Source organism: Microcella humidisoli, from assembly GCF_024362325.1.
Lineage (GTDB): Bacteria > Actinomycetota > Actinomycetes > Actinomycetales > Microbacteriaceae > Microcella > Microcella humidisoli.
The window spans coordinates 1-115,343 of sequence record NZ_CP101497.1 but is presented as its reverse complement, the minus strand read 5'-3'; the positions used below and the strand labels follow the sequence as shown (position 1 = coordinate 115,343).

Here is a 115,343-nt window from a genome sequence, read left to right as displayed (position 1 = left end):
TGCTCGGCTCCGGGCTCGCCGGGCGCAATCCGCGCCCCGAGCCCGGCGAGTACGTCGACCACCTCGTCGTGATCGCCGATCCGGGGAGATCGGTCTCGAAGACGCACTTCGAGTTCGGGCAGGAAGCAGGGGTGTTCTGGGTCAGTGACCGTCACTCCGGCAACGGATCCGTCATCCGCGAGCCGGGCACAGACGCCCGGCCGTGCGAGCCGGGGCGCCGCTACCCGGTCGTGCGTGGCACGCGCATCGACATCGGCGAGCAGTTCGTCGTCGTGAGCTGAGCTCGGCGCCACCCTCCTCCCCACCTGTCCACGCGTTCGGGCAGCCCGCCCTCAGGGCAGTCGGCCGCGGCCGTGGTTGCGTGATGTGCTGTGCTCGGCCGATGCATCGACTTCCCCCGCTCCCGTCGCCGCCGCGCCCTCCCGTGCGCCCGCCGTTTCCCGTCATCGCCGTCGTGGCCCCGCTCGTGGGCGCGGTCGTCATCGGTCTCGTGACGGGCTCGCCTTTCGTGCTGCTGTTCGCCGTGCTGAGTCCGCTCATCGCGATCGCGACCGTGCTCGACGGTCGGCGTCAGGCGCGCCGAGCCGTGCGCGACGAATCGGCCCGTTTCGCGCGCGAGTGCCTCGAGTACGAGCAGGCCGTGCTCGTCGCCCATGCCGACGAACGAGCCGACCTCGATGCGCGCCATCCTCTCGGCCCGGCCGCCGATCCTGATGATCGGGGCGCCGTGCGTCTCGGCACGGCCCCCGCTCCGAGCGCCATGGCTCCGGATGCGCCGCCGTCGAGCGGCGACCCGGTGGTCGACGAGCGGCTGCGGGGCCTGCTCGATCGAGCCCACCGCCACCCCGCGCTCCCGGTGCTTCTTCCTCGAGGACCGCTCCTGCTGCAGGGTACGGGCGCAGTCGCCGAGTCGCTCGCGCGTCGCCTGCAGGCAGAGCCAGGGGTCGTGCTCGAGCGCGTCGCTCCCGCCGATGCGTGCCCCGCGACGGCCACGGTCCTGCGCGTGCACTCGGCGACGCGCGTCGTGCTGCACCGTCCGGGTGGTGAGCCCATCGTTGTGCGCCCCGAGCTCGTCAGCGTCCGTCAGCTCGATCAGCACACGGCGTCGCGATCGACGACGGCCGGTCCGCCGCCGCGCGTCGCGTGGAGCGAGCTCGCGCTCCGTGCCGCCGCAGAGCACGTCGAGGGCGTGCCGATCGGGCTCGACGGCTCCGGCGCGGTCGGCATCGACCTCGAACGCGTGGGGCCGCACGCGCTCGTCGGCGGCACGACCGGCAGCGGCAAGAGCGAGTTCCTCCGCGCCCTCGCGCTGAGCTGGGCGGCGCGCCTCCCGCCGAGCGCGGTGCACCTGCTCTTCGTCGACTTCAAGGGCGGTGCCACGTTCGCGGGCCTCACGCGGTTGCCGCATGTCATCGGGCTCGTCACTGATCTCGACCCGCTCGTCGCGCAACGCACCCTGCTGAGTCTGCGCGCCGAACTGCGGCGACGCGAGCGCGTGCTGGTCGACGCCGGGTTGCGCGACGTCGCGCAGCGCCCTGACGTGCTCGCGCGGCTCGTGGTGCTCGTCGACGAATTCGCCGCGCTCATCGACGCGTTCCCCGAGTTGCACGCTCCGTTCGCCGACCTGTCGGCGCGCGGACGCTCTCTCGGCGTGCACCTCGTGCTCGGCACCCAGCATCCCGCCGGTGCTGTGCGGGATGCGGTCGCGGCGAACTGCGCGCTGCGCATCGCGTTCCGGCTCTCGGCCTCGGCGGCCACCGGCTTCATCGGTCGCCACGCTGCGGAGGTCGCGAGCGCGCCGCCTGGTCGTGCGCTCGTGATCGATGCGGACGGAGCGCGAGCGGTGCAGGTGGCCGTCGTGGACGATGCCGACATCGTCGCGGTGCAGGAGCGCTGGGCCTCGCAGCCGCCAATCCAGTCGCCGTGGCTGCCCCCGTTGCCGGAGCGCATCGATCGTGCGGAGCTTGCGGCATTCCTGGCAGCGCCCCACCCAGACCCGCCGCGTCGAGGGGACGACCGGAATCCCATCACCCCGGCGCTCTCCGGGGCCCTGCCCGCGCTCGCGTTCGGCCTGCTCGACGAGCCGTCAGAGCTGCGCCAGCGTGCGGCTCTGCATGAGCCAGCGAGCGGCGGATCGCTCGCCGTCGCCGGGGCGCCCCGCAGCGGGCGCACAACAGCGCTGATCGCGCTCCGGGATGCGGCGCTCGAGGCCGCGTGCGGCGTCGTGGTGCTGCCGACGTCGGTCGCCGACGCGTGGTGCCTGCTCGAGCAGCTTGCAGAGCAGCCGCCCACCGCCGCACTGCTGCTCGCCGATGACCTCGACCTGCTGCTTGCCGACGCAGGCGAGCTCGCGGCCGAGCTGCTGCAGCGGTGGGACGCCGCCGTGCGCGCGATCCGGCGGGTCGGTGGGGGAGCGGTCGCCGCTGTCGGTGCCGCATCGTCTGCGCGGTCGATGCTCGGCACGCGCTTCGAGTCCCGGTTGCTGCTGCGGGCCGTCGATGCTGACGATCATCAGCTGTCCGGGGCCCCGCGGGGTCTCTTCGACCGCGCTGCGCCCCCCGGGCGCGGCTGGTGGCACGACGTTCACGTGCAGGTACTGGATGCGGGGGAGGGCGTGCTGCGTCCAGACCGCGTCGTCGTGCCGGAGTGGGTACCGACGGCGGCCGACGCGCTCGTCGTCTCGCGGCGGCCAGCGGCCGTCGCGGACGCGCTCCGAGCCGCGCACCCGGGGCACCGCATCGAGCGCGACGCCGCGGCCGCCCGTGAGGCCGAGGGAGGCGCCACGATCGAGCTCGCACCGCGACTGATCATCGCCGATCCCGATGCGTGGCATGCGGCGTGGGCGCCCTTCACCGCGGCACGGCGCACCACGACGGTCGTCCTCGCCCAGGCCGAGTCGGCCGATGCGCGAGCGCTGCTCGGCGTGCGCGCGACGCTACCGCCCCTCGATCCCGGCTGCGGTGACGTGTGGGTGCTCGAGCCGGGGGAGGGCGTCGTGCGCCGTCGGTGGCCAGGGCTCGCCGCGGGCTGACGGTCGAGGTGTCAGCCCGCGGACGAGGTCAGGCGAGCGCGCTGGCGAGCGGCACGGAGTCGAGCCCGTGTGCGGTCGCGACCGCCTCGTTGGTCACCGAACCCGCGTGGGTGTTGAGCCCGAGGGCGAGCGAGCCGTCGGCCTGCAGAGCGGTCTTCCAGCTGTGGTTCGCGATGGCCCGCACGTAGGGCATCGTGGCATTCGTGAGCGCGTAGGTCGACGTCGTGGGCACCGCGCCGGGCATGTTCGCCACGCAGTAGAAGATGCTGTCGTGCACGCGGAAGGTGGGGTCGGCGTGCGTCGTGGGCCGGGTGTCGGCGAAGCAGCCGCCCTGGTCGACCGCGATGTCGACGAGCACGCTGCCCGGCTTCATGCGCGAGACGAGGTCGTTGCTCACGAGCTTCGGAGCCTTGGCCCCGGGGATGAGCACCGAGCCGATGAGCATGTCGGCCTGCACGGCCGCTTTCTCGATCTCGTAGCCGTTCGACGCGATCGTGCGGATGCGCCCGCTGTAGAGGGCGTCGAGCTCGCGGAGTCGCTGGATGTTGGTGTCGAGCACGGTGACCTCCGCGCCGAGGCCCACGGCCATGGCGACAGCGTTGGTACCGGCCACGCCACCGCCGAGCACGACGATGTTCGCCGGGTCGGTGCCGGGCACCCCGGGCACGAGCAGTCCGGGGCCGCCGTTCGGGCGCATCATCGCGTTCGCGCCGACGATGGGGGCGAGTCGGCCCGCGACCTCGCTCATCGGTGCCAGCAGCGGCAGGGCGCGCGAAGGCAACTGCACGGTCTCGTAGGCGATCGCCGTGACGTGCTTGTCGAGCAGAGCGTGCGTGAGCTCTTTCTCGGCGGCGAGGTGCAGGTAGGTGAAGAGCAGCATTCCCGGGCGGAAGTGCTCGTACTCCGACTCGATCGGTTCCTTCACCTTCAGAAGGAGGTCGGCCTCGCCCCACGCGGTGGCCGCGTCGGCGACGATGCGGGCACCCTGAGCGGCGTATTCGTCATCGGTGATCGATGATCCGAGCCCGGCGCCCGCCTGCACGAGCACCTCGTGGCCGTTGGCCACCAGGTCGTGCACGCCTGCGGGCGTGATGGCGACGCGGTACTCGTTGTTCTTGACCTCGGCCGGAACGGCGATTCTCATCAGTTCTCCTCGCGATGGACGCGCGAGCGGGAATCGACACCGCCGCGCTGCGTTGCGGCACCAGCGTAGCGGCTTCAGGCAATGGATTCCGCACTCTTTTTTGCCTGGAAGTGCTGATTTCGTGACATTTGTGTTTCAGGATGGATGAATCGAGCGTTCGGGGGTGCGATGCGGCCATCGCGTGTGACAGTATCGACGCACCGTCCGCGCGCGGTTCGGACACTGACGTACCGGCAATCGACTGAGGAGCACGCCATGACCCGTCCCCTTCCCGAAGACCCGATGATCCGCAGCCTCATCGCGCAGGCGAAGCGGGCGCAGCTCACGCGCCGCACGATGCTCGCCGGCACGGGGGCCGGTGCCACGGCTCTCGCCCTTGCCGCCTGCACGACCGGTGGGTCGACCGAGCTCAACCCCGCCGAGGACCAGTCGGCCACCGACAAGACGCTCAACTGGGCGAACTGGCCCTTCTACATCGACGAGGACGACGAGGGCAACTACCCGACCCTGCTCGCCTTCCAGGACCAGTTGGGCATCGAGGTCAACTACCTCGTGACGGTCGACGACAACAACTCGTACTTCGCGACGGTGCGCGACCAGCTCGCCCTCGGCCAAGACATCGGCGCCGACACCGTGTGCCTCACCGACTGGATGGTGAACCGCTGGATCCAGCTCGGCTACACGCAGCCGCTGAACAAGGACAACATCCCCAACGCCGCGAACCTCGTCGAGAGCCTGCAGAACCCGCAGTTCGACCCGGGCCGCGTGCACTCTCTGCCGTGGCAGGGCGGCTTCGCCGGCGTGTGCTACAACACCGAGGAGACCGCCGAGGTGCGGTCGGTGAGCGACCTGTGGCGCCCCGACCTCGAGGGTCGCGTCGGTGTGCTCTCCGAGATGCGCGACACGATCGGTGTCATCATGCTCGAGAACGGCGTCGACATCTCGGGCGACTTCACGGCCGACGAATTCAATGCCGCGCTCGACATCTTCCGCGAGAAGGTGGAGTCGGGCCAGGTGCGCAACGTGCGCGGCAACGCCTACACCGAAGACCTCGTCAACGGCGACACGCTCGCGGCGATCTGCTGGTCCGGCGACATCACGGTGCTGAACGCCGAAGCGGGATACGAGAAGTGGAAGTTCCTGCTCCCTGAGGGCGGCGCGACGCTGTGGAACGACAACTTCCTCATCCCGATCGGCTCGCCGCGCAAGACCAACGCCGAGACGCTCATCAACTACTACTACGAGCCCGAGGTCGCCGCCGAGGTCGCGGCGTGGGTGAACTACATCACTCCCGTCGCCGGTGCCAAGGAGGCGGCTGTCGCGATCGACCCCGAGCTCGCCGAGAACCAGCTCATCTTCCCGTCCGACGAGACCCTCGCGCAGTCCAAGATCTTCCGCGGCCTCACGGCGCAGGAGGAGAACGAGTACCAGGCGGCCTTCCAGGCCATCCTGCTCGGCGCCTGATCACCCCCACGAGAAGGAGTACCACCGAGGTGACGAACACTGATGTTCCGCAGGGTGGATTCGCCGAGGCTGGTGCCGACCTCGAACTGGTCGGCATCACCAAGCGCTTCCCCGGCTTCACGGCGATCGAAGAGCTCGACCTGACCATTCCGGCAGGATCGTTCTTCGCGCTGCTGGGGCCCTCCGGGTGCGGCAAGACGACCACCCTGCGGCTCATCGCCGGTCTAGAGGAGCCCACCGCGGGCCGCATCCTCATCGGCGGCAAAGACGTCACCTCGACGAAGGCGTTCCAGCGCCCCGTCAACACGGTGTTCCAGAGCTATGCCCTGTTCCCGCACATGACGATCCTCGAGAACGTCTCGTTCGGGCTCAAGCGGCGCGGCATCAAGAACGCCCAGGCGCTCGCGCATGAGGCGCTGCAGCTCGTCGAGCTCGACCACGTCGCGGGCCGCAAGCCCACGCAGCTCTCGGGCGGCCAGCAGCAGCGCGTCGCGCTCGCGCGCGCTGTCGTCAACCGCCCGGCGCTCCTGCTGCTCGACGAGCCACTCGGCGCGCTCGACCTCAAGCTGCGGCGCCAGATGCAGGTCGAGCTCAAAGACATCCAGAGCGAGGTCGGGCTCACCTTCCTGCACGTGACCCACGACCAGGAGGAGGCCATGACCATGGCCGACACCGTCGCGGTCATGAACAAGGGCCGCATCGAGCAGATGGGTGCGCCGCAAGAGCTGTACGAGCTGCCCCACACGGCGTTCGTCGCCAAGTTCCTCGGCCAGTCGAACCTGTTCTCGGGCGACGTCGTCTCGAGCTCGAGCACCTCGATGGTGGTCGACGCCGCTGGCACGAAGATCGAGGTGCCGCTCGCGCGCGCGCAACGGCACAGCGGGCACGTCACGGTCGGAGTCCGCCCGGAGAAGGTGTCGCTGCACGACGCCGAGCCGACGGCCGCCTCGGGTCGCAACGTCATCGGCCCCGGCCGTATCACCGACGTCTCGTTCAGCGGCGTCAGCACGCAGTACGAGGTCACCGTGCCGCACCACGGCGCGATCACGGTGTTCGTGCAGAACACGTCGATCTCGTCCCTGCACCACGACGGCGACGCGGTCTGGCTGAGCTGGGCCGTCGATCACGCGTTCGGTCTCGCCGACGAGGCCGAGGGCGCGCCCGTCTCGCGGTTCCATGCCGACCTCGACACGTCGATGATCGCCGTGCAGTCGCGCAAGGACCTCGAAGCGGAACTCGAGGAGGCCTAGGCCATGGCCTTCACCGCCTTCTCGAGCTCTACGGCGGCGGTCGAGCCGGTCGCGCGGCGCAAGAGCCCCATCGCGCTCTTCCTGCTGCTGCCCGGCATCTTCTACCTCATCCTCTTCTTCGTCACGCCGCTGATCTCGCTCATCATCACGAGCCTGCAAGCGCCCGACCCGCTGCTCTTCGGGCAGTACGTCAACGCCTTCAACTGGCAGAACTATGTGACGGTCATCGAGACCTACGGCGAGCAGGCCGTGCGCTCGGCGGGCTATGCCGCGCTCGCGACCCTGTTCGCGCTGCTGATCGGCTTCCCGCTCGCGTACTTCATCGGCATCACGCTGCGGCCGTATCCGCTGCTGCAGTCGCTCGCGCTCGTACTCGTCATCGCGCCGTTCTTTATCTCGTTCCTGCTGCGCACGCTGGCCTGGAAGCAGATCTTCTCGACCGAGGGGCCCATCTCGGGCATCCTGTCGTCGATCGGCATCCTCGGCCCGGGTGAGGCGATCACCGGCACGGCCTTCTCGGTCATCTTCGGCCTGACGTACAACTTCATCCCGTTCATGACGCTGCCGATCTACGCGACCCTCGTGTCGCTCGACCTGCGGCTGCTCGAGGCGGGTAATGACTTGTACGGCAGCCCGGCGACGACGTTCCGCACCGTGACGCTCCCGCTCTCCGCGGCCGGCGTCATGTCGGGCACGCTGCTCACCTTCATCCCCGCTGCGGGCGACTACATCAACGCCTCGCGTGAGTTCCTCGGCTCTGCCGACACGACCATGATCGGCAACGTGATCGAGACCAACTTCCTCGTGCTGCAGAACTTCCCCGCGGCGGCCGCGCTCTCGCTGCTGCTCATGGCGTTCATCCTCGTGCTCGTCGCGCTCTACGTGAAGCGCAGCGGAACGGAGGAGCTGCTGTGAGGGGCTTCGGCAAGTACGCCATCTGGGTCTACTCGGCGATGGCGTTCATCTTCCTGCTCATCCCGATCGCGTACACGATCGCGTTCTCATTCAACGACTCGCGGCGCACCAACATCATCTGGTCGGGCTTCACCTTCGAGAACTGGTTCACGGTCTGCGAGGCGCAGACCGTCTGCCAGGCCTTCGGCAACAGTGTGCTGATCGGTGTCGTCGCGACGCTGCTCGCGACGACGCTTGGCACGATGATCGCGCTCGCGCTCGTGCGCTACCGGTTCCGGTTCCGCAACGCCACGACGCTGCTCATCTTCCTGCCGATGACGACTCCCGAGGTCGTGCTCGGCGCAGGCCTCGCCGCCCAGTTCCTGCAGGCGGGCGTTCCGAAGGGCATCGGCACGATCATCCTGGCCCACACGCTGTTCTGCCTGAGCTTCGTCGTCGTGACGGTGCGGGCGCGCGTCGCAAGCCTCGATCCCGCGCTCGAGGAGGCCGGTCGCGATCTCTACGGCAACCCGACCCAGGTGTTCTGGCGCATCACGTTCCCGATGCTGCTGCCGGGCATCGTCGCGGCCGCGCTGCTGTCGTTCGCGTTGAGCTTCGATGACTTCATCATCACGAACTTCAACCGCGGCGCCGACGTGACCTTCCCGAGCTACGTCTACACGGCGGCGGCGCGCGGAATCCCGGCAGAGGCGAACGTCATCGCCTCGGCGGTGTTCTTCCTCGCGATCGCCCTCGTGCTCATCGCCCAGCTCACGGCGGCCGCGCGCCGCCGCCAGCTCGCGAAGGCAGGCTGACCGACAGGGTGGGATGCGCGCTGCGCGTCAGTCGATGCTGACGAGCAGCGCGCCCACCTCGTCGTCGCCCGCGAGCACGCGCTCGCTCGTGAGTGCGATGAGCTCGTGCGCGAGTTCGGTGGGGATTCCGCCCGCGGCCGCGAGCAGTGCGAGCGCCACGGGGGTGGTCGCGCGCATCGAGCCGTCGAGCACCTTGACGGCCACGGCCATGCCGTCGGGCGTGCCGATGACGACGAGCCCTTCGGCGCCGAGCTTGGCAATGCCGCCCAGGCGCTCGATGACGACGGTGTTGGCCCGGCCCGGGCCGTCGATCGCCCACGGCTCGGCGCGCACGGCGGCCATGACGCGCCCGGCTTCGGCGCTCTGCCCGCTCGCGACGCGCGCGATCGCCAGGGCGAGCCCCGCGAGCGAGGTGGCGTGCAGCGGTGCCGCGCAGCCGTCGTGCCCGTCGTGGTGCACGGCTTCGCCTGTGAGCCGCTCGACGGCGGCCGTGATCTGCGACTGCACGGGGTGGTCGAGTTCGAGGTAGTGCGCGGGGTCGCCACCGACCGCATCACTTGCCCGCAGCATGCCCGCGTGCTTGCCCGAGCAGTTCATCGTGAGTCGGCTCGGCCCCAGGCCCTGCGCCTGTCGTGCGGCGCGCTCTGCACCGCCGAGCGGCCACTGGGCCGGGCACTGCAGGGCGCTCGAATCGCGCCCGTCGTCGCGCAGCATCCGCTCGACAACCGCGACGTGATCGGGGCTGCCGCAGTGGCTCGCAAGCGCGAGCACGAGCTCGTCGTCGGCGAATTCTGCGCCGAGCTCGAGCATCGCGATCGCCTGCACGGGCTTGAGCGTCGAGCGCGGGTAGATCGTCGCGCGCACGTCGCCGACCGCGCGCAGGACGCGACCCGAGGCGTCGACGACCGCGGCCGCGCCGAGGTGCCGCGACTCGATGAGCCCCGAGCGCTCGATGCGAGCCAATTCGACGACGCCGTCGACGTCGAGCGGTCGTGCCCGGCCGGCCACGCGGTGCGTCAGGCCGAGAGCGCCGCGTCGAGCACGCCGACCGCCTCGCGCAGCAGCTCGTCGCTGATGGTGAGGGCGGGCAGGAACCGGATGACGTTGCCGTAGGTGCCCGCGCTCAGCAGCAGCACGCCCTGCTGGGCGGCGGCGGCGACGGCGCGCGACACGATCGCGGCGTCGGGCTCGTGGGTCTCGGGGTCGACGAACTCGATCGCGAGCATGGCGCCCATGCCGCGCACGTCGCCGATGCTCGGGTGCTTCGCCTGCAGCTCGAGCAGCAGGGGCTTCAGCACCGATTCGATGCGCTTCGCCTGACCGAGCAGGTCGCGCTGCTCGATCTGCTCGAACACGGCGATCGCGGCCGCGCACGCCACGGGGTTGCCCCCGTAGGTGCCGCCGAGGCCGCCGGCGTGCGAGCTGTCCATGATCTCGGCGCGGCCGACGACGCCCGCGAGCACCATGCCGCCCGCGATGCCCTTCGCCGTCGTGATCATGTCGGGGACGAGGCCGAAGTGCTCGCTCGCGTAGTAGGCGCCCGTGCGGGCGACACCCGACTGCACCTCGTCGGCGATGAAGACGACGCCGTTGGCGGTGCACCACTCCTGCAGGGCGACGAGGTAGCCCTCGGCGGGCACGATGAAGCCGCCCTCGCCCTGCACGGGCTCGGCGACGAGGCACGCGAGGTCGGCGGCGCCGACGCGCTTCTCGAGGTACGAGATCGTGCGCTTCGCGGCCTCGGCGCCCGAGAGGCCGTCGTGGAAGGGGTACGAGCTGGGGGCGTGGTAGATGTTGCTCGCGAACGGCCCGAAGCCCAGGTTGTAGGGCATGGCCTTGAAGTTCATGGCCATCGTGAGGTTGGTGCGGCCGTGGTAGCCGTGGTCGAGCACCGCGACGCCGGCGCGGCCGGTGTGCTTGCGGGCGATCTTCACGGCGTTCTCGAGGGCCTCGGCGCCCGAGTTGACGAGCACGACCTTCTTCGCGTGATCGCCGGGCGTGTGCTGCACGAGCAGCTCGGCGACGCGCACGTAGGGCTCGTAGGGCGTCACGGTGAAGAGCGTGTGCGTCACCTTGGCGACCTGCTCCTGCACAGCGGCGACGACCGCGTCGTTGGTGTGGCCGACGCCCATGACGCCGATGCCGCCGCCGAGGTCGATGAAGTGGTTGCCGTCGACGTCGACGACGATCGCGTCATGCGCGCGGTCGATGTAGACCGGCAGCGCGGTGCCGACGCCCGCGCTCACCACGGCGAGCCGGCGCTCGTGCAGCGCCTGCGAGGCCGGGCCGGGGATCGCGGTGACGATGTGGCGCTCCTGCGCGATGGGCGCGGAGGCGGGGGCGGAGCCCTCGAATGACGGGGCTGCGGGCGCAGAAAGAGTGTCAGTCATGGTGGGATGAGTGTACTCCCGGCCCCTCGCAGGCGGCTGGGTGCGAGAGGAGTCCGCATGGTGCACGATCAGCACGGCTACGCCGTCGAGGTGCAGTGGACGGGCAACCGGGGCGAGGGCACGGCGACGTACCGCTCCTACGGTCGCGACCACCGCATCCGAGCCGACGGCAAGCAGCACGAGATCGCCGGATCGAGCGATCGGGTGTTCCGCGGCGATGCCGATCGCTGGAACCCCGAGGAGCTCGTGATCGCCGCGCTCGCGCAGTGCCACATGCTCAGCTATCTGCACGTCGCCGCGGTCAACGGCATCGTCGTCGTCGACTATCGCGATGCGGCGAGCGGCACGCTGCAACAGGAGGGCGACGGAGGCCGGCTCATCGAGGCGACGCTGCGGCCGGTCGTGACGCTCTCGGCCCATCACGACGACGAGGATGCGCGCCGGGCCGAGGCGCTGCACCATCGGGCGAGCGAGCTGTGCTTCATCGCGAACTCGGTGAGCTTCCCCGTGCGGCACGAACCGCGCACACTCCGAGCGGAGTCCTAGGGGAGGCGTGGGAGGATAGGGACTTCGTGCCCGTTCCACCGTGAGGATCCTCCCGTGCGCCGCAGCTCTTCGACCATCGCCCTCGGCCTCAGTGCCGGACTGCTCGTCTCGCTCGCCGCGTGCGCTCCCGCGAGCACGACGGCCGACGCCGACTGCCTCCCCTCCGGCGCGGCAGCGGACGCCGTGAGCGTCGACGGCGCCTTCGGCAGCGCGCCCGTCACCGAGTTCGAGGCCCCGCTGAGCGCCGAGTCGACCGAGCGTCGCGTGCTCGAGGCCGGCGAGGGCGATGCCGCCGCCAACGGCGACACCATCGTGTTCGAGTACACGCTCTACAACGGCGAGACGGGCGCCGAGATCGAGACCACGGGCTTCGGCGGCGCGACGCCGGCGACCTTCACGATCGACACCGAGAGCGAGCAGTTCGTCGGCATCTCGCAGGCGCTCGAGTGCTCGACGCCGGGCAGCCGCCTGGCGATCGTCGTGCCGCCTGCCGATGGATTCGGCGCCGAGGGTGTTCCCGCGCTCGAGCTCTCGGGCACCGAGTCGCTGCTCTTCGTCATCGACGTCATCGAGGTCGAGGCCCCGCCGGAGCCCGTCGTTCCCGGCGAGTGGACCTCGGGGGTGCCCGAGATCGATCTCGGAGCGACGCCGCCTGTCGTGACGCTGCCCGAGGGCGGCGCGCCCGACGAGCTGCTGCTCGCCGTGCTCGAACAGGGCGACGGCGACGTCGTGGCCGCCGACTCGACCGTGCTCGTCGACTACCAGGGCACGAGCTGGCAGACCGGCGAGGTCTTCGACCAGAGCTACGGCGCCTCGCCCGCCACCTTCCCGGTCACGGGCGTCATCCAGGGCTTCTCGGCTGCGCTCATCGGCCAGCAGGTCGGCACGACGCTCGTCGTGACGATCCCCGCCGAGTTCGCCTACGGTCCCGACCCCGAGGCGCACCCGCTCGGCGGGCAAGACCTGCTGTTCCTCGTCTCGATCATCGAGATCGTCGAATAGGTCGTCCGCGGCGCGGGATGCCCGCCCGCCGTCCGGCATGATGAGAACCATGCGCGACGTCATCGTTCTGGGTTCCACGGGCTCGATCGGCGTGCAGGCGCTCGAGGTCATCGCCGCCAACCCCGAGCGGTTCCGCGTCGTCGGGCTCGCAGCGGGCCGCAACCGCGAGCTCGTCGAGGCCCAGGCGCGCGCCCACTCCGTGGAGCACGTCGCCCTCGGCGCCGAGGCCGCGGCCCAGCTCGTGCGCGACGTGCACTGCGATGTGGTGCTCAACGGCATCACCGGGTCGGTCGGTCTCGCGCCGACCCTCGCGGCGCTGCAGGCGGGGCGCATCCTGGCGCTCGCGAACAAGGAGAGCCTGATCGTGGGCGGGTCGCTCGTCACGAGCCTCGCGGCGCCCGGGCAGATCGTGCCGGTCGACAGCGAGCACTCGGCGATCGCCCAGGCGCTGCTCGCGGGCGAGCGCCACGAGGTGCGCAGGCTCGTGCTGACGGCGAGCGGCGGGCCATTCCGCGGACGCTCGCGGGCATCGCTCGCCGGCGTGACGCCGGCCGAGGCGCTCGCGCACCCGACGTGGGACATGGGCACCGTCATCACGACCAACTCGTCGACGCTCGTGAACAAGGGACTCGAGGTCATCGAAGCCCACTTGCTGTTCGATGTGCCCTACGACCGCATCGAGGTCACCGTGCACCCGCAGTCGATCGTGCACTCCATGGTCGAGTTCGTCGATGGGTCGACGATCGCGCAGTGCTCGCCGCCCGACATGCGGCTGCCGATCTCGCTCGGGCTCGACTGGCCGCACCGCGTCGCGGGCGCGGGGGCCCCGCTCGACTGGAGCACCGCATCCACCTGGACCTTCGCCCCGCTCGATGACGAGGCGTTCCCGGCGGTCGCTCTCGCCAAGCACGTGGGGGAGGCGGGCGAGACCTTCCCCGCAGTGTTCAACGCCGCGAACGAGCAGGCCGTGCACGCCTTCCACGCCGGGTCGATCGGCTATCTCGACATCGTCGACACCGTGCGCGCCGTCGTCGACCGCCACGAGCCGCTCGCGATGACGCTCGAGGGCGTGCTCGAGGCCGAGGCGTGGGCGCGCCGGGAGGCCGACGCGCTCATCGCGGCGCAGTAGGCCCGACGCGCTCATCGCCGCCTCGTAGCCTCCGCCCAGCGCCCGCTGGGCGCCCGGCACTAGAGTGACCGCTCGTGGAGACCGTGCTGCTGTACATCGTCGGAATCCTCGTGGTGGTCGTCGGGCTCATCGTCTCGATCGCCCTGCACGAGCTCGGCCACTTCGTGCCCGCGAAGCTCTTCGGCGTTCGCGTCGGCCAGTTCATGATCGGGTTCGGGCGCACGATGGTCTCGTGGCGTCGGGGCGAAACCGAGTACGGGTTCAAGTGGATTCCGCTGGGCGGCTACATCTCGATGGCGGGCATGTACCCGCCCATGGCGGGCCGCGCCGCCCGCGCGGCGTCGACCGGGTTCTTCGAGACGCTCGTGCAGGACGCGCGCAGCGCCTCGGCCGACACGATTCCCGAGGGCGAAGAGCACCGCACCTTCTACCGACTCGCGGTGTGGAAGCGCGTCGTCATCATGCTCGGCGGTCCGTTCATGAACCTCCTCATCGCGATCGTGCTCTACGCCGTCGTGCTCATGGGCTTCGGGGTCGCACAGCCGTCGACGACCCTCGGCAGCGTCAACGAGTGCGTGCTGCCCGCGACGAGTGAGCGGCAGGAGTGCGCGCCCGGTGATCCGCTCGCCCCCGGCGCCGAGGCGGGCCTGCAGCCGGGCGATCGCATCGTCGCGATCGACGGTCAGCCGATCGAATCGTGGGATGCCGTGCTCGCGGTCGTGCGCGACGCGGCCGGCCGCTCGCTCGCCGTCGAGGTCGAGCGCGACGGCGCCGCGGTGCGCACGAGCGTCACGCCCCTCCTGACCGAGCGCTACGTCGTCGACGAGCGCGGACGCGTCGTCGAGGGTGCCGACGGCGAGGCCCGGACGCAGCAGGTCGGGTTCATCGGCATCGCGCCCGCCTACGAGACCGTGCAGCAGCCCGTCACGGCCGTGCTGCCCGCCGTCGGCGACAACGTCTCCGCCGTCGTCGGCATCATCCTCAATCTGCCGCAGCGCATGATCGACGTCGCGGCGGCGGCCTTCGGGTCCGAGGAGCGCGACCCGAACGGACCGATCAGCGTCGTGGGCGTCGGCCGGATCGCGGGCGAGATCGCGAGCATCGACACGATCCCGGTCGTCGAGCGCGTCTCGTTCCTCACCGGGCTCATCGCGTCGCTCAACGTGGCGCTCTTCGTGTTCAACCTCATCCCGCTGCTGCCGCTCGACGGTGGTCACGTCGCGGGGGCGCTGTGGGAAGGTCTGCGGCGCTGGTTCGCGAAGCTGCGGGGCAAGCCCGACCCGGGCCCGATCGACACGGCAAAGCTCGTGCCGGTGACCCTCGCGGTCGTGCTCGTACTCGGTGTGATGAGCGCGCTGCTCATCTACGCCGACATCGTCAAGCCCGTCACGCTGTTCTAGCGGGTAGCGCTCCTGACGAGACGAGTTCAGGCGCGGGTCGTACACTGGGCATCGTGCCCGCTGTGAATCTCGGAATGCCCAAGGTCCCTGAGACCCTCGCCCCTCGCCGCAAGACCCGCCAGATCAAGGTCGGCAAGGTCATGGTGGGCAGCGACCACCAGGTGAGCGTCCAGTCGATGACGACGACGCCCACGACCGACATCAACGCGACGCTGCAGCAGATCGCCGAGCTCACCGCGACGGGATGCGACATCGTGCGCGTCGCCGTGCCGAGCCAGGACGACGCGGATGTGCTTCACATCATCGCGAAGAAGAGCCAGATCCCGGTCATCGCCGACATCCACTTCCAGCCGAAGTACGTCTACCAGGCGATCGATGCCGGCTGCGCTGCGGTGCGCGTGAACCCGGGCAACATCCGCAAGTTCGACGACCAGGTCGCCGAGATCGCCAAGCGGGCGAAAGACGCCGGCGTGAGCATCCGCATCGGCGTCAACGCCGGCTCGCTCGACCCGCGCCTGCTGCAGAAGTACGGCAAGCCGACCGCCGAGGCCCTCGTCGAGAGCGCCGTCTGGGAGGCGAGCCTGTTCGAAGAGCACGACTTCCACGACTTCAAGATCTCGGTCAAGCACAACGACCCCATCGTGATGGTCAAGGCCTACCGCCAGCTCGCTGAGCGGGGCGACTGGCCCCTGCACCTCGGGGTCACCGAGGCCGGGCCTGCCTTCCAGGGCACGATCAAGAGTGCGACGGCGTTCGGCATCCTGCTGAGCGAGGGCATCGGCGACACTATCCGCGTCTCGCTGTCGGCCCCGCCGGCAGAAGAGGTGAAGGTGGGGCTCAAGATTCTCGAGAGCCTCAACCTGCGCGAGCGCAAGCTCGAGATCGTCTCGTGCCCCTCGTGCGGGCGCGCCCAGGTCGACGTCTACACCCTCGCGGAAGACGTCACGAAGGGCCTCGAGGGCATGACCGTGCCGCTGCGCGTGGCGGTCATGGGCTGCGTCGTCAACGGTCCCGGTGAGGCGCGCGAAGCCGACCTCGGGGTCGCCTCGGGCAACGGTAAGGGTCAGATCTTCGTGAAGGGCGAGGTCATCAAGACCGTGCCCGAGAACGAGATCGTCGCGACGCTCATCGAAGAAGCGAACCGCCTCGCGGCGTCGATGCCGGATGCTCCGGTCGGCGAGCCGCAGGTCGTCACGGCCTGACCCGCGGCGTTCGTGAGGGAGGGTGTCCCCCCATCGGGGGACTGACCCCCGCGACGGACCCGTCAGTACGCTGGCACCATCGGCCGGGGGAGCCGACTGACAGCACCGGGGGGCGGTGCACGATCCGCATCGGATCGCTCAGGGGGGCTCTTCCGTCGTGCGGGTTTCCCGTCGTGCGAGTCTTCGCGAGACGGGAAGGGCCTGCGAGCGATCCAAGCCCCCCTTGCCATCGCTCGCAGGCCTGTTTCCATTCTGGCCCCCAAACGGGGGGCATGGCGACCACCACGCGGAGGCCGTGTCGCGGCCAAGTAGTCTGGGCCGGTGACCACGCGCCTCTCCCAGCTCTTCGTCCGCACCCTCCGCGATGACCCGGCCGATGCCGAGGTCGCGAGCCACCGACTGCTCGTGCGGGCGGGCTACATCCGCCGTCAGGCCCCCGGCGTGTTCGCGTGGTTGCCGCTCGGCCTGAAGGTGCGCCGCCGCATCGAGACGGTCATCCGCGAGGAGATGGCGAACGCCGGGGCGCAGGAAGTGCACTTCCCGGCACTGCTGCCGCGCGAGCCCTACGAGGCCACGGGTCGGTGGGAGGAGTACGGCGACGGCATCTTCCGCTTGCAAGACCGCCGCGGCGCCGACTACCTGCTCGCCCCGACACACGAAGAGGTCTTCACGCTGCTCGTGAAAGACCTCTACAGCAGCTACAAAGACCTGCCGCTCGCGATCTACCAGATCCAGGACAAGTACCGCGACGAGGCTCGCCCCCGGGCGGGGCTGCTGCGTGGCCGCGAGTTCTCGATGAAGGACGCGTACTCGTTCGATATCGACGACGCGGGGCTGGATGCCGCGTACCAGGCGCAGCGCGACGCCTACGAGCGCATCTTCACGCGACTGGGGCTCGAGTACGTCATCGTTCAGGCCGATGCCGGCGCCATGGGCGGCTCGCGCAGCGAGGAGTTCCTGCACCCCATCCCGATCGGCGAAGACACCTTCGTGCGCTCGGCTGGCGGCTACGCCGCCAACGTCGAGGCCTACCGCGTGCCCGTGGCCGAGCCTGTCGACGCCTCGGGGGTGCCCGCGGCGGTCATCCACGATTCGCCGGAGACGCCCACGATCGCGACGCTCGTCGCGCTCTCGAACGAACGGTACCCGCGGGCCGAACGCCTCTGGGAGGCGGGCGACACGCTCAAGAATGTCGTGCTGCGCCTCACGCACCTCGACGGCGCGAAGGAACTCGTCGTCGTCGGCGTTCCCGGTGACCGCGAGGTCGATCTGAAACGCGCCGAGGTGGCTTTCGCTCCCGCGGCCGTCGAGGCGGCGACCGACGAGGACTTCGCCGCCGCGAAGGGCCTCGTGAAGGGCTATATCGGGCCCTGGGGCCCGAGCGGACCCGTGCTCGGTGAGAACTCGAGCACCGGCATCCGGTACCTGCTCGACCCCCGCGTCGGCGACGGCACGGCGTGGATCACGGGTGCCAACGAGCCCGAGAAGCACGTGTACCACCTCGTCGCCGGGCGCGACTTCGTCGGCGACGGCCGCGTCGACATCGCCGAGGTGCGGGCGGGCGACCCCGCCCCCGACGGCAGCGGCCCCGTCGAACTGGCCCGGGGCATGGAGATCGGGCACGTGTTCCAGCTCGGCCGCAAGTACGCCGAGGCGCTCGGCCTGCAGGTGCTCGACGAGAACGGCAAGCTCGTGACGGTCACGATGGGGTCATACGGCATCGGCGTCACGCGCATCCTCGCCGTGATCGCCGAGAACGCGCACGACGAGAAGGGGCTCGTCTGGCCCCGCGAGGTCGCGCCGTTCGACGTACACGTCGTCGCCGCGGGGCGCGACGAACTCGCCTACACGGTCGCCGAGACGCTCGTGAGCGAGCTCGACGGCGCCGGGTTCGACACGCTCTACGACGACCGCCCCAAGGTCTCGCCGGGCGTGAAGTTCGGCGATGCCGAGCTCATCGGCGTGCCGCTCGTCGTCGTGGTCGGCCGCGGGGCCGCCGATGGCATCGTCGAGTTCTGGAACCGGGCCTCGGGTGAGCGCAGCGAGATCGCGCTGAGCGAGGTCGTCGAGCGCCTCCGCGCCACCCGCTGAGCGGGGCGCGCGGCCCGCGGGGGTCCGGTATCGTGGGGGCTCGCACTGCGCGCGCCACGGTCGGTCGCGCGGTCTCAACCGAATAGCGGAGGTACCCCACGTGGACATCGACCTGAGCATCCTGAGGATGATGGAGCGCGAGCGGGAAATCCCGTTCGACGAGCTCGTGCAGATCATCGAGCAGGCCATCCTCACGGCCTACCTCAAGCACACCGACCACGACGAGCCGCGCGACGCCGAGCAGCCGCAGCCGCGCGTCGAGCTCGATCGCAAGACCGGTCACGTCACGGTCTACGTTCCCGAGTTCGACGACGAGGGCATGCTCATCGGCGAGGCCCCCGACAGCCCCGACGACTTCGGCCGCATCGCCGCGTTCGCGGCGAAGCAGGTCATCAACCAGCGCTTGCGCGACATCGGCGACGACCGCGTGCTCGGCGAGTTCAAGGGGCGCGAGGGCGACATCGTCGCGGGCGTCATCCAGCAGGGCCCGAACCCGCGCATGATCCACATCGACCTCGGCGCGGTCGAGGCGATCCTGCCGCCGGAGGAGCAGGTTCCGGGCGAGGAGTACACGCACGGCAGCCGCATCCGCGTCTACGTGACGAGCGTCTCGAAGGGCCTCAAGGGCCCGCAGATCACGGTCAGCCGCACCCACCCCTCGCTCGTGCGCAAGCTCTTCGCGCTCGAGGTTCCCGAGATCGCCAACGGCATCGTCGAGATCACGGCGCTCGCGCGCGAGGCCGGCCACCGCACGAAGATCGCCGTGCGCTCGCTCGAGCCCGGCGTCAACGCCAAGGGCGCGTGCATCGGCGAGCTCGGGCAGCGCGTGCGCGCCGTGACGGCCGAGCTCGGCGCCGAGAAGATCGACATCGTCGACCACAGCGACGACCTGGCGACGTTCGTGGCCAACGCGCTGTCTCCCGCGAAGGTGTCGAGCGCGTTCGTCATCGACCCGACGACGAAGGCCGTGCGCGCTCTCGTGCCCGACTACCAGCTCTCGCTCGCGATCGGCAAAGAGGGTCAGAACGCCCGTCTCGCGGCCAAACTCACTGGCGCAAAGATCGACATCCAGCCCGACTCCGTCATGGAGGAGTAGGGCAGGGGCTACAATGGAACCCGTCAGAACCTGCCTCGGCTGTCGACAGCGCGCACCTCGATCCTCCCTTGTGAGGGTGGTGGCGCGCGACGGAGCGGTCGTGGTGGATGCCCTGGCCCGGTTTCCGGGGCGGGGCGCGTGGGTGCACGGCACCCGCGACTGCGTCGAGACCGCCACCGTGCGGCGGGCCTGGGCCCGCGCGCTACGGGCGGCGGGGCCTCTCGACGCGGCATCCGTCCTGATGACCATTTCATCGTCCGAAGAAAAGGCTGATCGGCACATGGACAACTAATGAGCGGCTCGAAATGAGTTCCGTCCAGCACTAATGGTCTGCCCCTGTCCGGGTGCAGGCCCAGACAGGAGAATTGTGGCTGCGAAACCACGCGTGCACGAGATCGCGAGCGAGCTCGGCATCGAAAGCAAGGTCGCCCTCGAGAAGCTCAAAGAGCTCGGCGAATTCGTCAAGGGTCCGTCCTCGACGATCGAACCCCCCGTCGCGCGCAAGCTGCGCGCGGCTCTGGAGGCTGAAGGCATCACGGCGCCCAAGGCGGCCGCCCCGGCTCCCGCTGCGAAGGCTCCCGCGAAGCCGGCGCCCGCACCGGCCCCTGCTCCGGCCCCCGCCGCACCCGAGGCCGAGGCCCCCGCTCCCGCGGCGCAGCCCGAGGCTCCGGCGGCGCCCGCCGCGACCGACGCCGATGGTGACGGCGCCGCGCGCCCGGCCGCTGCTGCGGGTCAGCCGCGCCCCGGCAACAACCCCTTCGCCTCGCAGCAGGGCATGGCGCGACCGGGCACGCCGCGCCCCGGCAACAACCCCTTCTCGTCGACGCAGGGCATGCCCCGCCCCGGCGGCGGCGCGATCCCGCGCCCGAGCGCCCCGCGCCCCGGTGCGCCGCGCCCCGGCGCCCCGCGCCCCGACGGCGCTGGTCGCCCTGGCGGCCCGCGTGCTCCCTTCCAGCAGCGCACGGGCGGCCCCGGCCGTCCGGCCGGTGCCGGCGGCGGCTTCCGCCCCGGTGGCGCAGGTGGCCCCGGCGGTGCACCCGGCGGCGGCTTCAGCGGCCCGCGCCCGGGTGGCGGCGGCGGTCGTGGTCGCGGACCCGGTGGCGGCACGGCCGGTGCGTTCGGCCGCGGTGGCGGCAAGTCGAAGGCCCGCAAGTCGAAGCGGACGAAGCGGCAAGAGTTCGAAATGCGGGAGGCCCCGTCGGTCGGCGGCGTCAGTGTTCCCCGCGGCGACGGCAAGACGGTCATCCGTCTGCGCCAGGGCGCGTCGATCACCGACTTCGCCGACAAGCTCGAGAACGCCACGGGCATGAGCTGCCCTCCCGGCAACCTCGTGACGGTGCTCTTCCACCTCGGTGAGATGGCCACGGCGACCGAGTCGCTCGATGGCGCGACCTTCGAGGTGCTCGGCGCTGAGCTGGGCTGGCGCATCGAGATCGTCTCGCCCGAGGACGAGGACAAAGAGCTGCTCGAAGGCTTCGACATCGACCTCGACGAGGAGGACGACGAGGAAGACCTCGTCATCCGCCCGCCCGTGGTCACCGTCATGGGTCACGTCGACCACGGAAAGACCAAGCTGCTCGACGCCATCCGCGAGGCGAACGTCGTCGCGGGCGAGGCCGGCGGCATCACGCAGCACATCGGTGCGTACCAGGTCTGGACCGAGCACGAGGGCATCGAGCGCGCCATCACCTTCATCGACACCCCGGGTCACGAGGCGTTCACCGCCATGCGTGCGCGTGGTGCGCAGGTGACCGATGTCGCGATCCTCGTGGTGGCTGCCGACGACGGCATCATGCCGCAGACGGTCGAGGCGCTCAACCACGCCCAGGCTGCCGGTGTGCCGATCGTCGTCGCCGTCAACAAGATCGACAAGGACGGGGCCAACCCCGCCAAGGTGCGCCAGCAGCTCACCGAGTTCGGTCTCGTCGCCGAGGAGTACGGCGGAGACACCATGTTCATGGACGTCTCGGCCCTGCAGAAGATGGGTATCCGCGAACTGCTGGATGCTGTGCTCCTGACCGCGGACGCCGGCCTCGACCTGCGCGCGAACCCCGCTCGCGACGCCCGCGGTGTCGCGATCGAGGCGAAGCTCGACAAGGGACGCGGCTCGGTCGCGACCGTGCTGATCCAGGCGGGAACGCTGCGCGTCGGCGACCCGATCGTCGCGGGCACGGCCTACGGCCGCGTGCGCGCGATGACCGATGAGAACGGCGAGAAGGTCGAGGAGGCCTACCCCTCCCGCCCGGTGCAGGTGCAGGGTCTGTCGAGCGTTCCGCGCGCCGGCGACACCTTCATCGTCACCGACGACGACCGCACCGCCCGTCAGATCGCCGAGAAGCGCGAGGCCGCCGAGCGCAATGCCCTGCTGGCGAAGGCGCGCAAGCGCATCAGCCTCGAGGACTTCACGAAGGCCCTCGAAGACGGCAAGGTCGAGTCGCTCAACCTCATCATCAAGGGTGACGTCTCGGGTGCCGTCGAGGCGCTCGAAGAGGCCGTGCTCAAGATCGAGGTGGACGACAGCGTGCAGCTGCGCATCATCCACCGCGGTGTCGGTGCCGTCACCGAGAGCGACGTCAACCTCGCGACGATCGACAACGCGATCATCGTGGGCTTCAACGTGCGCCCCGACACGAAGGCGCGCGAGCGCGCCCAGCGCGAGGGCGTCGACATCCGCTTCTACTCGGTCATCTACTCCGCACTGGAGGAGATCGAGAACGCGCTCAAGGGCATGCTCAAGCCCGAGTTCGAAGAGGTGCAGTCGGGTGTCGCCGAGATCCGCGAGATCTTCCGCTCGTCGAAGTTCGGCAACATCGCCGGTGTCATCGTGCGCAGCGGCACGATCACGCGGAACGCCAAGGCGCGGGTCATCCGCGACGGCGTCGTGGTCGGCGACAACCTCGCGATCGAGTCGCTGCGTCGATTCAAGGATGACGTGACCGAGGTGCGCACCGACTTCGAGTGCGGTATCGGCCTCGGCAAGTTCAACGACATCCAGATCGGCGACGAGATCGAGACGATCGAGATGAAGGAGAAGGTGCGCGCCTAGCGCGTCCTGCGTCCGCGCCTCGCGCGCGACCATCGGCGGCCCGCCGTTCCCTCGGGAGCGGCGGGCCGCATCCACCCGCATCATCAGCACCAGTCAGGAGCAGCTCATGGCAGGCAACCCCCGCGCCCGCAAGGTCGCCGACCGCATCAAAGAGGTCATCGCGCAGCGGCTCGACAAGGGCCTGCGCGACCCGCGCCTGGGCTTCGTGACGATCACCGACGTGCAGGTGACGGGCGATCTGCAGCACGCCTCGATCTTCTACACCGTGCTCGGCACCGAGCAGGAGCGCGACGACAGCGCGGCGGCGCTGACGGCGGCGACCGGGATGCTCAGGACCGAGGTCGGTCGCAACCTCAACACGCGCCTCACCCCGACGATCGAGTTCATCCTCGACGGGATCCCCGAGAACGCGGCCTCCATCGAGGCCCTGCTGCGCGAGGCGCGCGAGCGCGATGCGGCCACCGAGTCGCTCGCCGCGACGGCGGAGTACGCCGGCGACCCCGACCCCTACGTCAAGGCGCGCGATGTCGACGCGGAGCTCGACGAGCTCGACGCCGACGACGACATCGACGACGATGAGGGTTCCGTCGAGGGTGACACCCGCGTCTGACGTTCGCGGGTGCGCGCCCGTTGCTGCGCGACGGTGGTTAGGGCTTCGGCCCGAGGTCGATCGACCCGGTCGAGAAGATCGAGATCGCCGAGAAGACGATGCCCGGCAGGATGATCAGCGCGGCGAAGATCGAGAACAGGCCGAGCGTGAACTTCTCGGTGCGCGTGAGGGTCTCACGGGGCGCGTCGTTCGTCGTCATCGGGTCCTCCTGCTCGGGGCGTGCGGTCGGTTCATGATACCGAGCCCGGCAGGGAGTACCCCGCCTCGGGCGATCCGTTCGCCAGCCCGTCGGCGAGCAGACCCGCGAGGGCGCGCTCGCGCTGCACGGAGTCGGGCCAGAGGCCCTCGATGACGTCGGCTGGCACCGGGGTGTCGCTCAGCCGCAGCTCGCGCATGATGAGCCCGCGCACCTGGCGATCGCTGCCCTCGAAGCGCGCCTGCCGCGGTGCCGAGGGGCCCTCGTACTCGGGATAGCCTGCCGCGCGCCACGCGCACAGTTCAGCGATCGGGCAGGCCTCGCACCGCGGGGTGCGGGCGACGCACACGGTCTGGCCCAGCTCCATGGCGCCGGCGTTGAACGCTCGCGCCTCGGCGGGGTCGCTCGGCAGCAGCTCCTGCATCGCGGTGAGGTCGACCCGCGTGCGGGCGGGGCCGGCCTCGCCCTGACCCGCGACCGCGCGGGCCAGCACCCGGCGCGTGTTGACGTCGACGACCGGCACGGGCTGGCCGTAGGCGAAGGCCGCGACGGCGCGGGCGGTGTAGTCGCCGATTCCGGGGAGGGCGAGCAGGGCATCCACGTCATCGGGCACGCGGCCCCCGTGCCGCTCGCTGATCGCGACGGCCGCGGCGTGCAGCGCGAGGGCGCGGCGGGGGTAGCCGAGGCGGTCCCAGGCGCGCACGGCCTCGGCGGGGGAGTCGGCGGCGAGCGCGTCGGAGCTCGGCCAGCGCGCGAGCCACTGCTCGAGCCGGGGGATCACGCGCGCGACGGGCGTCTGCTGCAGCATGATCTCGCTCACGAGGGTGCCCCACGCGCTGAACCCCGGCCGCCGCCAGGGCAGGTCGCGCGCGTTCTCGGCGAACCAGGCGATCACGCGGGGCGGGATGCCCGCCCGCCGTTTCTCCTCGCCCGCACCCCGCACGCCCCTCACTCTACGAGCCAACTCTTGCCAGATCTGGGCGAAAAGGGCGCTTGTCCGACTCGGGTCCGCGGGTTTGAAGCGAATCTGGGCCGCGACGCTTGTGCGGGGCAACTCTCAGCGCGCGCCCCTAGCGTGGCCGCATGAAGATGCTCGTCACGGGGGCCACCGGCTACATCGGCGGCAGGCTCGTGCCGCGCCTGCTCGAGGCGGGGCACGAGGTGCGCGTGTTCGTGCGCGATCCCGTCCGGCTGCGCGACGTGCCGTGGGCGGCGCAGGTGGAGGTGGCGACGGGCGACCTCGCGAACGCCGGCGACGTCGCGCGCGCGATGGTCGAGATCGACGTGCTCTACTACCTCGTGCACTCGATGAGCAGTGCGGGTGATTTCGAGCGCACCGAGCGGCACGTGGCATCCACCGTCGCCGCAGCGGCCGCGGCGGCCCAGGTCGGCCGCATCGTCTACCTCGGCGGACTGCACCCCGAGGGCAAGCTCTCGCCGCACCTGCGCAGTCGCAAGGAGGTCGGCGACATCCTCATGGCGAGCGGTGTGCCGACGGCCGCCCTGCAGGCCGGTGTCGTGATCGGCTCGGGGTCGGCGAGCTTCGAGATGATCCGGCATCTGACCGAGGTGCTGCCCTACATGCCGGCCCCGAAATGGGTGCGCAATTTCATCCAGCCGATCGCGGTTCGGGATGTTCTGCACTACCTCGTCGGAGCATCCACCCTGCCGGCCGAGGTGAATCGCACGTTCGATATCGGCGGCCCCGACGTGCTGCGCTACGGCCAGATGATGAACGGCTACGCGGTGGAGGCGGGCCTCAAGCAGCGCCCGATCGCGAGCCTGCCCGTGCTCACCCCCTACCTCGCGAGCCAGTGGGTCAACCTGGTCACGCCGATTCCGCGCGCGCTCGCCGTGCCGATCATCTCGAGCCTGCAGTACGACGCGGTGTGCAGCGAGCACGACATCGATCAGTTCATCGATCCGCCGGCCGCGGGGCTCACGGGGTACCGCCGTGCCGTGCGGTACGCACTCGCGAAGATGCGCGAGGGCGAGGTCGAGACGACGTGGCAGAACGCGACCGTGCGCGGCGCGCCGAGCGATCTGCTGCCGAGTGACCCCGACTGGAGCGGCCACACCGTCTACACCGACCGGCAGGAGGCCGATTCCTCCGCGCCGCCCGAGGCGCTGTGGCGCGTCGTCGAGGGCATCGGCGGCGACAACGGCTGGTACTCGCTGCCGGTGGCGTGGGCCGCGCGCGGGTGGCTCGACAAGCTCGTCGGCGGAGTCGGCCTGCGACGCGGCCGTCGCGATCCCGACCGGCTCGCGCCCGGCGAGGCGGTCGACTTCTGGCGCGTCGAGACGCTCGAGCGCGGACGCTTCCTGCGCCTGCGCGCCGAGATGAAGGTGCCGGGCCGGGCCTGGCTCGAGTTCACGGTCGAGCCACGGCCGGGTGGGGGCTCGCGCCTGATTCAGCGCGCGGTCTTCTTCCCCACGGGACTCGGGGGCCGGCTCTACTGGGCCGCGGTCTTCCCCTTCCACGGCATCATCTTCAGCGGCATGGCGACGACGATCGCCAAGACAGCAGCGACACGGATTCAGGTCACGAAACGGTAACGGCTGCGCTAGAGTTACGGCACCGCAACGACGCGGTACCCGTACCCGGAAGCGATGCCGATGCCGAGACTTCGTGCGACTGCTCGTCGAGGTGCCGAGCGCCCGTACTCCGCGCGCCGCACCGCAGCATCCTTCACCGCGAGCCTCGCTCTCGTCGCCGTGCTCGCGATCGACCACACCGCCGCGACCGTCTATGCCGCGCAACCGCTCGGCTCGCTCGGCCTCAACGACGGCGTACCGCTCACGATCGCCCACCGCGGCGACCCGGCCGCAGCCCCTGAGAACACCCTGCCCGCCTTCGAGGCGGCGCTGCGCAGCGGGGCCGAGGTGCTCGAGCTCGATCTGCGCATGACGGCCGACGAGCAGGTCGTCATCTTCCACGACGAGCTGCTCGACCGCACCACCAACGCCGTGGGCCCGCTCGCCGACCGCACGCTCGCCGAGCTGCGCACCCTCGACGCGGGCAGCTGGTACGGCAGTGCCTGGGCGGGCACGAGCATCCCGACCTTCGACGAGTTCCTGCCCCTGCTGCAGCGCTCGGAGGCCCGCGCGCTCATCGAGCTCAAGGGGCTGTGGACGGTGGATGCGCTGCGCCCGATCATCGCCGGCATCTACCGCTACGGGGTGCAAGACCGGGTGGTGCTCGCGAGCTTCGAGCTGCCGACCCTCATCGAGCTGTGGCGCGAGGCGCCCTCCCTGCATCGCGCCGTCATCGTGCGGCGCCTGCCCGACGACCCGGTCGACTTCGCGGCCTCGGTCGGCGCATCGACGGTCGTCACGAGCCTGCGCTCGTTCCGCGTCGACCCGGACGCCGCCCAGATGCTGCAGCGCTCGGGGCTGACCGTCATCGTCTACACCCTCAATCGCGGAGACCTGTGGCAGCAGGCCCTTGATCTCGGGGTCGACGGTGTGGTGACGGATGCTCCGCGCCGGCTCGCCACCGTGCACGCGGTGCACACCGCGCAACAGGGCTGAGTCGCTCTCAGTACTGGCATACTGGCGGGGACCCTCGTCTGTGTGATCCCAGGAGACCCGGTGAAGAATCCCGAAGCCCGAGACGCTTCGGCCGACCTGGTCGACCAGGGCGGCTGGTCCACGAGGCGCCGAGCGATCATCGCGGCCGCCCTCGTGTCAGGACTCGTCGCCACCTCCCTCGTCTGGGGAGGCGTGACCGCGATGCAGGCGGCCGCTGCGCACGAGCGACGCGAAGCGCACCGCATCGCGAGCCTCGGGTCGCTGCTCGATGATCGCTCGGCGAGCGCCGAGCTGCTCGCGTCGAGCTCGGCTGCGCTGACGGCGCTGCACCCGGAGGGCGCCACGGGCCTCGACGTCGCCGATCGTGTGCGCATCGAGCATGATCGACTCGCGCTCGAGCTCGCGCGCCCCCTCGACGAGCGGGCCGCGCTCACCGTGATCGTCGCCCAGGATCGACTGCTCGACGGAGCCCGCACCGACCTGATGGCAGTGCTCGACGACGCGACGCGCGCCGTCATCGCCGACGGCCGCGCAGCTCTCGAGCGTTCGGGGCTCGCCACCGATGCGCGACGGGATGCGGTGCGTGCGGCCATCGACGCCATGACGGCCCTGCGCCAGGGCCAGCCGTTCAGCTACTCGGGCAGAGCCGCGATGCTCGAGGCGACGATGACCGCGTCTCTGGCTGTTCGCGAGAGCCATGCGGCCGAGAAGGCCGAGCGTGAGCGCCGCGAGGCCGCTCGGCGTGCTGCCGAGGAGGCCCGGCAATCGTCAGAGTCGCGCCGGCCGCCGAAGAAGGCGTACGTGACGCTGCTCGAGTGGTGCGGCGTCGACGAGTTCGATCAGATCATCTGGTGCGAAAAACGGGTCGAAGTCATCAACTAGCGCTCAGCGTCGCCGCAGCAGCGCCTCGAAGGTCTGCACGCCCTCGAGGAAGGCGCGCACCCGGATGCGCTCGTTCTTCGCGTGCAGGCACGCACGCTCGTCGGCGCTGAGCCGGAACGGTGCGAAGCGGTAGACGTGGTCGCTGATGCCCGTGAAGAACCGCGAGTCGCTCGCCTGCATCATGACGTAGGGACTCACGAGCAGCCCGGGGTGCGTCTCGCGGATCGCCGCCACGAGGTCGTCCCACGCCTCGCCCTCGGCGGGCGAGACGGGGGAGGGCTCGCTCGGCTGCAGCACCTCCAGGTGCACGAGGTCGTCGTCGATCGCGCGGCGCACCTCGTCGACTGCTTCGGCCACACTCGACCACGGCGCGATGCGCACGTTGACGGTCGCCTCGGCGCTCTCGGGCAGGGCGTTCGCGGCGTGGCCCGCGCGCAGCTCGGTGACCGCGCGCGTCGTGCGCAGCAGCGCCGTGGTCTCGGCCCCGCGCCGCAGCAGCAGGCGCACGAGGAGGGGGGCGAACGCGTCGACGCGCGTGAAGACGAAGCGCAGCGGCTGCCGGGCGCGCGCCCCGAGCGTGCGGATCATGCGGCGGATCGTGGGGTCGAGCCGGGCGCGGGAGGGCGCGGCGTTCAGGCGCAGGATGGCGCGCGCGAGCCTCTCCGTGGCGGCGAAGGGCGGCGGGCTCGAGGCGTGGCCACCCTGCTGCTCGACGCGCAGGCGCAGGGTCGTGATGCCCTTCTCGGTGAGGCCGATGAGCGCGAAGGGCTCGGCGACGCCCGGAAACGCATCCCGCACGATCGCGCCGCCCTCGTCGACGACGAGCGCGGGTCGCACACCGCGCTCGGCCAGCAGCGCCGCCGCCGCGCGCGCGTCGTCGCCGGCGACCTCTTCGTCGCCGCCGAACGACAGCAGCACGTCGTGCTCGGGGGTGAACCCCGCGGCGAGCAGGCGGTCGACCGCCTCGAGCACGGCCACGAGGGCACCCTTGTCGTCGATCGTGCCGCGGCCCCAGACGGTCTCGTCGTCGCCCGATCCCGTGCGCTCGGCGGCGAAGGGCGGGTGCCGCCACCCCTCGTCGGTCGCGGGCACGACGTCGGCGTGCGCCATGAGCACCGTGGGGCGGGATGCCGCGCCCGAGCCGCGCCCCGCCCAGCGGTACAGCAGCCCGTGCGTGCCGACGTGCTCGCGCTCGAGCTGATCGTGCACGCGCGGGTAGAGGCGCTCGAGCTCGGCGGCGAAGCGTGCGAAGGGCTCGGGGTCGGTGCGCGGGCCCGGCCCGCTCGTCGGGCGCGACACCGTCGGGATGCGCACGAGTGCCCGCAGCCGCTCGATCGCGCGCTCGTCGGGGTTCTCGATGCTGGACTCGCCCGCCGACGCTGCGCTCACAGCTCCAGCCTACGGCGCGGGCCGATCGAGGCGGCGGGTCGCGCGGCCTCCGTGCGCGAGGTGCGCGGCGAGCTGCGCGATGTCGGCCGGACCGACGCGGCAGCATCCCCCGACGAGCGCAGCGCCCGCCTCGACCCACTGCTCGACGAGCGACCGGGGGAAGCCGGGCTCGCCCACCCACACGCGGTTCTTCGCGTCCCACTCCTCGCCGCTGTTGGGGTAGACGACGACGGGTTTCGCCGTCACGCGGCGGGCGGCTGCGATGGCGCCGAGCACTTCGCTCGGGTGCGAGCAGTTGATGCCCACGGCGACGATCTCGTCGACGGCATCGGCGTCGGCGAAGGCCTGCTCGAGCGGCTCGCCCGTGCGCAGCATGCCGAGGTGCACCGTGAACGACAGCCACGCGGGCACGCCCGTGCCGCGCACGAGGTCGATGAGCGCGCGCGACTCGGCCCGGCTCGGAATGGTCTCGAAGGCGAGCAGGTCGGCGCCCTCGTCGGCGAGCACGGCGAGGCGCGGAGCGTGCCACGCGCGCAGTTGCGCCTCGTCGAGGGCGTAGTCGCCGCGGTACTCCGAGCCGTCGGCGAGCGTCGCGCCGTAGGGGCCGACCGAAGCGGCGACCCAGCCGCTCGGGTCGACGCGGTCGCGCGAGGCGATCGCGAGCTGCACGCTCACCCGCATGAGGCGCTCGGCCTCGGCGCGGTCGAGGCCGAGGCGACCGAAGCCCTCGACCGAGGCCTGGTACGACGCGCTGATCGCCACCCGGGCGCCCGCGGCGAAGAAGTCGTCGTGCACCGCGGCGACCTCATCGGGATGCTCGAGCAGCAGCCGCGCACTCCACATGCTGCTCGACAGATCGTGCCCTCGGGCCTCGAGGTGCGTGCCGAGTCCGCCGTCGATCACGACCGGGCGGGGGGTGGATGCGAAGACCATGCCGTCCATGGTGCCGAGCCGCGCGGCCGCTCGCCAGCGGCCTCGTCATGCGCCGTCACAGCCGGTAGCCTTCGCATCATGCGCCGACTGCTGCTGCCCGTGCTCGGGGGCGCGGTCGTGCTCGCGCTCGTCATCGCCACCCTGGTGCTCGCGCTCGGCGGGCGCGCCGCCCCGCAGCCGCAGAGCGGCGCCGCGCCCGTGACGGCTGCGCCGCTCGACGCTGCCCCCGCCGCGGTGACGGGCGGTCCGCTGCGCACGGGCGTCGACGACTTCACGTTCGACTCCTTCGATGTCGAGTACCGGCTCGGCCGCGACGCCGAGGGCCACGCGACGCTCGTGACGACCGAGACGCTCGTCGCACGCTTTCCCGACTACGACCAGAACCGCGGCATCCGCCGATCGCTGCCGGCCACGTATCAGGGCCACACGACGCAACTGACGGTGCTGTCGGTGACCGATGGCGACGGGCAGCCGCGCCGCTTCGACGTGGAGTACGGATCGGGCATCGTCGACATCATCGCCGCGGTGCCCGAGGGGCAGTTCGTGCGCGGCGAGCAGACCTACGTCATCACCTACGCGCAGCGCGACGTCGTCGACTTCTTCGCGAGCTCGAACGCCGAGGAGTTCTACTGGAACCTCACCGGCACCGACTGGGCGCAGCCCTTCGCGCGCGTCTCGGGCACGGTCGTGCTCGATGACGGCCTGCGCTCGGCGCTGCTCGATCAGGACGCCTGCTACCGCGGCTACGCCGGCTCGACCGAGCGCTGCGCCATCACGCGCACGGGCCACACGTTCACGATCGACGAACTCGCGATCGGGCCGTACCAGACCGTCACGATCGCGATCGGCTTCGCGCCGGGCACCTTCACGCTCTTCGACACCTCGTACCTGGTGTCTCCGTGGGGCTGGCTGCAGCTGCTGGCGGTGCTCGGCGCGGTGGCGGCCGCGATCGCCGCGATCGTGCTGCGGGTGACGCGCTATCGCAACGCACCCGGGCGGCCCGTGATCGTCGCCGAGTACCTGCCGCCGCGCGGCATGAGCCTGCTCGAGGCCGCCGTGCTGACGCGGCATCGCCCGCGCGCGGTCGCGAGCCAACTGGTCGACTTCGCCGTGCGCGGCGTGCTGACCATCATCGAGACGCCCGCCACCTGGTTCCGCTGGCGCGATTCGTGGATGCTGCGCCTCGAGTCGACCGACGGCGTCGACGGTGAAGAGCGCAACCTGCTGCAGTACTTCTTCCCGGGGCTCATCGTCGGCACCGAGCATGCGCTGACCGCGCAGAACACGAGCCTGAGCCAGAGCATCCAGGCGCAGCTGACGCGGATGGCGTCGGGGGTCATCGCGCGCGGCTGGCGGTACCGCATCCCGGCCCGCCATTCGGTGCTGCTGCCCGGTCTCGCCACGGTCGCGGGCATCGGCGTCTTCACGGCGGGCATCGTGATGTCGGACGAGGGGCGCGGCGGCGACCTGCCGTGGATGCTCATGGCCGTGCCGATCGTCGCCGTCGTCGTGATCGGCGCGTGCCTGTGGCGCTCGCCGCTCACGCCCGAGGGCGCCGAGCTCGTCGACCACCTGAAGGGCCTCGAGGTGTACATCGAGCTCGCCGAGGCCGACCGCATGCGCGTGCTGCAGTCGCCCGAGGGGGCCGAGCGCGAGCCCGTCGACGCGACGAGCCGCGACGAGCGCCTGAAACTGGTCGAGCGGCTGCTGGCGTGGGCGGTGCTGACGAAGCATGAGCGGGAGTGGGCGAAAGAGTTGGGCGAGTTCTATGCGGAGGGTGAGGGGCCGCGCTGGTTCTCGAGTTCGCGCGCGTTCTCGGTGGCGGGGTTCACGGCGGGTGTCGGCTCGGTGAGCTCGACGCTGTCGTCGAGCTACTCGGGGTCGAGCTCGTCGGGGGGTTCCTCGGGCGGCGGTTCCTCGGGCGGCGGGGGCGGCGGCGGAGGCGGCGGGGGAGTGTAGACTTTCTATCAGCGCCTCCGCTCACCGGCCGTTCTCCGACCGGGTCTGGGCGACGCAGGCGTGGTACGTGGTTTCTCCGGCTCCGCGCTTCGCACGGCGGAACCGATGCGATCCGGTGAGTCCGATGCCGGGTGGCAATCCGTTCGGGGCATGCGTGCTCCGCACCTTCGAGGAGGGGCATGGCCCAGACCGGCCAGCGTCAGAGGAAGAACTCGTCGTCGCGTCAGTCGACGACGCGCCGCCGCCGTCCGCTCGACGAGCAGGGGATCATCCCGATCCTCGCGCGCGCCGTGCGCGAGGTCGAGAGCGCCGCCGAGCGCGGCGCCAAGGTGAGCCCCTCCAACCGCACGAAGTTCCAGGTGGCGGCGCTGCTCGTTCGCGAGGAGCGTGCGCGCGTCAAGGACGACCGCGAGGTTCCGGACAGCGAGCGTGCCGAGGTGCTCAAGCGGCTCGATGGGCTCGCCGGCATCATGGCGAAGACGGCCGCGCGCGACACGTCGCTCATTGCGCTCCTCGCCCCCGAGGCGAAGGTGAGCGACGCCGCGAAGGCGCTGCGCCGCGACATGCTGCTGGCGTCGGGCGCCGAGCTCGAGCCGGATGACCTGCTCATCGTGACCGAACCGGTCGCCGTGGCGCCCGAGGTGGCGAAGCAGGTCGTGCCGAAGTCGGTCAAGCAGGCCCAGCTCGCCAACCCCTTCCTCGCGCCCGATCTGTCGGCGCTCACGCCCGTTCCGCCGTCGACGTCGGGGCGTCTCGCCAACTGGGAGCTCATCGAGCCCCTGTTCCGCTCGTTCGAGTACGGCGCGGGCGGCCAGGCCGCGTCGATGTCGCTGCCCGAGACGGGCTCGCTCGTCACGCCGGGCGGCATGGAGCTCATGCGTCACCAGGCCCGCTTGATCGAGTCGGTGCGCCGCGGCCACCGCACGTTCCTGCTCGCCGACGAGCCGGGCCTCGGCAAGACGGCGCAGGCGCTCATGGCGGCGAATGTGGCGAACGCGTTCCCGCTGCTCGTGGTCGTGCCGAACGTCGTGAAGACGAACTGGGCGCGCGAGGTGCAGCGCTGGATCCCGCAGCGCTCGTCGACCGTGGTTCACGGCGACGGCGACGACCTCGATGCGTTCAGCGATGTGGTGATCGTCAACTACGAGATCCTCGACCGCCACGTGGGCTGGCTGGGCCGCTTCGGCTTCAAGGGAATGGTCGTCGACGAGGCGCACTTCATCAAGAACGCGACGTCCCAGCGCTCCCGCCACGTGCAGGCGCTCGCGCAGAACATCCGCGTGCTGCACCCGAAGGCGCTCATGATGGCGCTCACGGGCACGCCCCTCATCAACCAGATCGAGGACTTCCGCATGATCTGGAAGTTCCTCGGCTGGATCGACGACAAGAAGCCGCTCGGCCGCCTCATGGGGTCGCTCGAGGAGACGGGGCTCACGCCAGCGGATCCGGGCTTCTTCGCCGCGGCGCGCCAGTGCGTCATCGATATGGGCATCGTGCGCCGCAAGAAGGTGGATGTCGCGGCCGACATTCCGGCCCGCCGCATCGCGGACATCCCGGTCGAGCTCGACGACGATGTGGCGCGGTCGATCCGCGCCTCGGAGGAGGCGCTCATCGGGCGGCTCGTCGAGCGGTACCGCCGCGTCGTGGCCGCCCGCGAGGTCAAGCCGATCGGCATCGATCGCGACCTGGTGCGCCTCGTCGCGACCGCCGAGCTCGAGGAGTCGAAGCAGGCGACGGGCGGTGACAACGTCTTCACGATGGTGCGCAAGATCGGCACCGCGAAGGCCGTGCTCGCCGCCGACTACACGGCGCAGCTGGCCCGCAACGTCGGCAAGGTCGTGTTCTTCGCGAAGCACATCGATGTGATGGATGCCGCGGAGGCGCACTTCGCCTCGGCCGGCCTGCGGTCGGTCAGCATTCGTGGCGATCAGAGCCCGAAGGCGCGCCAGGAGGCGATCGATGGCTTCACGAACGACCCCGAGGTGAGTGTGATCGTCTGCTCCCTGTCGGCGGCGGGCGTGGGCATCAACCTGCAGGCGGCGTCGAACGTGGTGCTCGCCGAGCTGTCGTGGACATCGGCGGAGCAGACCCAGGCGATCGACCGCGTGCACCGCATCGGTCAGGAGCTGCCGGTGACGGCGTGGCGCATCCTCGCGGCCCAGACGATCGACGCGCGCATCGCTGACCTCATCGATTCGAAGGCGGGGCTCGCGGCGCGGGCGCTCGACGGCAGCGACGAGCAGGTTGTGGCGGAGGGCACGGTGCAGGTGCAGGCGCTCATCGCGATGCTCACCGACGCGCTCGAGCAGCGCGCGGCCGCCTAGTCCGAGGCGCTTCCCGGTGCCCCTCCGGCTCGTCGATCGCACTGATCGGCCTGCCGGAGGGCGACCGCGCGACTGACCGCGCGCCGGTCGCCGCTGCCGTACGCACGCGAGCTCCAGTGGATGATCGGTTCGAGTGGCAGCGCGATGCCCCATCGGAGCGCCAGCACGGTCGGGGTCGGGACGCGGGCGGCGTTGCTCGGCAGGCACACGTGCAGCGGCGTGCCGGGCAGGAGCTCGTCGATCGTGGTGCCGGATGAGCGTGCGTCGTGCACTGCCAGTGCGCTGATGCACGCGAGCGGACCACCGAAACGCCAGGCGAGACGGTGCACGGTGCCGACTTCGGGCAGGCAGTGCCATCCCTGTCGCACGGCCTGCAGGGCGGCGTAGTCGCGATACAGCTCGAGCGTGGTCTGGTCCACGCCAAGAGCCCGCAACTCCCGCGTCGACACGATGCCGCCCACACTCTCGGCATACCGTCGAACATGAGGCGGCAAGTGCCCGAGACGCAGCGGCTTCCCGGAGTAGTTGTTGGTTGTCCTGAGCATGCGCCGATCGTCATGGTCGGATGCGCCGCCGCTCGGTGCAGACCGGCCCGACGTGAAGACTCCCCAGACCTGACCGCCCGTGAGGGAGCGGTATCGCCTTCTCGCCCGCGCCCGCGCCCGCGCCCGCGCCCGCGGCCACGTCCTCCTGATCCGCGCCCCGGTGCGGGCGGCATGTACCCCTCCGCCAGACTCCCGAATTGAAGGAAATGTGCGAGCACAGTCGTTCCGACTTCCTTCAATTCGGGAACGTTTTGGGAGGGAGTCCCAGGGGTCGGCTGAGGGAGGCTGGCGATGCGGGTCGGGCGTGCTTCCGTCCGGCCGCGCAGCGGGCGGTGGGCGCGGGGCGTGCAGGTACGCGGCGGGCGGTGCGCGCGGGTCGGGCAGGCGCGCGGCGGACGGTGGGTATGCCGTGGGCGGCAGGCGCGCAGCGGGCTGGGCTCAGCGCTTGGCGGCGCGCTCGGGGGTCACGAGGTAGGCGACCGCGGCGAGCGGGATCGGCAACCAGCTGGGGCGGTTGCGCGCCTCGTACATCGCCTCGTAGACCGCCTTGTCGAGCTCGAAGGCGTCGAGCAGGGCGCGGTGCTGCCGCAGATCGGTCTCGCTCTCGGCGATGTAGCCGTCGAGGAAGGCCGCGCGCGCCTCGCGCGCCCACTCGGCGCGCGCCGCCTCGAGCGCAAGGGCGTCGAGGTCGAGCGACGCCGTGTCGATCGCGCCGGCCGCCGCGCGGCTCGCGCTGCGCAGCGAGCCGACCGCATAGTCGAACGAGCGCAGCATGCCCGCCACGTCGCGCAGCGGCGAGTCGACGCGCGTGCGCTCGGCGAGGGGCCGCAAGGGCTCGCCCTCGAAGTCGACGAGCAACCACTCACCGCTCGGCCGCCGCAGCACCTGCCCGAGGTGGTAGTCGCCGTGGATGCGCTGCAGCGCCGGCCACGGCGCCTCGCGTGCCGCGTCGTACACCGCCTCGATCGCGGGGCGCAGGGCGCGCAACTGCGGAACATCCGACATCGCGACCGCGAGACGCTGATGCCAGCCCGCCACGAACCCCACGATGTCGCCGAGCGTCGCCTCGCGCGACGGCATACACGTCGCCAGCGCCGCGTGCACTTCCGCCGTCACGCGGCCCAGTCGCTCGGCGTCCACGGCGAACGACTCACCCGCATCCGCCGCCTCGAGCGCGAGCGGCCAGCCGTCGCGCACGCCCGGAACGAACTCTTGGGCGAACGCCAAATGACCCGTCGACGGCTCATCGCTGTGCGCGTCCGAACCGTGCGGGTCGACCCAGGTGCCCGTCACCGAGCCGAGCATGCGCGGCACCGAGCGGTTGCCCGCGCTCGTCAGCGCCGACTGCAGCACGACATCGGGGTTCTCGCCCGCGTGCACGAGCCGGAAGATCTTCGCCACGACCGGAGCCTCTGACCCCGCGTCGAAGATGATCGACGTGTTCGACTGCTCGCCGCCGTGAACGCGCGCCTGCTGGTTGTCGCGATGCACGCCGAGACGCCGCAGCAGCGCGCGCGTATACGCGGCATCATGCGCGCCGTCGAACAAGTAGTCGTCGTGCTCGTCGCGCCCGATGAACGTGCGCCCCGCGCCGCGCGGAATCGTCGAGCGCATCACGATCGGCACGTGGTACAGCGAGGGCGGATTGTTCGCCGTGTCCCGCACCAGCAGCACCAGGATGCGGGCCTCAGGCTCGTCGCACACCCACTCGTCGCGGCCCACCTCGACGAGTTGCGGCAGCCGGCCCTTGCCGGCGTACCACCGCTGGCGGGTCATCCAGTCGGTGAGGCACTCCATCGTGCTGTGCATGCTTCGACCATACACAGCACGCCGACGGGCGGGTTCAGAAGCGCCGCGCGCGCAAGAAGCCGTTCATCGCCGCCGTGAGCTCACCATCGACCGCGCGCGCGACCCCGTCGACCGACCGCACCGGCGCCGCGTGCCGCACGCTCGACACCAGCCAGACCGCGTCGGCCGCGCGCAAGTCGTCGGGCGTGAGCGGAACCACCGCAGTCGTGAGCCCCCACTGGTCGGCCGCCGCGAACAGGTCGGCCTGCGTCGTGCCGGGCAGAATTCCGAGCGCATCGGGCGGCGTCGCGAGCTCGCCGCCGCGCCGCACCACGATCGTCGAGGTCGGCCCCTCCAGCAGCAGCCCATCCGTCGACACGAAGATGACGTCGTCGGCGCCGCGGCGCTGTGCTTCGCGCACGGCAGCGCGATTGACGGCGTACGACAGCGTCTTCGCGCCGGCGAGCAGCCACGGACTCGTCGCACTCACGTCGCTGCGCAGGCCGCGGTCGAGCATGACCACGTCGATGCCGTCTGAGCGCTCGCGCCGGAAGTCGGGCGAAACGGTGCCGTACGCCCAGCCGGTCGCAATCGGCTCGCCCCCGCCCGGCAGCTCGATGCCGCGCGAGAGAGCCGTCTTCACCCAGGCCTCGTCGTGGTCGGCGAGACGGTCGGCGATCGTGAGCACCGCATCCCGCCACAGGGCGAGATCGGGAGCGGGCAGGTCGAGCATGCGCGCCGACCGCGCGAAGCGCTGCAGGTGCGCGTCGAGCGCTTGCGGGTGGCCGCGCCCGATGCTGATGGTCTCGAAGATGCCGTCACCGCGCGTGGCGGCCACGTCGAGCACCGAGAGCTGCGGATGCTGCGCCTCAGCGTCGACGAGCCGCGACGGTTCGCCCGCCCGGCCCGCGACGACGAGCAGGAGGTGGTGCGGCACGGTCATGGTGTGAACGTATACCCGCACTCGCTGCTGCGGCACTCGAACGCGGGCGGGTCGGGGTGATGCACGACGCCGCCCAGCGCGATCTCGCCGCGCAGCGCCGCGCGGATGTGCTGCGGCTCGGGGTAGCCATAGTGGATAGGCAGGGGAGCAACGGTGCCGCATTGCGGGCACGTCGCCACTCCCGGCCCAGGGGCGGTGTCGTCCATGGCCTCAGTTGACCGGTGACCACTGACATTCGTCAAATCCGATGTCGTCACTCGACAAGACCGACCGGTCTGGTTCGGCGCTCAGCGCAGGTCGGCGCGCACGACGGGGATCGGGCCCGTGCTGCGGCGACCGTGCCCGACGCCGCGCACGCCCCGCGTGTGCACACGGTTGATGAGCACGGCGAGGGCCGCGAGCACGATGATGAACGCCGCGATCGCGACGACGTAGATGACGACCCCGGTCACGCCGTTCGGGCCGTCGGGCTCGAGGAACGGGTACGGGTACCAGCCGGTGATGCCGCCGCGCACCATCGTGACGCCGACCCAGATGAGCGGGTAGCTGACGGCGAGCCACAGCGTCGTCCACGCGATGCGCACGCGACCGGGGGTCAGCAGCCAGTCGAGGGCGATGTAGATCGGAATCCAGACGTGCAGCGACTCGTTCGGCCACACCGGCCCGACGTAGCCGTCGTCATTGGGAATGTCGCGCAGCAGCAGGTTGTAGACGACCGCCGTGACGAGCGCGTAGGAGAACACGCTCGCGCGAATCGCCGTATAGAGCCGGGTGTCGCGCTCGCTGCGCAGCGCCATGATGCCGCCCGCGATGAGCACGACGATGTTGATCATCGCCGTCTGGATCGTGAAGTACGCGAAGTACTGCGTCGGTTTGAAGCGCCCTACCGAAATCTGGTCGGTGATCTGCGTGATGAGTGCGGCCATCACGATGAGGCCCGCGATGATGCTGATGATTCCCGCGATGTGGCGGAGGGTTGAGAGACGGGCTGCGGCGGCTTTTTCGCCGAGGGGGGAGGGTGCAGTCACTCGCCTGACGTTAGCAAGAATCGTGCATGTTTACGCATGAATCTTGCAGAGCATCCCTCATCTGATCGGGGTTTTCGGCGGCCCCGCTGTCTAGGCTGGCGGGGTGCGGATGTTCGAGGTGAGCGTGGTCTATCTGACGCGCGAGGTCGCGACGGCCGAGGGTGCGCGCACCGAGGTGCTGCTGGGCCGCAAGCGCACGGGGTTGGGCACTGGGCGGTTCGTGGGCCCGGGCGGCAAGCTTGAGCCGGGGGAGACGGCCGTGGATGCGGCGGTGCGCGAGGTGCGCGAGGAGACGGGTCTCGAGGTGGCGGCTGGTGATCTCGTGCCGATCGCCGAGATCGCGTACCCGTTCGTCGACCGGCCGCAGTGGTCGCAGGTCTCGTGGGCGTTCACGGCGTCGCGCTTCTCGGGGGAGCTGCGGGAGAGCGACGAGCTCGAACCGCAGTGGTTCGCCCTCGACGCGCTGCCGCTGAGCCGCATGTGGGCAGACGCCGCCCGCTGGCTGCCGCGGGCGCTCGCCGGAGAGTACGTCGCCGCGACGCTCACGTTCGGAGCCGGCGACGCCGTCGTCGCCGAGCACTGGGGCGCGGCGCTCCGCAGCTAGTCAGTCGCTGGTCGAATCCCCGGCGAGCCCCAGCACGTCGAGCAGCCAGGCGAGCTCGATGGCGCGCTGCTTCCAGGCGCTGTACCGGCCGCTGACGCCGCCGTGCCCAGCCTCCATCTCGCACCGCAGCACAGCATCCGCCCCCGCGTCGCGCAGCCGCGCGACCCACTTGGCCGGCTCGACGTAGAGCACGCGCGTATCGTTGAGCGAGGTGACGGCGAGGATGCGCGGGTACGCCTGCTCGGTCACGTTCTCATACGGCGAATACGTCTTCATGTAGGCGTAGATCTCGGGGTCGTGCAGGGGGTCGCCCCACTCGTCCCATTCGATGACGGTGAGCGGCAGCTCGGGCATGAGAATGCTCGTGAGCGGGTCGACGAACGGCACGTCGGCGAGGATTCCGGCGAAGAGCTCGGGTGCGAGGTTGGCGACGGCCCCCATGAGCAGTCCGCCCGCGCTGCCGCCCTCGGCGACGAGCCGATCGGGCGCGGTCACTCCCGTGTCGACGAGGTGCTGGGCGACCGCGACGAAGTCGGTGAAAGTGTTCATCTTCTGCGTCGTCTTGCCGGTCTCGTACCACTGCCGGCCGAGCTCGCCACCCCCGCGCACGTGGGCGATCGCGAACACGACGCCGCGGTCGAGCATCGACAGGCGCGGGATGCTGAAGCCGGGGTCGATCGAGGACTCGTAGCTGCCGTAGCCGTAGAGGTGCAGTGCGCTCGGCTCGGCGCTCGCGTCACCGTCGAGCGACCCGACCAGCCCCTTCTTCCACACGAGCGACACCGGCACGCGCGTGCCGTCCGCTGCCACAGCCCAGTCACGGCGCTCGGCGTAGTCGGCGGGGTCGTAGCCGCCGAGCACGGGCTGCTGCTTGAGCACGGTCATGGCCGCGGCCCCCTCGCGCACGCGCGCGACGTCGAGGCTCGCGACGGTCGACGGCTCGGTGAAGCTCGTGTAGCCGAAGCGCAGCAGCGGCTGCGTCCACTCGGGGTTGCCGCGCGCGCCGATCGAGACGAGCTTGTCGCCCTCGAGCGGGGCGCGCAGCTCGACCCAGGCCTCGCCGCTCCAGGTGAGCGACGCGAGCTCGGTGTCGGGCTCGAGCGGCGCGATCGCCGTGCGGGGCAGCCCCTCGGCCCGGTAGTCGAGCACGAGGAAGCGCTCGAAGGCGTCGACGCCCTCGACCCGACGACCCGGCTCGTGCGGCACGAGGGTGACGGGCTCGGCGAGCGGAGCATCCACCGGCACCGCCACGATCTGGAAGTCGGGGGCCTCGTGATTGTGCGTGATGAGCCAGAGATCGCGCCCGCCGATGACGGCATGCTCGAGGTCGTACTCGACGGCCTCGCGGCGCGGCCAGACGACCTCGAACGCTCCCTCGGGCGTGCGCGCGTCGAGCACGCGGGTCTCGCTCGTGATGCTCGAGGCGGCCTCGATGACGAGGTAGCGGCCGCTGCGGGTGCGCCCGGCGCCGACCCAGTAGCTGTCGTCGGGCTCGTGGAAGACGGCGACGTCGGCGGCTCGGTCGGTGCCGACGCGGTGCCGCCAGACGGTGTCGGGCCGCCACGACTCGTCGACGGTCGAGTAGAAGACGAACTGCCCGCTGGGGTCGAAGAAGGCTCCCGCCGCGGTCTCGGTGATCTCGTCGGGCAGGGTCTCGCCCGTCGTGAGGTCGCGGATGCGCAGCGTGTAGCGCTCGTCGCCCTCGGTGTCGACGGCGAACAGCAGCCAGCGGCCGTCGTCGCTCACGTCGAGTGAGCCGAGCGAGAAGAAGTCGTTCCCCTCGGCCTCGACGTTGCCGTCGATGACGACCTGCTCGCCCTCGCGCGGCTGGCTCGGGTCGGGCAGCGGCGGCGGGGGAGTCCACGCGGCCGGATCGCGGGGGTTCGCGGGGTCGATCGGCATCGCCGGCACGCGGCACTGGATGCCGTACTGCAGCCCTTCGACCGAGCGCCCGTAGTACCACCAGTCGCCCTCGCGCACGGGAATGCTCATGTCGGTCTCGAGCGTGCGGCCCTTGATCTCGTCGACGATGCGGTCGCGCAGCCCGTCGAGGTGGGCCATGCGCGCCTCGGCGTAGGCGTTCTCGGCGGTGAGGTGCGCGATGACCTCGGGGTTCTCCTTCTCGCGCAGCCACTCGTAGGGGTCGATCACCACATCTCCGTGGTGCTCGCGGCGGCGGGGCTTCTGGGCGGCGCGGGGCGGGGTGAGGGTCACCGTGTCAGCGTAAGGGCGTCTGACCAGGGTCGATGTCGATCTCGCCCGTAGCGAAAAGCCGGGGCGTCTGTCACACTGACCCCGCCGTCCCCAGACCCCGGACGCTCTCGATTCGAGGCGAACCGGAGGACTGCCTGTGTTGTGCCATCTCTCTGCCGCGCGGTGTTCGTGAAACGTCGCATCTCGGGGCCCGCGGTGCTGGCAATGGTGACGACGATCGCCAGCGTGGTCGCCCAGCTCTCCATCGTGATCATGCTCGGCCTGATGGGCCCTGACGAACTCGCAGAACTCGCCCGCCTCGCCGAGTAGGGCGCTCGCTCATCCGGTCGTCGTAGGCTCAGAGGCACGATGTCTGAGTCCCCCCTGGCCGCGAACCCGTACGACGTGCTCGGTGTGAGCCCGACGGCGAGCGACGACGAGCTGCGCAAGGCCTACCGGCTGCGGCTGCGCCAGGCGCACCCCGACACGGGCGGCTCGGCGGCCGAGTTCGACGCCGTGCAGCGGGCCTGGCAGCGGGTGGGCAGCCCCGCGGCCCGGTACGCCTACGACTCGGGGGCGGAATCCAGTGCTGGCGCAGGCGGCGGGCGCGCGTGGGCGCAGCACGGCGGCGGGGCGACCGGCCCGGGGCGCTACGACTCGCGGCCGAGTGCGAAGGCCTACGGGCATCCGGGCGGGTGGTATCGCGAGCAGTATCTGGCGAACATCCGCGAGTGGGTGGGGCGCGGCGTCGAGCTTCCCGACCCCTTCGACGCGGCGCTCGTGCGCTCGGCGCCCCGGCAGATCAAGCACCTGCTCGCCGCGGCGATCGCCGAGGAGCGCTCAGCCACGGCCCTCGCGACCCTCGGCCTGGGCTTCACGGTCTGGCACGACGTCGTCGCCGGCCCGCGCGCAGAAGACAAGCTCGACCACGTCGTGCTCGGCCCGACCGGGCTCTGGGCGGTGCTGAGCGAAGACTGGGGCGCGCCCGTGCGGGTGAAGCGCGGCGAGCTCATCGGCGAGGGTCTGGAGCCGGGCGAGAAGCCGCTCGCGATGCTGGGCGGGCGGGCCCGCGTGCTCGCGCGTGCCGCGAAGGTGAAGTTCTCGGCGCTCGTCATCGTGGTCGAAGACGACCAGGCGGCCGAGTCGGCGGTCGAACTCGGCAGCGTGCGCGGCGCCCAAGGGATGCTCGTGCAGCGCTCGCGCCTCGTCAACCTCATCCGCACCGGGCTGCCGGGTGTCGGCGTCGGGGGCACTGACCTGTTCGAAGTGCGCACGCGCCTGCAGGCGGCCGTGCGGTTCGTGTGAGCGCTCGCGCCGAGAGTCGTGATTCGTGGCACTAGTCGCCGAACGTTTCACGACCTATGCCACGAACGGCGACTCTCGACGATCGGCCGGGGTCGGTGCCGGGGTGGGTGCTAACCTGGCTAGGTCATCACGCCAGGAAGGGGAGGCGCATGGAACCGGTCAACATTCTGGATGCCCGCAACAGCCTCTCGAAGCTCGTGGCCGCGGCCGAGAACGGCGATGACGTCGTGATCGCGAAGCGGGGCCGCCCGGTCGTACGCCTCGTGCCGGTCGAGCCGCCGCGCACCACGGCGGGAGCGCTCGCCGAGCGGCTGGTGCGGAATCCACCGCCCCACTCGCGCAGCGCGGCTGAGATCGACGCCGACATTCGTGACGCTCGCGAGAGCTGGGGTTCGTAGGGCGTGATCTACCTCGACTCGTGCATCCTCATCTACGCCGTCGAAGACGAGGGTGAGCGCGGCCGGCTGGCGCGCCAGGCGCTCGCCGATCACGCCGATGATGAGCTGGTGGTGTCACCGCTCGTGGTCATGGAGTGCCTGACCGGCCCGTTGAAGCGCGGCGACCTCGCCCTCGTCGACTACTACCGGGCGACGCTCGACGCCGTCGGGCGGACGCCGTTCGACGAGGCGGTGTTCGTGCGGGCCGCCGAGTTGCGCGCCCGGCACGCGATATCGACTCCGGATGCCCTGCACCTCGCCGCGGCGCAGAAGGCCGCGTGCACGGCGCTCTGGACGAACGACCGTCGCCTCGAGCGTGCCGCCCACGGTCTCGCGGTGGCCATCTTTGAGGCGTCGTGAGCGCGCGGGTCGCGGGGGTCGACCTCGCGGCGGAGGCGGCGGGCACCGCGGTCGCGGTGTTGCGGATCGACCGCGGAGCGCTCGACCCGGGCGCCGGGGGAGGGTCTGGAGGGGCGACCGTCGTGCTCGAGTCGCTGCGGCTCGGCGTCGACGACGCGGCGCTGCTCGCGGCGACCCGCGACGCGCGCCTGATCGGCATCGACTGCGCGCTCGGCTGGCCGGTCGACTTCGTCGACTTTGTCGGCCGGCAGGCCTCGGGGGAGCGACTGGCTGACTCCGACACCGGCGACCTCGCGTGGCGCCGCCGCCTCGCGTTCCGCGAGACCGACCGCGTCGTCACCGAGCGCACGGGCGCGCGGCCTCTCAGCGTGGCGACCGACCGGCTGGGCATGACGGCGCTGCGGTGCGCGGTGCTGCTCGACCGGCTGGCGGGCGACGGGCGCGTGGTCGATCGCTCGGGGGAGCATCCGAGTGTCGTCGTCGAGGTGTACCCCGCGATGGCGCTGCGCGTGTGGGGGCTCGCGGCGCGCGGCTATAAGGCGGCGGGCGGTGCGGCCGCGTCAGCGGCGATGGATGCGCGCACCGCGCTCATCGACGACGTGAGCCGCGCGGCTCCGTGGTTGCAGCTCGGCGAGCACCGCCGCACCCTCATGCGGGAGTCGGCCGATGCGCTCGACGCGGTGCTGGCCGCGCTGGTGGCGCTGGCGCACGGAGCCGGGGCGAGCATCCCGCCCGAGCCGCAGCAGCGGAAGCGCGCGCGGGTGGAGGGCTGGATCGCGATCCCGACGGTCGGGCTCGCCCAGTTGGGCGCGATACTCTAGAGGTTTGGGGCCGAGCCGCGTTCTGCGGTGCCCCTGTGAGGGAGTTGCGTGGTGGCTGGGTCGTCGACGGAAGAGTGCATCCACGGTTTCGAGCCGGGCATGTGCGCCAGTTGCTTCCCGCCGCCCCCGCCTGTGGCGCCGGCTCCCGTGCGTCGCGCCCCTCGGCAAGCCGCGCGCAGCCTGCGCAGCCCCGCCGCGGGTGCGACCGGCAAGGCCGCCGAGGTGCGCCCGCCGAACCTGCCGCAGCGCATCTTCCACGTGACCCACATCAGCAACCTGCCGTCGATTCTCGAGGCCGGGCAGCTGCTGCCGCCGTCGGAGGCCGCGCCCGAGCTGCGCCTCGCGAGCGAGCTCACCCTCGAGCTGCGCGCCTCGGCGCCGGTGCCGGGCGACGGTAGCTACGACGACGACGGCATCGAGCGCACGGCTGCCGACTGCGTGGCGTTCAGCTTGACGCCGCAGGCGACCTGGTGGCTCGAGGTGCAGGAGGGTGCCCCCGGGCCGACGTGGAGCGCCGCGGCGAAGGCCGCATCCACCGTCGACTTCGTCGTTCTGGGCGTCGACATCGCGGCCGTGTCGAACACGGTCGTCGTGACCGACGGCGACGCGGCGGCTCCGGCGACGACGCTCGGCATCGGAGTCGAGGGCCGGCAGCGGATGCTCGCGCGCGCCGCCGGCAGCCCCGAGGGTCTGCAGGCCGCCGAGGCGCTCGTGCCCGGCCCGGTGTCGCTCGCGACCGTGGCGCTCGTCGCCGTGGCGAACGACCGTCGCCGCGACGAGGTGCGCGACCTGCTGAAGGCGGCGGGCGTGACCGCGAAGGTCGCCGTGTACCCGCCGTGGTTCGTGCCGAAGGTCGACGACTAGGGGCTTCTCGCTACGAGGCCACTCTCGAAGTAGTCTCACGGTTATGGCCCGCATGATCCCGCCGACCATCGGCGATGACGCCCCTCCCGGCGAACATGCCGTCTTCGCGGTGCTGCGCGATGCGCCCGACGACTGGGTCGTCTTCCACTCTCTCGAGATCGCGCACCACGTCAGCCAAGTGCAGGGCGAAGCCGACTTCGTCGTCGTCGCGCCCGGGCACGGCGTGCTCGTCATCGAGGTGAAGTCGCACGAGAGCATCGAAGCCGACGGCGAGGGACGCTGGCGCTACGGCAAGCGCGACTGGGTAACCCGTAGCCCCTTCGAGCAGGCGTCGGGGGCGCAGCACTCGATCATCGAGTTTCTCGAGTCGCGCGGGGCCGGACCCGTGGGGTATCCGATCTTTCACGCGGCGTGGCTCACCCAGCTAAGCAAGAGCAAGTTCAGCGCCGGCATCGGCTGGCACGAGTGGCAGCTACTCGATGCCGCCGATCTTGCGGCCGACAAGGCGCCCGGTGCGATCATCCGCACCCTGAACAAGGCGAGCGCGCACCTGGCCGAGACGATCAGCGGCTACCGCCGCGTTGAGGGTCAACCCGACCAGGCGCACACCGAGCGCATCACCGAACTACTGACCCCGCGCTTCCAGCTTGAGCTCAGCGCGAAAGAGCTGGCCCGCCGCCGCGAGCACGAGCAGGCCACGTTCACCGCCGAGCAGGTGAAGATTCTGGACGTGGTCGGCAGCAACCCGCGGCTGCTGGTCGAGGGTCCGGCTGGGTCGGGCAAGACGTGGGTGGCCGCCGAGGCTGCCCGACGCGCGGCAGAGAGTGGCAAGCGCACGCTCGTCGTCGTGTTCAACCGGCTCATCGAGGCGCGGCTGGCCGAGCTGTGCGGTGAGGGCATCGAGGTGCGGCGCATCCACTCGCTGATGGCGCAGGTGGTCGACCGGCACGCGGGCAAGAACGAGGCAGTGCGCAAGCTCGCGAGCCGGCAGCGTCTGCTCACAGCCGGAATCCTCGGGGATCTCCAACGCCATTAGAGCTAGCGGCCGCGGGATCCCAAGGGCTCAAGCGTTGTCGCCGTGGCCTTCTTCCCACCCCACCGCGATTGCCCGATCCTGCCGCGAAGCGCCCGTCCGCTAGTGCGTCCGGGTCTGCACTCGAACAGGTCCGAGACACATCCAGTGACGCAATTCGTTGGCTACCACCTTCTAGCTTTGTGATTCTCTCTTCTCACGCCGTTGGCTCTCGATGACCTTTCCAAAGTTGACTGTTGTCTCATCATCATCGCGGCTGTGCTTCACGTAGCCGGTATTCGAGCTTGTCACGTCCTCGGCGTCGTCGTCCCCGCCAGCAACGCTGTCCTCAAAACCAGGGCGTGTCATCAGGTGCCTCCTAGAGTCTCAAATGAAAAGGTGATGCAAAGAGCGGTAGTCGACAGAATCAACAGGACGAAGCCGGTGGAAACCAATAGGGATCGATTCTTCAGGTCGCCCTCGCGCGCGACGAGAACGTGCGCCTTGTCAAGCACGAGCTGTCGTTCAACCGTCGCCGCAGTGAGCTGTGAGTCGACGTACTTGTCAGCTAGCCGTTGAGGCAATAGCTCAATGCGCTGGCCAGGGCGCAGAGCGAGAGCAGACCCAACGAGAGCGAGGCAAGCGAGCACCAAGGCCGCTAGCCCAACTATCGGTTGAACTTCCCAAAGGCGGCTGGAGGTCGCCGCGATGACCACACCGGCCGCCACTGCAAGAAAAGAACCCTTCGACATGATGCTCGAATGACGCGCCGAGGCATCTGCGCCAAGGCGGTCCAGTTCCTCATGAATCAAGCGAATACGCGAGAAGCTCCGGCGGGCGAGCTCCACTTCACGTTTCTTACTCATAGCAGGATTGTAGGGAGATCGAGCCAAACTCAGAAGCTACTGGGTTCTCTGAGAGCGAATCTTCCACCGTGCGCGTCACTTGATGCGGGTCAAGCGTCCGTGGTGACCGCAAGACTCATCTCGACCCACCCTCACGAATAGAGTGGGCTCACGAGCACCCCGGGGCTAAGGCGCCCCGTCCTGGCCGGAGGAAAAACGCACTAGTGATGAACTCGACTGCCCTGCAAGACGCGCCAGCGACTCCCGATACCCCCAACGTCGCCCCCGGTTCGGTCGTCGTCGTCCGCGACGCCGAATGGCTCGTGACCAGCACCGAGATGACCACCTCGGGCCTCCTCGTCCGCGTGCAGGGCCTGAGCGAACTCGTGCGCGACACCACCGCAACGTTCTACAGCGGAATCGACGAGATCGTCCCGCTCGACCCGGCGGCCGCAACCGTGGTGGCCGACGCATCGGGCAAGTACGCCACCGCGAAGCTTTGGCTAGAGGCGACGCTTCGCAAGGCGCCGGTTCCGATGAACGCCCCGAACCTCACGGCTTCGACCAGCATGCTTGTTGACCCGCTCGAATACCAGCGCGCCGCGGTGCGCAAGGCGCTCGACCCGGCGAATCTGCGGCCGCGCATCCTGCTCGCCGACGCGGTGGGCCTCGGCAAGACGGTCGAGATCGGCATGATCCTGGCCGAGCTGGTGCGCCGGGGGCGGGGCGAGAGCATCCTGATCGTGACGCCCAGGCACGTGCTCGAGCAGATGCAGCACGAGATGTGGTCGCGATTCGCGCTGCCGTTCGTGCGCCTCGACTCGGTGGGTATTCAGCGGGTGCGGCAGAAGCTGCCGGCCACCCGCAACCCGTTCAGCATGTACAAGCGCGCGATCATTTCGATCGACACCCTCAAGCAAGAGAAGTACCGCCGCTACCTGCAGAAGCATCGTTGGGATGCCGTCGTCATCGACGAGTCGCACAACATCACCGGCGCTACCCAGAACAACCGCCTCGCGCGCATGTTGGCCACCAACGCGGAAGCGCTCATCCTCGCCAGTGCGACCCCGCACAACGGCAAGAAAGAGTCGTTTGCCGAGCTCATTCGCCTGCTCGAGCCGACCGCGGTGGACCCTGCGGGCAACGTGCTCGAAGACGAGGCGAAGAACCTCATTATCCGCCGCCACCGGCACAGCGACGAGGTGGCTCGCGAGGTCGGCTCCGATTGGGCTGAGCGCAAGCCAGTGCAGCACAAGCTGCTGGCCGCGAGCCCGGCCGAAAACGCCGTCGCGACCGAAATCTCGCAGACCTGGCTGCACCCGACCGGCTCGTCACCGTATTCGGGCGGCAACTCTACACTCTTTCCGTGGACGCTCGCGAAGGGCTTCCTGTCATCAATTCCGGCCCTGATTGAGAGCGTGGATGCTCGCAGCCGGTCTCTCGACCGCTCCACCCCATCCCAAGCAAAAGAACTCGAAGCCCTCGCCACCCTTCGGTCGTTGGCCGCGACAGCCCTCGAGCAGAAGTCGGCCAAGTACGAGGGCCTGAAGGCGTACCTCGCGCAGATCGGTGTCTCGGCGAAGGACGACAATCGCGTCGTCATCTTCTCTGAGCGTGTGCCCACCCTGAAGTGGCTGCGCGAGAGCCTAAAGCGCGACCTGAAGCTGAAAGACGAGCAGATTGCGGTGCTGCACGGCGGCTTGACCGACGTCGAGCAGCAGGAGGTGGTGGAGAGCTTCAAGCAGGCAGCCTCGCCGATTCGAGTGCTCGTGACTGGAGACGTGGCCTCCGAGGGTGTCAACCTGCACTCGCAATGCCATGAGCTCGTGCACTACGACATTCCGTGGAGCCTGATCCGCATCGAGCAGCGCAACGGCCGCATCGACCGCTACGGTCAGCGCCACGCGCCGCAGATCACGACCCTGCTGCTTGAGCCCGATGACGCGAAGTTCTCGGGCGACGTTCGAGTGCTCACTCGTCTCATCGAGCGTGAGGATGAAGCGCACAAGGCGCTCGGCGACGTCGCCTCGCTCATGGACAAGTACAGCGCCGCCGACGAAGAAGAAGAGATCCGTAAGGTTCTCGCCGGAGAACGCGACTTCGACGACGTCGTGAAGACCGCCGACAAGGTGATGAGCGAGACCAACTCGGTCGCAGCCCTCCTCGCCCGCATCAGCCAGCAGGGCCAGAACTCCCTCGGCCCCGCGCCCGACACGGACGACGAGCCCGACACTCCCACGGGCACCGCAACCGACAGCGACTCGACCCGGCTCTTCTCCGACGACATCGCTTTCCTGCGGTCCGCCCTGCACCTCGCCTTCGAGACGCCCGCCGACTCACTCGAGCGCGGCGGCGTTGAGTGGCGCGAGTTTCCGAATGACGGAATCGTGCAACTCAGCCCGACTCGTGACCTCGTCCAGCGCCTTGAGGTGCTGCCTCAGACCTACCTGCGCGAGCGCGACGTGACGACGCTGTTCAAGCTCGCGACGACGAAGAAGCGCGCGAACGACCTGCTTGCCGATGCGCGCAACGACACGCGCAGCATCTCGTCGTGGCCCGAGGCGCACTTCGTGGGCCCGCTGCACCCGGTGCTCGACTGGGCGGCCGACCGCGCGCTCGGCGGCCTGGGCCGCAACGAGGTTCCCGCGATCCGTGGCGACGTCGATGCGCCCACGGTGCTGCTACTGGCGACGCTCAGCAACCGTCGCGGCCAGGTGGTGGCTCGCTCCTTCATCACGACCGTTCACCCCAACCCCGCTGCCCCCGAGCAGGCCTTTGCCACCGTGCACCCCTCTGCGGCCGAAGCCCTGCGCGACATGGGTCTCACCGACACGACGCCGAACCCTGGCCCGGTCGACGTGCGACCCTTGCGTGCCCTGATCCCTGCGGCGGTGAAGCGAGCGTTCGCGTCGGCCGAGCACCTCTCGGTCGTCTCGGGCGCCGACATCGAGAAGCGAATCGAACTGTGGGCCTCTCGCGTTGAGGACTGGCAGCACGGCGCCGACGCCCTCGACCAGATCGCTGGCCTGCGTGAACGTCGCGTCACCGTCGAGCAAGAGCGCGAGCTCGCCGAACAGATGCGCCCGCACCAGACCCTCGTGCGCCCGCTCGTCGTCGTCGTGCCCGCCGACACCCCGACCATGGAAGGAGCCTGACCATGGCCTCTGAAGCGTTCATCGTCGGCGAAGCCTGGCTCAGCGAGCACTACTTCACGACCGACGCTACGTCGCAGTCGTTCAAGTCCCGTGTGCTCGAGCGTCGCAAGAAGTTCGACGAGCAGCACGACGAAACGGGGGCTTCTGCGCTCAGCCGGTTCACGAGCATCCGGTCATCGATCGAGGCTTACCTCGCCTCCGTCGACACGAGCGAATCTGCCACAGTCGACCCTGCGAGCGTTCGCGCCGACTACGTCACCCCGCTGCTCACCGCCCTGGGCTTCATCGGTTCCGGTCTGGTGCACGAGCGCCGCGGCCCCGTCACGCGAGTGCATCGCCTCGGCATCACGGGGGATGCTCCGTTCGCGATCATCGAAGCCAAACCGGTCGACACTCACGAGCAGCTGCTGCAGAAGGACGCCAGCACCCTGCTCGAGAAGTACGCTCCCGAGGCTGACGAGAACCACCCGATCGACTCGGTGGCGCGAACCCTGTCGAGCCTCTTTGCCGACACCAACGGCCCCGCCTTCGCCCTCGTGCTCGCGGGTCAGTGGCTGCTCATCGCCGAGAACGAGCGTTGGCCCGAGGGGCGATACTTGGCCATCGACCTGCAACTGGTCTGCCAGCGCAACGAGACGAAGAAGGGCGGCGAGATCGACCGTCTGCTCGCCTGCGTCAGTGCCGACGCGCTCGCTCCCGATGAGGAGGGCGACATCTGGTGGTCGTCGGTGCTCGACGAGTCGGTCAAGCACACCGTCGGAGTCTCGCAAGATCTGCGCGAGGGCGTGCGGCATTCGATTGAGATCATCGCCAACGACGTGGTCGCTCGCCGCCGCCGCGCTGGCCTCGACCCGCTGCCCGGCGATCAGGCGCAGGTGCTCGCCAAGCAGGCCCTGCGGTTCCTCTACCGCATCCTCTTCCTCCTCTATGCCGAGGCCTCGCCCGAGCTCAAGGTTCTCCCCGCCGGAACCCCCGAATATGAGCAGGGCTACAGCCTCGACCGCCTGCGCGACCTGACCCTCGCATCGCTCTCAACCGAACGCGCCGAGCACGGCACGCACCTTTACGAGTCGCTCGCAGTGCTGTTCCGCCTGGTCGATCGCGGCCACGGCGTCGACCCTTCCCACCCCGGCGAGACCGACGACGAGGCGACGGATGCTCCCCGCGAGCTCGGCGAAGGCCTCGTCTTCCAGAGCCTGCGTGCCGACCTCTTCTTGCCCAAAGCAACGGCTCTTATCGACGAGGTCAAGCTCAGTGACCGTGAATTGCAGCGCGTGCTGCAGCACCTGCTGCTGAGCAAAGAGCAAAAGGGTCGCGACCGCGGCTTCATCAGCTACGCCGACCTCGGCATCAACCAGCTCGGAGCCGTCTACGAGGGACTCATGTCGTACACGGGCTTCTTCGCCGACGAGCAACTGCACGAGGTGGCGAAAGACGGCGACGCCTCGAAGGGCTCGTGGGTCGTGCCGGTCACCCGCTCGGGCCACCTCGACGAGAAAGACTTCGTCAAGCGCCCGCACCCGATCACCGGCGAGCCGCACCGTGTCGTGCACGAGCAGGGCAGCTTCGTCTTCCGCCTGGCCGGCCGCGAGCGCCAGCAGTCGGCCTCCTACTACACGCCCGAGGTACTCACCCGCTTCACCGTCGGTCAGGCGCTCGAAGAACTGCTCGATCAGAACGACGAGACCACCACAGCCGAGCAGATTCTCGAGCTGACGGTGTGCGAGCCGGCACTCGGTTCGGGAGCGTTCGCCATCGAGGCCGTGCGTCAACTCGCCGAGCAGTACCTCACGCGTCGACAGGCCGAGACGGGTGAGCGCATTGACCCCGACGCCTACCCGCGCGAGCTGCAGAAGGTCAAGGCCTACCTCGCCCTGCACAACGTCTACGGCGTCGACCTCAACGCCACAGCAGTCGAGCTGGCCGAGATCTCACTGTGGCTCGACACCATGGTCGAAGACCTGCAGGCACCGTGGTTCGGTCTGCACCTGCGACGCGGCAACTCGCTCATCGGGGCTCGCCGCGCCGTCTACACGGCCGCCCAGGTCGCCGACAAGGCGTGGCTCAATGCGGTGCCCCGTGACATTCCGCTCACCGAACTCGCCGACGACTTGCGCGAGGGCCGCCTCGGCTCTGGCCTCAACGGGGGAGTGCACCACTTCCTCCTGCCTGCTGCCGGTTGGGGCAGCGCGGTCGAGGCGAAAGAGGCGCGGGAGCTTGCCCCTGAGCGCACGAAAGAGCTCAAGGCCTGGCAGCGCGAGGTCACGCGCAAGCCCACCAAGAAACAGGTCGCTGCGCTGCAAGGCCTCGCCCTGCGCGTCGAGCGCCTCTGGCAGTTCGCGCTTCGCCGCTACGAGATCGCCGAGAGCCAGGTGCGCCGGCAGATTCCGCTTTGGGGTCGGGATGCTGAGCCCGCGCCGGCAGGCGATCGCGTAACCCGCGAGGAGATCGAGGCGACTTTTGCCGACCCCGATGGCGCCGTCCAGCGTCTTCGCCGCGTGATGGACGCGTGGAACGCGCTGTGGTTTTGGCCCTTGACCGACACGCTCACCCAAGGGGTCAAGCCGCCCACGCTCGATGAGTGGATCGCCGGGCTCGAAGCCCTGCTGGGGAAGCATGTGGAGACCTCGGCGAAGCTGTTGGCCCAAGGCCAAGCGATGCTCGACACCGGGTCATCGTGGGTTGCCCTCGGTGACGCCGAGCAGGCTGACCTGGGGTTCGCTGGTGCAGGAACGGTGGACGCGGTCTTGGCTCACCACCGATGGCTCGTGGTCGCTGAAGGCGTCGCTAGTCGGCAGGGTTTCTTCCACTGGCAAGTCGATTTCTGTGCGCCATTCTCACGCGGCGGTTTCCATCTTCAGGTGGGGAACCCGCCGTGGGTTCGTCCCCGGGTTGTTGCGGATGCGTTGCTCGCGGAGGGTGATCCTTGGTGGCAGCTCAAGGGCAAGGCATCCCAGGCCGACGAAGCACGGCGGCGCGTGGTGACACTCGCGCTGGAGGGGGTTGCCGACCTTGTTGTCGAGTCGACCGTCGACACGGTTGCGGGGGCAGCGTTTGTCGGCGCGGGTGTGAACTACCCGTACCTCGAAGGGTTACAGCCCGATCTCTACAGGTGCTTCATGCAGCAGACGTGGAGACACCAATCGGCGACAGGCGTCGTGTCGATGATTCACCCCGAGAGTCACTTCACTGACGAGAAGGCTGGTCCCCTTCGTGCGGCGACGTACCGTCGGTTGCGGCGGCACTGGCAGTTCGTGAATGAACTGGTCCTCTTCGAGATTGACCATCACGTGTCTTATGGAGTCCACGTCTATGCGGGTGAAGGTGACGTTCAATTCCTGATGGCGTCTTCGCTATATCACCCGTCAACTGTCGAGCGCTCGCTCGAGCACGATGGAACCGGCCCGGAACCTGGGATCAAGAACGATGAGGGCAATTGGGACGTGCGCCCCCATCGCCGTCGCATCATTCCCGTCGATAGAGAGACTCTGCAGGCGTGGGCAGAGTTGCTGGGCGGTGATGACGGTGCGCCGTGGGACCAGACTCGGACTTTGTACGCCGTGAACGCGAGCTCCGCCGAGGTTGTTCGGGGGCTTGTCGGAGCCCGTCGACTGTCGGATCTACGGCTTCAATTCAACGTCGGTTTGACGGAGACTCAGGCCCGAGAGTCAGGGCTGATTGAGTACGGATGGGGTGCGCCCGACTCTTGGGATCGCGTCGTGCTGCAGGGGCCGAACCTGCACCTGTCGAGCCCGTTCTACAAGGCGCCCAACCCGACGATGAAGAACAACCTTGACTGGAGTCTCGTTGATCTTGAAGACCTTTCGTCCGACGCGGTTCCGATCACGTCGTACAAGGTCGCAAGCGACATGCAGATTTATGACTCGGGGTATGCGCGACTTGGTGACACCTCCGGCTCGATTCGCGAGACTGTGCGTGTTGCGTGGCGGGCCATGGCAGCGAATACCGGGGAGCGCACTCTAATTCCAGCGTTGCTCCCTGCTGGGCCGGGACACATCAATGGCGTCTTCTCGGCCGCATCTCCCACCGGGGACGTTCGCGATGTTGTCCTTGCCGTGGGTGCGATGTCGAGCTTGCTGGCCGACTTCTTGGTTCGCGCCGCCCCTAAGAGCGGCATCTACATGAGTTCTGCGGAACGTACGCCCCTGCCGCCCCGAGGGTTTGTGCTTGAAGATCACCTGATTTTGCGCGTGCTTCGCCTCAACGCTTTGGTCGATCGCTTCGGGCAGATCTGGGCTGATACTGCGCCCGAGGAGGGAACCTCGCTTGGTTGGGCCGGTGGGTTGAGTTACCCAGGCCGTGTGGCTCTGGAGAAGTATCCGAAAGTCTGGGATGCGAGTGTTCCGCTTCGACGAGCGTCGGATCGTCGCCAAGCCGTTGTTGAGATTGACGCCCTGATGGCGCTCAGTCTCGGTTTGACTGCCGACGAACTGTGCACCGTGTATCGCACGCAGTTTGCCGTCTTATTTGGCTATGACCGTAAGTCGTCTTACTACGACGCCAACGGACGACTCGTTCCCAATGAGGTGCTCAGTAGCTGGCGCCAGATGGGTACCGCACTTTCGGGTGAAGACAGAACAGCGACGAACGCCTCAGGCATCACCTACACATACGAACTGCCGTTCGTGACGCTTGATCGCGAGGCTGACATGCGTCAGGCGTACGCCCACTTCGAGCGGTTGCTGCAGGAGCGATCGTGAGCGAACTGCTGCCGAGCATCCAGGCTGCCGATGTGCGTGCCGGGCTAGTCGATTATCTGACCACCACGTTTGCGCTGGCCGACGGTGAGACGCGCGATGCGCTCGACCGGTTCCTGAGTCATCCCGAGAATGGCGTATTCAAGGGGCCGTACGTGCGGTTGCGTCTGCCGTTCAAGCCTGCTGAACCGGGAGCCGAGAGCGTTCTCGAATGGTTCGACGGTCTTCCGCCTTACGGGCACCAGGCTGCCGCCTTCGCACGGCTGAGTAGCGCGAACCTCGGGCCCGATAAGCCGCGACCGCTGCCGACACTCGTCACGACGGGCACCGGCTCGGGCAAGACCGAGGCCTTCCTGTACCCGATTCTTGACCACGTTCTGCGCGCCAAGAAGCAGGGTGTGACGGGCATCAAGGCGCTGATCCTTTATCCGATGAACGCGCTCGCCAACGACCAGGCCCGCCGACTGACCGAACTGATCAGCACCAAGCCAGCGCTCGGCGGCATCCGTGCCGCGCTGTACACAGGGCAGAAGGGGCCTGAGCGGTCATCGGTGACCGCGGAAGGTCTCATCACCAAGCGCGAGGTAATCCGCGAAGACGCGCCCGACATTCTGCTGACCAACTACAAGATGCTCGACCAGTTGCTGCTGCGCCCTGCCGACCAGACGCTGTGGAAGCAGAGCGCCACGAGCTTGCGCTACCTCGTGCTCGACGAGTTTCACACCTACGACGGAGCCCAGGGCACCGACGTCGCCATGCTGCTGCGCCGCCTCGGCCTCGCGCTCAAGCGGAACTGGCCCGCGGAGAGCGCCCTCATCGACGATGCCGCACGAGAGCGTCCGCTCGGGCTCATCACGCCGGTCGCGACCTCGGCCACCCTGGGCGACAAGGGCGACCCGGCCGTAATGACGGGCTTCGCTCGCACGGTGTTCGGCGACGAGTTCGATGCCGATTCAGTGGTGACCGAGACGCGTCTCGCGCTGGACGAGTGGGTGTCGGGCGCCGCCGACGTGATCGCTGACGCCGGGCTCACCGTGCGCGACGTGGATGATTCCCTGCTGGGGGAGGTGCTTGACCGACTACCCGGTGACGACACGGACGACCTCGCGGGTGACACGGTGACCGCCGTCTTCGGCACGCTCTACGGCGCGGGTCATGCGGGCGAGGCGACGGCCGTATTCGCGGGGGCGGATGAGTCGCTGCTGCTCGCGGCCAGCCGCGCGCATCCATTTCTGCAGGATTTGTATCAGGCCGCGCACGATCCGATCTCCATCGCCGACCTGGCCGGCCGATTGCTCGGTGCGGGTCTGGGTGCTCAGCAAACCGCCGTGCAGCGCGACGCCGGCCGGGTGCGCGCTCTCGAGCACATCATCGCCGCTCTTGGTGCCGTGCGCGCTCGCCACGGTCGGGAGGCGGCGTCGGTCGACCTCAACCTGTGGGTGCGGGCGCTGAGCCGCCTTGACCGAACCGTCGAGAGCATCCCGCGGTTCCACTGGTCTGATGACGGGCCCGACCTCGGCGACGCGCTCAACGGTGAAGGTGCCGCACCCGCGCTATTTCCTGCTCTGTACTGCCGACACTGTGGTCGCAGTGGCTGGGGGGTGCAGCTCGCCTCTGTCGGCGAAAGCCTCGACGCCAACGACGTCGACATTCGCCGCAATCACGCCAAGCGAGAGGGGCGCTTTCGGGCGCTCATCCATGCGCCACTCGAAGGCGAGCGCCACCGCGCCGCCCTCGAGGCGCGCCAGCCGGGCGTTGACGGGGTCATGTGGTTCGACCCGGTGCAGCGGGGGCTTCTCACCGCGCTTCCCGCGGAGAGTGACGCCCTGCCCGTTCTCGCCCTCAGCGACAAAGACGCTGACGACGACTCGCGGAAAGACGTGTGCCCGAACTGTCGGCAGACCGACGGCATCCGCTTCCTCGGTAGCGCCATTGCCACTCTGCTCTCCGTCAGCATCACCACGATCTTCGGCGACCGGCACCTCGACGCAGCCGAGAAGAAGGCTCTCGTCTTCACCGACAGCGTGCAAGATGCAGCCCACCGCGCCGGGTTCGTGCAGAGCCGGTCGCACGTGTTCAGCCTGCGCAACGCCATGCGCGACGCCGTCGGTGACGAGACGGTCAGCCTCGACGATCTGGTCGAGCGCATGATCAGCCGAGCAACCGACCCCTTCGAACGACACCGGATGCTCGCCCCCGACATCGTCGACCGCGAGCTCTTCGCCCCCTACTGGAACACGCCGCTCGGCGCCGCCGTGCCCACCAAGACCCTCACCGCCGTGCGACGGCGCCTGCGCTTCGACGTCGCGCTCGAATTCGGTCTGCAGTCACGCGTCGGTCGCACACTCGAGCGCACGGGGAGCCTCGCCGTCTGCGTCGACGCCGGGCCGGCGTCGCGACTCGAGACTCTCGGGCGCACGGTGCTCAAGGAGTACGAGACGGGCGCGATGCTCGATGACGCCCTCGCGGCCGACTCAGCCTCGGTCGTGCGCTGGGTGCGCGGAGTGCTCGAGCGCATGCGCGAGCGCGGCGCCATCGAACACGAGTGGCTGCGCAAGTACGTGCAGGGCGACGGGCAACGTTGGGCCGTCTGGGGCGGTCGCACGAAGGGTGTCGGTATGCCCGCGTTCCCGGCTGGGCGGGAGGCTCCCGCCTTCCCTCGGGTCGGCAAGGGCCTGGGGGGCGCCGGCTACAAGGCCTCGAACCTCGACCACGCGAGCTCGGCGCAGAGCTGGTACGCGCGGTGGGCATCCCGCACCATCGGGGTGACGCCGAGCGAAGGCGCGACGCTCACCAGGATGCTGTTCACGGCGCTCGAAAACGCCGACGTTGTGGTTGGCGAGACCATCGGCGACAGCTCGTCGACGGCCTACCAGTTGCGGGCCAGCTCGGTACTGGTCGCACCCATCAGAGAGGCCGAGCGGCTCGCGGGCAGCACGCTGCTCGTCTGCGACATCTGCCGCAATCCCGTGCCCGGCGCCGTTGCCGTTGTTGACCAGCTCGCGGGCGGGCCGTGCACGGCCATTCGCTGCGACGGCACCCTCGAGCGTGAGCCGCTCGGCCCGGTCGACTTCTACCGCCGTCTGTATGACGAAGGGTCGGTGCGGCGCGTGCTGGCGCGCGAGCACACTGGTCTTCTGCCCGACGAGACGCGGCTGGCCTACGAGAACGGATTCAAGTCGGCCGACCAGCAGCCCGACGCGCCCAACGTGCTCGTCGCGACCCCCACCCTCGAGATGGGTATCGACATCGGCGACCTCTCTGCCGTCGTACTCTCGGGGCTGCCCCGCACGGTCGCCTCCTACCTGCAGCGGGTGGGTCGTGCCGGGCGTCACACCGGTAACGCCCTGGCGCTCGCGTTCGTAGAGGGTCGCGGCGACCAGCTACCGAAGCTCGGCGACCCGCTCTCGGTGATCAACGGTGAAGTGCGCCCGCCCGCCACGTACCTCGACGCCACCGAGATTCTGCAGCGGCAGTACATCGCGTCGATCATCGACGAGCTCGCCTCTGCGGGCAAGCTGGGTTCGGTGCGCGTGGCACGTGACGTCCTGGCCTCCACCGACGGCGACAGCTTGCTTGGCACGGTCATCGACGAAGCCGAGACCCGCGCGGATGAACTGCTCGATCGCTACATCGGTACCTTCGGCGGCCAACTGCGTGACTGGGCAGTGGATGCCCTGCACCAGTGGGCCCGCCGCCCCGAGGGCTCGACCGACGTCGACCGCACGAGCCCGCTCGCCCACACGATCATCGGCGCGAGTCAGCGGTGGACGCAGGAGCGCGAGGTGCTCGGCCTGCGCCGCAAGGCCATCAGCGACACGCTGCCGGATCTCGAGGCCGCCGCCAAGCACCCCGCGGCGACCGAGGATGACAAGACCGACTGGCGTGCGGCCAAGGCGTCGCTCGCCATGGTGATGCGACAGATCAAGAACATCAACGATGAGCCCTGGGTAGCGGCTCTTGAGCGGTACGGCGTTCTGCCGAACTACTCGCTGCTCGACGATTCGGTCACGCTTGACGTCGCCATCAGTTGGATCGACCCCGAGACCGGAGACTTCGAGCACTCGAGTGCGGAATATGCGCGGCACGCGAGCATCGCTATCAGCGAGCTCGCGCCCGGCGCGCACTTCTATGCGCAGGGGATCGAGATCGAGATCGACGCCGTCGACCTCGGGCCCGAGGGGTCGAACGTGCAGAAGTGGGTCTACTGCCCGGCGTGCGGGTTCGCCCGCGATACGGCAATGCCGGTGGATGCTGCCACCGCGGCCGCCTGCCCCCGCTGTGGCCACACCGGCATTGTGGACGCTGCTCAGACGATGGACGTCGTCGAGCTCGAACACGTCACCGCCGAGGTGCGGCGCGACGAGTCGGTGATCAACGATCGCAGTGACGAACGTGAGCGTGAGCGCTTCACTGTGCAGATCGCCGCCGACATTGATCCGAAACAGGTCGAAAGCCAGTGGTATGTCGAAGGCTCGTCGTTCGGCGTCAAGCTGCTGAGGTCGATGACCATCCGCTGGGTGAATCTCGGCCGACAGCTCGGGTCGGGCCCGTCGCGTTTCCTCAGTGGCCACGAGCACCTGTCGCCCCTGTTCCGGGTCTGTGCGGCGTGCGGCAAGCTCGACAAGCAAGGCAGTGCGAACTCTCGTCGTGAGCACCGAGCCTGGTGTCGCTACCGTTCGTCGAGCGAAGAGCACGTGCGCACGGTTGCGCTCACGCGAACGCTCACGACGCAGGGCCTGGTCATTCGCTTGCCCACCTCGGTCACCGTCGGCGACTCGATTGCGTTGCCGAGCCTGTCGGCCGCGGTTCAACTGGGTCTGCGCGAGATCATCGGCGGCGATCCCGACCATCTGCAGCTCGTGACCATCATCGAGCCGGTGAACACCGGGGGAGACGAGAACGCCACAGCGCTGCTGGTGCACGACACGGTGCCCGGTGGCACCGGCTACCTCGCCGATCTGGCTGCCCACGAGCGCATCCGCGAGGTGCTCGAGGCCGCCTGGCGGGTCGTCGCCAACTGCGAATGTCGCAATGAGGCGCGCGCGGCGTGCCACCGCTGTTTGCTGCCGTTCGCGCCGGGGCTCAACGTCGAATCGGTGTCGCGCGCGAGTGCCGAACGCAACCTGCGGCGCATTCTCGGCGTCGACGAAAACGATCAGCCGACGCCGTGGTCAATCACCACCGTCGACCCCGGAGTCGACGACCCCGAGTCGCACCTCGAACAGTGGTTCCGCAAAGTCTTCATCGAACGTGCCAAGACTCTCGGCGGCGCGATTCGCGAAGTGCCGGGCCCGTGGGGCAACCGAGTCGAGGTCAAGGTCGCTGGCCGAGTCTGGATGCTCACGCCCCAGGTGTTCGTCGCCGGCAGTCGCCCCGACTTCGTGCTGGCGCCCATTGGCGGCGGTGCCCGTCCGATCGCGATCTTCCTCGACGGGTACAAGTACCACGCATCCGTGCAGCACAACCGCATCGCGGACGACGCCCAAAAGCGCACCGCCCTGCGCCTTCACAACCACCACGTGCTCGCCCTCACCTGGGACGACATCAAGCGGGTCGATGAAGGCGCTGCCGAGCTGACCCCGTGGTGGTACGACGAAGCATCGGTCATCGTCGCCGGCCAAGCGTTTGGTCTCTCGCCGGCAACACTTCAGACCGTCACGCAGAACCCGATGACCCACCTGATGGAGTGGATGCTCGACCCCGACTCGGCCCAGCGTCGGTGGGCATCCGTTGCCCAGTCGCTGCCGGTGTTGACGGCCGCGCCCTTCAGCACTTTCGCGTCGAGTGTCGGCACGAGGGAAGCGCTCATGCAGCGAGCGATCGACGTGGCTGAGGGCGCGAACCTCGGATCGGGGTTGAGCGACGACACCTGGCACCTTGCTCGCGACGGCGTAGTGATGGCCACCCGGTATGACGCTGACCGCAACGCCAGCAACGTCGTACTTCTGCTGGATGATCGCACTGAGACGGTAGCCCGCGAGGGCTTCGTCAATGGATGGCGCACCTGGTTGCGACTCGCGAATCTGCTCGGCCCGGCCGTCGTCGATGGTGAAGTTGAGATCGTCGCGCACTCGATCGCTGAGCACGTCACCGACGAGCGAGTCCGCTCCGGTGACGAGCTCGTCGACTTGGCCCTGCCGGCTGCATGGCGCGAGGCCCTGCAGTATGCGACCGCGGGGGAGCGCGACTTCTTGACCGAGCTGGCGGGTCTCGGCGGTGTTCCGGTGCCCGAGCTCGGTGTCGACCTTGCCGACGGAATCCCGGTCAGCATGGTGTGGCGCGAGGCGCGTGTGGTCGTGGCGTACGACCTGACCGACAGTGACCGCGTCGCGTTGACAGCCGAGGGCTGGACCCTCGTTGACCCAGACCCGCTCGCAGTGCAGGCGGCGTTGAAAGTGGAGGAATAGCCAATGCCCAACGTCCAGTTTGCGAAGGTCAGAGAGCCTCGGCACGACGCCGCTGTCAAGGCGAAGATCTTCACCTTCGTGCAGAAACTCACGGAAGACGACACCACGGCGGCTTTGCATATCGAGCCCATGCAACAGGCTGCTGACTCGCGTGCGCGAACAGGCCGCGTTGATCAGTTCTGGCGAGCGGTGCTGTACCGGATTGATACGCCCACGGCTGGGACGACTTATGTGTACGCCGGAACGTGGCCGCACGATCAGGCGATCGAGCGTGCGCGCACCCGCGCGTTGCGCATTAATCCAGTAACCGGCGTCATCGAGTTCTACGAAGCGATTGGAGAAGGCGGCGGGGCGCAAGGCGTCCCAACAGCCTCGCCCTCCTTGCCTGCGCCTGCGCCGAAGAAGGAGTCGTATCTCGGTACGAACGGCTATCTTCGCCCCGAACTCGAGGCCCTCCTCGGCTTCGACCCGGCGGTAGCGGACGCGCTCTACGCGGCGACGTCCGACGACGAGCTTTTGGCGATCAGCGAGAACCGTGAGAACGAGTGGGAGCGCCTCGCGATTCTGGGCCTCGCAGTGCTGGACACGATCGATAAGATCCGTGCCGACCTGAGGCTCGACCATCAGGAGGACGTGCCCGATGACGCCAGCGACGACGAGCGGCTGCAGAAGGGGCTTGAACACCCCGCTGCCAAAATGCAGTTCACCTTTATTGATAACGACGAAGAGCTGCGTCGTGTCATCGAGGGCGAAGACTTCGGCGCATGGCGAGTCTTCCTGCACCCGGAACAGCGCGAGTACGCCACGAAGTCGCGCAACGGCGCGTTCCGCCTGACGGGCGGAGCCGGCACCGGCAAGACCGTCGTCCTTCTTCACCGAGCCCGGCACCTCCACCGAGCCAACGTGACCGGCCGTGTGATTCTGACAACCTTCAACCGTTCGCTCGCCGAGGCGCTCAAGCGCGACCTCGAGCGCCTGGATGGGTCGATCGTGCGCGTCGAGAAGCTGGGCGAGGCGGGCGTGCTGGTGCGTGGTGTCGATCAACTCGCGGCAGCAGTGCGCGACCAAGCGGGAGCTGCCTTCTGGGCGAGCGCGGAGGCTGTATATGGTTCTCCCATCGAGCCGCGCAATCCGTTCGACGGAAACCAGGAGACCTCGTTCTGGCAAAGCGCAATTGACTCGGCTGGTCAGTCGCTTCCGCCGCAGCTTCAGTCACCTGCCTTCTTTGAAGGTGAGTATCTGCACGTCGTCCTTTCACAGTCGATCACTACACGCGAGCAGTACTTCACCGCCCGTCGACCCGGCCGTGGTGTCGCTCTCGACCGTCGGAAGCGTGCGGACGTGTGGACGGTCATCGAGGCGTACCGCCAGGCGACCTCGCTGGCCGGCAAGATGAGCTTCGCGGAGTTGGCGGCGGTCGCCACTGCCACCCTGAATGCGGGAGCCATGGACGGCGCGCCCGCCGACCACCTACTCGTGGATGAGGGTCAGGACTTGTCGCCTCTGCACTGGGGGCTGCTTCGAGCTCTGGTTGCTGAGGGGCCGGACGATCTCTTCATTGCCGAGGACTCGCACCAGCGCATCTACGGCCAGCGTGTCGTGCTGTCGCGTCACGGCATTGCGATTCGTGGTCGGTCGCGCCGCCTGACCCTCAATTACCGCACGACACAGCAGAACCTCGGCTTCGCCATGAGTGTGCTGGAGGGTGGTGAGTACCTCGACGTCGAGGAAGGTCAGGAAGAGGTCAACGGCTATCGATCTTCCCGTCGCGGCCCGGCACCTCTTCTGGTTGGGAATCCCAACGCGACTGCCCAGTACGAGACAGTCGCGGCCACGGTACGCGGCTGGATCGAGGAGGGCGTACCTCCACAGAACATCGCCATCCTCGCGCGCACAAACAGCCGACGAGATGCCGTCAAGACGGCGCTCGCCGAGCGCGGCGTCACCGTCTCGGCCGTCATTTCGGGAGAAGGCCAGGGTGCGAGCCCGGTCGTCATGACGATGCACAACGCGAAGGGCCAAGAGTTCTCCCGCGTCGTGCTCTTCGACGTCTCCGAGGGGCAGATGCCCGCACCGTGGGCTCTCGACCAGGCGGCGCCCGAAGAGCGGGACGACGTGCTGTTGCGAGAGCGCTCGCTGCTCTACGTGGCGGCGAGCCGCGCCCGCGACGAGCTCGTCATAACGTGGGGGGGGGAACCCTCAGTGTTGCTCAGCGGGTCCTGGAGCTAACGCGAGTTGCCGGTGCTTCGAAGCGATGCCGATAAACCGTTGCACTCGGTTGACGTCAGGAGGCAGTGAAGTTGGTGGGCGAAGAAGGGAACGCGACTCTGGGGACGCTGCAGAGTCTTGTTGCGGCCAGGTTCTATATCGTGACGAGGCAGCGGAACGCATGGCACTCAACCACTAGTAACGACTACCAAGGTCCGACGAGCCTCGCGGCCTCGTTCTGGGATGCCCGAATGGCTGCGGAACGCTGGCGCACCCAGGGCTCTCAGTTCACCATCCAGGAGATTCCCGGCCTCGTGTTCGGCGGTGAGTCGGCCCGCTATGCGCTAGTTGACTTCCACAACAACAATTCATTTGAGGCATGGGTGGGCAAGCCGTCTAAGTACCTGAAGGTTGGAACTCCCCTTCAGAAGGTGATTGACGGCTTCACGTGGTGGTTCTCGTTAGAAAACTGGCGGCCCTTCAAGCCGGCGAGCTCCTCCCTCGTATTGAGGGCGTTGAGAGACGACGAGCAGCCGGAGCGCGCCACCCCCGGCCACAGTTTTCGAGCGTGGTCGTCGGTTTTCTACGGGCCCGACACCTTCATCTCGTGGCACGAACACCCCGGCCGCCATCGATCAACCGGAACAATCCGCATCGTGAGGTCTTTCCAGCGAGCGAACCGCGTGACGCAAGAGGAGTCGTGATGCACGAGATCATCTGCCCCCACTGCGGCAAGTCCTTCACGATCGACGAGGCCGGATACGCCGACATTCTGAAGCAGGTTCGCGACGGCGACTTCGAGAAGCAGCTGAACGAGCGGCTCGAGCTCGCAGAGCGCGACAAGAAGCAGGAGTTGAAGCTGGCGCAGGCACGCGCCGAGGCCGAGCGGGCGAAGCTGCTCAGCGAGCTCGAACAGGCGAAGGCCGAGACGACATCCGCGGTTGAGTTGGCCGAGGCCAAGCTGGCCGCAAAGCTCCAGGACCAGCTGGCCGAGAAGGCTGCGGAGGTCGAGAGGCTGAAGGCGAGCATCCAGGCGTCAGATCAGGCGAAGCAGCTGGCCGTGATCGAAGCGACCACGCGCGTCGAGAAAGAGCGCGACCGGCTCAAGGCCGACCTTGAGATGGCTGAAGCGCAGAAGGCGCTCGGCGAGAAGGCGCTGCAAGACAAGTACGAGACGCAAATCAAAGATCGCGACGATGCGATCGAGCGACTCAAAGACATGAAGGCGCGGCTGTCGACCAAGATGGTCGGCGAGACGCTCGAGCAGCACTGCGAGACCGAGTTCAACCGCATACGCGCCACGGCGTTTCCGAAGGCGTACTTCGAGAAAGACAACGACGCGCGGTCGGGCAGCAAGGGTGACTACATCTTTCGGGATAGCGATGACGCCGGCACCGAGATCGTGTCGATCATGTTCGAGATGAAGAACGAGAACGATGGCACGGCCACCAAGAAGAAGAACGAAGACTTCTTGCGCGAGCTCGATAGGGACCGTACCGAGAAGGGCTGCGAGTACGCGGTGCTCGTGTCGCTGCTCGAGCCCGAGAGCGAGCTCTACAACAGCGGAATCGTCGACGTCTCGCACCGGTACCCGAAGATGTATGTGGTGCGTCCGCAGTTCTTCATTCCGATCATCACGGTGCTGCGCAATGCGGCGCTGGGGTCGCTGCAGTACAAGCAAGAGTTGGCGTTGGTGAAGGCGCAGAACGTCGACATCACCCATTTCGAGAGCGACCTCGAGACTTTCAAGACCGGATTCGCGCGCAACTACGACCTCGCCTCGCGCAAGTTTCAGGAGGCGATCGCCGAGATCGACAAGTCGATCGACCGGCTTCAGAAGGCGAAGGATGCCCTGCTCGGGTCGGAGCGCCAGTTGCGCCTCGCCAACGACAAGGCGCAAGACGTGAGTATCAAGAAGTTGACGCGGGGGAACCCGACGATGGCGGCGAAGTTCGCTGCGTTGGATGACGGTAGCGACTCGTAGAGTGGTGAACGACCCTCAAGGCCGAGACCAGGGTGGACCGTTGAAGCGAGGAGCGCCCCATGACCAACAATGAAGAAGTCGCTGTACAACGGTTCGTTGCGGACGGCTCGGAGATTGCCGTGTTCGAGTTCCAGGGGCGCATTCGCGACCTCATGGTGTCGAGCCTGACGACGAGCCTGCTGACCACCGGTAGCTACACGGATGACGGGAAGGCGATCTCACCGCACGGTGTGATGTCGATGGTCGCGGCAGGATCGGCTGCAGGCGGTACCGCGCTGTCGGCAGCGTTCTCAGGGTCTCTCTTCATGGCGACGGCCAATCCGGCGACCCTCATGACGATCGGCAACGGCGTCGGCTCTGCGGTCATGGGCGCCGGCGGAATCGTCGCTCAGGCTCCGTTCATCGCTGTCGCCAGTTCGATCCCCGTCGTCGCGCCGCTGATGGCGATGCAAGCAATGACTACCGTGATGATGTTGCAGCAGTTCGACAAGATGGACCGCAAGCTGGATGCCATCAAGGGTGCGCTTGACACCGCAATCGCGCGCGCAGAGGCGACGCACGCCGGTGAGCTGGCAGCCGCATCCGTCATCGTCGATGAGGTCTACCGTCAGTACAACGCCGCGGGGAGCTTCTCGAACGACATGCTGATTCGAATGGCCCTGGCCGAGCACGATATTCGACGCCTGACCGAGCGATTCAGGTACTTGGTCGACGGCTTCCAGGTCGCGAACGTCGACGACATCGAGAGCGTGCAACGCGCGAACTATGACGCCCACAGCGCCATGCTCGCGTCGTTCCTCGACGTTCGTATCGCCTATCTCCGCGTCTGTGTTGACATGCAAGAGAACCCCAAGTCGATGTCCTCTTCGGTGGAGCAGCTCAAGTCGAAGATCAGGGATGGCGTCGAGTTCTGGAAGCAGCTCGTGCAGCGCTCCGACGGCGTGCGCAGCGCCATCTCGGAGAGAGAGAAGCAACTCAACGACATGAACTGGGTTGCGCGCTCTATGCCGGAATTCATCGGTGGCAAGGGGGCCGCGGCCGAGCGCAACCTGACTGCGCTGAAGGCCGCTTACGTGTCGACGCTGGAGGGGGAGATGATCATCATGAAGGGGTTCGACTCGTTGATTCAGTCGACCCAGGAGACACTCGTCGCGCTGGAGAACCCGCAAGCCAATGCCGCGTCCTCTCCCGTGATGGTCTACTGGAAGGACGAGTCGGGAGAGCACTCCTTCGCAACGGAGAGGCTTCACTTGGCGCAGGCTGCGTAGATCACTCGAGGGGCCCGGACTCGACCGCTCCGTGCTGCCCTAGAGCGAGATGGGCCGTTTTCGGGCTCTCTCGTCCTGGGCCTTCAATTGCTGCTCGACGGTGAGTAGGTGCGGCCCGACGCTGCCTCGAGCGCGAGCATTAGCTCGCGCACCCGCAACTCCTCCGCACTGAGCCCCTCCTCGTACTCGGGCAACCGCAAGTAACTCTCCGAGTCGATCGAGTAGGCCGCAAGAGCGTCGAGGAAGAGTTCGAGGGTGCGCGCGGCGCGCGGCAGGGCATCCGGGCTGAAGCGCTCGGCGAGCATCGGCACGACCGTCAGCGACCCGCCCCACAGACCATCGCTCAGCGGGTCGGCGAAGAGGGTGAGTGCCGTCGCCGAGGCCTCGGTGCTGCCGACTGCGCGCTTCACGTCGTGCAGAATCTCGTGGAAGTGGTCGTCGGCCAGTCCGAACCCGACGAAGAGCAGGTGGCGGGTCAGCAGGTTCGCCTTGACGATCGCCGTCAGCGCCGAGCGGTCGGACGCGAAGCCGAGGTAGTCGTCGCGCGTCAGCACGATCGACCCGGGGTGGTCTGCCGAGCCATGCAGCTTCAGCAGCCAGCGGTCGCCGAGGTCGGAGGCGGCAGCGGCGTCGGCGCCCTCGACGTCGGTGCGCGCGGGGGTGCCGCCGCCGGTGAGAACGCGGCGCGCGCGCCCGGCGGCTGTGCTTGCGCGCTCAAACAGGGTGTCGTAGTTGAGCGTGATCGCCTGCTCGTCGGCCGTCGCGGCGAGAAGGGCGGGTGCGAGGCCGTAGCGCGGGCGCTGCACAAGGGCGGCCACCGCCGACCGGAAGTCGAGGCCGGCCTCGTCGAAGCGCCGGGCGAGGTACGTCGCCTGGTCGAGCTCTCCGAGCCTGCCCGCGAAGAGAGCATCGCGGGTCTCGGCGTCGAGCTCGATCATGTCGGCGAGGTCGGTGAGCAGGCGCGACCAGCTCGGGGCGCCGGCCGACATGCTCACGCCGGCCCCCATGAACGGCACCATGCGGTCGGCGAGCGCGTGGCGGGCGAGAAGCTGCGCGCGTTCGAGGAGGCGCGGTGCGACGGCCGCCCAGCTGTCGGTGGCGGTGGTGCGACGACGCTGTTGGGCGAGCGCGGCATCCGGCTCGGTGCGCAGCACGAGCGCCACGTCGACCCCGCACGCGATCGCCGCCGACCGCGCTTCGTCGAGCACGGTGTCGATGATGGCGGTACGGCGCAGACCGCCGCCGCCGCCCGCGCTCGAGAACAGCGGCATCGCCACGAGCGGCAGCGCTCGTCGTTGGCCTGATCCGATGACCGATTCGCGATGGCTGGGGATCGCGGCCGCCGCCGCCTCGACGAAGGCACGGATGCGCGGCCGCAACTCATCGACCGACGAGTAGCCCTGCAACGGAACCGCGGTCAGCACGCGCAGGGGAGCGTGCTCGTCGGTGCTGTTGGGGCCGAGGGCGTGGGCAAGCGCCTTGCCGCGACGGAAGGCGTCTAGCTCGGGCCGGGCGGCGAGCTCGCGGTGCTCGGGAACGACCGCGTGCCAGTGCTCACGCACGCTGAGCCGCGCATCCGTCGGAATCATGATCGCGTCGCACGCGAGCTGCGTGAGGTCGCCGTGCACGACGAAGACGTGGGGTCGATCAGGGGCCATGAGGGCACTCTACGCAGGGGCGACACGCCGGGGGAGTCGCGAGCGTGTTGGAACAGCGCGAATCAGCGCTAACCATCTGTTACAGTCTATTTGAGCGAAAGCGCGACAAGTCGGAACCCACCGCCCCGCACATCGCTCGCCACCCACCCGGAGGCCCCTCATGCACACCACGATCCCCGCCCTCCACGTCGGCCAGGGCACCCACCACGCCGGCCTCACCATCTTCCCGGTCTGGGTCGACGCCCCGCGCATCGGCATGCTCGACTGGGCTCCCGCGTCCCTCCGCATCGCCGAGCGCGCGGACGGCGCCGCCGTCGACACCCTCGAGGCCGAGAACCTCGCCGACCGCTCGCTCGTCGCCCTCGAGGGCGACCTGCTCGAGGGCGGCTGGCAGAACCGCATGCTCGCCCGCAGCATGGTGCTCGCTCCGCGTGAGCGCCGCGCGCTGCCGGCGCTGTGCGTCGAGCAGGGCCGCTGGGGCGGCGGAACCGAGCACACCGCGGGCGGCCGCCGCGCCTCGCTCGTCGTGCGCTACGGCGACGAGGCCGCCCAGCACCGCGTCTCTGACGAGTTCGAGCGGCACGACCGGCAGTCGCGCGTCTGGCACCGCATCGACGCGATCGAGCAGCGCCTCGGCCGCAGCGAGACGCGCTCGTTCACCCACCAGCTCGATCGGCAGAGCATCCGTGTGCCCCGCATGATCGACGGCCAGCGCGGCGTCATCATCGGCATCGGCGGGCGCATCATGGGCCTCGAACTGTTCTGCTCGGGCTCGGGGCTGCGCTCGCGCTACGCCGGCATCGTGCAGTCCGCGGCGGTGGATGCCCGGCTCGCCGACCCCGTCGCCACCCCCGCCGAGCGGGCTCGCGCCTTCGTCCGCGCCCTGCAGGGCCGACGCCTGCACGGAGGAGAGGCGGGCGAGCGCTGGTTCGAAGTCGCCCGCGACGACGACCGCATCGCCGCCACCGGGCTCGGGGTGCGGGTCGCCGGGGGCGCCGCCGGCCCGACCGATCGCGGCCTGCTGCACCTCACCGCCCTCGACCGCGTGCACCCGCTTCTCGCCGCCGTCTGACCTGTGACGGAGTGTCTTCAGGCTGATGTGTCGTCGATGTCACATGACAACAGCGGCACATCGCCACTCGCGAGCCGGCCACCCCGGCGTACGTGAGCGAACCCGTCAATGTCAGCCCTCACGCTTACTGTTCGAGAACCCCAAGGAGACCGCATGACCCCTTCCTCTTCCCCTCGCCCGACCGTCTCGACCGACCGCGCTGCTGGCGTGCTGCTCGGCCTCGCCGCTGGCGACGCCCTCGGCGCCGGCTACGAGTTCGGCGACCCGCTGCCCGACGACGCCGTCGTGGGCATGATCGGCGGGGGCGGGTTCGGCTGGGCGCCGGGGGAGTGGACCGACGACACATCCATGGCCGTGCCAATCTCTCAGGCCGCCGCGCGAGGAGCCGACCTGCGCGACGCGGCCGTGCTCGACGAGATCGTTGCCGCCTGGATCACCTGGGCCCGCACGGCCGCCGACGTCGGCGTGCAGACCCGCGCCGTGCTCGCCGAGGCCGAGTGCACCGGCGGCACCGCGGCCGCCGCGCGCGCCGCCGCCCAGGCCATGCACAAGCGCACCGGCCGATCGGCCGGCAACGGATCGCTCATGCGCACCGCGCCCGTCGCCCTCGCATATCTGCACGACGCGGATGCCGCCGCAGAAGCCGCCCGTGCCCTCAGTTCGCTCACCCACTGGGACGACGACGCCGGCGACGCCTGCGTGCTCTGGACCCTCGCCATCCGCCACGCGGTTCTCACCGGCGACCTGGATGCTCGCATCGGCCTGCCCGCCCTCCCCGCCGCGCGGCGCGAGCGTTGGGTCGCACTGCTCGAGGATGCTGAGCAGCGCCAGCCGCGCGACTTCACCCGCAACGGCTGGGTCGTCGAAGCGCTGCAGGGGGCGTGGTCGAGCATCCACGGAGCGGTCGCCGCGCACCCCGATGGTGCTGCCCTCCGCGGCGGGACTGCGCTGGTTGAGGGGCTCGAGCGCGCCGTGCGCGGCGGCCGCGACACCGACACGGTCGCCGCTATCGCCGGAGGGCTGCTCGGCGCCGCGTTCGGCGCGAGCGCCGTGCCGAGCGCCTGGCGACGGGTGCTGCACGGGCACCCCGGCCTTCGCGCGCACGACCTCGTCGCGCTCGGCGCGCTGGCCGCGCGCGGCGGCGAGCCCGACGACACCGGCTGGCCGACCGGCGCGCGCATGGAGTACGTCGACTGGTACCCCGAGCGCTCGCTCACCCCGCATCCGCACGACCCCGGAGTGCTGCTCGGCTCGATCGTCGACCTCGACGAGTCGCCCGCCGACGCGGTCGTGTCGCTCTGCCGCATCGGGACTGACCAGCGCCGGGCGACCGACCACGTCGAGGTGTGGCTCATCGACCGCGACGAGCCCGAGGCGAACCCGAACCTCGACCTCGTGCTGCGCGACACGGTCGACGTGATCGCCGCCCTGCGCGCTGAGGGCAAGACCGTGCTGCTGCACTGCGTCGCCGCCCAGAGCCGCACGCCCTCCGTCGCCGCGCTCTATGCGGCGCTGCACCGCGGCGTGCCGGTCGAGCAGGCGCTCGCCGACGTCGTGGCGGCGCTCCCCGCCGCGTCGCCGAAGCGCTTCCTGCGCGAGGCCCTCACTCGCATCACCGATCAGGCCGCACGCGCGGCCACTGAAAGCACGGAGGCATCATGACCGACCCCACCTACACCGCCCTGCTGCTCATCATCGACCGCAGCGGATCGATGCAGACCATCCGCGACGACATGGTCGGCGGGCTCGAGAGCCTGCTCGCCCAGCAGGCTGCCCTGCCCGGCCGACTGACCGTCGATATCGTCGCGTTCGACGACGTCGTCGAGCACCAGGCGACCTTCGCCGACCCCGCGTCGGTGCGCGTGCAACTCGAGCCCCGCGGCATGACCGCGCTGCTGGATGCTCTCGGCGACTCGCTCGAAGGCTTCCGCTCGGCGCTCTCGGCCATGCCCGTGCACGCGCAGCCCGCGACCGTGCAGGTCGTCGTCGTCACCGACGGGCATGAGAACGCCAGCCGGCGCTGGACGGGCGAGCGCGTCAACCGGCTCATCACCGGGCTCGCCGACGAGCTGGGCTGGAACTTCGTCTACCTCGGTGCGGGGCAAGACGCCATCGCGGTCGGCCGCGACCTCGGGTTCGACCCTGGCAGCTCGATGGCGTGGGATGCCGATGCCGACGCCGTGCTCGCGAGCAGCGCCTCGCTCGGCCGCTACCTCACCGACGTTCGCGCGGGGTCGAAGAAGGAGTTCGACCGCAGCGAGCGCGTCATGGCCGCACCCAGCCGCGGGGCCGCCGACGCCGACCGGGTAAGCGCCGACAAGGGAGATGCCGAGCCGGGCGCCTAGAACCGCACGATCGACAGCTCGCGGCCGGCGGGGCCGTGCAGGGAGATCGATTGCAGCTGGGCATCCGGGCCGATGCGGTTCTCGGCGCGCTCGTAGGTGGTGACGAGCGCGCGGAAGGTCCAGAGCGCGGACCCCTCGTCGGCGAGCACCCGCGCGACCACGCCCGCCGGCCCGCGGTCGAGGCGGATCGTGTGCCGGGCATCCGTCGGCAGCTGATCGAGGGGCAGCCAGGCGTCGAGCGAGCGCGCCCGCGTCGACTGCGTCAGCAGCCGGTCGGCGGGCACCTCGTCGCTGCGCGAGCGCGAGGTGCGGCGCGCGCCCGTGCGCACGGCCTCCTCGTGCTTGCGGCGGCGGGCCGCGACCTCGTCGGCCGTCGGCTTGCGGAACAGCCGCGACGGCTTGCCGACCGTGCCCGAGGTGTACTCGCCGGTCTCGACGAGCAGCGGCTCCATCATGCGGCGGAAGGTGTCACGCTGCGGTGTCGACGGGTCGACGGCCGTGTGCAGCAGCAGCAGCTCGCGCAAGGTGAAGGCGGGCGGCATGAGGTTCCAGGGGTCGGGCATCGTCGCGTAGTCGGTGCGGATGCGCTCGACGGCGATCGCCAGGATGCGCGCGTGGTCGAAGTCGAGCGGGTCGGCGAGGTCGATCGGCACGCCCGCGTCGGCCGGCAGGCGCTCGGCGGGCAGCGCCATTGCGTGGGCGACCGAGAGCACCCAGCCGCGATCGTCGCGGTGCGGTTCGTCGAACACCTGCAGCTGCCGTGGCTCGCCGCCCCCGATGCCCGCCTTCGCGGCGAGTGATCGCCGCACCGCGTCGACGAGGCGCTCGCCCTCGTGCAGGAACGTGCCGGGAAGGCGTCGACGTCCGTCGCGGCCCTCGACGAGCACGACGCACAGCTCGTCGCCGCGCACCGTGAAGACCGCGGTGTCGACGGCGACCGAGGGGCGCGGGTAGTCGATCAGCGGCCGGTCGATCGGGGTTCGTTCGTGCGGCGCGTGCTCAGCATCCATGGTCATATTCTCGCACGATCGCGCTAAATGGCGGACTGACCTCAGGGGTGTGTGCCGAGCCCATGTCGGCGGTGCGCGCTAACGTGCGGTCGACCTGATGGACGGCGCTGTGGCGCCGAGGGGTCGGCCGGGGCTCCGTTGAAAACGGAAGTGCTGTGAACTACAGTTGACAATGTACGAGCTGCGCAGAAGTGCTGAGTTCGACCGGTGGTTGGCCAGGCTGAGCGACCGTGGTGCTGTTGCGCGGGTCTTGGTACGGCTTGATCGCCTTGCACGCGGCAACCCCGGCGACGTTCGACCCGTTGGCTTCGGTGTATCGGAGCTACGGATCGACCATGGACCCGGTCTTCGCGTGTACTACCTGCAACACGGCGGCGCCATAGTGCTGCTGCTGTGCGGGGGTGACAAGTCGACTCAGTCGCGAGACATCAGGCGGGCACATCGTGTGGCCGAGCAATGGAGGGGAGAGAAGCATGACGACTGAGAGGTTCAGCCAATTCGATGCTGCCGACTATCTGTCCGACATGGAGACCGCGGCGGCCTATCTCGAAGCGACGATCGCCGAGAGCGGCGACGACCCTGCCACCATTTCGGCTGCGCTCGGGGCCATCGCCCGCTCGGGCAACCTCAGCGAGCTGGCTCGGCGCACCGGGATGAGCCGCGAGGGGCTTTACAAGGCGCTCTCCGCCGACGGGAATCCGAGCTTCGCGACCATTGTCAAGGTGTCGAGGGCGCTCGGGCTCCGGTTGGAGTTTCACGCCATCGCCTAGCGATGCGACCTACTTCGTGAGGATTCACCAATCGAAACGAGTACGCTTCCGATACGCCGGGACGCGGTGACCGTGGGGGGATGATGATGAGCTTTGCCTTCTTGCTGACAACCCTCGTCGTGGTGGCCACACCCGGCACCGGAGCGGTGTACTCCATCGCCGCGGGGCTCTCTCGCGGCACGAAAGCCGGCATCGTGGCCGCCCTCGGGTGCACACTCGGCGTCATTCCGCACATGGTTGCCGCCATCACGGGTCTCGCAGCGATCCTGAACGCTTCCGCGATCGCATTCCAGACGATCAAGTGGCTCGGCGTTGCGTACCTTCTCTATCTGGCCTGGCAGACCCTCCGCGACAAGTCGCTGATTGAGGTTGACGCCAGCACCGCACCCGTGTCTTTCGGGCGCGTGATCCGCACCGCGATTCTCATCAACCTCCTCAACCCGAAGCTGACGATCTTCTTCTTCGCGTTTCTGCCGCAGTTCGTGCCGGCGGGTGAGGCCAACGGCACCTGGCACATGATCGGGCTGAGCCTCGTCTTCATGGTGGTGACGTTCGTCGTCTTCGCTCTGTACGGAGTCTTCGCGGCAACGATGCGCAACCAGGTGATCACACGCCCGAAGGTCGTCACGTGGCTGCGCCGCACGTTCGCTGCGACCTACGTTCTGCTCGCAGGCCGACTCGCCCTTGAGACTCGGTAGCAGAGCATGCGCTTCAGTCACGATCCAGCGTTGCTCGCCGAGTTTCCCCACCTCGTTGTCGCCACCCTCACCCTTGATGGCGTGACCAGCACCCCCGACGTTGCAGCCTCCGCTGGGCCGTTTCTTGAGCGCGCATCCGCACGCCTGGCAGAACGACCGGAAAGCGAGTTTCCTGAGATCGCAGCCTGGCGACGGGCGTTCACTCAGCTGGGGTTGAAGGCTACGCAGTATCGCTGCGCGTCGGAAGCCCTCCTGCGCCGGTTCAAGAAAGAGGGCGAGCTGCCGTCGATTCACCCCCTCGTCGACCTGTGCAACGCGGTGTCGCTTGCGTATGCGATACCGATCGCGGTGTTCGACCTCGATACGGTCATCGGCGACCTCACGGTCACGCGTGCCGAAGGGACGGAGAGCTACCTGAGTTTCAGCGGCACGACCGAGAACCCCGAGCCCGCCGAAGTGATCTTTCGTGACGACGCCGGCAACGCTCACGCACGTCGCTGGACCAACCGCCAGAGCGCTCTTTCCGCCATTCGACCCGACACCCGTCGCGTCTTGGTCGTCAGCGAAGCGCTCCACGACACGGCGCCTGCAGACATCGACGCGGTCCTCGCTGACCTGACCAAAGCACTCCGACAGCATTGGTAGGCGTGTAGTCCCGTCACCTAGAACCCGCGCCCGATCTCCTTGAGCCGCTCCACCCGCTCCGCGACCGGCGGGTGCGAGCCGAGCCACTGCGCCAGCAACCCCTCGCCGACGGTGTTGACGAAGAACAGCCCGCGCACCTCGAACGACGCGGCCTTCACCGTCGACGGGTGCGCGTGGATCTTCTCCAGCGCCCGCACGAGCCCCTCGGGAAACCGCGTGAGCTCGACGCCGCTAGCGTCCGCGAGGAACTCGCGGCGGCGTGAGACGGCCGAGCTGATGAGAGGGCCGAGCACGAAAGCCACGGCCGCGAAGGCGGTGCCGATGACGATCATCACGATGCCGAGCATCCCCATGATGATGCCAAGCCCCATCTTGAACTCGCTCAGCACCGATCGCACGAGAGCCCAGCCGAGCACGAGCAGCATGCCGGCGACCGAGGCAATCGAGCCGACGAGGGCGAAGGTCGTGAGGGTGACGCGTCCGTCGTGGTTGACGATGTGAGCTACCTCGTGCGCCACGACCGCCTCGAGCTCGCTGTCGTCGAGCAGGTCGAGGGCTCCGGTCGTGACGCCGATGACCGCGTTCTTCGGGCTCAGCGACGCCGCGAACGCGTTGGGGGCGGGGTCGTCGATGACGCCCACCTTCGGCATCGGGATGCCCGCCCGAATGGCCGTCGTCTCCACCACCTTGTGCAGCCGGGGTTGCTGCTCGGCATCCGCGGCCGCCCACCCCGCCGTCTTCGCGGCTGACGTCGTGGCCGAGCTGAGCGCCCACCACACGTAGAGCGGGCAGAAGATCAGCAGCAGCCAGAACGGCCACACGTCGCCGACCACCCACGCGCTGAACACCCCGAGCCCGACCACGGCGACGCAGAACAGTGTGATGAGCAGGATGCTCCACCGCTTGTTGCGCGCGATCTGGCGGTACATGACGCGAATCTACCTCGCTCGGCCGTCACGACCGGCGCGGCTCCTCCACCGCGCAGTCCCAGCAGCCTCGATGCCCCGAGCGGGAGAGCGACGGGATGCAGGCGACGCGCGCCGGGCATCCTGCCCCGCATGACCGGAGCCTTCCGCACCTACCAGCCCACCATCACCCGCCCGATCACCGATGACGACCTGCAGACCCCCGAGGCGCAGCTCGCGTTCGCGCTCGGGCCGGCGATCCGCTGGCAGCTGTGGTTCTTCTTCCCGGCCAACGCCGACGGGTTCGGCGGCCTCGCGATGCCCTGCGACGACCTGCCGCGCCGCGCACCCGCCGACGCCGCCGATTCCCTGTTCACCGTCATCGACGGCGTCGCGCAGCACACGGGGGCGACCGAGCTCATCCTCGCGCTCGAGCGGCGCGGCGGCCCCGACCCCGGCCGCCTCGATCGCGAGTGGATGCTCGCCGCAGCCACCGCCGCCGACCGCGCCGCCGTGCGCCTGCGCGCGGTGCTCATCAGCCACACCCGCGGAGTGCGCGAGCACGCCCCGCCCGCCCCGACCCTGCCGGGGCTCTAGCTGAGTACACTCTTGCCACACGCACGGTTGCGAGAGGCGACTTCAACGATGGCTACTCAACCAGATGATGCCCAAACAGAGCGGGAACTTGGCTTCTTGCCCGGCGTCGATACAACCGAGGCGTTCTTCGCGCCTCTCCCGCCGGCGGAACTCGATTATTGGGACGGCGAGCCCAAGGGCGACTCGCCGCTCGAGGGACTGACGAGCTCGAGTGCCTGGAGCTTCGAGGCTCTCCAGATTCAGCTCGACGGGGAGGGCGACGGCGATTAGTCGTCGAGAACGAACGTGATCTCCATCGTCACCTGGTAGGCGGCGACTTTGCCGGCCTGGATGTGCAGCTTCTGCTCTTTGATCCACGCACCGCTGACGCCCCGCAGGGTGCTGTTGGCGCGCTCGACCCCGACGCGCACGGCGTCTTCGAAGCTCTTCTCGGAGCGGGCGGTGATGGTGGTGACGCGGGCGACAGACGACATGGTGGATCCCCTTCGATACTCGGGGCCCGGGTCGAGCCCGCGAGGGGCTCAGTCAACTCCTGCATGGCGCTCGCGTCTAGGGGGTTGACTGCGAGCACGGCTGCGCGCGGACGACGGAACCTCCCCGCGCGCTGACCATGGAGGCCGCCGCGCGAGGAGGTTGCTGGGGGTGTTGCCAGACTCCCGAACTGAAGGAAGTCTGATCGACTGTGGTCGTCGAGTTCCTTCAATTCGGGAGTCTCGTGACGGTCAACAGTCGGCCCAGACTGCGCGGGCAGGCGACCGGGCAGGCACCTGATCACCCTGGCCCTGCGATGTCACCGGTCGGCCGTAACCTGAGCAGACCCCTGGCCGGAGGAGACCCCCGTGTACCTGACGACGAACGAGAACGGCGAGCGCCTGCTCGTCACCTCGGCGAGCGACCTCACCCGCGCGGCGGAGTGCGAGTTCCGGGTCGCGCGCGACCTCGACGTTCGACTCGGCCGCCTCGCGGCGATCGTCGACGAGCCGGATGCCATGCTCGCCCGCACCGCCGTGCTCGGCGACGCGCACGAAGCCGCCGTCATCGCCGACTACCGCGCCCGCGCCGCGCATCCCGACGACGTGCTCGAGATCGCCCGCGCCGAGAGCGCCGGCCTCGACGCCATCGAGCCCTTCGCCGCGCAGACGCTCGACGCGCTGCAGCGCGGGGTACCCGTCATCGTGCAGGGCACCTTCGTCGACCGCGACCACAGCCCCGCATCCCGGCCCGGCGACATCGCGATCGCCTTCGTCGGCTTCGCCGACTTCCTCGAGCGGATGCCCGACGGCGCCTACCGCGTGCTCGACAGCAAGCTCGCCCGCCGCGCGAAAGTCACCGCACTGCTGCAGCTCGCCGCCTATGCCGAGCAGCTCGAGCGGCTCGGCATCGCCGTCGACCCCGAGGTCGCGCTGATTCTCGGCACCGGTGAGCGCAGCATCCACCGCCTCGACGACATCGCGCCCGTGCTGCGCGCCCGACGCGCCCGCCTGCACCAGCTGCTGCGCGACCGCGCCGCCGCCGACGCGCCCATCGCCTGGCGCGACCCGAGCGTCACCTACTGCCGCACGTGCGCGTGGTGTGCGAGCGACATCGCCGCGCACGATGACGTCAGCCAGGTGGCCGGCCTGACGGGCTCGCAGTGGACCAAGCTCGGTGCCGCCGGCATCACCACCCTCGCCGAGCTTGCCGCCAGCACGCAGCCGGTCGACGGCATCGCCGCGTCCACCCTCGACACCCTGCGCCTGCAGGCGGCCCTGCAGCGCGAAGCCGCCGGCAACCCCGGCACCCCGCCGCCCGTGCGCGTGCGCACGCCCGCCGCCCTGCACGCCCTGCCCGCCCCGAGCCCCGGCGACCTCTACTTCGACTTCGAAGGCGACCCGCTCTACACCGAGCACGACCCCAACCGGTGGGGCCTCGACTACCTGTTCGGCATCGTCGACGCCGACGAGCGGTTCACGGCCTACTGGGCCCACAGCTTCGCCGATGAGCGGGATGCCCTGCTCGCCTTCCTCGCCGACGTCGAAGCCCGGCGCGCCATCCACCCCGACCTGCACGTCTACCACTACGCCTCGTACGAGCGCACCCACCTGCGCTCGCTCGCCGCGCGACACGGCGTCGGCGAGCAGATCGTCGACGAGTGGCTGCGCAGCGGAGTGCTCGTCGACCTCTACCCGGTCGTCAAGAACGCCCTGCGCGTCGGCAGCCCCAGCTATTCGATCAAGTACCTCGAGCCCATCTACTGGCCCGAGGCGCGCGAGGGAGCCGCGGTCGCGCGGGGCGACGACTCGATCGCCGAATACATCCGCGCGCGCGAGCTGCGGGCGGCGGGCGACACCGCGGCGGCGCAGCAGATTCTCGACGACATCGGTGACTACAACCGCGTCGACTGCGTCAGCACGCTGAAGCTCGCCGCCTGGCTGCGCGGACTCGCGGGGGAGCACCCCGCACCCGCGCCCACCCTCATCGACAACGGCGACGACGCGGAGGGCGACGATTCCGGCCCGACGATCGACGACTCGCCGCTGCGCACGGCCCTGCTGGAACTCGCGGCGAACGACGATGGCACGCCCGCGACCGAGCCCGACAGAACCCCCGAGCAGCGCGCCTACGCTTACGCGGCCGCCGCGATCGACTACCACCGCCGCGAGCACAAGACCTTCTGGTGGGAGCACTTCGACCGCCTCGTCGCCCCGCTCGACGAGTGGAGCGACGTGCGCGACGTCTTCACGGTCGATCGGGATGCTCCGCACGAGCAGTCCCCCTGGGGCAAGACCGGCAAGCAGCGGTCGTTGCGCCGCACGCTCGTGCTGCACGGCAGCTGGCCCCCCGGCTCGCGCCCGAGCGTGAGCGGCCGCAGCGGACCGTTCGCCGTCTACGCCCAGCCCGGGCCGCTGCCCGGCAACCCGCGCGACCCGCTCGCGCGCTCGGCCCGCAGCGTGGCCATCGAGGCGCTCGGCGACGGCCATGTCGTCGTCACCGAGACGCTCGCCGACGGCGTCGAGCCCTACACCGAGCTGCCGATCGCGCTGACTCCCGCGAGCCCGCCCGACGCGGGCCAGCAGAAGCCCGCCATCGAGGAGTGGGGCGCGCGGCTCGTCGACGCGCATCCCGAATGGCCTGCCGAGCCCGTCGGCGACCTGCTGCGTCGAGTGCCGCCCCGCACCCGAAGCGGGGCGGCACTCGCGCCCGTGACGCTCGACGCCGACGGCGAGCCCGACCGCGTGGCCGCGGTGGTGGCAAGCCTGCTCGACCTCGACCGCAGCTACCTCGCCGTGCAGGGCCCTCCCGGCACGGGCAAGACGCACCTCGGCTCGCACGTCATCGCCGCGCTCGTGCGCGACCACGGCTGGACGGTCGGTGTCGTGGCGCAGAGCCACACGACCGTCGAGCACGTGCTCGAGAGCGTCGTGAAGGCGGGACTCGACGGGCGTCTCGTCGGCAAGGCGCCCAAGACCGGCGCCGACCCGGCCGAGTACGCCACGGCGCGGTACACGGTGCTCGGCAAGGCCGACCAGCTCGCCGCCTTCGCCAGCGAGCGCGCCGGCATCGGCACCGGCGGGTTCGTCATCGGCGGCACGGCGTGGGACTTCGCGAGCCCGAAGCGCGTCGGCCGCCGCACCCTCGACCTGCTCGTCATCGACGAGGCCGGGCAGTTCTCGCTCGCCGCCACGATCGCCGCGAGCATGGCCGCGAAGAACCTGCTGCTGCTCGGCGACCCGCAGCAGCTGCCGCAGGTCAGCCAGGGCACCCACCCTGAGCCGATCGACGGCAGCGCGCTCGGCTACCTCAGCGACGGGCACGACGTGCTGCCGGCCGAGCTCGGCTATTTCCTCGCCGAGACGCGGCGCCTGCATCCCGCGCTCGCCGAGCCCGTCTCGCGCCTCAGCTACGAGGGCCGCCTGCACGCGCACCCGAGCGCCAGGGAGCGTCGGCTCGAGGGCGTCGCGCCCGGTCTGCACCCCGTGCCCGTGCGGCACACCGGCAACGCGACCGAGTCGGCGGAGGAGGCAGACGAGGTCGTCGCGATCATCCATCGCCTCATCGGCACTGCGTGGCAGTCGGGGCCGGATGCTGCGCCGCGGCCGCTCGCCGCCGACGACATCATCGTCGTCACGCCCTACAACGCGCAGCAGCAGACGATTCGCGAGCGCCTCGACACCGCCGGCCTGCGGGGAACGCGCGTCGGCACGGTCGACAAGTTCCAGGGGCAGGAGGCCGCCGTCGCGATCGTCTCGCTCGCAGCCTCGAGCTCGCGCGATGCGCCGCGCGGCATGGAGTTCCTGCTCAACCGCAACCGCCTCAATGTCGCCATCTCGCGCGCGCAGTGGGCGGCGTACCTCGTGCACTCGCCCGGTCTGCTCGACTCGCTGCCGCACACGCCCGCGGGCGTCGCCGAACTGAGCGCGTTCATCCGCCTCACCGAGGCGCGCTGACCTCAGCCCGTGATGACGGGCGACGACTCGAAGGCGTGCGTGAAGTCGCCCGTGAGGCTCGACCACGTGACGCGGATGAGCGATGCCGGGCCGACGTCGTCATACGCCGTGCACACGAAGGAGGCGCCGACGGCGAACGTCGCCTGCGACGGGCAGAGCACGGTGTAGTCGATGCCCTCGCCCTGCAGCTCGCTCGTCAGCGTCGACTCGACCGTACGCAACTCGGCCGTCGTCGCGTCGCGCGGCTGCAGCAGGGTGAGCGCGCTGACCGTTGCCGAGACGACGATCGCGAGCACGACGTACACCCACGTCGGGGCCGTGCCCGAGCGGGTCGTGCGGTACACGTGCACGGCGCGCACGAGCAGGTAGAAGAGCGGCCCGAGCACGATCCAGGCCGGCGACGGCCGGAACTCGTGGCCGAGCGCGCCGAGACGCCGATAGTCGGTGATGGTGCCGAGCACGACCCACAGCAGAGCCACGATGCCGAGTCCGCCCGAGACGTAGGGCGTGTTCGTGGATGCTCCGCCATCGGTGAGCAGCCAGCCCAGTGCCGCCAGGCCCAGGTGCAGCACAGGCGAGAGCGCCAGCATCCACGCACCGCCGGTCGTGACGCCGGTGACGGCGCGCGTCGCGCCCACGGGGCGTTTCGAACCCCATGAGCGCGTCATGGGTTCGTAGTCAACGCTCGCCAGGTCGACCGAGCCGGTGGGTTGGGCGAACGAGGTCGACGAGGTCCAGGGTGTCGAGGCCGAGGCGGGCATGGGCGTCGCGGTGGCGAGCGGGGTGACGGTCGACGACCCCGGCCTCGCCCCGCCAGCGGCCGGCGCGTCGGGTGCGGGCTGCGACGGCACCGCGAGCGGCGGCGGCGTAGTCGAGGGCGGCAGGGTCGTGGTGGGCGTCGCGGCCGGCGTCGCGGTCGGCAACGGGTCGTCGAAGCCGGGGAACCCGGCGACGGGGATCGCCCCCGAGGCGGGCGGCGTCAAGCGCACGGGCTCGGAGATGGGCAGCGAGCTGCCCGTGCGGCGCGGGCCGGGCGCGGCCGCCGGGGTCGGCGAGGCGCTCGGCTCGGCGAATGCGGGGGAACCGAACGCCGGCGGCGGATAGTTCAGGGCGGCCGGAACGGGAGTGGCGACGGGCGCAGCAACGGGCGCGGGCGGCGGCGGGTCGGCGAACGGCGGCGGCACGTAGGGTGCCGAGGGCACGAGCGGCACACTCGCGGTGGGCACGGGTGTGGCGACGACGGCCTCGACGGGGGCGGAGGTGGGGGCGGTGGCGGGCGCGTCGGGGTTCGGCTGGGTGTGGTCGCTCCACGCGGCGCCGTCCCACCAGCGCACGAGACTCGGGTCGGTCGAATCGACGTACCAGCCCGCAGCGGGAGTGCTCACCGCGACCCCTTCCCCTGACATGAACTCACGGACAGCGTACGGCGTCAGGCCGGGAAACGTTGAGCAAAAGTTGGTCGGGTGCCCGCGCCCCTCCGAGAGTACGGGCACCCTCGGCCGCGGCCGACCGTTCAGGGTCGTCCACGACCTGCTCGCGGCGGCGTCGAGACCGCGTCGATGCGAGGTGATGCGTGCGCTGAGCGCGCAGCTGCCGGTCGGGGGTCAGCACCTGCGCGCTCAGCTCCCGAAGCGGGTACTCCGGGCGGGTACGGGTAGGTACCGGGGTTCAGTAGAGCCGGTCGCGCGCGTGCCGACAAGGGCTGTACACAGCCCCGTGCACACGGTAGTGACGCGGCGCGCTGGGGAGGAGTCCTGCTACCCGGGCTCTTCCTGCGCCGGCGGCGCACCGGGGTCGGTGCGCTCATCGGCGGCGTGCAGGCGGTCGTCCCGCGTCTCACCGTTGTTGAGATCGTCGGGTTCCGGTGCGACCTGCCCCTCGTCGAGCACCTGCTCGCCCGCCACCACGTCGCCGGTGTCGGGATTGCGCGCGGCGATGTCGTCCGCCACAGGATCGGTCGGCGGGGTGCCGTGGTGCGGTGCGTCGGTCACGGGTCAGACCTGGCTCGAGGCGTTGAGGTCGCCGCCGAAGTCGGCGTCGTCGTCGAGCTCGTCGCGGCGCGGCTGCTCGACGCCCACGATCGCCGGCGTCTCCTCGTCCGACCGCTCCGCGGGGCTGGTCTCGTCGCCCGGGTTCCCCTGTCCGGCGCCGATGTCGCCCTGCGCTCCCGGGTTCTCGCCCTGCGTCACGTCGTGCTGCGTGTCGTGGTCGTTGCTCATCATGGTTCCCCCTTGCTCGGTGTCGACTCGAGGGCTCGAGGCGATGCGCCCCACTCAATCGGGCATCCGTGGTTCTGACAACGGGGTTGCCACCCGCCGACCGCGCGGCTAGGGTTCGCCGATATGACGCGTGCCGCTTCGATCGTGGCCGATTACGCCTACGTCGCCCGGTCGCGCCTGCGGTACTGGCGGTACGGCGCGCGGCCTCCTGCTCCCATCGAGGCGGGTCCGGATGCTCCTCCTCCCGTCCTGCTGATCCCCGGCGTCTTCGAGACCTGGCACTACCTCAAGCCGATCCGCGACCGCCTGGCCGCACTCGGGCATCCCGTGCACAGCGTGCCCGAGCTCGGCTTCAACCGCCACCCGATCCCGGAGATGGCGGCCCTGCTCACGGCCTACCTCGAGCACCGCGAGCTCACGGGCGTCACGATCGTCGCGCACAGCAAGGGCGGGCTCATCGGCAAGACCATGCTCGTCGCCGACGAGCGCGCCGAGGTCAGCCGGCTCACGCGCATGATCTCGATCAACACGCCCTACGGGGGCAGCCCGCTCGCGCGCTACGCGATGGGGCCGTGGCGCGAGTTCGTGCCCACGCGGCCCGTCATCACCGAGCTCGCGGCGGCGGCGAGCGTCAACGCGCGCATCACCTCGCTGCATTCGACGTTCGACCAGTACGTGCCCGCCGGCAACTCGGTGCTCGACGGCGCCGAGAACGTCGTGCTGCCGTACGACGGGCACTTCCGGGTGCTCGGCCTGCCGAGCGTGATCGACGAGATCGTCGCGCGCGTGCCGCGCGGCTGAGGTCCGTCTCCATAGAGGGCCCGACTCAATAGAGGAAGAATTGTGCGTGTATCTGCGAGAATCACGCCATGCCCGCCGCTCAGACGCTGCCCACGACGGATGCCCTTCCCGCGATCAGCCTGAAGCTGCTGCCCGCGGCCATCGTCGTGACGAGCGCCATCCCGTTGTTCGGCTTCGAGAACCGGTTGGTCGGCTACCCGTGGCTCGTGATCGGGCTCGTCGTGGCGTACTTCGTCGACCGCGAGCTCATGCGCGATCTCGGCATCATCGCCGCGGGCCTCATCGTCGTGAGCACCGTGAGCGTCAAGGCCGACATCTCGTGGCCCAACTTCTTCCTGCTCGGGTTCGTGCTGAGCCTCGCGGTCGCGGTTCCATTCGTGATCGACCGGTTCGTCTTCACGCGGAAGGTCATCCGGTTCCCGTGGCGCAGCGGCCAGAAGTGGCAGCCGTGGGAGAAGTCGTACCTCTTCGCCGTGCCGTTCCTCGGCTGGCTGATCCTGCCGTTCTACTTCATCACCTCGGGCGCCTACCAGAACTGGCCGGCCGTCTCTGAGGCCAGCGAGGTGCTGCGGCTCTTCATCGGCGTCAACGCCGTCGGCATCTGGGACGAGCTCTTCTTCATCTGCACGATCTACGTGCTGCTGCTGCGGCACTTCCCGGTGCTCACGGCGAACATCCTGCAGGCGATCGTCTTCGTGAGCTTCCTGTGGGAGCTCGGCTACCAGGCCTGGGGCCCGCTCATGACGATCCCCTTCGCGCTCCTGCAGGGCTGGATCTTCCACCGCACCAAGTCGCTCACCTACGTCATCATCGTGCACCTGCTGTTCGACCTCGTGGTGTTCTTGGCGATCGTGCACGCGCACAACCCCGGGGTCTTCCCGTTCTTCCTGGTGCCGAGCCCCGGTTCCTAGGTAACGACTGCTCATGGCGGCGCGGGCCGCGCCGCCGCAGGCTGGGAGCATGACCACGACATCCGCGCGCCCGCGCGCCGCCGCCCTGCTCGCCCTCCGCTCGCTCGCCGTCGCCGGCGCGCTCACCCTCGCCCTCACGGGATGCTCCACCGCTGCTCCCGTCAGCACCGACGACATCATTCCCGACGTCGTCGACCAGGGCGACACCGGTGGTGACGCCGGCGGTTCGAACGACGGCGAGGTGACCGTCATCGGCGCCGACCTCGCCTCGGGCACCGCCGTGCTGCTCGCCGAGGTCTATGCCGAGGGCCGCGACCCGATCCCCACCGTCGAGTTCCTCGACGCCACGACCGTGCGCTTCGCCTGGCCTGCCGGCTCGCTCAGCGAGAGCGACGCGCTCGGCAATTGCCAGATCGCCTACGGCGCGCTCAACGGCGAGGGCATCCGCGTGCTCATCGCCGTCGGCGACGCCGAGGCCGACTGCACCGCCGAGATCGAGGGCTGAGCCTCCGGGCCGCGCGGCGCACCCCCGAGCGCCGCGCGGCCTCGCCCTGCCCGCAGCCCCGCCGCATCTCCACAATTCAGGAGTTCGGGATGCTCGCGCCCGGTCGACACGCCGTGCGAGCATCCCGAACCGCCGTTTCGGGGCCGCCGTTCCTGAATTGTGGAGACGGGGTCGGGCGCGCGACTCCTGAATTGTGGAGATGCTGCCCGGCGCGCGACTCCTGAGTTGTGGAGACGGCCGGGTGGGGCAGACTCGGGGGGTGAGCCTGCTCGAGTCGATGCCCCGCCCCTACGAGGCCGGTGCGGCGTTCGACGCGATCGAGAACTGGGCTGTGGGGCGCGGCCTCACGCTGTATCCGGCGCAAGAGGAGGCGATCTTCGAGCTCGTCGCCGGCGCGCACGTCGTGCTCGCCACCCCGACGGGCTCGGGCAAGAGCCTCGTCGCGGTCGCCGCGCACGCGATCGCCCTCGCGCAGGGGCAGCGCACCTACTACACGGCGCCGATCAAGGCGCTCGTGAGCGAGAAGTTCTTCCAGCTCGTCGACATCTTCGGCGCCGAGAACGTCGGCATGGTGACGGGCGACAGCTCAGTGAACGGCGATGCGCCGATCATCTGCTGCACGGCCGAGATCCTCGCCAACCAGGCACTGCGCGAGGGCGCCGAGCTCGAGGCCGGCATCGTCGTCATGGACGAGTTCCACTACTACGCCGACGTCGACCGCGGGTGGGCGTGGCAGGTGCCGCTGCTGACGCTCACGAACGCGCGCTTCCTGCTCATGAGCGCGACGCTCGGCGACGTGACGCCGATCGCGGCCGACCTCGAGCGCCGCACCGGGCACCCGGTGAGCGAGGTGACGCACACCGAGCGGCCGATCCCGCTGACGTTCGAGTACGTGAAGACCCCCGTGCACGAGACCGTCGAGACCCTGCTCGAGAAGGGCCAGGCGCCGATCTACATCGTGCACTTCAGCCAGGCCGCGGCGATGGAGCGCGCGCAGGCCCTGTCGAGCATCCGCATCGTGTCGAGAGAGCAGCGGGACGAGATCGCCGAGGCGATCGGCGACTTCCGCTTCGCGACCGGTTTCGGCTCGACGCTCAGCCGCCTCGTGCGCGCGGGCATCGGCGTGCACCACGCCGGCATGCTGCCGAAGTACCGCCGTCTCGTCGAAGTACTCGCCCAGCGCGGGCTGCTGCGCGTCATCTGCGGCACCGACACCTTGGGCGTCGGCATCAACGTGCCGATTCGCACGGTGCTGCTGACAGCCCTCAGCAAGTACGACGGCGTGAAGATGCGCCAGCTCAGTGCGCGCGAGTTTCACCAGATCGCGGGCCGCGCGGGCCGCGCGGGTTACGACACGGCAGGGCTCGTGGTCGTACAAGCACCCGATCACGAGGTCGAGAATCATCTCGCCACGACGAAGGCCGGAGACGACCCCAAGAAGAAGAAGAAGATCGTGCGCAAGGCCGCGCCCGCGGGCTTCGTCACGTGGAGCGAGACGAGCTTTGAACGACTGGTGGGCGGGATGCCCGAACCGCTCGAGAGCCGCATGCAGGTCAGCGCGGCCATGCTCATCAACCTCATCGCGCGCGGGGGAGACGTGTTCGGCAACGCTCGCGCGCTGCTGACCGAGAATCATGAGCCGCCGCACCAGCAGCGCGCGCTCATCAAGCGCGCGCTGGGAATCGCGAAGACTCTCGTGCGCGCCGGGGTCGTCGTGATTGACCGGGCCACCACCCCGGCGACCATCACCCTCACCGTCGACCTGCAGCCCAACTTCGCGCTCAATCAGCCCTTGAGCCCCTTCGCGCTCGCCGTCATCGGCGTGCTCGATCACGCCGACCCGAACTACCCGCTCGAGGTCATCAGCGTCATCGAGTCGACGCTCGACAACCCCCGCCCGGTGCTCGCCCAGCAGCAGTTCGCCGCGCGCGGCGAGGCGATCGGCGCCATGAAGGCCGAGGGCCTCGACTACGACGAGCGCATGGAGGCCCTCGACGACGTCGAGTACCCGAAGCCGCTCGACGAGCTGCTGACCGCCATGTTCGAGACCTTCGCGAGCACCCAGCCCTGGATCCGCGACGTCGAGCTGCGCCCCAAGAGCGTCGTGCGCGACCTCTACGAGAAGGCCATGACCTTCACCGAGTACGTCAGTCACTACAAGCTCACCCGCAGCGAGGGCCTGCTGCTGCGCTACCTGAGCGACGCTGACCGCGCGATCCGGCAGACCGTGCCCGATGAGGCGAAGACCGACGAGCTGCGCGACATCATCGAATGGCTGCGCGAGCTCGTGCGCCAGGTCGACTCGAGCCTGCAAGACGAGTGGGAGCAGCTGAGCTCGCCCCACTCCGACGTTGTGGAAGGCGCGCCAACCTTGCCGCCCCGGCCGCCGGATGTCACGACCAACCGACGGGCATTCCTCGTGCTCGTGCGCAACGAGCTGTTCCGCCGCGTGCAGCTCGCGGCGCTGCAGCGCGACGACGACCTCGAGGCGCTCGACCCCGACGCGGGCTGGCCCGAGGCGCTCGACGCCTACTACGCCGACCACGAGGAGGTGCTGACGGGGGGCAACGCTCGCAGCGCATCCCTCGTACACATCGATGAAGCGCCGATGGATGCCCCCGGCACATGGACCGTGCGCCAAGTCATCGACGACCCGGCCGGCGACCACGACTGGGGCATCGACGCGGTCGTCGACCTGGCGGCGAGCGTCGAGGCCGGATTCGCCGTGGTCAGGGTGCTCGGCCTGCGTCGGCTGTAGCGCAGCCAACGATCACGGGCGCTACAGAATCGCGTCGCGCACGAGGTCGTACACGGGCGTGAAGAGCCCGACGTTGACGAGCACGGCCGTGATGAGGAGGTTGGTGAGCAACGGCCACCAGCCGCGACCCGCGGACTGCCGTCGCACGACGATCGTGCGCGCCGTGAGGTAGCCGAGGGCGCCGAGGAACGCCCAGGCCCAGTGCGCCCGGCGCAGGTGGCCCCACTCGTGCAGGGTGATGCGGTCGCGGCGCACCCACATGATGATCCAGAGCACGGGGATGATCGTCGCGCCGATGATCCAGATGAGGGGGGTCGACTCGAAGCCCGAGAGCACGGCGCCCGCGGCCTGCGCCAGCACCGTGACGAGGGGCGTGACGGCGAGCGCCCACGCCGCCGGCGTGGTCGTGCGCTCGGGGGCGTAGTCCATCGACGAGCGGGCGGTGTTCCACAGCTCGTTCGGGTGCTTCGCGCCGCCCGTCGGCGCGATGGGCACCGAGCTCGGCGAGCCGACGACAGGGGAGAGGGGGCTGGTGGCCGCGGCGGAGCCCGGCGACCACGAATACGGTGCCGAGTAGCCGTAGGGTTCAGCCGCTGCGGGTTCGGCGATGACCGTCGAGCCCGTGGCCGCGGTCATGGTCGCCCCGGCCGCGTCGGCGATGGCCTGCTCAGTCGGCGCGTGGGCGACGACGGGCTTGGGCCGGGTGTGCGTCGTCCAACGCAGGCCGTCCCACCAGCGCAGGCGCAACGCCATCTCCGGGTCGTCGTACCAACCGGCGACGGGAGCGTGCGAGTCAGACATCGGGCTACCTCGGGTGTGTCGTCGAGCGCGCTACGGGTCGGGGTGTCGAGCTCTCGGTTCCGCCATGGTAGTTCGTAACGGGGTACAAAGGGAGAGGCGCGCGGTCCCCACTTATGGGGACACGATCCCTCACCTTTCGGTGCTGAGCCGTCCGAGCATCGTCCACACGGTCGTCGTGAGCGCCGGATGGTCGAGCGCGATCTGCCGCAGCAGCCGATAGTCGCGCGCTGCAGAGGGCAGCCGCCCGTCGTCATCGCGGATGCGCTCGGCGCGCAGCATCCACACCACCAGTTCGTCGACGGTCGGCAGCTCGGTCATGAAGTCCCAGGGGTCTTCACCGCCGCGCGCCCGCGCGTGAATGACGGTCTGCAACTCGTCGTGCGCCTCGGCCCGCAGCACCTCGAGGCTCGCGCCCCGTCGGCTGCGCGTCTCGTCCATGCCTCGACCCTACGCGGCCTGCCGGAGCGGTCGCTGAGGGGGCGGTGGATGCTCGCGCGCGGTCAGGAGACGGCGCGCACCACCGCGAGCACGCCCTCGGGGTCGAGCGCGAACCAGGTGGCGACGACCGCGAGCTGCGCGCCCAGCCACACCGCGAGCGGCCACGGGGTCGCGCCGGTCGTGCGCTGCACGCGCACGCCGCGCACCCCGAGGTAGAGCGGGGGAGCGAGCACCGCGGTGATCCACGGTGCCGTGCGCAGGTGGCCCGAGAGCTCCATGAGCCGCGTGTCTTGCCCGGCGAGCGCGCCCATGAGCACGAGCGGGAAGACGACGGCGAGGGCGCGGGTCCAGGCCGAGCTCTCGGCCGGGAGGGTGGAGAACACCCAGAAGACGAGCAGCGCCTGCGTGAGCGGCATCGTGGCCATGAGCCACACCGAGACGGTGTGCACGCGCAGCCGCAGCGGGTTGCGGGCCGAGCCGGCATCGATCATCGAGGTCAGCTCGATGCGGTTGCGGTGGCTGAACGGCTCGTACCCGGCTGTCTCGGCGTTGGCGGGGCTGACGGGCGACATCGCGCTCGCGCGCGGTGCGGAGCCGACCGAGCGCACGCCGGCGGCGGGGTCGACGGGGTGCAGGGGCATGGCCTCGGCGGCACGAGCCGACTCGCGCGGCGAGACGGTGGCCGGGGCGCTGCCGGCGACCGAGAACGAAGCGGAGGGCTGGGCCGAGGCGGTCGCGGCAGCGAGGCTCTCCGCCGAGACGACCGGGCTGACCGGCGTGTCGAGCGCCGCGGTGTGGTGGGTCCACGCCGTGCCGTCCCACCAGCGGCGCTGCGTCACCATGCCGTGCGCGGCCGCTTTGACCGGGTCGGCGTACCAGCCTGCCGGTACGCGGATCGCGGTGGTGCTCATCGTGGTCCCCCATGGTCCCCGGTCCCCCGACCGGATCGTGTGCTCCGCTCGACCCCCCTGGTCGATCGGGTGTGCCGCGGTGTATTCGGGTTCCACGCGACGGGTGATTGCTCACCCTCGGCTGCGTTTTCAATTGTGGCCGGAAGCGGTTCGGGCCGCTTCCGGGGTATTCGGTTAGCGAATGATGCTAAAGACGCCCCAGTCGTCGACCTGCCAGGCGATCCAGCCGTTCGAGCGCTGCAGGCTCGCCGTGACGACGATCGGGTTGCCCGAGGCGTCGATGGCGGGGCAGCGCAGCTGCTGGCCGATGAACAGCGGCGGGCTCGGCGGGCAGGTGACCTCCATCTGACCGCCGATGCTGCGGGCGGCCAGTTCGATGCTGTTGGAGGCCTCGGCCGCGAAGACGGCGGGCAACGAGGCGATGATGAGACCGGGCACGGCGAGCACCGAGGCGCCCACGAGTCCGCTCAGCAGCAGGAACACGGCGACCGGGCCGTAGCCGGCGCCCGAGATGCGGCTCAGGCGCACGGCGCGCGCGATGAGGTAGAGCGGTGCCGTGCCGAGCGCCCAGAGCCACGTCGCGGGCCGGTCGACGCCGCGGCGGCGCAGCGAGCGGTAGTCGAAGAACGAGAGCACGAGCGTCACGGGGTAGGGCGCGAGCCAGATGACGGCCATGAACGCCACGCTCGGGCCCGTCGAGAAGGCGGCGAGCACGAGCAGGCTCAACAGCAGCTGCAGCATGGGCAGCAGCGCGATCGCCCACACCTCGACGCTCTGCAGGTGCGGCGCGGTCGTGCCGAGAGACTGGTGCGTGCCGCGTCGGCCCGGGTCGCTCGCCGAGACCGGCGATTCGTTCCACGCCGGCACGTAGGCCGGGGCTCCGGGAGCCGAGCCGTAGCCGGGAGCGGAGCCGTAGCCCGGCGCCGAACCGTACCCGGGGGCGGAGGTCTGCGGGGCAGAGGTCTGTGCGGCCGAGCCGTAGCCGGCGGATGCGGCGGCCGACACGGGCGCGCCCGGCTCGCCGGCCAGCGGAACCCACGGGGTGCTCCCGCTCGTGGCCGCCGACTGCGCCTGCAGGTCGGCGAAGGCTGCGGCCGCGAAGGCCTCGGCCGCGCTCGCGGCGCTGGCTGCGGCTGCCGATGTTGCGGGAGCGGACGGAGCGGAGGCGACGGGCGCCGACGGCACGCTCGGCTCGACGAGCGTCGGAGCGTCGTCGGTGGTCGGCGGTGCGAGCTGGCGCAGCACGGCGGCCGTCGGCTGCTCGACGGGCGGCTCGTCGATGGCGGCCGAGTCGGCGCTGCGGCGCGAGCGGCGCGAGGGCAGCTCGTCGTCGTCGGCGAACATCGTCGCCGCGGCCGGCTGCGTGGGCATCATCGGCTGGCGAGCGTCAGAGACGTGCTCCGTCCAGGCGTGGTTGTCCCACCAGCGCAACTGGGGCAAGCCCAGCGGGTCGGGATACCACCCCGCCGGCACTCGGCCGTAGTCGTCGTCAGACACGTCAGATCCCCCTCTGATGCCGAACCCGAATCCGGCGGGGTCAGTCTACGGGCGCGACGGCCGATGAAGGGAGGATTCATCACCCCCCCAGTGCGGGTGTCCCCCGGTCGGGGTACAGATCGACGGCGGCCCCCGCCAGCCACGCGCGGCCGAGCGGCGCGCGCGTCGCGGGGGCGAGCGCGGGGCCATCGATCCAGTGCCGCGCCGAGCGCAGTCCGTGCAGCGCGCTGAGCACCCACAGCTCGCAGCCCGCGAGATCGGCGGGCCGGGCCTCGGCCTCGGCGAGCGGAACCCCCGCCGCGCGCGCGGCCCGCACCACGAGGTCGACCGTGACGCTCGGGATGCGCGGCAGCGCGTCTGCCGGACGCACGAGCGTCTCGCCCCGCCACCAGAGCAGGCCGCTGTAGGCGCCTTCGACGACGCGGCCCTGCGCATCCACGATGATCGCCTCGCCCGCCCCGCTCGGCTGCACGGCGACCCGAAGGGCCTGCAGGGCGTCGAGATCGGGCCCCTTGATGAGCGGTCGCGTGCGCGGATCATGCGGTGCGGTCGCCACGTCGACCTCGGTGCCCGTCGCCGGGGTCGGGCGCAGGCGCAGGCTCAGTTGCGTGCCCTCGGCGCGTTCGCGCAGCTCGACGCGCGGAAACCAGTCGCCCGAGCGCGGGAGGGCCGCCACGGCGTCGCGCCAGAAGGTTTCGGCGTCGTCGCGCCACGGGCCCACCGCGGCGAGGAAGCGCGCGCGATGCGCCTCGAGCCCGCGCACGCGGCCCTCGACGACGCGCCAGGAGTCGGCCGCGAGCAGGCGCCCTTCGTGCGGATCGCACCAGTCGAGCGCCACCCAGGGCGTGTCGTTCGCGGCGGTGCCGGGCCGCCACGGGTGAAGCCCCTCGCCGAGCGCGCTCATAGCATTGAGGGTATGCGGCCCGGCGTTCTCGAGCATCCGATCGCGGCGCCGCCCGGCGCCGAGGCGGTGTTCCTCGCGCTCGCCGCCGAGAACCCGCAGACGCAGGGCCTCGTCTGGCTCGACTCCGGCCTGGGCGCGCGCACCGGCCACAGCCTCATCGCCCTCGGCACGCGCGTGCCGCTCGACCACGAGGCCCCCGTTCTGCCGCAGCTGCGGGCGGCGCTCGCCGCGATGCCCGCGCCCGCCGCGGGGGACGACCCGCTGCCGCTCGGACTCGTCGGGTGGTTCGGCTACGAATTGCGGGCCGAGACGATGGCCATGCCCGTTCCGCTCGTGCCGGGCGACGAGCGCGCGGCCTGGCTGCGCGTCGACCGCGGCGTGGCGGTCGACCACGCCACGGGCACCGCCCGGCTCGTCGCGCTCGATCTCGACGGTTCGGGGGAGTGGCGCGGCGAACTCGACGACTGGCGGCGGCGGATGCTCGCGCTGGTCGAGCGGGCGGCAGCGGCATCCGGCGCCCCGATCGCCCCGCCCGCCCCGCTCGCGCCGATCGTGCAGCGCGACGCCGACGAGCACTACGCCGACCTCGTGCTGCAGTGCCAGGCGGCGATCCGCGACGGCGAGGCGTATCAGCTGTGCCTCACGACGCAGTCCGAGGCCGCGACCGCTGACGGCTCGCTCCTCGACGCCGTCGCGATCTACCGACGGCTGCGGCTCTCGAGCCCCGCGCACCACGGCGCCCTGCTGCGTATCGGCGACACGACCCTGCTGAGCGCGAGCCCCGAGACCTTCCTGCGGGTCGCCGACGGCATCGTGCAGACCCGACCGATCAAAGGCACGCGCCCGCGCGACGCCGACCCGGTGCGGGATGCGGCGCTCGCCGCCGAACTCGCCGCGAGCGACAAAGAGCAGGCCGAGAACCTCATGATCGTCGACCTCATGCGCAACGACCTCGCGCGCATCTGCACCGTCGGCACGGTCACCGTCACGGGCCTGCTCGAGGTCGAGAGCTACGCCCACGTGCACCAGCTCGTCAGCACCGTCGAGGGTCGCCTGCGGCCCGGCCTCGATGCGCTGGATGCTGTGGCCGCATGTCTTCCCGCCGGCTCCATGACCGGCGCACCCAAGCGCCGCGCCATCGAGCTGCTCGCCGGGCTCGAGGCCGGCCCCCGGGGCATCTACTCGGGAGCCTTCGGCTACCTCGGCGCCGACGGCACGGCCGACCTCGCGATGGTCATCCGCAGCATCGTCGTGCGCGGCGACCGGGCTTCGGTCGGCGCGGGCGGCGGCGTGACGGCGCTCAGCGACCCCGTGGCCGAGGTGGCCGAGATGCGACTGAAGGCCGCGGCGCTGCTGCGGGCGCTCGCGGAGGATGCGGCCCCGAGCACCCGGTAATCTGGCAGTTCTGCCCCGCCACCACCGGGCGGCCCCTGCACAGACGTGAATCGAGACCTCTCCGTGACCGACGAGCTGCACCCCGACGAGAACGCGTACGACCACGCCCGCATCGAGGCCCACTGGGCGCCGATCTGGGACGAGCTGCAGCCGTTCACCGTCGACGACCCCGCCGACACGAAGCCGCGCAAGTACGTGCTCGACATGTTCCCGTACCCCAGCGGCGACCTGCACATGGGGCACGCCGAGCAGTATGCGCTCGGCGACATCGTCGCCCGCTACTGGCGCCAGCAGGGCTTCACGGTGCTGCACCCGATCGGCTGGGACTCGTTCGGTCTGCCCGCCGAGAACGCGGCCATCAAGCGCGGCGCCGACCCGCGGCAGTGGACGTACGACAACATCGCGCAGCAGAAGGCGTCGATGAAGCGCTACGCGGCGAGCTTCGACTGGACCCGCGTGCTGCACACGAGCGACCCCGAGTACTACCGCTGGAACCAGTGGCTGTTCCTGAAGATGTACGAGAAGGGCCTCGCCTACCGCAAAGACAGCTGGGTCAACTGGGACCCGGTCGACCAGACGGTGCTCGCCAACGAGCAAGTGCTGCCCGACGGCACGAGCGAGCGCTCGGGCGCCGTCGTGGTCAAGAAGAAGCTCACCCAGTGGTACTTCAAGATCACCGACTACGCCGACCGCCTGCTCGACGACCTCAACCAGCTCGAGGGCTCGTGGCCGGCCAAGGTACTGACGATGCAGCGCAACTGGATCGGCCGCTCGACGGGTGCCGACGTCGACTTCGTCATCGAGGGCCACCACAGCCCCGTGACGGTCTTCACGACGCGCCCCGACACGCTCTTCGGCGCCACCTTCATGGTCGTGGCGCCCGACAGCGACCTCGCCGCCGAGCTCGCCGCCGGCTCGACCCCCGAGGTGCGCATGGCGTTCCAGGCCTACCTCGAAGAGGCGCAGAAGAAGAGCGAGATCGACCGGCAAGACACCTCGCGCGAGAAGACCGGCGTCTTCCTCGACCGCTGGGCGATCAACCCCGTCACGGGCGAGCGCATCCCCGTGTGGGCCGCCGACTACGTGCTCGCCGACTACGGCCACGGCGCCATCATGGCCGTGCCCGCCCACGACCAGCGCGACCTCGACTTCGCGATCGCCTACGACCTGCCGGTGCGCGTCGTCGTCGACACGAACGCCCCGGTCACGGGCGCGATTCCGGTAATCACCCCCGAAATGCTCGCGTCGGGTGATCCCGGCACGGCGGGCGCCGCGCCGCTCGACCCTGTCGCCACCGGTGAGGCGCTCACGGGCGACGGGCGCATGATCAACTCGGGCCCCCTCGACGGCCTCAGCAAGCAGCACGCCATCACGCGCGCGATCGAGCTGCTGGAAGAGCGCGGCACGGGGCGGGCATCCAAGACCTACCGCCTGCGCGACTGGCTCATCAGCCGCCAGCGGTACTGGGGCACCCCGATTCCGATCATGTACGACGAGCAGGGCGCCGAAGTGCCGGTGCCGATGGATGCGCTGCCGATCGAACTGCCGAACGCCGAGGGCATCGACATGAAGCCGAAGGGCACCTCGCCCCTCGGCGGCGTCGAGGACTGGGTCGCGACGACCACGCCCGACGGCCGCCCGGCGCGCCGGGACACCGACACCATGGACACCTTCGTCGACTCGTCGTGGTACTTCCTGCGCTTCTTGAACCCCACCGACGACACGAAGGCGTTCGACCCGGCGATGGCCGAGAAGTGGGCGCCCGTCGACCAGTACGTGGGTGGCGTCGAGCACGCGATTCTGCACCTGCTCTACGCGCGCTTCATCACGAAGGTGCTGTTCGACCTCGGCTACGTGAGCTTCACCGAGCCCTTCTCGGCGCTGCTCAACCAGGGCATGGTCGTGCTCAATGGTGCGAAGATGTCGAAGTCGAAGGGCAACATCGTCACCTTCACCGAGGGCGTCGACAGCTACGGCGTCGACGCCGTGCGCCTGACGATGGCCTTCGCCGGTCCGCCGGAGGACGACATCGACTGGGCGGATGTCTCGCCCACGGGCTCGCAGAAGTTCTTGGCCCGCGCCTGGCGGCTGTCGGGCGAGGTCACCGCCCCGGTCGGCGCCGACCCCTCCACGGGCGACGTCGCCCTGCGGCGGGTGACGCACCGCTTCCTCGCCGAAGTGCCGGGCCTCATGGAGTCGTTCAAGTTCAACGTGGCCGTCGCGCGCACGATGGAGCTTGTCAACGTCATCCGCAAGGCGATCGACTCCGGACCGGGCGCGGCGGACCCCGCCGTGCGCGAGGCCGTCGAGGTCGTCGCGGTCGCCCTCTCGATCTTCGCGCCGTACACGGCCGAAGACATGTGGGTGCGCCTCGGCCACGGCGGCGACACGAGCAGCGACCTCATCGCGTTCGCGGGCTGGCGCAAGGCCGACCCGCTGCTGCTCGTCGAGGAGTCGGTGACGGCGATCGTGCAGGTCGACGGCAAGGTGCGCGACAAGCTTCAGGTGAGCCCGCTCATCGGCGGCGACGAGCTCGAAGCGCTCGCCCGGGCTTCCGAGGCCGTGCAGCGTGCGATCGGCGACCGACCGATCGCGCAGGTCATCGTGCGCGCCCCGCGCGTCGTCAACATCGCGACCCAGAAGTAGGCGCTCCCGCGCGGCCCGCCCTCACTCGGTGAGGGCTGCCGCGCGGGCCTAGCCTGCCGCGGTGACCCACCTCGCCGCGCTCGACGGGCCTCCCCGGCGGTCGCCGCGCGTGCGGGCGGCGCTCGGCGGAGTCGTGGTGCTCGCGCTGCTCGGCGTCGGTGCGGCCGTCGTGGGCGCCGTCGTCACTCCCGGCGGGCAGACCGTGACGGTCGAGGCGCCCGTGGCCGTCGATGGCGCGACACCCGGACCGGCCCCCGCCATCGAGGTCGTCGTGCTGCACGTGCTCGGCGCGGTCTCGCAGCCCGGCATCGTCGAACTGCCGCTCGGCGCGCGCGTCGTCGACGCGATCGCCGCCGCGGGCGGACCGAGCGACGACGCCGACCTCGCGGGCGTGAACCTCGCCCGCGTCGTCGTCGATGGCGAGCAACTGCGCGTGCCGCGCGTGGGCGAGGTGCCCGTCACCGCGCCCGCGGCGCCGGGGTCGGCGGGCGGCGCGACGGGCGACGGCCGCGTCAACCTCAACACCGCCGATGCCGCCGCCCTCGAGACGCTGCCCGGCGTGGGCCCCGCCATCGCGGCGCGCATCATCGCCTGGCGCGACGAGAACGGACCGTTCCGCAGCGTCGACGAGCTCACGGCCGTGAGCGGCATCGGCGAGAAGACGCTCGCGGGCCTGCGCGATCAGGCGACGGTGTGAGCGCGCCCCCCGCGGTCGAGGTGGCGGAGGTCGACGCGCGGGACGTCGCGCCGCGGGTCGTAGTGCCGCGGGTGGCGGATGCCCGCCTCGCGCTCCCCGCCCTCGCCGGGTGGCTCGCGGCCATCGTGCTGGTCGGGGCGCCCGCGGCTGCCGCGCCCGCCGCCGTCACGGCTCTGGCGCTCGCAGGGCTCGCGATCGGGGTGCTGCGGCGCCGCGGGTGCGCGGGTCGCGCGGGGGAGCTGCTCGCGGCGAGCATCCCGAGCGTTCTCGCCGTCGCTGTGCTCGCGATCGCCGTCGCCCTCGCCGCCCCCGCGCGCACGCCGCCCGCGCTGAGCGCCGCGCTCGACGAGGGTGCCACGGTCGACGTCGTGCTCGAGCTCGAGCAGACGGTCGTGGCGCCGCTCGAGACGGACTCGGGGTTCGGAGGCTGGGGTGGCGTGAGCGCCGACGCGCTCATCGTGGCGGTCGGCGCGCGGATGCCCGACGGCAGCGAGCGGCCGCTCGCCGTGCGCGTGCCGGTGCGGGTGCTCGGCCTCCCGGTCGAGGGGCGCCTGCCGCTCGGCACGCGGCTCGAGGGCACGGTGCGGCTCATCCCTCTGGAGGCGGGCGACGACCGTGTCGCGCTCGTGCGACCGGTCTCTGATGTGACGCCCGTCGCAGCACCGCCCGCGCTCCTCGGTGGGGCGGATTCCCTGCGCGCGGGGTTCCTCGCCCTCATGGCGCCCTTCGCCGGCGACGGCGCTGCACTGCTGCCGGGCCTCGCGATCGGTGACACCACCGCCGTGACCGACGACCTCGATGCGGCCATGAAGGCGAGCGCCCTCAGCCACCTCACGGCCGTGTCGGGAGCCAACTGCGCCATCGTCGTCGGCCTCGTGCTCGGCATCGGCGCGCTCGCCCGATGGCCGCGGCCCGTGCGGGTCGGGGTCGCGCTCGTGGCGCTCGGCGGCTTCGTCGTGCTCGTCACGCCCGAGCCGAGCGTTGTGCGCGCCGCCGTTATGGCCGCCGTCGTGCTGCTGGCGCTCGTGAGCGGCCGCCCCGCGCGCGGGCTGCCCGTGCTGGGCCTCGCGGTGCTCGGTATCGTCGTGCTCGATCCGTGGATCGCGCGGGAGTACGGCTTCACCCTCTCGGTGCTCGCGACGGCGGCGCTGCTCGTGCTCGCGGGTCCGCTCGCGGCGGTGCTCGAGCGCGTGCTGCCCGCGTGGCTCGCGCTCGCGATCGCCGTGCCGCTCAGCGCGCAGCTGGCGTGCCAACCCGTGCTGATCCTGCTCGCGCCCGAGGTGCCGCTCACCGGGGTCTTCGCGAACGTGCTCGCGGCGCCCGCCGCCCCGGTGGCGACGATCGTGGGCATGATCGCGTGCCTGCTCGCGCCGGTCATCCCGACCCTGGCACTGCTCGTGGCGGGCATCGCGTGGCTTCCCGCGGCCTGGATCGCGGGCATTGCGCGCGTGTGCTCGACGCTGCCCGGCGCTCTGCTGCCGTGGCCCGAAGGCGCGGTCGGGGCGCTGCTGCTTGCGGGGCTCACGATCGCCGGGCTCGTCGCATTCGGCGTGCCGGGGCGCCTCGGCAGCGCCCGGCTACGGCGACGCGTCGCGCTCGCCACCGCCGCGGCGCTCGTCGTCGTCATGGGGGCGACGGCGGGCACGGCCGCGTTGCGGAGCCTGGGCCGCCCGGGCGACTGGGTCATCGCGCAGTGCGACATCGGGCAGGGTGACGCCGTGCTCGTGCGCAGCGCGGACGCCGTCGCGCTCATCGACACGGGAGCCGAGCCCGAACTGCTCGAGGGGTGCCTCGACACGCTCGGCGTCGGACGCATCGACCTGCTCGTGCTCACCCACTTCGATCTCGACCACGCGGGCGGCGTGCCCGCGGTGGTCGGCCGTGTCGATCGCGTGCTCGTGGGCCCGACCGGGCGCGAGCAGGATGAGGCCGTCGTTGCGGCCCTCGCGGCCGGCGGCGCCGTCGTCGACCTCGTTGCCGAGGGACGGTACGGCACGCTCGGTGCGCACGAGTGGCGCGTGCTGTGGCCGCCCGCGCACCGCGGGGTTGAACCCGGCAACGACGCGAGCATCGTCGTCGAGCTGCGCGGCGGCCCGGCGTGCGGCGACTGCCCGAGCATGCTCGCCCTCGGCGATCTGGGGGCGGATGCGCAGCGCATGCTCGCCGCCGCGCAGCCGCTGGCCTCCGTCGACGTCGTCAAGGTGAGCCACCATGGCTCGCCCGACCAGCACGAGCCGCTCTACGCGCAGCTCGGCGCCCCCGTCGCGCTCATCGGCGTCGGCGCCGACAACACCTACGGGCATCCCGCGCCCGACCTGCTCGCCGTGCTCGACGCGGCGGGGTCGACGGTCGTGCGCAGCGACACCCATGGGCTCGGCCTGCTCGCGCCGGGCGGCGACGGCTCGAGCGCGCTGCGGCTCTGGGTGGAACGGGGCGCGGTCGAGAGGGGCGCACTCGAGGGCGGCGACGTCGGCCCGCCTCGATAGGCTGGCGGGCATGGCCGCGCCGAAGAAACCCGCCGGATCCGCGCGGGTCGCGGCGAGCATCCCGCAGCTCGCGTGGCACCAGATCCGCGCGGCGCCGGTGATCCTCGTGAGCGGCCCGGAAGACTTCCTCGCCGAGCGCGCCAGCCGTCAGTTGCGGGATGCCCTGCGCGAGCAGGACCCGAGCCTCGAGGTGCACGACCTGCGAGCCGACGCCTACGCTCCCGGCGAGCTCATCACCCTCGCGAGCCCGTCGCTCTTCGGCGAACCGCGGCTGATCCGCGTCGACGCGGCCGCGACCATGAACGACGCCTTCCTCGAGGAGGCCCTCGAGTACATCGCCGCGCCCGCCGACGAGGTCGTCGTGCTCATTCGCCACGGCGGGGGAGTGCGCGGCAAGAAGCTGCTCGACGCCATCCGGCAGGGCACGGGCGGCGGTATCGAGGTCGTGTGCGCCGCGCTCACGCGCGACAACGACCGCGCCGACTTCGCGGCCGCCGAGTTTCGGCACGCCGGCCGCCCGATCGCTCCCGGAGCGCTGCGTTCTCTCGTGAGCGCCTTCACCGACGACCTCGCCGAGCTCGCCGGCGCATGCCAGCAGCTGCTCGCCGACACCGACGGCGAGATCACCGAGCAGACGGTCGAGAAGTACTACGGCGGTCGCGTCGAGGTCAACGCGTTCGCCGTCGCCGATGCCGCCATCGCGGGCCGGCATGGCGAGGCTCTGGGGCTGCTGCGGCACGCGCTCGCGACCGGCGCCGACCCCGTGCCGATGGTCGCCGCCTTCGCGATGAAGCTGCGCACCATGGCGAAGGTCGGCGGCACACGCGGCTCGGGCGGCCAGGTGGCCTCGCAGCTCGGACTCGCGCCCTGGCAGGTCGATCGTGCTCGGCGCGACTTGCAGGGCTGGACGGAGGAGGGGCTCGGCCGCGCGATTCTCATGGCGGCCGAGACCGATGCCGCCGTCAAGGGCGCGGGGCGCGATCCGGTTTACGCGGTCGAGTCGCTCGTGCGCGTCGTGGCCGACCGCGGCCTCGAGCTGTAACGCGCCGTCGTTCGGCCCCGCACAGCACGACACCCCCGCCGGCGAACCGGCGAGGGCGTCGAGAAGTGCGGGGTGGGGCTAGAGCGCCGCGACCTTCTTCGAGATCGACGACTTGCGGTTCGCCGCCTGGTTCTCGTGGATGACGCCCTTGCTCACGGCCTTGTCGAGCTTCTTGGTCGCCGTCTTGAGGGCGGCCTCGGCGGCGGCCTTGTCGCCCGAGGCGACAGCCTCGTTGGTGCGACGGATGGCGGTCTTGAGCTCGCTCTTGACGGCCTTGTTGCGCTCCTGCGCCTTGAGGTTGGTCTTGATGCGCTTGATCTGCGACTTGATGTTTGCCACGTGGGTGCTTTCTTCGAGATGAACGGTGTGTTTGTGCGGCCGGGGTGGGGTGCCGGTGCGATGCGAGCATCGCGGCGAAATTCCCAGCCGCATTCCGTGTCGAAAGAGAGAGGGCTTTCTGACACGCAAGCCAACCGCTTACGTTACCAGGTGCTCTGCGCTGTCGGCCACTCGACTGTCTGCCAGCCGCCCAGCCTCATGGGAGAATGGCACCAAATGTCTCCTCGCGCCCTCACGCCGCTCGCCCCTGCCGCGACCGACCCGACGCTGATCCGCAACTTCTGCATCATCGCGCACATCGACCACGGCAAGTCGACCCTCGCCGACCGCATGCTCGGCATCACGGGTGTCGTCAGCGACCGCGATATGCGCGCGCAGTACCTCGACCGCATGGATATCGAGCGCGAGCGCGGCATCACGATCAAGAGCCAGGCGGTGCGCATGCCCTGGGCGCTTGCTCCCGCCGAGGGTGGCAAGCCCGTCACGTACGCGCTCAACATGATCGACACCCCTGGGCACGTCGACTTCACCTACGAGGTGAGCCGCTCGCTCGCCGCGTGCGAGGGCGCCATCCTGCTCGTCGATGCGGCGCAGGGCATCGAGGCCCAGACGCTGGCGAACCTCTACCTGGCGCTTGAGAATGATCTGACGATCATCCCGGTGCTCAACAAGATCGACCTGCCGGCGGCCGACCCCGACAAGTACGCGAAAGAGCTCGCGGGGCTCATCGGCGGCGACCCCGATCAGGTGCTGCGTGTGAGCGGCAAGACCGGCATGGGCGTCGAGGGGCTGCTCGACGAGGTTGTGCGGCAGATTCCTGCACCGACGGGCGACCCGAATGCCCCCGCCCGCGCAATGATCTTCGATTCGGTGTACGACTCGTACCGCGGCGTCGTCACCTATGTGCGCATGGTGGATGGCCGGCTGAGCCCGCGGGAACGCATCCAGATGATGTCAACGCGGGCAACGCATGAGCTGCTCGAAATCGGCGTCAGCGCGCCCGAGCCGACCCCCAGCAAGGGACTCGGCGTCGGCGAGGTCGGCTACTTGATCACGGGCGTGAAGGATGTGCGCCAGTCGAAGGTCGGCGACACCGTCACGAACGCGCAGAAGCCGGCGGCGACGGCGCTCGCGGGCTACACCGACCCGAAGCCCATGGTCTTCTCGGGGCTGTATCCGATCGACGGCAGCGACTACCCGGTGCTGCGCGAGGCGCTCGACAAGCTCAAGCTCTCGGACGCCTCGCTCAACTACGAGCCCGAGACCTCGGTCGCGCTGGGCTTCGGCTTCCGCTGCGGGTTCTTGGGGCTGCTGCACCTCGAGATCGTGACCGAGCGCCTCGAGCGCGAGTTCGGCCTCGACCTGATCTCGACGGCGCCGAGCGTGACCTACGAGGTGACGACCGACGACAAGAAGCAGTTCACGGTCACGAACCCGAGCGAGTTCCCGACCGGCGCGAAGATCGCCGCGGTGAGCGAGCCCATGGTGCGCGCGGCGATTCTGGCCCCGAAAGACTATGTCGGCACGATCATGGAGTTGTGCCAGAGCCGCCGCGGCTCGCTCATCGGCATGGACTACCTCGGTGAGGATCGCGTCGAGATCAAGTACACGATGCCCCTCGGTGAGATCGTGTTCGACTTCTTCGATCAGCTGAAGAGCAAGACGGCCGGCTACGCGAGCCTCGACTACGAGCCCGCGGGCGATCAGGAGGCCGACCTCGTCAAGGTCGACATTCTGCTGCAGGGCGAGGCGGTCGACGCGTTCAGCGCGATCGTGCACCGCGAGAAGGCGTACGCCTACGGCGTGCTCATGACGGAGCGCCTCAAGAAGCTCATCCCGCGCCAGCAGTTCGAGGTGCCGATTCAGGCCGCCATCGGGGCCCGCATCATCGCGCGCGAGTCGATCAGCGCGATGCGCAAAGACGTTCTGGCCAAGTGCTATGGCGGTGACATCACCCGCAAGCGCAAGCTGCTCGAGAAGCAGAAAGAGGGCAAGAAGCGCATGAAGATGGTGGGCCGCGTCGAGGTGCCGCAAGAGGCGTTCATCGCGGCGCTCTCGGGCGATGTCGAGACTAAAAAGGGGCAATGAAAACACCTCGTGCTGCCCTGTACGCGCGTATCTCCCAAGAGGACGCAAACATTCCGTCTGTCGAGAATCAGCTAGAGAACCTGCGGGCTCTCGCTGCCAAGCTTGGCGCTGAAATCGTTGCTGAGCACTCAGACAACGACATATCTGGCTACTCCGGAAAACAACGCCCCGGCTTTCGTGACCTGCTGCTGACCATCGAAGACGGACGCACAGACCTTGTGCTTGCAGTAGCTGTGGACCGACTCGCACGCAACGACGTGGAAAGCTTCGCAATCCGCCGCGCAAGCATCCAAGCCAAGGTCCGCTGGCACACCCTGGCCACCGGAGAAATCGACCCGACCACTGCAACCGGCGCATTCAACGCAGCTCTGTTCGCAGCCCTTGCAGAGCTGGAGTCCGGTCTGAAGGCTGAGCGCGCTCGACGCAGCGTCAACGACCGACTCAACCTGGGTCTGCCGCTCGTAGGCAACCGCGTCTTTGGCTTCGAGACCGACAGGCTCACGCTCCGCACAGACGAAGCTGAGCTAATCAGAACCGCCTACAGCCGCATGCTCGACGCACCCGACACCCTGTCACCGGAAGACCGTCAGCAGGCCCCCTGGACGCTCTACAAGGTTGCTCGGGACTGGAACGCACGCGGGCACAAAACGACGGACGCAGGCCGCTCCAGCAAGAAGCGGGGGACCGGTGGCCGGGAACGAGTCGAACATGACGGCATGTTCACCACAGAAGCAATCAAGCGCATCCTCACCAACCCCCGCATGGCTGGCATCCTCACGCACAAAGGTGAAGAGCTTGCCTCCGATGGACTCCCCGCAATCGTCAGCCGTGAACGGCTCGACGCAATGGAGGCATTCCTAGCGAACCCTGCCCGGAAGCAGAAGCCCGGACAGAAAGCCACCAACCTTCTCTCCGGTGTCATGCTCTGCCCCTGCGGGAACCCGCTGAGCGCGGGCTCTGTCGGTGCCAAGAGCACGGTCAAGGGGAAGGTCTACAAGTACAGCTACCACGTCTACCGGTGCCGCAAATCGAACACCCCCGGCAACACCAGCGGGCACGCTACGGTGCGCGTCACAGAGGCAGACGAATGGGTGACCAACGAAGCCCTGAAAGCCATTGCAGAAGAGCGCGTGACCGTATCCGGTGGCGGGTACGACCGGGAAAGAATCACCGCAATCTACGCAGCCCTGGGAGAGAAGTTCCGTCAGATTGAGCATGTTCAGGCACTGCTTGCAGACCCTGACTTAGTGGACGAGCAGACCGCTTTCAAAGCTCGGCTGAAGGTCTTGAAGGGGGAGCGGGAAGCGCTCGAAATCGAACGAGACCGACTCACCGCGCTCAGTGCTGAGGGTGGTGCGCTCTCTGAATTCCTGGCCTACATGCAGGGTCTGCCGAACTACGACGACATCGAAGCCTCCATTGCTGAGGGATCCACGGCTGAGCAGCGGGCTGCTTTCTGGAAGCCCGCTATTGGGTGGGCAAAGGGTTACGAAGCTTGGGAAGGAACTCCCGTTGAGAAGAGGCGGGAGATTCTCCGTGGCTCGTTCATCGTGAAGCTGTCAACGGGACGCGGGGCAATCGACACCCGCATTTCGGTCGAAGCTCGGTAGCTGGGAACGGAGAGGCCCCCGGTCAGTTTCAACCGGGGGCTTCCGTTCGCCGCTAGGCCGCTGTCAGCCTTTCGAGCTGCCAGCATGACCCTTCAATGGCGCGGGGCAGGGGCTCGAAACGGGACAGCTTGACCGACAGGTCAAGCAGCTCACCGTTCTCAGTGACCGCCCGGTAGACCCCGGTGAAAGGGGCAGGAGTGCCTTCAACCAACTTCATCTTTTTGCTCCGTTGCTCGAAGACGACTGGTGCTAAATCCAGGATGCCGCGCTAGTGTTGTCTGGTTCCGCCAAGAACGTGACCCCGCTAGACCGCACCCCGGTCAGCGGGGTCGTCTTGTTTTGCACCCGAACCGTGTGGCCCGAATCTCCTTCGAAATTCGAAGACAGCACCATTCTAGGCGGGGCCCCTGACGCAACTGAGCCTAGACAAATCGGTCTGCCCTTTGCCCACACGCGCTTGTTTCCGCCCATTTCCGCCCATTTAAGGGTGTGTAATCCGGTTCATCCACAAGGTTCAACCTAGTTATCCCCATATTTTCCACAGGGCGTTAGCATGGCGCGTTTCGATTGGCGTGGATATTGTGAGTTCATGGCGAAGAAGAAGATTGAAACCACCCTCATCACCGATGACTTCACTGGAGAGGAAATCTCTGGCGGAGCCGTAGAGGTCTCACTCAGCTACAAGGGGAAGACCTACAACCTCGACCTGTCTGAGAAGAGCGCAACGGCTCTTGATGACGCAATCACCCCGTTTATTGCGAACGCGGAACCTGAGCCCGCCAAAGGCACGACGGCGCCTATCCGCTCTGCCTCTGACTTGGATGCCGCAGCAGTGCGGGAATGGGCACGAATCAACAACATCCCTGCCAATCCACGCGGAAGACTTTCCAAATCTCTCACGAACGCCTACAGAATGGCTCCAGAGAACCGTTAACCAGCAATGCAAAGACCCCCGGACCTAGGTAAGTAGGCCGGGGGTCTTCTCTTTGCATTGGACAACTAGCCTGCTTCGTCGTTTTTGGGCACAGGCACTGAAGCGACCAGCGCAAGGTGGTTGCCTACTGGACGCTTCACCATGAAGGTGGCTGGCTTACGACCCTCCCGCTCGCTCGAGACCTCCAGCACTCCAGCTTCTACCGCCTCCTCAATATCAAGACGCGCACTTTCTTCACTAAGACCTGTTTCGTCACGGTATTCAGCCCGAGTCATCACACCGGAAAGCTTCTCCCGCACACGACGCACACGCTTAGAAAGTCCTTCACCGGCAACCTGACGCATCACCGCATTCTCTGAAACCTCATTCAAGTAGAGACCTCTGATGGTCTCCGTGCGGGCGGAACGGTTCTTGCCCGCGTGGTCTTCCTCAGTGGAGACCGCTAGCCACTCCTGCTTTGAACCGCTGGTAGGACTGAAGCTCTTGTCTCGGTACATAGTGAGCACAACGTCCGCTCTACCATCGAGCGCTCCCGAGCCTCTGGCAATTGGAGCATCTGTGTCCTGGTCACTCCTACGCGGGTGGTGAATGAACCAAGTGGTGGCCTCAGCACGAATCGCAACAGCCGCCTCCAACGTCATGCTGTTCAAGGCAGCGTCATTCTCGTCAGTCCCACCGCTCGTGTTGGCGAACGTGTCAAAGATGATGAGACCCACCTCTTCAGCGTTGGCCTTCTCACGCAGAAGCTCAAGAGACGTCTCGTTATTCAGATTCGCTCCGCGTACCGGAATGACCCACTTCTTCAGCTCTTCGAAGTCCTCCCCGTGAGCTTCACACCACGCCTTCAGACGGTCAACGTAGCCGTTGAATCCCTCACCGATGACCACCATGGTTTTGGTCTGCTTGGTCTCTTTACCCAGCCAGCGCATCCCGAAAGCCATGGAGCAAATAGCGTCAATGTAGAGGAACGTCTTTCCAATGTTGCGCTTGGCAATGAGGAAGACCATGCCCTGTTCAGGCACGAGGTCCTCAATGAGGAAGGTCTGAGAAGCAGCTTCCATCTCTTCCCAGCTCGGGAATTCGGTACCGGTGAAATTCTCGGAAGCAAGCCGACGCTTAGCCTTCTGTTGAGCCTTGAGCTTTATGTAGTAGTCGTTAGCCAACTCGTCAGTCATGGCCTCAACAACCTCAGGAGAGTCAGGCTCACCAGTTCCCCCGAATTTGCGCACGGCTCCAGCTAGAGACCGGTCAAAGTCATCCGCATACTCAGGCGTATTGAACTCACCCTGAAGCCAACGGGCACGCAACAGGTCCAAAGCCCCAGCTACTCCACCCTTCCCCTCAGCAGCGAGACGCACCAACTCAGCCTGACGCTGAATCATCTCGTCATGACCGAACTCTCCCCTAGGGAATCGAACCTTGGCAGCACTGACCTCGTATGAAGTGACGGGACGCAGAGTCCTAACCCAGTCGGCAATAGAGCCGTGGAAGGGAGACTCAGACATCGAGCTTGACGGCACGCACAACCACTCTGGAGCTGGAGCCAGCTCGTCTAGTGATGTCGGCACCGAGTCACCCCAGGCAATGAAGTAAGAACGTCCCGCTCGACGGTCCACGTCCGTCAACACCTCACCAGTAGAGATGACCACAGGAGCCGCAGGACCCAACTCCACATCGTGAGGGTGACGGTAAACGTGATGCTCACCGCCTGAGCTGGTCTTGTAGCTGAAAGTGTCGGGCAACTCAGACAGGTCCGCCTCAACCAGGCTGTTCCATCCGTCCTTGCCCTTTTCAGCGTTCATGTCGATATCGAGGACACAGACGGTGCTGTCAGCTACGACGCCCACTAGAGCGTCAGGCTGTGCCGCCCACCAAGCCCGGATGCCTTCCGGGTTCGTGATGGCATCCGTCAGACCCCGAGTCAGATACGGAGTCTTTCGCTCGAAGAGCTTGTCTCCGCTCCACGAGTCCTTCTCTCGGACAGGGTGTACCCGCAATCCGAGTGCAGCCCAAGCAAGGGCTTTGTCTACTCCCTGGAGGTGCTCTCCAGGGCTATCTAGTCGGTCCGACATTTGTTTCTCCAACGAGTAACCCCCCTGAACGTGTGACCTTGCAAGCCACGTTCAGAGGGGAACTTTTGATAATCAATAATGATTGCAAGGTCATCTGAAGTCAATTATGACATATTACTGAGAAGTGCTCTCTTTGTAGCATATTATTGGTTTTGTCCATGTTTGACGGCCTCAACCCCAACGAATCTCAACCCCAATTGGGCTTGAACGAAAAGTGGGGTTTAGATGGGCCGAAAACCCGCATAACTACGCGGAATCTCAAGCTCAATCCCAATTCCCCAATAACTTATAGTCTCATAAGAGACGGGAAAACTAAGGGTTGTGCTGAGATAAATAGCCCCGAAACTGGGGAAGGTTCCCAGTGCATGAAGCCCGGCGCAGCCAAAAAGAATGCGAGCTGTAAGCCAGTCGGATGAATCGAAACGATGTGGCTACGCTTGCTAGCTCTCTGGCCGGATCGAAGGAATAGCGCGCTTAGTCGGGCAAATTCTCAAGACGAAGAAGGACCCCCACGCAACCATCATTCCACCCAGTCAAGACCACTATTCGAACAGAGACTGACGTCTGACAGTCCGCCCCATAATGCAAACCCAGCAAGCCCGCGGGTTTCCAGGGGACACGTTGAGCTCCGAAAAGTGATTCGATTTTTGGACCCCCTGAGCAGCACTACGAGGCCAGACAGTCGATCGTGAAATTCCGGCCGGCATCTATCGGGACATGGAAACATTTGGGGGTCTTTTTCCATGTACAGAAATGGGCTCTCAGCCGTCAAGTGGTCCTAGAGGTCAAAGTCCGAATCAGGTGGCCAATGTACGAAAGACAGGTGTCGCTGTTAAAATTGACCCCTTAACCATTGAAGCGAGGTCTAGTTTTGAGCGACCAGAAATACACAGCCCTTCTTCTCGTGATCGATCGATCCGGGTCCATGGCACCGATCGCTGAAGCGATGAGTGACGCAGTCTCGAAGCTACTGAGGGAACAAGCACACCTTCCCGGGCTGAGCACTGTAGACGTGGTGCTGTTTGACCATGAAGCAAAGCGCACACATCATCTGGCAGATCCGGCGCAGGTGCAGCTCAAGCTTGAGCCGCGAGGAGGCACCGCGCTGTTCGATACCCTCGGCGCAGCACTATTTGACTTCCATCGGCATCTTCAGTCGCAGCCTGAGCATGCGCGGCCGGCTGTCGTTCAGGTCGTGATCGTCACTGACGGGCAGGATACTTCCAGCTCCGAGTACACCGCGAGTGCGATTCGCCAGATCGTTCGAGCTCGCGAGGCGGATGGTTGGCAGTTCACGTTCCTCGGCGGTGAGATCGACGCAGAAAACGCCGCCGAGCAGGTCGGCATCTCACGCTCGGACGCAATTCGATTCGAGCGCAACCACGAGTCGGTGCGTCTCTCCATGCAGCGATCGAGTCAACGAATGGCGCAAGGTCGCTCCCCGAGGGCAGACAATTCGGGGGCTTCGAGTACAGGGAGGTAACGCTCAAACTGGTCCTGACGAGGGGAAGCCTGAGTAGCCGATCTGTCTGTCGAGCCTGAACTTGGACCTGGAAGTTGTGTCGCCGCGCACTGCCAGGCAGGCGCGCTCGACCCGTCCGTGAAAATTCGACCCCACCGACCCGATCAAAGTCGGGTGTGTGCTTCGCTGATGATTCGCTCGGCCGTCTCCGAGGGGCCAAGTTGTGCCGTGTCAAACCACCATGCGGAGTCGCGAAAGTTATCGAGCATCTCCGCTTCGAGTGCTTCATAGCCATCGAACTCCCACCGTTGATCGTTCGCGCGAGTGGCGTTCCTGGCTCGACAAACTTCGATTCCAGGCGAGAGAACAATCAGCAGGACGTCACAGGCCAGCGATGAGGTAAGGGCGTCAAACTCGGCGCGATCCGGAAGCACAGTCTCAATTACAGCCGTGAATCCCGCCTCGGTCGCGTTCCTGGCGAGCGCTGCCAAGTTCCTGTTGATCAACTCGATTTGGGCCAAAGCTTCGTGACGAGGCGAGCCGAGCGCCCACACTCGACCACCCACGATCATGGCCGCAACAGCGTCACCGCTGAGCATCATCGACCTCGGCAGGCCCATGGCAACAAGTTCGGCGACCGTCGACTTACCGGCGCCAGGCATGCCCGTGATCACGATACATACCGGCCCCAACTCAGCCAGAGACTTGCTTGCCATTAGTCGAGTATGGCGCGTCAGGTTTGTTGACCGCGATGCCCACTGAGGTTCTCTTCATTCCACGCCCGCTACAGCAGGACGAGGCCAATTACGCGCGTGAACCCGACCAGGCCGCCGCCGCGACCGCAGGGAGGCTGCCGGACTTCGACCACACACCTCACCCTCGCGAAGCCGCAGAGGGTGGCTGCGAAGTCAAGTCGCCCCGTACTCGAGTTCGCCCATCGACACCGGACCGTCAAATCGGCATCGTCGGCCGATGATGCCCCCATACGCTACGCGCTACGCGACCAGCCCATCTTCGAGTGTGGGCTGCCATACGACCGCGGGCCGAAGCACTGTCGTTCGGCCGATGGTGGTACCGAAAGGGAACTTCTCGTCGTAAGACATGAAGTAGTTCACGTTTCGTCGCAGTGCGGTTGCTAGATGAACTGCGTCGCTTGATCGGAGTTTGTAGTCCCAGGCGAGCTGCTGCGCTTCACGAGCCGTTATGAGATCAAGTTCGACCCACTCGGTGTCGACAAGGTCGAGGTAGTCCGCTATCAGCGCGTTGGCTCGTTCAATGCCCGGGCGTTCAGAACTGTCGGCGAGGTACCCGTGACCGCCTACTTCGACCATCAGAAGCCGCGAAGCCACGAGGCGGATGTCCTTACGCTTGGCCGCCTCGAGGACAGCGGCGCAAATGTCAGCATGCTCCTGGTTGAGCAACACGTGCAGGAAAACGTCGGCATCGGCGTATACGCGCGGAGTGTTATCAACGGCCACGTTGCCACTCCAAGTACTCCGCAACGCTCATGCCCGACGGATTCGGGAGCGCACCTCGAAGGGCCTCTACGTCAACGCTGCTCGGCAGCTGTTGCAGTTCGAGCGAATCCGCCTCTATGCGGATGATCTGCCCACTGACGTTCCGCTTCAGAATTCCTGCGACGAGAACTTTGCTGTTGAACAGATGCAAGTAAACCTCGGGGTCAATCTTGTCGACCATGCATGTGACCGGTGGCCCGTAGCCCGTCACAAGCCCGATACGCGTCCTGGCGGTGCGGGCACTGATCACGTCGAGTTTGCCCACAACGGAGCCATACGCCAGGGACGCTTGCGCGACGGCAAGTTTGGCGTTGTTGTCAACACGCTCATCGATTCGAGTAGAAGTGTTGTCGTGGTCGAGTTCGGCGACCTCGATCGTCTGAATGCCGGAAGCATGTCGATGTGTCAGCGCACCAACCTCCGCCATTCGCTTGACGGTGCGCTCGCTGAAGTCGTCGGGGATCTTCGGTGAGGTATGCAGGCTCGTGATCCCGGCGAGTAACGCGCGACCCGGACGGTAAAGGTCTTCCGTGGAGCGATGCGCTCCCTGCAAATCAGGCCTTAGCTGGATCGTCGGTCCGCTTTCGTACCAATCGGTCCGCTCAACGAACCAAGCGACTCGAGACTTCGGGTCCGGCTCCACGACACGATCGAGCTCTTCCAGACTCAGGGTGATCTCGTTGACGGCAGACGTGTAGGCGCGAGGTGCCAACGCGCCTCGCGTGACGCCTAAACGCAGTTCCAGCACGCCGGGCATGGGCACAGCTTAGCCACCCTCAATTCTCGAAGGCTGCCCCAATTTGGGGCCACAATGCTCACAGCCATGCGAAGCGCTGGATGATCGTGAATCCCTTGTGATCCGTATCGTTGCGGCGATCATGCGCCGCGCCCCATCACGGCCATCCACCCCACGACCCGCACCTCCCCAAGTGCCACCGAGGGCAGAGGCTTGACCGGCGGCGTCGTTCTCGGGATGCAGTGCGTCGTCACTACCCTTCAAAGCATCTGGCGAGCATTTGAGCTCGTCTGTCCACGCTGACTGACCCTCGTTGTGCAACAATTCCGCCGTGTCGGTTGACGTCGTGCCCTACTCCGTGGATTGGCCCGCCCAGTTCGGGGCCGTTGCAAACGAACTGCAACGAGCCCTCGAAGCGGTTCCCTTTTTGTCGATCGAACACGTGGGCTCCACAGCTGTACCCGGGCTAGCGGCAAAGCCCGTCCTCGACATCGATATCGTCGTGGAGCGGCAACACGTTGGCCTGGCGATCGCAGCACTCGCTCAAGCCGGCTACGTGCACCGTGGCGACCTGGGCATTACAGATCGAGAAGCAATGGATGCGCCCGACAGCCAACCGCGTCGAAACGTCTATATCTGCGTGGAGGGAACACTGCATCTCCGGAACCACTTGGCAGTCCGGGAAGTGCTCCGCCAGCGATCCGATCTGCGCGACAGGTACGGCGCGGTGAAAACAGCGTTGTCCCGCGTCCCCGATATGGACATCACGACCTATATCGCCGGGAAGTCGGGGGTGCTACAAGACGTGCTCGCACTGTCTGATCTGACCGAGAACGAGAAGGCGCTGATCCTTCAGTTGAACACTCAACCCTGAGTGGTCGTGCTCCGCGGCCCAAGTTCTCGAACAAAGGCGTTGCGAGGGCAGTGATCGAACCAGTGAGGAACCAGACACAACGATGCGCGTGCTCGCCCTTGCAAGGCCAGAGCCTTCCAGCGTGTGACGTGCGCTCGAGCCCGGGGTTCCGCGAACCTACTACTCTCTCGCAGGGTCGTCGCAGTCAAATTGAGAAGCCGCCATCGCTCTTTAGCAGTTGCCCTGTCACCCAGCCGCCTTCGTCGGAGAGCAGGAATCGGACGAGGTTGGCGGTGTCGGCCGGGCTGCCAAGGCGGCCCGTGGGCTGCCGATCCGTCAAGGCAGCACGGATGTCGTCTGTCATCCAGCCCGTGTCGATCGGGCCCGGATTGATGAGATTGGCAGTGATTCCCTGTGAACCGAGCTCTCCGGCAGCCGCGAGAATAATGCGGTCCAAAGCACCTTTGCTCGCGCCGTAGGGAACGTTGTGAACCACGGCATCGCTTGTGAGAGCGACAATGCGCCCCCACTCTTGCCCGAGTTCTGCGAAAGCTTTGATGAGCAACCATGCTGCGCGAGAGTTGACGGCGAAGTGTCTATCAAAGCTTTCCAGACTGGTATCGAGGATTGATGAGTCCACGCTGTGGGAGTGGGAGAGGACGAGGGCGTCTAGACCGTCGAGGGCTCGGGCGGCGCGGGCAACAACTTCCGCCGGTGCCGCCGGGTCGCTGAGGTCCGCTTCAATGCGCACGACGAGTGCGCCCGCTCTAGTCAGGCTCGCTTCGAGCTCGTCGACGTCGCTCGCGCCGCCACCGAAGTCCGCTCCGAGGTCATACGGCGACCAGGTGGTGAGAGCAAGATTCCAACCGTCGTCGGCGAGCGTCTTCGCGATTCCATGGGCGATGCTCGACGCTCGCCCCGCACCGGTAAGTAGTGCCGATTTTCGACGGGTCACTCCAGAATGCTAGCGACACAGGCAAACAGGCCGATGTGGTCTTTGTGATGGCAGGAACAACTACGTCGAGGAGCTGACGGGTGCAACCCAGCTCGCCCAGATGGGAGAACCGGCATGACACGACGCCACACGCCCAGCGGGACAGATATCCGATCCCGCAGCAAACACGCCCAGTAGCCTCGTGTGATGGGTAGCGTGAATAGCCACCGGGTGCGCGACGCGGTGGCTTCTGATGCCGAGAAAATTGCTCGGGTGCACGTCGACGCATGGCGGGAGACCTACTCGGGCGTGCTCGAAGCTCGTCAGTTCTCTGAGGAAGTTTTTCGCAAACGTGAGCAGTTTTGGACTAGTTACCTATCCATTGATCCGCGTCCGGGGCGCATGGTGGTCGCGGAACATGCTGGAGTTCTGGTGGGCTTCGCGAACTCTGGCGAGGCGCGCGGACCTGACGCCGAGCATGGGTTCCCACCCGTTCGATCGCTGCACTTGTTCTCGATCTACATGCTGGTAGGTGCCCACGGCAGCGGCCTCGGTCAATTGATGCTCGACGCGGTACTCGGCGACCATCCGGCGCAACTTTGGGTCCTTCGTGGCAATCATCGAGCGATCGCGTTTTACCAGCGCAACGGGTTCGTGGTCGATGGCACGGAGTTCATCGATCCATCGGAACCGAACCTCGTTGAACTACGGATGGTGCGATGACCACGCTCACGGCCGACGCTCACGTCCACAGCGAGTGGTCGTGGGACTACGCATCGGATCCGGCGTCGCAAGGCTCGATGGCTCGAACCTGTGAACGGGCGATTCGGATTGGACTGCCGGCGATCGTGTTCACTGAGCACCTTGACTTCGCGGACGACTGGCGGGTCGGTGAAGGCGACATCGGGGAGCACGCGCAGAAGTACGTGGATTCCACCGGCCGCGTGATACTTCCGCCCTTCGATGCCGACGGGTACCTCGAAGCGATTGACCGGTGCCGTCACGACTACCCTGAACTTCGCATACTCACCGGTGTCGAGTTCGGGCAGCCGCACCTGTGGGACGCGCGAGCTGCCTCATTGCTATCCAGTGGCGCGATCGACCGCGTCAACGGATCGCTCCACATGCTCCCGTTCGAAGACGGCGAGTGCACGGAGCCAACGACGTTGTACCGCTACCGGCCAGCGGATGAGGTCATGTGGGCGTATCTGGAGGAGATCCCGCGAATGGTCGCGGAGTCGGACACGTTCGAGGTGTTCACCCACATCGACTATGCCGTGCGCTCGTGGCCGATCGCCGTCGCCGGGCCCTTCAACCCCCGCCAGTTCGAGGAAGGCTTTAGGGCGGCGATGCGAGCGATCGCGCGCTCCGGGCGCGCGTTGGAGATGAACACTCGGCGCCTGGAGGCGTGGATTCCGCAGTGGTGGGCGGAGGAGGGCGGGCGCGCGGTGTCCTTCGGTAGCGATGCCCACGGACCGGACGCGCTCGCCGCGAACTTTCCTAACGCGATTGCGATGGCCGAGTCCTTCGGCTTCGGTCCGGGATCTCGGCCTGAAGACCTGTGGTCCCGTTGAACTCAGCGGCGAGACCCCTTTTCGTGGCACTGTCCGTGCTTTGAGCAACACCAGCTGGTAAGCACCGCTGACCGTTTTCGCCCTAGACGGCGGGTTGAACGCACTTATCGGGCGACGGAGAGCTCCACAAACAAGGAGTGCTGCTCGAAGCTGCGGGTTTCGCTGATGAGTTCGCCAAGGGTGCGCTCTACGGCGCGACGCACTTCCGGGCTGGCATCGTTCAGCGCGGTCCGACCGAATGGTGCGATCTGGTTCACCATCTCCGCCGCGTCGG

95 protein-coding genes (1 of these 95 running past the window's edge) are annotated in these 115,343 nt (G+C 68.9%); 61 read left to right on the top strand and 34 right to left on the bottom strand.

Annotated features, from left to right (window positions below; translation table 11 throughout):
• Positions 1-281 carry the final stretch of a zinc-ribbon domain-containing protein gene (locus NNL39_RS00475; protein ID WP_255159765.1) on the top strand. Its footprint begins 628 nt before the window's first position, so only the last 281 of its 909 coding nucleotides appear in the window; the start codon falls outside the window, past its left edge; its stop codon occupies positions 279-281.
• A 101-nt stretch (positions 282-382) separates the two neighbouring features.
• A complete protein-coding gene (locus NNL39_RS00470; protein WP_255159764.1) occupies positions 383-3,031 on the top strand; it encodes an FtsK/SpoIIIE domain-containing protein in 2,649 nt (882 codons plus the stop codon).
• Positions 3,032-3,059: 28 nt separating this feature from the next.
• Here the strand turns inward: NNL39_RS00470 and ald are convergent, their stop codons facing one another.
• On the bottom strand, positions 3,060-4,175 hold the full coding sequence (ald, locus tag NNL39_RS00465) for an alanine dehydrogenase (protein ID WP_255159763.1): 1,116 nt from the start codon (positions 4,173-4,175) through the stop codon (positions 3,060-3,062).
• Between the two features lie 255 nt (positions 4,176-4,430).
• On the opposite strand from ald, the gene NNL39_RS00460 reads away from it, so the two are divergent.
• Genes NNL39_RS00460 through NNL39_RS00445 form a run of 4 tightly spaced genes read left to right on the top strand, consistent with a single transcriptional unit; the run spans position 4,431 to position 8,598 of the window.
• Positions 4,431-5,639, top strand: a complete 1,209-nt coding sequence (locus tag NNL39_RS00460; protein WP_255159762.1) for an ABC transporter substrate-binding protein — start codon at positions 4,431-4,433, stop codon at positions 5,637-5,639.
• Positions 5,640-5,668: 29 nt separating this feature from the next.
• Positions 5,669-6,889, top strand: a complete 1,221-nt coding sequence (locus tag NNL39_RS00455; RefSeq protein ID WP_255159761.1) for an ABC transporter ATP-binding protein — start codon at positions 5,669-5,671, stop codon at positions 6,887-6,889.
• A 3-nt stretch (positions 6,890-6,892) separates the two neighbouring features.
• Positions 6,893-7,804 carry an ABC transporter permease gene (locus tag NNL39_RS00450; RefSeq protein ID WP_255159760.1) on the top strand — a complete coding sequence of 304 codons (912 nt, stop codon included), beginning with the start codon at positions 6,893-6,895 and terminating at the stop codon, positions 7,802-7,804.
• A 38-nt stretch (positions 7,805-7,842) separates the two neighbouring features.
• The gene (locus NNL39_RS00445) at positions 7,843-8,598 is read left to right on the top strand and encodes an ABC transporter permease (protein ID WP_407665177.1); all 756 of its coding nucleotides are present in this window, start codon (positions 7,843-7,845) and stop codon (positions 8,596-8,598) included.
• A gap of 27 nt (positions 8,599-8,625) precedes the next feature.
• Here the strand turns inward: NNL39_RS00445 and NNL39_RS00440 are convergent, their stop codons facing one another.
• Both NNL39_RS00440 and gabT read right to left on the bottom strand, forming a co-directional pair.
• On the bottom strand, positions 8,626-9,606 hold the full coding sequence (locus NNL39_RS00440) for an asparaginase (RefSeq protein WP_255159758.1): 981 nt from the start codon (positions 9,604-9,606) through the stop codon (positions 8,626-8,628).
• An 8-nt stretch (positions 9,607-9,614) separates the two neighbouring features.
• The gene (gene gabT / locus NNL39_RS00435) at positions 9,615-10,988 is read right to left on the bottom strand and encodes a 4-aminobutyrate--2-oxoglutarate transaminase (protein WP_255159757.1); all 1,374 of its coding nucleotides are present in this window, start codon (positions 10,986-10,988) and stop codon (positions 9,615-9,617) included.
• Positions 10,989-11,045: 57 nt separating this feature from the next.
• Here gabT and NNL39_RS00430 point away from each other — a divergent pair, with 57 nt between their 5' ends.
• From NNL39_RS00430 to rbfA, 10 genes are all read left to right on the top strand, one after another.
• A complete protein-coding gene (locus NNL39_RS00430) occupies positions 11,046-11,534 on the top strand; it encodes an OsmC family protein (protein ID WP_407665126.1) in 489 nt (162 codons plus the stop codon).
• A gap of 54 nt (positions 11,535-11,588) precedes the next feature.
• Complete coding sequence (locus NNL39_RS00425; RefSeq protein ID WP_255159756.1) at positions 11,589-12,536, top strand: FKBP-type peptidyl-prolyl cis-trans isomerase; 948 nt, start codon at positions 11,589-11,591, stop codon at positions 12,534-12,536.
• A 49-nt stretch (positions 12,537-12,585) separates the two neighbouring features.
• Complete coding sequence (dxr, locus tag NNL39_RS00420; RefSeq protein WP_255159755.1) at positions 12,586-13,665, top strand: 1-deoxy-D-xylulose-5-phosphate reductoisomerase; 1,080 nt, start codon at positions 12,586-12,588, stop codon at positions 13,663-13,665.
• Positions 13,666-13,739: 74 nt separating this feature from the next.
• Entirely contained in the window at positions 13,740-15,065 is a 1,326-nt protein-coding gene (locus tag NNL39_RS00415) for a M50 family metallopeptidase (protein ID WP_255159754.1), read from the top strand.
• 53 nt (positions 15,066-15,118) lie between these two features.
• Positions 15,119-16,267: a flavodoxin-dependent (E)-4-hydroxy-3-methylbut-2-enyl-diphosphate synthase gene (gene ispG, locus NNL39_RS00410; protein WP_255159753.1), complete on the top strand. Its 1,149-nt coding sequence runs from the start codon at positions 15,119-15,121 to the stop codon at positions 16,265-16,267.
• Between the two features lie 321 nt (positions 16,268-16,588).
• Positions 16,589-18,358: a proline--tRNA ligase gene (locus NNL39_RS00405; RefSeq protein ID WP_255159752.1), complete on the top strand. Its 1,770-nt coding sequence runs from the start codon at positions 16,589-16,591 to the stop codon at positions 18,356-18,358.
• A gap of 100 nt (positions 18,359-18,458) precedes the next feature.
• Positions 18,459-19,454, top strand: coding sequence for a transcription termination factor NusA (gene nusA / locus NNL39_RS00400; RefSeq protein WP_255159751.1), 996 nt, complete (start codon positions 18,459-18,461; stop codon positions 19,452-19,454).
• Positions 19,455-19,467: 13 nt separating this feature from the next.
• Complete coding sequence (locus NNL39_RS00395) at positions 19,468-19,746, top strand: YlxR family protein (RefSeq protein WP_255159750.1); 279 nt, start codon at positions 19,468-19,470, stop codon at positions 19,744-19,746.
• A gap of 75 nt (positions 19,747-19,821) precedes the next feature.
• Positions 19,822-22,500, top strand: coding sequence for a translation initiation factor IF-2 (gene infB / locus NNL39_RS00390; RefSeq protein WP_456085689.1), 2,679 nt, complete (start codon positions 19,822-19,824; stop codon positions 22,498-22,500).
• A gap of 106 nt (positions 22,501-22,606) precedes the next feature.
• Positions 22,607-23,110 carry a 30S ribosome-binding factor RbfA gene (gene rbfA, locus NNL39_RS00385; RefSeq protein ID WP_255159748.1) on the top strand — a complete coding sequence of 168 codons (504 nt, stop codon included), beginning with the start codon at positions 22,607-22,609 and terminating at the stop codon, positions 23,108-23,110.
• 37 nt (positions 23,111-23,147) lie between these two features.
• Here the strand turns inward: rbfA and NNL39_RS00380 are convergent, their stop codons facing one another.
• Both NNL39_RS00380 and NNL39_RS00375 read right to left on the bottom strand, forming a co-directional pair.
• The gene (locus NNL39_RS00380; protein WP_255159747.1) at positions 23,148-23,309 is read right to left on the bottom strand and encodes a hypothetical protein; all 162 of its coding nucleotides are present in this window, start codon (positions 23,307-23,309) and stop codon (positions 23,148-23,150) included.
• A 31-nt stretch (positions 23,310-23,340) separates the two neighbouring features.
• The gene (locus tag NNL39_RS00375; protein ID WP_255159746.1) at positions 23,341-24,249 is read right to left on the bottom strand and encodes an HhH-GPD family protein; all 909 of its coding nucleotides are present in this window, start codon (positions 24,247-24,249) and stop codon (positions 23,341-23,343) included.
• 140 nt (positions 24,250-24,389) lie between these two features.
• Here NNL39_RS00375 and NNL39_RS00370 point away from each other — a divergent pair, with 140 nt between their 5' ends.
• The 3 genes from NNL39_RS00370 to NNL39_RS00360 are packed head-to-tail and all read left to right on the top strand — an operon-like array spanning position 24,390 to position 27,719.
• Positions 24,390-25,862 carry an SDR family oxidoreductase gene (locus NNL39_RS00370; RefSeq protein ID WP_255159745.1) on the top strand — a complete coding sequence of 491 codons (1,473 nt, stop codon included), beginning with the start codon at positions 24,390-24,392 and terminating at the stop codon, positions 25,860-25,862.
• Between the two features lie 54 nt (positions 25,863-25,916).
• Complete coding sequence (locus NNL39_RS00365; RefSeq protein ID WP_255159744.1) at positions 25,917-26,837, top strand: glycerophosphodiester phosphodiesterase; 921 nt, start codon at positions 25,917-25,919, stop codon at positions 26,835-26,837.
• A 60-nt stretch (positions 26,838-26,897) separates the two neighbouring features.
• Positions 26,898-27,719 (top strand): hypothetical protein, encoded by an 822-nt coding sequence (locus NNL39_RS00360; protein WP_255159743.1) that lies wholly within the window; start codon positions 26,898-26,900, stop codon positions 27,717-27,719.
• Between the two features lie 3 nt (positions 27,720-27,722).
• Here the strand turns inward: NNL39_RS00360 and NNL39_RS00355 are convergent, their stop codons facing one another.
• Both NNL39_RS00355 and mmuM read right to left on the bottom strand, forming a co-directional pair.
• The gene (locus NNL39_RS00355) at positions 27,723-29,108 is read right to left on the bottom strand and encodes a M20/M25/M40 family metallo-hydrolase (protein WP_255159742.1); all 1,386 of its coding nucleotides are present in this window, start codon (positions 29,106-29,108) and stop codon (positions 27,723-27,725) included.
• Between the two features lie 9 nt (positions 29,109-29,117).
• Positions 29,118-30,041, bottom strand: coding sequence for a homocysteine S-methyltransferase (gene mmuM, locus NNL39_RS00350; protein ID WP_255159741.1), 924 nt, complete (start codon positions 30,039-30,041; stop codon positions 29,118-29,120).
• A 78-nt stretch (positions 30,042-30,119) separates the two neighbouring features.
• Here mmuM and NNL39_RS00345 point away from each other — a divergent pair, with 78 nt between their 5' ends.
• Positions 30,120-32,000 carry a DUF2207 family protein gene (locus NNL39_RS00345; protein WP_255159740.1) on the top strand — a complete coding sequence of 627 codons (1,881 nt, stop codon included), beginning with the start codon at positions 30,120-30,122 and terminating at the stop codon, positions 31,998-32,000.
• A 179-nt stretch (positions 32,001-32,179) separates the two neighbouring features.
• Entirely contained in the window at positions 32,180-34,324 is a 2,145-nt protein-coding gene (locus tag NNL39_RS00340) for a DEAD/DEAH box helicase (RefSeq protein ID WP_255159739.1), read from the top strand.
• On the opposite strand, the gene NNL39_RS00335 is transcribed toward NNL39_RS00340, so the two are convergent.
• The 5 genes from NNL39_RS00335 to NNL39_RS00315 form a co-directional block, all read right to left on the bottom strand.
• Positions 34,321-34,785, bottom strand: a complete 465-nt coding sequence (locus NNL39_RS00335) for a hypothetical protein (protein WP_255159738.1) — start codon at positions 34,783-34,785, stop codon at positions 34,321-34,323. The genes NNL39_RS00340 and NNL39_RS00335 overlap by 4 nt on opposite strands.
• Before the next feature lie 522 nt (positions 34,786-35,307).
• A complete protein-coding gene (locus tag NNL39_RS00330; protein ID WP_255159737.1) occupies positions 35,308-36,678 on the bottom strand; it encodes a maltokinase N-terminal cap-like domain-containing protein in 1,371 nt (456 codons plus the stop codon).
• Positions 36,679-36,712: 34 nt separating this feature from the next.
• A complete protein-coding gene (locus NNL39_RS00325) occupies positions 36,713-37,600 on the bottom strand; it encodes an aminodeoxychorismate lyase (protein WP_255159736.1) in 888 nt (295 codons plus the stop codon).
• Complete coding sequence (locus NNL39_RS00320; RefSeq protein ID WP_255159735.1) at positions 37,597-37,806, bottom strand: hypothetical protein; 210 nt, start codon at positions 37,804-37,806, stop codon at positions 37,597-37,599. Before NNL39_RS00320 ends, NNL39_RS00325 begins: the two co-directional genes overlap by 4 nt.
• Positions 37,807-37,887: 81 nt before the next feature.
• Positions 37,888-38,628, bottom strand: a complete 741-nt coding sequence (locus NNL39_RS00315; RefSeq protein WP_255159734.1) for a Pr6Pr family membrane protein — start codon at positions 38,626-38,628, stop codon at positions 37,888-37,890.
• 109 nt (positions 38,629-38,737) lie between these two features.
• On the opposite strand from NNL39_RS00315, the gene NNL39_RS00310 reads away from it, so the two are divergent.
• Positions 38,738-39,232 (top strand): 8-oxo-dGTP diphosphatase, encoded by a 495-nt coding sequence (locus NNL39_RS00310; protein WP_255160963.1) that lies wholly within the window; start codon positions 38,738-38,740, stop codon positions 39,230-39,232.
• Here the strand turns inward: NNL39_RS00310 and NNL39_RS00305 are convergent, their stop codons facing one another.
• Positions 39,233-41,446: a S9 family peptidase gene (locus tag NNL39_RS00305; RefSeq protein ID WP_255159733.1), complete on the bottom strand. Its 2,214-nt coding sequence runs from the start codon at positions 41,444-41,446 to the stop codon at positions 39,233-39,235.
• Between the two features lie 168 nt (positions 41,447-41,614).
• Here NNL39_RS00305 and NNL39_RS00300 point away from each other — a divergent pair, with 168 nt between their 5' ends.
• The 7 genes from NNL39_RS00300 to NNL39_RS00270 all read left to right on the top strand — a co-directional run bounded on the left by NNL39_RS00300 (position 41,615) and on the right by NNL39_RS00270 (position 46,248).
• The gene (locus NNL39_RS00300; RefSeq protein WP_255159732.1) at positions 41,615-41,755 is read left to right on the top strand and encodes a hypothetical protein; all 141 of its coding nucleotides are present in this window, start codon (positions 41,615-41,617) and stop codon (positions 41,753-41,755) included.
• Between the two features lie 39 nt (positions 41,756-41,794).
• A complete protein-coding gene (locus NNL39_RS00295; protein WP_255159731.1) occupies positions 41,795-42,730 on the top strand; it encodes a J domain-containing protein in 936 nt (311 codons plus the stop codon).
• Positions 42,731-42,879: 149 nt separating this feature from the next.
• The gene (locus NNL39_RS00290; RefSeq protein ID WP_255159730.1) at positions 42,880-43,128 is read left to right on the top strand and encodes a type II toxin-antitoxin system Phd/YefM family antitoxin; all 249 of its coding nucleotides are present in this window, start codon (positions 42,880-42,882) and stop codon (positions 43,126-43,128) included.
• 3 nt (positions 43,129-43,131) lie between these two features.
• Positions 43,132-43,527 (top strand): type II toxin-antitoxin system VapC family toxin, encoded by a 396-nt coding sequence (locus NNL39_RS00285; RefSeq protein WP_255159729.1) that lies wholly within the window; start codon positions 43,132-43,134, stop codon positions 43,525-43,527.
• Positions 43,524-44,348 carry a DUF429 domain-containing protein gene (locus NNL39_RS00280; RefSeq protein ID WP_255159728.1) on the top strand — a complete coding sequence of 275 codons (825 nt, stop codon included), beginning with the start codon at positions 43,524-43,526 and terminating at the stop codon, positions 44,346-44,348. The genes NNL39_RS00285 and NNL39_RS00280 overlap by 4 nt, the downstream gene beginning before the upstream one ends.
• Positions 44,349-44,495: 147 nt before the next feature.
• Positions 44,496-45,212, top strand: a complete 717-nt coding sequence (locus NNL39_RS00275; protein WP_255159727.1) for a DarT ssDNA thymidine ADP-ribosyltransferase family protein — start codon at positions 44,496-44,498, stop codon at positions 45,210-45,212.
• 43 nt (positions 45,213-45,255) lie between these two features.
• Entirely contained in the window at positions 45,256-46,248 is a 993-nt protein-coding gene (locus NNL39_RS00270; RefSeq protein ID WP_255159726.1) for an NERD domain-containing protein/DEAD/DEAH box helicase, read from the top strand.
• A gap of 171 nt (positions 46,249-46,419) precedes the next feature.
• Here NNL39_RS00270 and NNL39_RS00265 read toward each other — a convergent pair whose 3' ends face one another.
• Both NNL39_RS00265 and NNL39_RS00260 read right to left on the bottom strand, forming a co-directional pair.
• Positions 46,420-46,593: a hypothetical protein gene (locus tag NNL39_RS00265; RefSeq protein WP_255159725.1), complete on the bottom strand. Its 174-nt coding sequence runs from the start codon at positions 46,591-46,593 to the stop codon at positions 46,420-46,422.
• Positions 46,593-47,090 carry a hypothetical protein gene (locus tag NNL39_RS00260; RefSeq protein WP_255159724.1) on the bottom strand — a complete coding sequence of 166 codons (498 nt, stop codon included), beginning with the start codon at positions 47,088-47,090 and terminating at the stop codon, positions 46,593-46,595. The genes NNL39_RS00265 and NNL39_RS00260 overlap by 1 nt, the downstream gene beginning before the upstream one ends.
• A gap of 206 nt (positions 47,091-47,296) precedes the next feature.
• On the opposite strand from NNL39_RS00260, the gene NNL39_RS00255 reads away from it, so the two are divergent.
• The 6 genes from NNL39_RS00255 to NNL39_RS00230 all read left to right on the top strand — a co-directional run bounded on the left by NNL39_RS00255 (position 47,297) and on the right by NNL39_RS00230 (position 66,812).
• Positions 47,297-50,224 (top strand): helicase-related protein, encoded by a 2,928-nt coding sequence (locus tag NNL39_RS00255; protein ID WP_255159723.1) that lies wholly within the window; start codon positions 47,297-47,299, stop codon positions 50,222-50,224.
• Between the two features lie 2 nt (positions 50,225-50,226).
• Complete coding sequence (locus tag NNL39_RS00250; RefSeq protein ID WP_255159722.1) at positions 50,227-54,945, top strand: DNA methyltransferase; 4,719 nt, start codon at positions 50,227-50,229, stop codon at positions 54,943-54,945.
• The gene (locus NNL39_RS00245) at positions 54,942-61,352 is read left to right on the top strand and encodes a DEAD/DEAH box helicase (RefSeq protein WP_255159721.1); all 6,411 of its coding nucleotides are present in this window, start codon (positions 54,942-54,944) and stop codon (positions 61,350-61,352) included. The genes NNL39_RS00250 and NNL39_RS00245 overlap by 4 nt, the downstream gene beginning before the upstream one ends.
• A 3-nt stretch (positions 61,353-61,355) precedes the next feature.
• Entirely contained in the window at positions 61,356-63,581 is a 2,226-nt protein-coding gene (locus NNL39_RS00240; RefSeq protein WP_255159720.1) for a 3'-5' exonuclease, read from the top strand.
• A gap of 427 nt (positions 63,582-64,008) precedes the next feature.
• Complete coding sequence (locus NNL39_RS00235; RefSeq protein WP_255159719.1) at positions 64,009-65,544, top strand: DUF2130 domain-containing protein; 1,536 nt, start codon at positions 64,009-64,011, stop codon at positions 65,542-65,544.
• Between the two features lie 59 nt (positions 65,545-65,603).
• A complete protein-coding gene (locus NNL39_RS00230; protein ID WP_255159718.1) occupies positions 65,604-66,812 on the top strand; it encodes a hypothetical protein in 1,209 nt (402 codons plus the stop codon).
• Between the two features lie 83 nt (positions 66,813-66,895).
• Here NNL39_RS00230 and NNL39_RS00225 read toward each other — a convergent pair whose 3' ends face one another.
• Positions 66,896-68,470, bottom strand: a complete 1,575-nt coding sequence (locus NNL39_RS00225) for an SIR2 family NAD-dependent protein deacylase (protein WP_255159717.1) — start codon at positions 68,468-68,470, stop codon at positions 66,896-66,898.
• A gap of 160 nt (positions 68,471-68,630) precedes the next feature.
• Between NNL39_RS00225 and NNL39_RS00220 the strand changes: the two genes are divergently transcribed.
• The 3 genes from NNL39_RS00220 to NNL39_RS00210 all read left to right on the top strand — a co-directional run bounded on the left by NNL39_RS00220 (position 68,631) and on the right by NNL39_RS00210 (position 71,887).
• Positions 68,631-69,542, top strand: coding sequence for an ARPP-1 family domain-containing protein (locus tag NNL39_RS00220; RefSeq protein WP_255159716.1), 912 nt, complete (start codon positions 68,631-68,633; stop codon positions 69,540-69,542).
• A gap of 153 nt (positions 69,543-69,695) precedes the next feature.
• Positions 69,696-71,204 (top strand): ADP-ribosylglycohydrolase family protein, encoded by a 1,509-nt coding sequence (locus NNL39_RS00215; protein ID WP_255159715.1) that lies wholly within the window; start codon positions 69,696-69,698, stop codon positions 71,202-71,204.
• Positions 71,201-71,887, top strand: coding sequence for a vWA domain-containing protein (locus NNL39_RS00210; protein WP_255159714.1), 687 nt, complete (start codon positions 71,201-71,203; stop codon positions 71,885-71,887). Before NNL39_RS00215 ends, NNL39_RS00210 begins: the two co-directional genes overlap by 4 nt.
• On the opposite strand, the gene NNL39_RS00205 is transcribed toward NNL39_RS00210, so the two are convergent.
• Complete coding sequence (locus tag NNL39_RS00205) at positions 71,884-72,897, bottom strand: NUDIX hydrolase (RefSeq protein ID WP_255159713.1); 1,014 nt, start codon at positions 72,895-72,897, stop codon at positions 71,884-71,886. The genes NNL39_RS00210 and NNL39_RS00205 overlap by 4 nt on opposite strands.
• 172 nt (positions 72,898-73,069) lie before the next feature.
• On the opposite strand from NNL39_RS00205, the gene NNL39_RS00200 reads away from it, so the two are divergent.
• The 4 genes from NNL39_RS00200 to NNL39_RS00185 all read left to right on the top strand — a co-directional run bounded on the left by NNL39_RS00200 (position 73,070) and on the right by NNL39_RS00185 (position 75,010).
• Positions 73,070-73,381, top strand: a complete 312-nt coding sequence (locus tag NNL39_RS00200) for a type II toxin-antitoxin system RelE/ParE family toxin (RefSeq protein WP_255159712.1) — start codon at positions 73,070-73,072, stop codon at positions 73,379-73,381.
• A complete protein-coding gene (locus tag NNL39_RS00195; protein ID WP_255159711.1) occupies positions 73,371-73,667 on the top strand; it encodes an addiction module antidote protein in 297 nt (98 codons plus the stop codon). Before NNL39_RS00200 ends, NNL39_RS00195 begins: the two co-directional genes overlap by 11 nt.
• An 80-nt stretch (positions 73,668-73,747) precedes the next feature.
• Positions 73,748-74,365 (top strand): LysE family translocator, encoded by a 618-nt coding sequence (locus NNL39_RS00190; protein WP_322972918.1) that lies wholly within the window; start codon positions 73,748-73,750, stop codon positions 74,363-74,365.
• A 6-nt stretch (positions 74,366-74,371) separates the two neighbouring features.
• Positions 74,372-75,010 carry a B3/B4 domain-containing protein gene (locus NNL39_RS00185; RefSeq protein ID WP_255159710.1) on the top strand — a complete coding sequence of 213 codons (639 nt, stop codon included), beginning with the start codon at positions 74,372-74,374 and terminating at the stop codon, positions 75,008-75,010.
• Positions 75,011-75,027: 17 nt separating this feature from the next.
• On the opposite strand, the gene NNL39_RS00180 is transcribed toward NNL39_RS00185, so the two are convergent.
• A complete protein-coding gene (locus NNL39_RS00180; protein ID WP_255159709.1) occupies positions 75,028-75,939 on the bottom strand; it encodes a M48 family metallopeptidase in 912 nt (303 codons plus the stop codon).
• A gap of 129 nt (positions 75,940-76,068) precedes the next feature.
• Here NNL39_RS00180 and NNL39_RS00175 point away from each other — a divergent pair, with 129 nt between their 5' ends.
• Positions 76,069-76,512, top strand: a complete 444-nt coding sequence (locus tag NNL39_RS00175) for a hypothetical protein (protein ID WP_255159708.1) — start codon at positions 76,069-76,071, stop codon at positions 76,510-76,512.
• A gap of 96 nt (positions 76,513-76,608) precedes the next feature.
• Entirely contained in the window at positions 76,609-76,782 is a 174-nt protein-coding gene (locus NNL39_RS00170; protein ID WP_255159707.1) for a hypothetical protein, read from the top strand.
• On the opposite strand, the gene NNL39_RS00165 is transcribed toward NNL39_RS00170, so the two are convergent.
• Positions 76,779-76,985 (bottom strand): dodecin family protein, encoded by a 207-nt coding sequence (locus NNL39_RS00165; protein WP_255159706.1) that lies wholly within the window; start codon positions 76,983-76,985, stop codon positions 76,779-76,781. The two genes, NNL39_RS00170 and NNL39_RS00165, sit on opposite strands and share 4 nt — an antisense overlap.
• 366 nt (positions 76,986-77,351) lie before the next feature.
• Here NNL39_RS00165 and NNL39_RS00160 point away from each other — a divergent pair, with 366 nt between their 5' ends.
• On the top strand, positions 77,352-80,939 hold the full coding sequence (locus tag NNL39_RS00160; RefSeq protein WP_255159705.1) for a TM0106 family RecB-like putative nuclease: 3,588 nt from the start codon (positions 77,352-77,354) through the stop codon (positions 80,937-80,939).
• Between the two features lie 2 nt (positions 80,940-80,941).
• On the opposite strand, the gene NNL39_RS00155 is transcribed toward NNL39_RS00160, so the two are convergent.
• The 3 genes from NNL39_RS00155 to NNL39_RS00145 form a co-directional block, all read right to left on the bottom strand.
• Entirely contained in the window at positions 80,942-82,324 is a 1,383-nt protein-coding gene (locus NNL39_RS00155; protein ID WP_255159704.1) for a DUF2510 domain-containing protein, read from the bottom strand.
• A 372-nt stretch (positions 82,325-82,696) separates the two neighbouring features.
• Positions 82,697-82,930 (bottom strand): hypothetical protein, encoded by a 234-nt coding sequence (locus NNL39_RS00150; protein ID WP_255159703.1) that lies wholly within the window; start codon positions 82,928-82,930, stop codon positions 82,697-82,699.
• 3 nt (positions 82,931-82,933) lie between these two features.
• Entirely contained in the window at positions 82,934-83,161 is a 228-nt protein-coding gene (locus NNL39_RS00145; protein ID WP_255159702.1) for a hypothetical protein, read from the bottom strand.
• Between the two features lie 120 nt (positions 83,162-83,281).
• Between NNL39_RS00145 and NNL39_RS00140 the strand changes: the two genes are divergently transcribed.
• The 4 genes from NNL39_RS00140 (at position 83,282) to NNL39_RS00125 (ending at position 88,133) form a co-directional block, all read left to right on the top strand.
• Entirely contained in the window at positions 83,282-83,959 is a 678-nt protein-coding gene (locus tag NNL39_RS00140) for an esterase/lipase family protein (protein WP_255159701.1), read from the top strand.
• A 68-nt stretch (positions 83,960-84,027) separates the two neighbouring features.
• Positions 84,028-84,870 (top strand): CPBP family intramembrane glutamic endopeptidase, encoded by an 843-nt coding sequence (locus NNL39_RS00135; protein WP_255159700.1) that lies wholly within the window; start codon positions 84,028-84,030, stop codon positions 84,868-84,870.
• A gap of 49 nt (positions 84,871-84,919) precedes the next feature.
• Positions 84,920-85,375: a hypothetical protein gene (locus NNL39_RS00130; protein WP_255159699.1), complete on the top strand. Its 456-nt coding sequence runs from the start codon at positions 84,920-84,922 to the stop codon at positions 85,373-85,375.
• Between the two features lie 277 nt (positions 85,376-85,652).
• On the top strand, positions 85,653-88,133 hold the full coding sequence (locus NNL39_RS00125; RefSeq protein ID WP_255160961.1) for a DEAD/DEAH box helicase: 2,481 nt from the start codon (positions 85,653-85,655) through the stop codon (positions 88,131-88,133).
• A gap of 21 nt (positions 88,134-88,154) precedes the next feature.
• On the opposite strand, the gene NNL39_RS00120 is transcribed toward NNL39_RS00125, so the two are convergent.
• The 5 genes from NNL39_RS00120 to NNL39_RS00100 form a co-directional block, all read right to left on the bottom strand.
• A complete protein-coding gene (locus NNL39_RS00120) occupies positions 88,155-88,934 on the bottom strand; it encodes a DUF2510 domain-containing protein (RefSeq protein ID WP_255159698.1) in 780 nt (259 codons plus the stop codon).
• A gap of 129 nt (positions 88,935-89,063) precedes the next feature.
• The gene (locus tag NNL39_RS00115; RefSeq protein ID WP_255159697.1) at positions 89,064-89,372 is read right to left on the bottom strand and encodes a tryptophan synthase subunit alpha; all 309 of its coding nucleotides are present in this window, start codon (positions 89,370-89,372) and stop codon (positions 89,064-89,066) included.
• Positions 89,373-89,434: 62 nt separating this feature from the next.
• The gene (locus NNL39_RS00110; RefSeq protein WP_255159696.1) at positions 89,435-90,283 is read right to left on the bottom strand and encodes a DUF2510 domain-containing protein; all 849 of its coding nucleotides are present in this window, start codon (positions 90,281-90,283) and stop codon (positions 89,435-89,437) included.
• A 174-nt stretch (positions 90,284-90,457) separates the two neighbouring features.
• Positions 90,458-91,780 carry a DUF2510 domain-containing protein gene (locus NNL39_RS00105; RefSeq protein ID WP_255159695.1) on the bottom strand — a complete coding sequence of 441 codons (1,323 nt, stop codon included), beginning with the start codon at positions 91,778-91,780 and terminating at the stop codon, positions 90,458-90,460.
• Between the two features lie 79 nt (positions 91,781-91,859).
• On the bottom strand, positions 91,860-92,684 hold the full coding sequence (locus NNL39_RS00100; RefSeq protein ID WP_255159694.1) for an aminotransferase class IV: 825 nt from the start codon (positions 92,682-92,684) through the stop codon (positions 91,860-91,862).
• Between the two features lie 12 nt (positions 92,685-92,696).
• On the opposite strand from NNL39_RS00100, the gene NNL39_RS00095 reads away from it, so the two are divergent.
• The 5 genes from NNL39_RS00095 (at position 92,697) to holA (ending at position 100,950) form a co-directional block, all read left to right on the top strand.
• Complete coding sequence (locus tag NNL39_RS00095) at positions 92,697-94,079, top strand: anthranilate synthase component I family protein (RefSeq protein ID WP_255159693.1); 1,383 nt, start codon at positions 92,697-92,699, stop codon at positions 94,077-94,079.
• 63 nt (positions 94,080-94,142) lie between these two features.
• Entirely contained in the window at positions 94,143-96,725 is a 2,583-nt protein-coding gene (leuS, locus tag NNL39_RS00090; protein WP_255159692.1) for a leucine--tRNA ligase, read from the top strand.
• A gap of 61 nt (positions 96,726-96,786) precedes the next feature.
• On the top strand, positions 96,787-97,422 hold the full coding sequence (locus tag NNL39_RS00085) for a ComEA family DNA-binding protein (protein ID WP_255159691.1): 636 nt from the start codon (positions 96,787-96,789) through the stop codon (positions 97,420-97,422).
• Positions 97,419-99,908, top strand: coding sequence for a ComEC/Rec2 family competence protein (locus tag NNL39_RS00080; RefSeq protein ID WP_255159690.1), 2,490 nt, complete (start codon positions 97,419-97,421; stop codon positions 99,906-99,908). Before NNL39_RS00085 ends, NNL39_RS00080 begins: the two co-directional genes overlap by 4 nt.
• A gap of 10 nt (positions 99,909-99,918) precedes the next feature.
• Positions 99,919-100,950: a DNA polymerase III subunit delta gene (gene holA, locus NNL39_RS00075; protein WP_255159689.1), complete on the top strand. Its 1,032-nt coding sequence runs from the start codon at positions 99,919-99,921 to the stop codon at positions 100,948-100,950.
• Positions 100,951-101,028: 78 nt separating this feature from the next.
• On the opposite strand, the gene rpsT is transcribed toward holA, so the two are convergent.
• On the bottom strand, positions 101,029-101,289 hold the full coding sequence (rpsT, locus tag NNL39_RS00070; protein ID WP_255159687.1) for a 30S ribosomal protein S20: 261 nt from the start codon (positions 101,287-101,289) through the stop codon (positions 101,029-101,031).
• A 216-nt stretch (positions 101,290-101,505) separates the two neighbouring features.
• Between rpsT and lepA the strand changes: the two genes are divergently transcribed.
• From lepA to NNL39_RS00055, 3 genes are all read left to right on the top strand, one after another.
• Complete coding sequence (gene lepA, locus NNL39_RS00065; RefSeq protein WP_255159686.1) at positions 101,506-103,377, top strand: translation elongation factor 4; 1,872 nt, start codon at positions 101,506-101,508, stop codon at positions 103,375-103,377.
• Positions 103,374-104,987, top strand: a complete 1,614-nt coding sequence (locus NNL39_RS00060) for a recombinase family protein (RefSeq protein WP_255159685.1) — start codon at positions 103,374-103,376, stop codon at positions 104,985-104,987. Before lepA ends, NNL39_RS00060 begins: the two co-directional genes overlap by 4 nt.
• Before the next feature lie 589 nt (positions 104,988-105,576).
• On the top strand, positions 105,577-105,921 hold the full coding sequence (locus tag NNL39_RS00055) for a histone-like nucleoid-structuring protein Lsr2 (protein WP_255159684.1): 345 nt from the start codon (positions 105,577-105,579) through the stop codon (positions 105,919-105,921).
• A 65-nt stretch (positions 105,922-105,986) separates the two neighbouring features.
• On the opposite strand, the gene NNL39_RS00050 is transcribed toward NNL39_RS00055, so the two are convergent.
• On the bottom strand, positions 105,987-107,993 hold the full coding sequence (locus NNL39_RS00050) for an AAA family ATPase (protein ID WP_255159688.1): 2,007 nt from the start codon (positions 107,991-107,993) through the stop codon (positions 105,987-105,989).
• Positions 107,994-108,864: 871 nt separating this feature from the next.
• Here NNL39_RS00050 and NNL39_RS00045 point away from each other — a divergent pair.
• Positions 108,865-109,476: a vWA domain-containing protein gene (locus tag NNL39_RS00045; protein WP_255159683.1), complete on the top strand. Its 612-nt coding sequence runs from the start codon at positions 108,865-108,867 to the stop codon at positions 109,474-109,476.
• Between the two features lie 143 nt (positions 109,477-109,619).
• Here the strand turns inward: NNL39_RS00045 and NNL39_RS00040 are convergent, their stop codons facing one another.
• The 3 genes from NNL39_RS00040 to NNL39_RS00030 all read right to left on the bottom strand — a co-directional run bounded on the left by NNL39_RS00040 (position 109,620) and on the right by NNL39_RS00030 (position 111,729).
• Positions 109,620-110,171, bottom strand: coding sequence for an AAA family ATPase (locus NNL39_RS00040; protein WP_255159682.1), 552 nt, complete (start codon positions 110,169-110,171; stop codon positions 109,620-109,622).
• Positions 110,172-110,450: 279 nt separating this feature from the next.
• A complete protein-coding gene (locus NNL39_RS00035) occupies positions 110,451-110,933 on the bottom strand; it encodes a type II toxin-antitoxin system VapC family toxin (RefSeq protein WP_255159681.1) in 483 nt (160 codons plus the stop codon).
• Positions 110,923-111,729 carry a hypothetical protein gene (locus NNL39_RS00030; RefSeq protein ID WP_255159680.1) on the bottom strand — a complete coding sequence of 269 codons (807 nt, stop codon included), beginning with the start codon at positions 111,727-111,729 and terminating at the stop codon, positions 110,923-110,925. Before NNL39_RS00030 ends, NNL39_RS00035 begins: the two co-directional genes overlap by 11 nt.
• A 310-nt stretch (positions 111,730-112,039) precedes the next feature.
• Between NNL39_RS00030 and NNL39_RS00025 the strand changes: the two genes are divergently transcribed.
• On the top strand, positions 112,040-112,582 hold the full coding sequence (locus NNL39_RS00025; protein WP_255159679.1) for a GrpB family protein: 543 nt from the start codon (positions 112,040-112,042) through the stop codon (positions 112,580-112,582).
• 184 nt (positions 112,583-112,766) lie between these two features.
• On the opposite strand, the gene NNL39_RS00020 is transcribed toward NNL39_RS00025, so the two are convergent.
• Positions 112,767-113,516, bottom strand: a complete 750-nt coding sequence (locus tag NNL39_RS00020) for an SDR family oxidoreductase (RefSeq protein WP_255159678.1) — start codon at positions 113,514-113,516, stop codon at positions 112,767-112,769.
• A 186-nt stretch (positions 113,517-113,702) separates the two neighbouring features.
• On the opposite strand from NNL39_RS00020, the gene NNL39_RS00015 reads away from it, so the two are divergent.
• Positions 113,703-114,218 (top strand): GNAT family N-acetyltransferase, encoded by a 516-nt coding sequence (locus tag NNL39_RS00015; RefSeq protein WP_255159677.1) that lies wholly within the window; start codon positions 113,703-113,705, stop codon positions 114,216-114,218.
• Entirely contained in the window at positions 114,215-115,069 is an 855-nt protein-coding gene (locus tag NNL39_RS00010) for a PHP domain-containing protein (RefSeq protein ID WP_255159676.1), read from the top strand. The genes NNL39_RS00015 and NNL39_RS00010 overlap by 4 nt, the downstream gene beginning before the upstream one ends.
• 104 nt (positions 115,070-115,173) lie before the next feature.
• Here NNL39_RS00010 and NNL39_RS00005 read toward each other — a convergent pair whose 3' ends face one another.
• The gene (locus NNL39_RS00005) at positions 115,174-115,329 is read right to left on the bottom strand and encodes a hypothetical protein (RefSeq protein WP_255160972.1); all 156 of its coding nucleotides are present in this window, start codon (positions 115,327-115,329) and stop codon (positions 115,174-115,176) included.
• Positions 115,330-115,343: the final 14 nt, after the last annotated feature.

Bases quoted from the DNA above. Each gene is read 5' to 3' on its own strand.
- NNL39_RS00320 (WP_255159735.1), bottom strand. From the start codon at position 37,806: ATGGACGACACCGCCCCTGGGCCGGGAGTGGCGACGTGCCCGCAATGC.
- NNL39_RS00060 (WP_255159685.1), top strand. From the start codon at position 103,374: ATGAAAACACCTCGTGCTGCCCTGTACGCGCGTATCTCCCAAGAGGAC.
- NNL39_RS00110 (WP_255159696.1), bottom strand. From the start codon at position 90,283: ATGAGCACCACCGCGATCCGCGTACCGGCAGGCTGGTACGCCGACCCG.
- NNL39_RS00140 (WP_255159701.1), top strand. From the start codon at position 83,282: ATGACGCGTGCCGCTTCGATCGTGGCCGATTACGCCTACGTCGCCCGG.
- NNL39_RS00430 (WP_407665126.1), top strand. From the start codon at position 11,046: ATGGTGCACGATCAGCACGGCTACGCCGTCGAGGTGCAGTGGACGGGC.
- NNL39_RS00460 (WP_255159762.1), top strand. From the start codon at position 4,431: ATGACCCGTCCCCTTCCCGAAGACCCGATGATCCGCAGCCTCATCGCG.
- dxr (WP_255159755.1), top strand. From the start codon at position 12,586: ATGCGCGACGTCATCGTTCTGGGTTCCACGGGCTCGATCGGCGTGCAG.
- NNL39_RS00340 (WP_255159739.1), top strand. From the start codon at position 32,180: ATGGCCCAGACCGGCCAGCGTCAGAGGAAGAACTCGTCGTCGCGTCAG.
- mmuM (WP_255159741.1), bottom strand. From the start codon at position 30,041: ATGGTCTTCGCATCCACCCCCCGCCCGGTCGTGATCGACGGCGGACTC.
- NNL39_RS00175 (WP_255159708.1), top strand. From the start codon at position 76,069: ATGACCGGAGCCTTCCGCACCTACCAGCCCACCATCACCCGCCCGATC.
- NNL39_RS00135 (WP_255159700.1), top strand. From the start codon at position 84,028: ATGCCCGCCGCTCAGACGCTGCCCACGACGGATGCCCTTCCCGCGATC.
- NNL39_RS00290 (WP_255159730.1), top strand. From the start codon at position 42,880: ATGGAACCGGTCAACATTCTGGATGCCCGCAACAGCCTCTCGAAGCTC.
- NNL39_RS00120 (WP_255159698.1), bottom strand. From the start codon at position 88,934: ATGTCTGACTCGCACGCTCCCGTCGCCGGTTGGTACGACGACCCGGAG.
- lepA (WP_255159686.1), top strand. From the start codon at position 101,506: ATGTCTCCTCGCGCCCTCACGCCGCTCGCCCCTGCCGCGACCGACCCG.
- NNL39_RS00165 (WP_255159706.1), bottom strand. From the start codon at position 76,985: ATGTCGTCTGTCGCCCGCGTCACCACCATCACCGCCCGCTCCGAGAAG.
- NNL39_RS00330 (WP_255159737.1), bottom strand. From the start codon at position 36,678: ATGCACAGCACGATGGAGTGCCTCACCGACTGGATGACCCGCCAGCGG.
- NNL39_RS00010 (WP_255159676.1), top strand. From the start codon at position 114,215: ATGACCACGCTCACGGCCGACGCTCACGTCCACAGCGAGTGGTCGTGG.
- NNL39_RS00040 (WP_255159682.1), bottom strand. From the start codon at position 110,171: ATGGCAAGCAAGTCTCTGGCTGAGTTGGGGCCGGTATGTATCGTGATC.
- NNL39_RS00055 (WP_255159684.1), top strand. From the start codon at position 105,577: ATGGCGAAGAAGAAGATTGAAACCACCCTCATCACCGATGACTTCACT.
- NNL39_RS00125 (WP_255160961.1), top strand. From the start codon at position 85,653: ATGCCCCGCCCCTACGAGGCCGGTGCGGCGTTCGACGCGATCGAGAAC.
- NNL39_RS00370 (WP_255159745.1), top strand. From the start codon at position 24,390: ATGAAGATGCTCGTCACGGGGGCCACCGGCTACATCGGCGGCAGGCTC.
- holA (WP_255159689.1), top strand. From the start codon at position 99,919: ATGGCCGCGCCGAAGAAACCCGCCGGATCCGCGCGGGTCGCGGCGAGC.
- NNL39_RS00310 (WP_255160963.1), top strand. From the start codon at position 38,738: ATGTTCGAGGTGAGCGTGGTCTATCTGACGCGCGAGGTCGCGACGGCC.
- NNL39_RS00205 (WP_255159713.1), bottom strand. From the start codon at position 72,897: ATGGATGCTGAGCACGCGCCGCACGAACGAACCCCGATCGACCGGCCG.
- NNL39_RS00380 (WP_255159747.1), bottom strand. From the start codon at position 23,309: ATGACGACGAACGACGCGCCCCGTGAGACCCTCACGCGCACCGAGAAG.
- ald (WP_255159763.1), bottom strand. From the start codon at position 4,175: ATGAGAATCGCCGTTCCGGCCGAGGTCAAGAACAACGAGTACCGCGTC.
- NNL39_RS00270 (WP_255159726.1), top strand. From the start codon at position 45,256: ATGGCCCGCATGATCCCGCCGACCATCGGCGATGACGCCCCTCCCGGC.
- NNL39_RS00015 (WP_255159677.1), top strand. From the start codon at position 113,703: ATGGGTAGCGTGAATAGCCACCGGGTGCGCGACGCGGTGGCTTCTGAT.
- NNL39_RS00260 (WP_255159724.1), bottom strand. From the start codon at position 47,090: ATGAGTAAGAAACGTGAAGTGGAGCTCGCCCGCCGGAGCTTCTCGCGT.
- NNL39_RS00100 (WP_255159694.1), bottom strand. From the start codon at position 92,684: ATGAGCGCGCTCGGCGAGGGGCTTCACCCGTGGCGGCCCGGCACCGCC.
- NNL39_RS00115 (WP_255159697.1), bottom strand. From the start codon at position 89,372: ATGGACGAGACGCGCAGCCGACGGGGCGCGAGCCTCGAGGTGCTGCGG.
- NNL39_RS00190 (WP_322972918.1), top strand. From the start codon at position 73,748: ATGATGATGAGCTTTGCCTTCTTGCTGACAACCCTCGTCGTGGTGGCC.
- NNL39_RS00215 (WP_255159715.1), top strand. From the start codon at position 69,696: ATGACCCCTTCCTCTTCCCCTCGCCCGACCGTCTCGACCGACCGCGCT.
- NNL39_RS00050 (WP_255159688.1), bottom strand. From the start codon at position 107,993: ATGTCGGACCGACTAGATAGCCCTGGAGAGCACCTCCAGGGAGTAGAC.
- NNL39_RS00185 (WP_255159710.1), top strand. From the start codon at position 74,372: ATGCGCTTCAGTCACGATCCAGCGTTGCTCGCCGAGTTTCCCCACCTC.
- NNL39_RS00210 (WP_255159714.1), top strand. From the start codon at position 71,201: ATGACCGACCCCACCTACACCGCCCTGCTGCTCATCATCGACCGCAGC.
- NNL39_RS00240 (WP_255159720.1), top strand. From the start codon at position 61,356: ATGCCCAACGTCCAGTTTGCGAAGGTCAGAGAGCCTCGGCACGACGCC.
- NNL39_RS00225 (WP_255159717.1), bottom strand. From the start codon at position 68,470: ATGGCCCCTGATCGACCCCACGTCTTCGTCGTGCACGGCGACCTCACG.
- NNL39_RS00200 (WP_255159712.1), top strand. From the start codon at position 73,070: ATGTACGAGCTGCGCAGAAGTGCTGAGTTCGACCGGTGGTTGGCCAGG.
- NNL39_RS00450 (WP_255159760.1), top strand. From the start codon at position 6,893: ATGGCCTTCACCGCCTTCTCGAGCTCTACGGCGGCGGTCGAGCCGGTC.
- NNL39_RS00470 (WP_255159764.1), top strand. From the start codon at position 383: ATGCATCGACTTCCCCCGCTCCCGTCGCCGCCGCGCCCTCCCGTGCGC.
- NNL39_RS00130 (WP_255159699.1), top strand. From the start codon at position 84,920: ATGACCACGACATCCGCGCGCCCGCGCGCCGCCGCCCTGCTCGCCCTC.
- NNL39_RS00255 (WP_255159723.1), top strand. From the start codon at position 47,297: ATGAACTCGACTGCCCTGCAAGACGCGCCAGCGACTCCCGATACCCCC.
- NNL39_RS00195 (WP_255159711.1), top strand. From the start codon at position 73,371: ATGACGACTGAGAGGTTCAGCCAATTCGATGCTGCCGACTATCTGTCC.
- NNL39_RS00145 (WP_255159702.1), bottom strand. From the start codon at position 83,161: ATGATGAGCAACGACCACGACACGCAGCACGACGTGACGCAGGGCGAG.
- NNL39_RS00250 (WP_255159722.1), top strand. From the start codon at position 50,227: ATGGCCTCTGAAGCGTTCATCGTCGGCGAAGCCTGGCTCAGCGAGCAC.
- gabT (WP_255159757.1), bottom strand. From the start codon at position 10,988: ATGACTGACACTCTTTCTGCGCCCGCAGCCCCGTCATTCGAGGGCTCC.
- NNL39_RS00265 (WP_255159725.1), bottom strand. From the start codon at position 46,593: ATGACACGCCCTGGTTTTGAGGACAGCGTTGCTGGCGGGGACGACGAC.
- NNL39_RS00365 (WP_255159744.1), top strand. From the start codon at position 25,917: ATGCCGATGCCGAGACTTCGTGCGACTGCTCGTCGAGGTGCCGAGCGC.
- NNL39_RS00295 (WP_255159731.1), top strand. From the start codon at position 41,795: ATGTCTGAGTCCCCCCTGGCCGCGAACCCGTACGACGTGCTCGGTGTG.
- NNL39_RS00395 (WP_255159750.1), top strand. From the start codon at position 19,468: ATGGAACCCGTCAGAACCTGCCTCGGCTGTCGACAGCGCGCACCTCGA.
- NNL39_RS00220 (WP_255159716.1), top strand. From the start codon at position 68,631: ATGCACACCACGATCCCCGCCCTCCACGTCGGCCAGGGCACCCACCAC.
- rbfA (WP_255159748.1), top strand. From the start codon at position 22,607: ATGGCAGGCAACCCCCGCGCCCGCAAGGTCGCCGACCGCATCAAAGAG.
- NNL39_RS00180 (WP_255159709.1), bottom strand. From the start codon at position 75,939: ATGTACCGCCAGATCGCGCGCAACAAGCGGTGGAGCATCCTGCTCATC.
- NNL39_RS00230 (WP_255159718.1), top strand. From the start codon at position 65,604: ATGACCAACAATGAAGAAGTCGCTGTACAACGGTTCGTTGCGGACGGC.
- NNL39_RS00445 (WP_407665177.1), top strand. From the start codon at position 7,843: ATGGCGTTCATCTTCCTGCTCATCCCGATCGCGTACACGATCGCGTTC.
- NNL39_RS00005 (WP_255160972.1), bottom strand. From the start codon at position 115,329: ATGGTGAACCAGATCGCACCATTCGGTCGGACCGCGCTGAACGATGCC.
- NNL39_RS00095 (WP_255159693.1), top strand. From the start codon at position 92,697: ATGCGGCCCGGCGTTCTCGAGCATCCGATCGCGGCGCCGCCCGGCGCC.
- NNL39_RS00345 (WP_255159740.1), top strand. From the start codon at position 30,120: ATGCGCCGACTGCTGCTGCCCGTGCTCGGGGGCGCGGTCGTGCTCGCG.
- NNL39_RS00325 (WP_255159736.1), bottom strand. From the start codon at position 37,600: ATGACCGTGCCGCACCACCTCCTGCTCGTCGTCGCGGGCCGGGCGGGC.
- NNL39_RS00030 (WP_255159680.1), bottom strand. From the start codon at position 111,729: ATGCCCGGCGTGCTGGAACTGCGTTTAGGCGTCACGCGAGGCGCGTTG.